General features: G+C 68.0%; 35 protein-coding genes. 16 read left to right on the top strand and 19 right to left on the bottom strand.

The window, feature by feature from the left end; all coding sequences use genetic code 11:
* The first annotated feature begins 528 nt into the window (after positions 1-528).
* Genes kduI through ACTJJK_RS12575 form a run of 3 tightly spaced genes read left to right on the top strand, consistent with a single transcriptional unit; the run spans position 529 to position 2,642 of the window.
* On the top strand, positions 529-1,374 hold the full coding sequence (gene kduI, locus ACTJJK_RS12585) for a 5-dehydro-4-deoxy-D-glucuronate isomerase (protein WP_408949847.1): 846 nt from the start codon (positions 529-531) through the stop codon (positions 1,372-1,374).
* Positions 1,375-1,384: 10 nt separating this feature from the next.
* Positions 1,385-2,158 (top strand): 2-dehydro-3-deoxy-D-gluconate 5-dehydrogenase KduD, encoded by a 774-nt coding sequence (kduD, locus tag ACTJJK_RS12580; RefSeq protein ID WP_440730367.1) that lies wholly within the window; start codon positions 1,385-1,387, stop codon positions 2,156-2,158.
* Positions 2,159-2,183: 25 nt separating this feature from the next.
* Positions 2,184-2,642, top strand: coding sequence for a cupin domain-containing protein (locus ACTJJK_RS12575; RefSeq protein ID WP_440730366.1), 459 nt, complete (start codon positions 2,184-2,186; stop codon positions 2,640-2,642).
* Between the two features lie 12 nt (positions 2,643-2,654).
* Here ACTJJK_RS12575 and ACTJJK_RS12570 read toward each other — a convergent pair whose 3' ends face one another.
* The 3 genes from ACTJJK_RS12570 to ACTJJK_RS12560 all read right to left on the bottom strand — a co-directional run bounded on the left by ACTJJK_RS12570 (position 2,655) and on the right by ACTJJK_RS12560 (position 15,908).
* Entirely contained in the window at positions 2,655-4,427 is a 1,773-nt protein-coding gene (locus ACTJJK_RS12570; RefSeq protein ID WP_223621814.1) for a ShlB/FhaC/HecB family hemolysin secretion/activation protein, read from the bottom strand.
* An 88-nt stretch (positions 4,428-4,515) separates the two neighbouring features.
* A complete protein-coding gene (locus tag ACTJJK_RS12565) occupies positions 4,516-5,382 on the bottom strand; it encodes a hypothetical protein (protein WP_031370141.1) in 867 nt (288 codons plus the stop codon).
* Complete coding sequence (locus ACTJJK_RS12560; RefSeq protein ID WP_440730365.1) at positions 5,379-15,908, bottom strand: hemagglutinin repeat-containing protein; 10,530 nt, start codon at positions 15,906-15,908, stop codon at positions 5,379-5,381. The genes ACTJJK_RS12565 and ACTJJK_RS12560 overlap by 4 nt, the downstream gene beginning before the upstream one ends.
* A gap of 408 nt (positions 15,909-16,316) precedes the next feature.
* On the opposite strand from ACTJJK_RS12560, the gene ACTJJK_RS12555 reads away from it, so the two are divergent.
* Positions 16,317-17,249, top strand: coding sequence for a sulfite exporter TauE/SafE family protein (locus ACTJJK_RS12555; protein ID WP_031370143.1), 933 nt, complete (start codon positions 16,317-16,319; stop codon positions 17,247-17,249).
* Positions 17,250-17,414: 165 nt separating this feature from the next.
* Here ACTJJK_RS12555 and ACTJJK_RS12550 read toward each other — a convergent pair whose 3' ends face one another.
* Positions 17,415-19,949 (bottom strand): prealbumin-like fold domain-containing protein, encoded by a 2,535-nt coding sequence (locus ACTJJK_RS12550; protein WP_440730364.1) that lies wholly within the window; start codon positions 19,947-19,949, stop codon positions 17,415-17,417.
* 570 nt (positions 19,950-20,519) lie between these two features.
* The gene (locus ACTJJK_RS12545) at positions 20,520-21,443 is read right to left on the bottom strand and encodes a LysR family transcriptional regulator (RefSeq protein WP_031370145.1); all 924 of its coding nucleotides are present in this window, start codon (positions 21,441-21,443) and stop codon (positions 20,520-20,522) included.
* 119 nt (positions 21,444-21,562) lie between these two features.
* On the opposite strand from ACTJJK_RS12545, the gene ACTJJK_RS12540 reads away from it, so the two are divergent.
* Complete coding sequence (locus ACTJJK_RS12540) at positions 21,563-22,264, top strand: pirin family protein (protein ID WP_440730363.1); 702 nt, start codon at positions 21,563-21,565, stop codon at positions 22,262-22,264.
* A gap of 117 nt (positions 22,265-22,381) precedes the next feature.
* The gene (locus ACTJJK_RS12535; protein WP_031370147.1) at positions 22,382-23,212 is read left to right on the top strand and encodes an alpha/beta fold hydrolase; all 831 of its coding nucleotides are present in this window, start codon (positions 22,382-22,384) and stop codon (positions 23,210-23,212) included.
* A gap of 109 nt (positions 23,213-23,321) precedes the next feature.
* Here the strand turns inward: ACTJJK_RS12535 and ACTJJK_RS12530 are convergent, their stop codons facing one another.
* On the bottom strand, positions 23,322-29,537 hold the full coding sequence (locus ACTJJK_RS12530) for a calcium-binding protein (RefSeq protein ID WP_440730362.1): 6,216 nt from the start codon (positions 29,535-29,537) through the stop codon (positions 23,322-23,324).
* Positions 29,538-29,753: 216 nt separating this feature from the next.
* Positions 29,754-30,173, bottom strand: a complete 420-nt coding sequence (locus ACTJJK_RS12525; protein WP_440730361.1) for an OsmC family protein — start codon at positions 30,171-30,173, stop codon at positions 29,754-29,756.
* 346 nt (positions 30,174-30,519) lie between these two features.
* Between ACTJJK_RS12525 and ACTJJK_RS12520 the strand changes: the two genes are divergently transcribed.
* Positions 30,520-30,939 carry a hypothetical protein gene (locus tag ACTJJK_RS12520; RefSeq protein ID WP_440730360.1) on the top strand — a complete coding sequence of 140 codons (420 nt, stop codon included), beginning with the start codon at positions 30,520-30,522 and terminating at the stop codon, positions 30,937-30,939.
* 65 nt (positions 30,940-31,004) lie between these two features.
* On the opposite strand, the gene ACTJJK_RS12515 is transcribed toward ACTJJK_RS12520, so the two are convergent.
* Together ACTJJK_RS12515 and galE are read right to left on the bottom strand one after the other, a co-directional pair.
* The gene (locus tag ACTJJK_RS12515; RefSeq protein ID WP_031370151.1) at positions 31,005-31,970 is read right to left on the bottom strand and encodes a hypothetical protein; all 966 of its coding nucleotides are present in this window, start codon (positions 31,968-31,970) and stop codon (positions 31,005-31,007) included.
* Positions 31,971-32,088: 118 nt separating this feature from the next.
* A complete protein-coding gene (gene galE, locus ACTJJK_RS12510; protein WP_051884280.1) occupies positions 32,089-33,117 on the bottom strand; it encodes a UDP-glucose 4-epimerase GalE in 1,029 nt (342 codons plus the stop codon).
* 215 nt (positions 33,118-33,332) lie between these two features.
* Between galE and ACTJJK_RS12505 the strand changes: the two genes are divergently transcribed.
* The 3 genes from ACTJJK_RS12505 (at position 33,333) to ACTJJK_RS12495 (ending at position 36,934) form a co-directional block, all read left to right on the top strand.
* Entirely contained in the window at positions 33,333-34,781 is a 1,449-nt protein-coding gene (locus ACTJJK_RS12505) for a lipopolysaccharide biosynthesis protein (RefSeq protein ID WP_440730359.1), read from the top strand.
* Between the two features lie 12 nt (positions 34,782-34,793).
* Entirely contained in the window at positions 34,794-35,744 is a 951-nt protein-coding gene (locus ACTJJK_RS12500) for a hypothetical protein (RefSeq protein ID WP_051884281.1), read from the top strand.
* A 62-nt stretch (positions 35,745-35,806) separates the two neighbouring features.
* Positions 35,807-36,934, top strand: a complete 1,128-nt coding sequence (locus tag ACTJJK_RS12495; protein ID WP_440730358.1) for a GNAT family N-acetyltransferase — start codon at positions 35,807-35,809, stop codon at positions 36,932-36,934.
* Here the strand turns inward: ACTJJK_RS12495 and ACTJJK_RS12490 are convergent.
* The 9 genes from ACTJJK_RS12490 to ACTJJK_RS12450 all read right to left on the bottom strand — a co-directional run bounded on the left by ACTJJK_RS12490 (position 36,931) and on the right by ACTJJK_RS12450 (position 48,831).
* The gene (locus tag ACTJJK_RS12490) at positions 36,931-38,076 is read right to left on the bottom strand and encodes a glycosyltransferase (RefSeq protein WP_440730357.1); all 1,146 of its coding nucleotides are present in this window, start codon (positions 38,074-38,076) and stop codon (positions 36,931-36,933) included. The two genes, ACTJJK_RS12495 and ACTJJK_RS12490, sit on opposite strands and share 4 nt — an antisense overlap.
* Complete coding sequence (locus ACTJJK_RS12485) at positions 38,073-39,707, bottom strand: glucosamine inositolphosphorylceramide transferase family protein (protein ID WP_440730356.1); 1,635 nt, start codon at positions 39,705-39,707, stop codon at positions 38,073-38,075. Before ACTJJK_RS12485 ends, ACTJJK_RS12490 begins: the two co-directional genes overlap by 4 nt.
* Positions 39,694-41,139: a WecB/TagA/CpsF family glycosyltransferase gene (locus tag ACTJJK_RS12480; RefSeq protein WP_440730355.1), complete on the bottom strand. Its 1,446-nt coding sequence runs from the start codon at positions 41,137-41,139 to the stop codon at positions 39,694-39,696. Before ACTJJK_RS12480 ends, ACTJJK_RS12485 begins: the two co-directional genes overlap by 14 nt.
* A complete protein-coding gene (locus ACTJJK_RS12475) occupies positions 41,136-42,278 on the bottom strand; it encodes a glycosyltransferase (RefSeq protein ID WP_440730354.1) in 1,143 nt (380 codons plus the stop codon). Before ACTJJK_RS12475 ends, ACTJJK_RS12480 begins: the two co-directional genes overlap by 4 nt.
* The gene (locus tag ACTJJK_RS12470; RefSeq protein ID WP_440730353.1) at positions 42,275-43,606 is read right to left on the bottom strand and encodes a VpsF family polysaccharide biosynthesis protein; all 1,332 of its coding nucleotides are present in this window, start codon (positions 43,604-43,606) and stop codon (positions 42,275-42,277) included. Before ACTJJK_RS12470 ends, ACTJJK_RS12475 begins: the two co-directional genes overlap by 4 nt.
* Complete coding sequence (locus tag ACTJJK_RS12465; protein WP_440730352.1) at positions 43,603-44,718, bottom strand: glycoside hydrolase family 5 protein; 1,116 nt, start codon at positions 44,716-44,718, stop codon at positions 43,603-43,605. The genes ACTJJK_RS12470 and ACTJJK_RS12465 overlap by 4 nt, the downstream gene beginning before the upstream one ends.
* 74 nt (positions 44,719-44,792) lie before the next feature.
* Positions 44,793-46,292: a GumC family protein gene (locus ACTJJK_RS12460; protein ID WP_440730351.1), complete on the bottom strand. Its 1,500-nt coding sequence runs from the start codon at positions 46,290-46,292 to the stop codon at positions 44,793-44,795.
* Positions 46,293-47,234, bottom strand: coding sequence for a polysaccharide biosynthesis/export family protein (locus ACTJJK_RS12455; RefSeq protein WP_440730350.1), 942 nt, complete (start codon positions 47,232-47,234; stop codon positions 46,293-46,295).
* A gap of 151 nt (positions 47,235-47,385) precedes the next feature.
* On the bottom strand, positions 47,386-48,831 hold the full coding sequence (locus ACTJJK_RS12450; protein ID WP_223621831.1) for an undecaprenyl-phosphate glucose phosphotransferase: 1,446 nt from the start codon (positions 48,829-48,831) through the stop codon (positions 47,386-47,388).
* 326 nt (positions 48,832-49,157) lie between these two features.
* Between ACTJJK_RS12450 and ACTJJK_RS12445 the strand changes: the two genes are divergently transcribed.
* Both ACTJJK_RS12445 and ACTJJK_RS12440 read left to right on the top strand, forming a co-directional pair.
* Positions 49,158-50,744 (top strand): alkaline phosphatase D family protein, encoded by a 1,587-nt coding sequence (locus ACTJJK_RS12445; RefSeq protein ID WP_440730349.1) that lies wholly within the window; start codon positions 49,158-49,160, stop codon positions 50,742-50,744.
* Positions 50,745-50,898: 154 nt separating this feature from the next.
* The gene (locus tag ACTJJK_RS12440) at positions 50,899-51,804 is read left to right on the top strand and encodes a PhzF family phenazine biosynthesis isomerase (protein ID WP_440730348.1); all 906 of its coding nucleotides are present in this window, start codon (positions 50,899-50,901) and stop codon (positions 51,802-51,804) included.
* A 256-nt stretch (positions 51,805-52,060) separates the two neighbouring features.
* On the opposite strand, the gene ACTJJK_RS12435 is transcribed toward ACTJJK_RS12440, so the two are convergent.
* Positions 52,061-52,351, bottom strand: a complete 291-nt coding sequence (locus tag ACTJJK_RS12435; RefSeq protein WP_440730347.1) for a hypothetical protein — start codon at positions 52,349-52,351, stop codon at positions 52,061-52,063.
* A 132-nt stretch (positions 52,352-52,483) separates the two neighbouring features.
* Here ACTJJK_RS12435 and ACTJJK_RS12430 point away from each other — a divergent pair, with 132 nt between their 5' ends.
* From ACTJJK_RS12430 to ACTJJK_RS12415, 4 genes are all read left to right on the top strand, one after another.
* Positions 52,484-52,762, top strand: coding sequence for a hypothetical protein (locus ACTJJK_RS12430; RefSeq protein ID WP_152566013.1), 279 nt, complete (start codon positions 52,484-52,486; stop codon positions 52,760-52,762).
* Positions 52,763-53,003: 241 nt separating this feature from the next.
* The gene (locus tag ACTJJK_RS12425; RefSeq protein ID WP_440730346.1) at positions 53,004-54,758 is read left to right on the top strand and encodes an ABC transporter ATP-binding protein; all 1,755 of its coding nucleotides are present in this window, start codon (positions 53,004-53,006) and stop codon (positions 54,756-54,758) included.
* A 123-nt stretch (positions 54,759-54,881) separates the two neighbouring features.
* A complete protein-coding gene (locus ACTJJK_RS12420) occupies positions 54,882-82,763 on the top strand; it encodes a non-ribosomal peptide synthase/polyketide synthase (RefSeq protein ID WP_440730345.1) in 27,882 nt (9,293 codons plus the stop codon).
* Positions 82,744-87,920, top strand: a 5,177-nt coding sequence (locus tag ACTJJK_RS12415; RefSeq protein ID WP_440730344.1) for an amino acid adenylation domain-containing protein, incomplete at its 3' end; no start/stop codon positions are given. The genes ACTJJK_RS12420 and ACTJJK_RS12415, both read left to right, overlap by 20 nt.

The raw sequence follows: 87,920 nt of genomic DNA, 5'->3' as shown, positions 1-87,920 counted from the left end.
CTTTGGTTAGCTTTCTTTTGTTGCTTATGACAAAAGAAAGTAACCCGCCGCTTTAGTGGCGGAAGCTTTTAGCGTTTGATATTGATCCTGATCTTGCTTGAGCGAAACGCCGCAAGATCAAAACAGCGCGGTCGCGGCTTGTGACCGAAGGAAATCCGGTAGAACGGCGCTCCTGCCCTCGCGACGATCCACTCCTTCTATCGATGACAAAGGCGTTGCGGATTCTGCGCGTCCCTTGGTCGCGGCTTACGCCGCTCCTACAGGAGCAGGTACATCGCGACTGCCCGGTTTCGCACGCGCGGCGTGGCTTACCCAGCTGATTCGGGACATCAGATAATGGCGGTAATAGGCTGATTTAAAAAGATATTCATGGCAGCCGCCATGCCTGACTGCCCATCCGAAAGCGCGAACAGCAACCTCAAACCTATCGCCGTCGCGAACGAATGACACCGGTTAACCTTCCGGTCTAGAATCGTCCCTACCCCGGCCCCGCCGCCGGCCCGGGGCCCCGACCCGACGGAGCTTTCGATGTTCCAAAAGACCTACCACGCCACCCATCCCGACATGATGGCCGGCGCCAGCAACGAGCAACTACGCGATCGCTACCTCATCGGCGATCTGTTCGCCGACGGCGAGGTTCGTCTCAATTACTCGCACAACGAACGCTTCGTCATCGGCGGCGCCGCACCGACCCACGCGCCGATCGCGCTGCCGCCGCACAGCGAGCCGGCCTCGGCGGCGGGCAAGTCGTTCCTGGAACGCAGGGAACTCGGCATCGTCAACGTCGGCCAGGGTGCGGGCAGCGTGCGCGTCGACGGCCAGACCTATGCGCTCAAGCCGAAGGACGGCCTTTACGTGCCGATGGGCACGCAGAACGTCGTGTTCGCTTCCGACGATGCGGCCGAGCCGGCCAAGTTCTATCTGGCCTCGACACCCGCGCATGCGCGCCACGAGACCGTGCACATCTCGATCGACCAGGCCGTGCCGCTGCAACGCGGCGCGTTGGAGACCTCGAACGAGCGGGTGATCTATCAGTACATCGTGCCGGCCACCTGCCGCTCCTGCCAGTTGCTGCTGGGCCTGACCGTGCTCAAGCCGGGCAGCGTCTGGAACACCATGCCGCCGCATCTGCACGACCGCCGCTCCGAGGTCTATTTCTACTTCGAACTGGGCGACCAGCGGGTCATGCACTTCATGGGCGAGCCGGCCGAGATGCGCCATATCGTGATCCGCAACGACGAGGCCGTCGTGTCGCCGCCGTGGTCGATCCACATGGGCTCGGGCACGCAGAACTATTGCTTCATCTGGGCGATGGGCGGCGAGAACCTCGACTACACCGATATGCACCAGCTCGACATCTGCCAACTCAAGTGAGGGCGCGCGCATGAATACCGATCCGCATCCGCGCAATCCGTTCGGCCTCGACGGCTCGGTCGCCCTGGTGACCGGCGCCAATCGCGGACTCGGCCAGGCCATCGCTCTGGCGCTGGCCCAGGCCGGCGCCGACATCGCCGCGGTGGCCAGCGGCACGATGGACGAGACCGCCGAACTGGTGCGCGGCCTCGGCCGCCGGCTAGTGCCCTTGCAAGCCGATCTGTCCAGTCTGGAACCGATCGACCGTATCGTCGCCGAGACGGTCGAAACCCTGGGGTCGGTCGATATCCTGGTCAACAACGCCGGCCTGATCCGACGCGCCGACGCGCTGGATTTCAGCGAGGCCGACTGGGACGCGGTCATGAACGTCAATCTCAAGAGCGCGTTCTTTCTTGCGCAGGCAGTGGGGCGCGGCATGGTGGCCCGCGGACGCGGCAAGATCATCAACGTCGCCTCGATGCTGTCGTTCCAGGGCGGCATCCGCGTGCCCTCCTACACCGCCAGCAAGTCCGGCCTGGCCGGCATCACCCGCCTGCTCGCCAACGAGTGGGCCGGCAAGGGGCTCAACGTCAACGCGATCGCGCCCGGCTACATGACCACCGACAACACCGCGCAACTGCGCTCCGACGAGGCGCGCAACCGCGACATCCTGGCGCGGATTCCGGCCGGACGCTGGGGGCAACCGGCGGACATCGGCGGCGCGGCGGTATTCCTGGCAAGTCGTGCCTCGGACTACGTCAACGGTGCGGTCCTGCCCGTCGACGGAGGTTGGCTGGCGCGCTGAGTGCCGTTATCCGCGGAGATCCACCATGATCCTGCCATCGATTCGCCGATGCTCGGCCGTTGCATCGACCTGCGTCTTCGCCGCGACGGCGATCGCGCCGGCTCATGCCGCGGCCCCGGCATCGAAGCCGCGCTCGGATTCGTATGTCGAGCAGGCTCGCGACATCGCGCAAGCGCAGCCGGGCCCGCACGAAGGCGAAGGCCGCACCACGGCCTATCCGTTCTTCGCCCAGGCCGAAGGCTTCGATATCGTGTTCCGTCAGCGCAGCCTGCATCCGGGCGCGAGCATCGGCGAGCACACGAACGACAAAGACGAGATCTATTACGTCCTGTCCGGGCGCGGCGAACTGATGCTCGATGGCCGCCGTCGCCAGGTCGGTCCGGGCGACGCGGTCCTCACCCGCAACGGCAGTCGCCACGGCCTGCGCCAACTCGGCGATGAAGACCTGACCATCATCGTGGTCTACCGCAAGCCTGCGCCCTGACCCGCCCGTGCGCTAGAAGCTCGCGCTGAGATTGAAGCCGAAGCTGATGTCGGCGGTCGGATAGCCGCGCGGTTTGGAGATCGGCGCGCCGGCGAACAGGTCGTAACTCAAGCGTTTCCAGCCGCCGCGTGCGCCGACCACGCCGCCGGCGAGGTCGCGGCCGATCAGCTCGGCGACCGAGCGGCCGCCGACGCGTCCGTAGTCGATGCCGACATAGAGCTCGGTGCCGCTCTGGCCAGGGACCCAGCCGAGGTCGTTGCGGATCAGCCAGCCGCGGTCGCTGACCAGGCTGGTTTCGCCGTCGAAGCCGCGCACCGAATAGCGGCCGCCGATCGCGAAGCGGTCCTGCGGGGTCAAGGGCGTGCGGTTCCATTGCGCCCGCAGCAGGCCGACATAGCGCAGCCGGCGCTCGCCACCGGCGAGCTTGAGCTTGAACGGCGCGGTGAGGCTGACTTCGGCGGTATACAGCTTCATCCGCGAAGTGCCTTCGCCGAAGCTCTCTTCGGGAGAGACGATGGAACCGAAGGCGCCGGTGCCGCGCTTGTGGGCGAGCGTGGCTTCGAGGGTCGCGCTGCCGACGAACTCCTTGTGGTTGAGGCTCAGCTCCCATCCGCCGACCACGCGGTGCTGCACTTCGATCTCGGTGTCGTCGACGAAGTTGCGCGAGGATCGACGGAAGGCCTTGAGCGCCATCGCAGTCTTGCGATGTTGGTCGCGGTACAGCAGGCGCGACAGCTTGACCTCGCCGTTGCCGCTCTCGCCCGAATAGACATAGGTCTGGTTGAGGCCGGCGACGCGCTGGTGATACTCGCTCTGCGATGCGGTCAGGGCCAGCGCCCAATAGCCGTACGGCAAGGAGTAATGCGCAGTCTGGCTTTCGTTGCCCTTGGCGGCGCCGTGGAACAGCGGGCTGGCCACGCCGTGGTTGGCGCTGACGTAGAACAGGTCGTTGAGGCCGAACGGATTATCCAGCGACAAGGTCGCGCCGCCCTGGTTGCGGCCGGTCGAATCGGTGCCGCTGTCGTCGAGGTTCAGGTTCACCCGCCAGTGGCGCGGCTGCACGTACTTGACCACCAGATCGCTGTCGCCGGGCCTGGCGTCCTTGGCGCTGGACGGCTCGATCTTGATGTCGGCGTCGGCGGTGGGCGCGCGCTTGAGGTTCTCCAGGCCTTGTTCGATGTCGCGCAGGTTCAGCAGGTCGCCGACGCGGGCCGGAATCGCGCTGAGCAACAGCGCCGAACTGCCGAGCAGCGGCGACGCCGAATCGGCGCCGAGCCGGATCGCGGCGATGCGCCCGGGCAACAGGGTCAAGCTCAGCGTGCCCTTCGACAGGTCTTGCGGCGCGGCGAGTACCCGCGTGGTCACCCAGCCCTTGGCGATCACCGCGGCCTGGACGCGTTCCATGACCACGTTGACGCCGTCGGTGCCCAGGCACCGGCCGAGCGCCGGATCGTCGCCGTCGGGGCCATCGAGATGATCGAGCGCCCATTGGAAGGACTCGGCGCGATCGCCGACCAGCAAGACACGGTCGATGCGGAAACACGGCGACTCGGATGCGGGAATGCGCTGGGTCGGCGCCGCCAACGCGGTCGGCAGGCGCTCGTCGATGCTGCGTTCGTTCTGCTCGCGCAACGCCCGCTCGCGCTCCTGCTGGCGTTGCTGCTCGATGATCGGTTGCGGCGTGGTGGCGACCTGGGCGGCGCAGATCGCTGGTGCGGCGACCGCGCAGGCGATCATCGTCGCGCGGGTGGTGACTCGCATCGCCTTGCGACAGGGATTGTTCAAAGCGCTTCCTCTGGGAAATCGTCCATGTTCAAGCAAGCCGCAATCGGTGCCGGCGAAAGCCCGCGAACTCAGCCGGGTTGAAACCGGTCTACTCGCTGATCAATCCGATCAACGCTTTCATGCCGGGATCGACAGGTCTATCGAGCAAATAGCGTTGCTTGATCGTCGCCAGCGCCAGGCGCAGTAAAGACCAACTCGACGAAACGATGGCGTCTCCGCGTTGCGCAGCCTCGTGCGAAGCCGCTCCGGTCCTGAGCAACGAAGTGGGGTGTCGCGCCTCGTCGAACAGCGAATGGAACTGCAGCCAAAGCGTCGAGTCGGAAGCGACGCTTTGCCCCGCCGGAACCGCCAGAAGCGCATCGGCCAGACCCCGGGCCCAAGCGTGATAACGCGCGGTGTACGAGAACGGGCGCCGGACCTGGAGGATCGAATGAGCCAGGTCCGGGCGTCCCCAAGCCAGCGCGACGACCGCGCATTCTATGAATCTCGCCTGGTAGCCATCCTGCCAATCCCGATCGGGCAACAGCGCATACTCTGCGGCGCTTCCTTGCAGCGCATCGAAATGGAGCGGCTCCACCGCGAACGCTTCGCCGAGCAGCGACCGGCTATACAGCTCGACCCTCACGAAGTCGTACCACCGCGCAGCTTTCAGCGTCGAGGTTCCCCATCCTCCTGCCCCCCCGCGCTGCCATCGCTCTGGCTCGGCTTCGGCGCGCTCGATCTGAGCGCGTACATAGCCCAGGAATTTCGCCGCCAGGTCGCTTTCGTCCGGAGCGCCGCAGAGCAGTTCCACGGCGCAGTCGAGATAGTGCGAGCTGACGGGCACGTCCATCCGAGACCAGAATCGGAACAGCCCTTCCCCGTCGATACGCTCGACCGTGCCCGGATAGCCCTCCGGCCCGAGATTAGCGGCCACGAACTCGCGCCATGCCTGCTGGGTGGATACCGCATTCATCGTTTGATCGGCTCTCTCACGCGGGGCAATACCGTGATGTTCGTCAGGGAGAATTGGTTGTTGGTGAGCTGGCGTATGTTGTCGAGTTGGGCGAGCGAAGGGTTGGAGCTCGGTCCGACGAAGAGCTGGACCAGGAAGGTCCTCCTGTCGATCTGATCCAACGCCGATATTTTGGCCAGATTGGGAATCGTCGGGTCGTTGAGGATCGTATCGCGCATGGACGCCAGGTTCTTGATGAATTGAGCCTCGCCGTTCTTGCCTTCGCCGAACGCGGTGATCTTGGGCATCGACCCCGATTTGTCTTCGACGATGACCAGTTGGTAGTTCCCGTTAGCATCTCTCTTGATGTAGGACGGATCGAAGCCGTTGTTGTTGCCTCGTCTCGCATCGACCATGCTCACGACGTCCACGGTCGAGCGGATGAAGCGCTCCGCGGCGCGCTCATGATCGACGTTCTGCGAACCGATGAGATTCTTGGGGTCGGTCGGCCCCCAGGCGAATTTATCGCTCGCTATCACCACCGGGATCGAGGTGCCGCTGGAATCCTTCATCGGCATGATCACATAGCCGGCCGGTGCAGGCAGTCCGATCGGCGGCGCTCCCGGCAACGGCGGATTCTGCGACGGCAGGCTCGGCACTTCCGCGCCGGCCCCGATCGGCTCGTAACGATCGGTCGCCGGGTTGTACCGGCTCACCGTGCCGTTGCGTTCGATGATGTCGACATCCTTGTCCCCGATCCGGATGGTCGTGGACTTGCCGGCCCCCACCTCGTCGGTGACCTGCCTGTTGCTCTTCCCGGGCGATACGTTGGACAGCATGGTTCCGAGCGCACTGACGAAGGTCCCGCGCCGCAACAAGGCCAAGGCGTCGGCTTCGTCCTTGGTCAGGTAACCGTTCGCGTATAGCGTGGCCGGCGTGGCGTAGGTCGAGCCGAGTTCGTTGGCGCCGATCGCCGCGAGCCGTTCCAGGTTGGCCTGGTACAGGGCCGCGACCTGACTCAGGTTGGTCCATTCTTCCGAGGTATAGGGATTGATGCCCTTGCCGCTGGCGTATTGCTTCAGCTCCAGCAGGTCCTCGCGCATGTCGTCGAGGTTCGCCCGGCACTGTTCCGGTGCCTGCATCGTGCAGCTCATGTCGATCTGGCGGTTGCGTTCGATGCTGACCTCGTTCCAATACGCCTCGCGCGCCTCGATGCAGGGCCCAAAGCCTCGGCAAGCAACGATTTCCTTGTTCTTCTGCACGACCTCCATGTGCTTGAGGTAGTTGTTGGAGGTGGCGGTATTGGCCAAATCCGCACCCAGGCCCGCATCGCCCAAGGCAGCGCCGACTGCGGCGCCCAACAGCGTCGAACCTGCCTTCACCAGGGCCTTGTAGGCGTCGCTCTTGGGGTCCAGGCCCTGACTCTTCAGGTACTCGCCGATCATCGGCGTCAACTGCTCGTTGATCGTGCCGACGGCGAGTCCGAGCAGCGCACTGCCGTCGCCGATCTTGGCCTGGATCGCGCCGGCCAATCCGTGCAGCAGGGTCTTCTCGATCGAGCCGTCCTGCCAGGCGGTGACCGGCCTGGGCGGCTCGCCGGCCGCTTCGGCGCGCTTTCTTTCGTCTTCCTGCGCCTGCTTGTTGAGTTTTTCGCTGACGTCGCCGATGACGCTGTTGACCACGCCGCCGACGATGTCGAGCGCGCGCTGGCGCTCTTTCGCTTCTTGCTGGCGCTTCGGAATCTCCTCGGCCTGTTGCAGGGTCAGGGTATTGACGAGCGCGCCGTTCGCGGTTTCGGGGTCGCGCACGGTCAGGGTGGCGACGTTCTCGCGGCTCTTGTCGTCGATCTCGGCGTTGCCGGTGCCGGTGATCCTGATATTGCCCGGGCTGATGACGCTGAGCGTATGGCTGCTCTCGTCGTTTTTCGCGGGCAATCCGGCGCCGCCGGTGAGATTCGCCAACGCCGTACTGGTCGCGCTCGATATCGCATTGCCCGCCAGGCTGGTGCCCTGCGAATACGCATTCGCCCCCGAGCTGAAACTCATATTCAGGCTCGAACTCGACGAATTGGTCTTCTGCTGGTTGACCAGGTCGCTGCTGGTCAGGCTGGCGGTGGTCAGGCTGTTCTTGTCCGGCGCCGCGGTGCTGGTGATGGCGCCGCCCTTGAGGTCGGTGTTGCCGCGCACGACGATGTCGTAGCCGCCGTTGCCGGCGCTGATGCCGCTTTGCCCGGTGGCGCTCTGGTAGAGGTGATTGACGCGCTGGCTCGAGGCACTGACCGAGCCCGAGACGTATTCGCCGTAGCAGATCGGCGGGATGCACAGGCTGAGGCTGAAGCCGCTGCTGCTTTCGCGGCTGACGTAGCTGGTGACGTCCTGCAGCGACTCGATGTTGAGATTCCGCCCGACGTTCATCTCGACGCTGTCGCCGGCCAGCTGCGCGCCGCGCAGGTTGGTGTCGCGGCCGCTCTTTACCTTGAGCGAGTCGGTGGCGGTGACGAGGGTGTTGTCGTGGCTGACCTCGAAGCCGGTCTGGCGTCCCGACTTGTTGCCGGCCTCGACCTGGATGCTGAAGCCGTTCTGCGAGCCGAAGCCGAACGTCACGCCGCCGCCGAGGTTGCTGCCCGAACTCGTGCCGAGGGTCGCGGCGGTGTTGCGCGCGGCGTACAGGTTGATGTCGCGCTTGGCGTCCAGGACGATGTCGCGTGCCTGCAGCTTGCCGCCTTCGACATTGATGTCGGACTCGCGGGCGGTGATGTCGATGCTGCCGGCCTGGATGTTGGTTCCGCGCTGACTGGTGCTGACCTTGACCGTGTCGGAACGCTCGCGCGTGCGGCTTTCGCTGACCGCGATGCCGAACGCCGCGCCGGACGGATTATTGGCCAGGGCCGCCTCGCTGCTGCCGGCGGCGACCGCGGAGGCGACCTTGGTCGGGTCTTGCGCCTGGCCGAAGCTGTTGACGCCGTTGGCGATCTTGTCGCTGCTCACCAGCTTGTAGGCGTCGTAGCCGGATTTCAGCACCAAGGCGCCGCGCAGGCGATCGTCGCTGGTGGTGCGCGCCGATTCGACCCGCTTGTACAGGCTGGTGATGGCGCTGCCGGCATAACCGGTGAGTTCGGCGCCGATGGTATGGCCGCTGCTCTCCTTGTGCTTCTTGCTGGCCTCGGTCGAAGTCGCGGCCATCAGGTTGACCGCGTTGCCGGAAATGCCGACCCGGTTCTTGGCCAGCAGGTTGGCGCCTTCGGTGGTGACGTTGCCTTGCCCGGTGCCCGCGTACTTGGGATCGGCGCCGGCATACAGGCTGAGGTTGCCGTTGTTGGCGCTGATCAGGCTGGTGACCGCGGTGCTGGATTGGCCGGTGCCGTCCTCGCCCTTGCGGGTGCGGCTGTAGAAGGTCTGCTTGGGCGCGTAACCGACGCGCAGATTGAGGGTACGGTCGTTCTTGTCGCTGGCCGAAATCGTGTCGCTGGTGTCTTGCGCGGCCAGGATGTCGATGTTGCGGCCGGCGGTGATGCCCACGTTGCGGTCCGCGATGACGTTGCTGGCGATGATCTGGGCATCGCGGCCGGCATCGATGCTGACGTTGCCGCCGTTGACGCTGCTGCCGACCTGTTCGGTGCTGCGGTTGATCTCGAACTCGCTGCGCGAGCTCTTGCTGTAGGTCAGACCGTCGGTCAGGTTGCGCTTGAAGCCGCTGCTCTTGCTGGAGGCAAAGCTCGCCGACTGCGAATGCTCCTGCGCACTTTCGATGCGCACGTCGCGACCGGCGCTGAGCACCGCCTGATTGACGGCGGAGACCTCGCTGCCGCGCACGACCAGGTCGTTGCCGGCCGACATCACCACGTTGTCGCCGCTGAAGCTGCTGCCGATGACCCGGGTTTCGCTTTCGCCGTCGAGCTTGTCGCTGCTGCTGCGCGAGAGCAGCTTCTTGCTCGAAGTATGGCTGACCGCGAGCATCGCGCTCGCGGACTGGCCGGCGTCGATGCGGATGTCGTTCTCGGCGCTGACCGCGAGGGTACCGCCGGCGGCCACCTGGGCCGCGCGCGCCTGCACGTCGTGGCCGGCGCTGATCGCGACGCTGCCGCCGCCGACGATCTGCGAGCCGACTTCGCGGCTATGCGCGGCGATGCCGCTGGCGGTGGTGTCGCCGCTGCTGCCGCTGACATGGGCCGAGGTGGAGAGCGTGACCGTACCGAGATTGACGTCGCGGCCGGCGTTGGCCAGCGTGCGGCTGCCCTGGCCGACATTGGAAAGGATCGCGCCGGTCAGGTTGAGGTCGCGTTCGGCCGAGGCCAGCAGCACGCCGCCCGGATCGGTGACGTAGACGCCGGCGATGCGGTCGATGTTGCTGCCGGTCAACAGACCGGTCGAGTTCTGGGTGGTGGTGCGGATGTTGATGTCGCGGCCGGCAGTCAGCACCGCCGAGTCGCGTGCGGTGATGCTGCCGCCGATATTGTTGAGGTCGTTGCGCGCGTCGATCGCCACGTTGGCGCCGGCGATGCGGCCGCCGAGGTTGTTGACGTTCTCGGCGGTGATCGACACCAGTGCGCGACCGGCGATGGTGCCGGTGTTGACCACGTCGCCGGCGCTGCCGATGCGTACCGCGTTGCCGGCGAGCAAGGCGCCGGAGCCGTCGATGTCGCCCGGACGCACGCGCACGTACACCTGCGGCACCAGCACGCGCTGGGTGCCGCCATCGGGCAGGCTCACGGTCTGTTCGACCAGCCAGACGATGTCGCTGGTCAGCTGGGCCATCTGCGCGGCGGTCAGGGCCACGCCCGGGCGCAGGCCGTATTGCTGGGCGAAGGTCGCACCGGCGTTCATCAGCGCGGTGTACTGGGTTTCGTCGCTGCCGAAGCCGTCGAGATAGCGATAACCGGTCAGCTGGGCGACCTGCTCGCGGATCAGTTTCTGCTCGTAGAAGCCGTCGCCGAGGCGCTTGAGCAGGTGCTCGGGCTGGAAGCCCATGCGGCTCAGCAGATAGTCGCTGCTCAACCACTGGCGGTGGTTGGCGAAGCGCGGGTCGGTCTCGATCAGATAGCGGCTGCCTGCATCCGGGCGCAGGCCGAACAGGCTGGCGCGCGGCACCGTCGCATTGGGCAGGCTTGTGCGCACGACCATCGGGATGGTCTCGTTGCTGCCGGTGCCGTCGGCGCCATTCGCACCGCCGGCCGTGCCGGCGCTGGCGCCCGAGGCGCGGATCACCGCGCCGACCTGAGCCGGCACTTCGACCAACGCGCCCGGACCGGCGCCGCCGTTCACCCCGCCCGCGCCGCCGCCGTGGGCGTCGACGTTGGCCGTGCCGGCCGCGCCGGGGTTGTAACCCTGCACCGCGTTGACGTTCTGCAGCGGGGTGTATTTCTCCAGGTCGATGGTTTCGTTGATGTCGGGGTGGCTGACGCTGCCCTGGATCTCGCCCTTGTGGTTCATGACGATCGTCGAGCTGACGATGCGGCGGTTGCCGGTCAAACCTTCATTGGTCACGTCGCTCGCGGTCAGGGTGCCGCCGGCGATGATCTTGCTGCTCTTGTTGTGCACGGCGCCGGACAGCGCCATGTCGCCGCCGGCGACGATGCGCGAGGGGTCGACATCTGTCGCGGTGTCTTCGGTGACCGCGTACGAGGTCGTCCACAGGCCGAAGCCTTCGACCGTCAACAACTGGCCCGGTGTGCCGTCGGGGTTGCGCAGATAGACGATCGGCGAGCCCATGACGAAGATGACTTGGTCGAGGGTGTAGAAGCCGCTGCCGCCGATCGGCGCCAGCAATACCGTCGGAGCCTTCGGCGGCATCGCCTGCGGCCCCTTGCGGATGTGCACGTCCCAGTTGTTGATGCGGCCCATCGCGATCGACAGGTCGCCCAGCGACTCGATGTCGGCGCTGAAGTTGTTGAGCGTGCCGCCCTGCCCGGTCGCCTCGCGCTCGCCGTTGAGCGCACCGCCGATGAACAGGTCGCCGGCGCTGAAGATCAACGCGTGCTCGCGGTTGTTGAGGGTGCCGGCGCCGATGTCCAGGCGGCTGCGCGCGGCAATGGTGCCGGCCTTGATCGTGCCGCCGACGTTCTCGGCGTCGTTGTTCACGGTGCCGGCGCCGATCGAGACGAGGTCGCCGTAGACGCGGCCGGTGCCGATGTTGTTGAGGGTGCCGGCGTCGAGACGGGTGTCGTGGCCGTCGATGAGGCCGCGGTTGGTCAGCGTGTCGGCGGCGCGGACGATGGTGGTGCCGGCGCTGATTTCGGCGCCCACAGTGTTGTCGACGTTGCGCCCGGCGACGGTCAGGGTCTGGCCGGCGACGAGTTTGCCGTGATTGGTGAAGTTGCCGGTCGTGGTGTAGCTGACGTTGCCGTTGGCGCCGACTTCGCCGTTGTTAATCACGTCCTGGGTCAGGGCGATGCTGAGGTCCTTGCCCGACACCGCGCGGCCGTCGCCGCTGAAACGCGCGGCGTCGATCTTGAGCAGCTTGTCGGCGACCAGGGTGCCGTTGCCGTTGATCAGGTCGAGCGTCTTGGCCGCCGGGTTGGCGGCGTTGGGATCGACGATCGCGACGGTGTCTCCGGCCGAGATCAGGCCAGCGCGGTTGTCGACGGTGCCGCCCGTGACGATGGTCGCGATCGCATCGGCGCGGATCGCACCGGAGCGGTTGTCGAAGCCGCCGGTGTTGATCGCAACGCTGCCGCCCTCGATGCCCAGGTTCGCGCCCGAGGTGCCGGCGTTGACGACGTGGCCGGCATTTAGGGTGGTCTTGCCGAGCGAGCGGATCAGCGCGCCGCTGTTGTCGAGCGCACCGGCGCTGATCGTGAGATCGCCCTTGGCCTGGGTACGGCCGCCGCGGTTGTCGTAGGTCGCGCCATGGGTGTCGATGCTGACGCCGCTTTCGCCCAGCACCGTGCCGCCGCTGTTGCTGACCGCGCCGGTGCTGGCGACCAAGGCCTGCTTGGCGCCGATGAAGCCGGCGTTGTTGTTCAGCGTGCCGGTATTGAGGGTCAGGGTATCGGCGCTGCTGATGCCGCCCTGGCCGTTGCTCGCGCCGGCGGCGTTGGTGTTGATCAAGGCCTGGCCACCGGTATCGATGCTCATCGCCTTGCCGGACTGGATCACGCCGCTGTCGTTGTTCAACAGGCCCGATTTCAGGGTGACGGTTTGGGTGGCCGCCAACGCGCCCTTGCCGCTGTTGTCGAGGGCATTGCCGCGGGTATCGACCGACAGGCTGTCGCCGAACACCTTGCCGCCGCGATTGCTCAAGCCGCCATTGGCCAGCATGGTGCGGGCGCCGGCCTGCAGGCTGCCGCCGTCGTTGCGGGTCAGGCCGGCGGTGGCGATGTCGAGGTTGCCGCGCACCGCGGCGACGGTGCCGCCGCTGTTGTCGAGGCTGGCCGCAAGGATGCGGGCATTGCCGTTGCCGGCGATGGTGCCGCCGATGTTGGTCGCGGCGCCGCCCTGGGTATCGACGGCGACGTCGCCGACCGAGGTGATGCGGCCGCTGTCGTTGTTCAAGCCCCCCGCGCGCAGGCCGACGTTGCCGCCGGCGCCGATCTCGCCCTTGAGGCTGTTGTCGAGTAGACCCTCGACGCTGATGCCGAGTGCCGAGCCCTCGGCTGCACGCAGGGTGCCGGCCCGGTTGCTGAGGCTGCCGGCGGCGACGCGGGTCTGACCGTTGCTGGCGAGGATGCCGCCGCTATTGTCGAGCACGCCGCGCACGCCGATGCGCGTGTCGGAGGCGCCGGTCTGGACGATCTGTCCGCCGCGATTGCTCAGCTCGCCGGCCTCGATGGCGATCTGCTTGGCGCTGGTCTTGCCGCCGTCCTGGTTGAAGGCGTCGGCCAGCTCGACGAGCAAGCCACCGTTGCCGGTGATGTGGCCGTTGTCGCCGTCGAAACGGCCGCCGGCGATCTTCAGCGCGCCGCTGCCGGCGTGTTCGATCTTGCCGCCGCGGTTGCTGATCGCCGCGCCCTGCAGCCCCAGGTCCTGGCCGTTGCTGGCGATGCGGCCGCCGTCGTTATTCAGCGTACCGCTGACCGCGAGCGTGCTGGCCGCGGTGCCGGTCTGGACGATCTCGCCGCCCTGGGTGTTGGCGATGTTGGCGGCGCGGACATCGAGTTCGCCGGCATTGAGCTTGCCGGCTTGGTTGATCAGCGACTGCGCGCCGTTCGTGTTGGCGACGACGCTCAAGTGGCCGGCCGTGGCCACGGTGGCGCGGCTGGTGTCGACGTTGCCTTGGGTGGCGGTCAGCGCGATCTCGGCAGCGCTGGTCTGGCCCGCGGAAATATCCACGCTCGCGCCCTGCAGGGTCGCCTTGCCGGCGGCAAGCTGGGTGCCGTGGGCGACCAATGCCCCGGCGGTGGTGACCTGCAACTGGCCCGCCCCGGCGAGTTTGCCGTCGGCCTGGATGCCGGCGCCGAGCACGCCGCTGCCACCGCCTTGCAGGCTGCCGGCGGCGATCAGTGCGTTGCGACCGGCGGTGATGCTGCCGTCGTTGCCCAACACGCCGCCGGTCGTGATCGTGACGTCGTTGGCGCCGCGCAGGCTGCCGCTGTTGGCGAGGCTGCCGGCTTGCAGATGCAGGTCGCCGGCCGCGCCGATCTGGCCCTGGGCGTTGCTCACGGCGCCGACCACGTTCAAGCGCGCGCCGGCCTGCGCCGACTGGATGCTGCCTTTGGCGTTGTCGAGCGTGGCGGCGGTCAGGCCGACATCGCGATTGGCGATCAAGGTGCCGGCGTTGTTGATCGCCGCGCCGCTCACCGCCGCGGCCAGGACACCGGTGGCGGCGATGGTGCCGCCGCTGTTGTCGAGCGTTCCGCCGACCGCGAGCTGGGCGTCGCTGGCGCTGGTCAGCGTGCCGCCGCGATTGAGCAGGTCGCCGCTCGCGCTGATGTTCAAGCGTCCGGCGTTGAGCTTGCCGCCGCTGTTATCGAACTGTTCGACCCGGGCGTTGAAGACGTTGCCGATATTGAGCGTGCCGCCGCGATTGTCGAAGCGCGGCTGATCGACCGTCATGTCGGCGACGCTGAGGCTGCCGCCCTGGTTGTCCAGGTCCGCGCTGTGCAACGCGATCCCGCCGCCGGCATAGATGCGCCCGCCGTCGTTGCGCAGCGTGCCCGCCGCGGCGATCAGGCCTGGCGACGGCGGCTGGTACGGCGGCGGCACGACGCCACCGCCTTCGCCGCTGCCCGGAGTGCCGCCTCCGTTGCCTGGTGTACCGCCACCAGGCGTGGTCGGTGGCGTGCCGCCATTGCCCGGCCCGGTGCCCGGTGTCGGCGTTTGCGCGATCGGCTCCAGGCCGATGTTGCCGCCGCGGTTGCTCAGGCTCGGCGCGCTCAAGGCCAGCGCCGCGCCGCTGGTCTGGCGCAAGGTGCCGCCGCGGTTGTCGAGGTCGCCCGCGCTGTTCAACTCCAGGCGCGAGCCTTCGAGCGTGCCGCCTTGCTCGCCGATGCGATTGTTGAGGGCGCCCTGGGTGGCGATCTTGAGGTTCGCGCCACTGGACACGCGGCCGCTGTTGTCGAACGTCGATGCGCTCAGGCTCGCGTCGGTCGTGGCCTGCAGGGTTCCGATGTTTTCCAGGCGCCCGGCGCTGGTGACGACGAGTTGGCCGGCGCCGGCGAGCTGCGCCGCCGACGTCGACGCCGCCTGCACCGTGCCGGCATTGCGCACACCAAGGCCGGCTTCGGTGCCGACCAGGACGATCTTGCCGGCGTACATGCCGCCGAGTGCCGCCACATCCAAGGCATAGGTCGGTGTGCTGCCGGAGGCGCCCGCCGCGGCGACCTGGGCGTGATCGGCGGAAATCTGATTGGCGCCGGTAACGACCTTGAGCTCGCTGGCCCAGATGCCGGCGTTGGCCTGCACCGCGCGGGCGAGGATCGCGGCGTAGTCGGTCTTGCTGGCGTCCAGGCCCTTGCCGTCGATGGTGATGGTGCCGCCGCGAACCAGGAAGCTGTCGAGGCCACCGAAGGAATTGAACTGCGGCGTGCCTGTGGTCAAGGTGGCGCGGCTGGCGTTGATGAAACCGCCGCCGTCGACCGCGATGCCGGCCGGGTTGGCGATGATCACTTCGGCGCGTTGGCCGCCGACTTCGAGGTAACCGCGCAGGCGGCTGGCGTCGCCGCCGTTGACCTCGTTGAGGATGATCCGCGCCGGCCCGGTGGCCAGATTCGGATTGCCCTGCACCCAACCGCCGAGTTGAGTCTGGACGTTGCCGCGGCTGTTGTTGAGGATCGCGCCTTCGGGACCGACATTGAACTGCTGGTAGACATTGCGGCTCACACCGGCCGCCGACGGTGTCTGGATGTTGACCAGGGGCACGCCGTTGGGCGCGGTCAGCAGCACCGGGCGCTGCGTCGCGGGCGCTTCCGGCGCCGCGATCATTTGTCCCTGGCTCGGCGAAGCCGATAGTGCGGCGACCAGGACCACCGCCGCAGTCAGCGGTGTGGTGGCGCGGTGCGCGCACGCGCCCTCGCCGTCCTTGGCGAGTGCCGGCTTCGTCCCGGAAGCCGACGCGTTCGGTTGCGTGCCGTGAGCACGCGCACGGGCGATGCGAGGCGGAAGGCGGGTCATGGTCTGTCGTCCTTGAAAGAATGGCGCGTCGCCGCCGTTGGCCTCGCACCCCGCAGGGCATGAGCTGGCGTTCGCCTATAGAGACGAGGCAACGGCGGCGATCCCTACCCCGCCCCCTGCAATCGCCGTGACGTGCGACTCAGGTCACACTATCGCGCCGGTAACGGCGTGGAGACGAAGGCCCATCGCACAGCCTTCGCGGCCGTTCGGCCCCTCCGAACAGGCCGAGAGCCGCAAGCGAACGAGCGCCGTCCGGCCGACGACTGTGCCGTTATCCGCATCCGGAGCGCGTAAGCGATGCAAGCCGCGTCGGCGCGCGGGTCCGACCATGGCCCGGGTCCTGTCCGGAGGCGCCATGCCCGTCGTCGAATTCGTCAGCCGCTCGCCCTCGCCGCTTGAGGCACTGTCGTGAATCGCCCGAGCCTCGAGGTCGCCCTGCTCTGGTCGGCCCTGGCCTTGTTGGCGCTGGCCTATGCCTGGCGCTGGTACGCGCTGGAGCGCGCCCGTCGCCAACGGGATCGCGATGCGGACGCGGGTGTGTCGCCGTGGCCCCGTCCAGGCGATGGGCTGACCGGCTTCGTCGCGAATTTCTTCGACACCCTCGGCATCGGTTCTTTCGCCACCACCACCGCGATCTTCAAGTTGCGTGGCCGGGTCGCCGACGATCGCATTCCAGGCACCTTGAACGTCGGCCACGCGCTGCCGACCATCGCCCAGGCCCTGATCTTCATCGCCGTGGTCAGCGTCGACTTCGTCACTCTGGCCGGGATGATCGCCGCCGCGGTCGCCGGCGCCTGGGCCGGCGTGCGGGTGGTGGCGCGGCTGCCGAAACGCGCGATCCAGATCGGCATGGGCATCGCGTTGTTGGTCTCGGCGCTGTTGTTCCTTGCCACCAACCTGCAATGGCTGCCGGGCGGCGGCGACGCCTTGGGCCTGCACGGCGCGACGCTCGCCTTCGCCATTGCCGCCAGCTTCGTGCTCGGCGCATTGATGATGCTCGGCATCGGGCTGTACGCACCGTGCCTGATCCTGGTCAGCCTGCTCGGCATGAACCCGCTCGCGGCGTTCCCGATCATGATGGGCGCCTGCGCGTTCCTGATGCCGGTCGGCGGCGCTGCCTTCGTACGCAGCGGCCGCTACGACCTGCGCGCGGCCTTCGGTCTGACTTTAGGCGGCATTCCCGGGGTCTTGATCGCGGCCTTCCTAGTCAAGTCGCTGCCGTTGGAATGGCTGCGTTGGCTGGTGCTGGCGGTGACGCTGTACGCCGCTGTGCAGATGCTGCTGTCGGCGCGGCGTGCGCGAGCGGAGGCATCGGGTTCGCTGAAAGCCGACCGTGCCTGAGCGGCGGAGGCCTCATTCCGCCAATAGCGCCACCACTCGCGCTTCAACTCGGATACGAACCCATCGCGCAAGACCTGCATGCAAGCACTTCAGTTAGCCGGCGAGATCTCGTGACGCCAGCCCGGCGACCCGGCACGGGCCGGGTCGCGCAGGCCGCGCCGGCGGCTAGGGAACGTTGCACTGGAAGACAAAAGTGACTTGGTTGCTGCCGGGCGCCGCGGACAAGGTGCCGAGCGTCACCCCAGCCGACAGCATGCCGAAGGTCAACGGCCCTGCCGGGCACGCGCCCGGTGGTCCGCTGCAAGTGACTGCATTACCGGCCGGACAAACGATACCCGGCCCCGCCGCGTCGCTGACGAGTGCTCCCACCACCGGATCCGGGCCTACGTTGGTTACGACCACGGTATAGGTCGTCGGCGCTCCTCGCGTCACCGTATCGCCGATCTGGTCGACATCGCCGTTCACGCCTGGCGTATTGGTCTTGGTGATCCGCAGGTCCGCTTGCCGGCGGGTATTGGTGATGGTGCAGACGATCGCGGTGTCGTTGTCGCCGACGGTCAGCGTGTTGCCCGACAAGCCACTGGTGCCGGTGCAGGCCCAGGCGCTCGGGTTGTACAGGCCGACGTTGCCGGCACCCAGTATCTCGGACAAGGTGAATACAGTGCCGGTATCGACCACGACCGCCGTACCAGTGTCGGTCTCGTTCGCGCTGTTGGCGACCGACGTCAGCGTCGGGTTCACGATGCCGCCGGTGGCGCTGAGGCTGGCACTGTCGTTGACGACCGCGCCGACCCAAGTCTTGGCCAGCGCCACCGACGCGGTCTTGCGCACGTTGGTGAAGCTGCAGGTGAAATCGGTGCCGGCCACCACGTCGGCGGAGGGAATGGTGAAGGTGGTGCCGCTCAAGCTGCCGACGTTGGCGATGCCGTTGCTGCAGGTCGCGCTGGCGAGCTGATAGATCGCCGGCAACGCGTTCTCCTGGATCGTGATCGCCGTGGCCGGCGCGACGATGCCGAACGGTTGGATGCCCGCGGCAGCATTGCCGTCGACTTGCGCCGTGCCCGATGCCGGCGTGCTCACCGTCGCGGCGGTCAGCGCGGTATTGGTCAGGGCGAAACCGAATGTCGCTGCCGCGGCCGGGCTGGTGGTCTTGCTCAGGGTCAGGCAACCCGGGTCCACCACCGCCGTCGCGGTGTTGTTGGCGGTGCCGCCTGGCGCGGGCGTGACGAACAAGGCCTGCGCGCTGGTGGCTTCCTGGATCGGCGCGACCACCGCGACCGTGCTGGTGTTGGTGGTCGCCGCGCACTGCGCCGGGTCGAGCATGCCGGTGATCGTGTAGGTCAAAGTGCCGCCCGCGGCCGCATTACCGGCCGGCAAGGTCGCGGTCGCCGCGATAGCGCCGGTGCCGCTGGCGGCCGGACACACCGGCGTGGGCGTGCCGCTGGCAGCGCAGGTCCACGAGAACGCGGTGAAACCGGCCGGCAACGCATCGGCAATCGACACCTGCGCGTCGTGCGCAGCGAGATCGCTGCCCGTGCCCACGGTCGGACGCGCGGTGTTGTTCTGGTAGGTCACGGTGAACACCGTGCTGCCGCCGGCTGCGGGGCTGGCGTTGCCGACGGTCTTGGTGGTGCGCGTGTCGACGTCGTTGTCGAGGATGGTATAGGTCGAGGTCTGCACGAACGGCGGGCCGCAGGTGGACGTGCTGGCGATGGTGTAGACCGCGGGATTCGGCTGCACACTCATCGTGATGAGTTCGTTGTTCTCGACGACGGTGTCGTTGACGATGACGATGCCGGTCGGGAACTGGCTGCCGACGTTGCCGTCGTAGTTGCCGGCCGGGATCGTCATGGTGAAGGTGTTGGTGCCCGACGGCGTGGTGTAGTCGCTGCCGAGCGTCGCGGTGCTGGCTGCCGTGACTTGGATGATCACGTTCACCGGCGCGGCGATGGTACCGGACACCGCAACGACCGGGCCGCTGCCGGTGGTGACGGATTCCGATCCCGAGTTGGTCGCGGTTTTGAACTCCAGGTACGGGGTCAGGAAGATCTGGATCTCATCGAGCAGATTGCCGACGCTGTTGTTGCCGGTGGAGGTGCTGATGGCTTCGAAGCCGAAATCGTGGATCGCGGACGTACCGGTCCAGGTGAAGGTGCCGGTGTAGTCGGCCCAGGTATTGGTCGTCGTCGGCGCAGCGCAGCTTGCGGTGCCGATCAGCCCGCCGCCGCAGGCCTGCACGGTGCCGGCACCGGTGGTGTTGGTCGCGAAGCGGCCGATCTGGTTGACCGTCGAATCGATGTTGAACGCCATCACGTCGAGGCCGGTGCCGCCAGGGTCTCTGGCCCGGTGGCTCAACTGCCACCGCACCTGCTCTCCGGTAACCAGGCACACGCGCTGAAACAGGCGTGAGGCCGTTTGCGCATTGAGCTCGGCGAGGTTACTGCCGGCGCGCGACGGCACCCCGAGGAAGCCGTTGCTCCACAGTTCGATCAGCGGGCCGGTCTCGCCGCTCGGAGGGCTGGTGCAGCCGCCCCCGCCGGTACCGACCGGATGGGTGGTCGTCCAGCCGGTCACCCGCGAATCGATGGTCTGGGTGGAGCAGCCCGCGGGCACCAGGATGGGCTCTTCGAAGCCGAGATTGATGAAGCTGCGCTGGATCTGCGCAGTCGCCGGAAACGCCAACAGCGGCAGCAATGCCAAGGCCACTGGACAGGCAAACAGGCGCCGGCCGCGCGTATTGGCGGACAGGCATCGACGACGATGGTTGAACAAACGGCACCCCCTCGTTGCACAGGCCAATCAGTGAGTCAGCGTCGAGCAACAACCGTGCAGCTCGATACGTGCGCTTCAGGACAGCGCTGCCACGGAGCCCCCAGGGGCGCAGCGACTCTCGATTGGTGACTTGCCCAGGCGTCCCGGTCACGGGCATTTCTGTGACTTATATCCCAGTTTTGCACCCCTCTCAATCACGAAGTGCCTTTCTTTAGTCGATTTACTTCATTCGGTGTGCTTTTTGCGCAAAGACACACGGAGTAAACGACCGGTCATCGCGGATGGACGGTCGTCCTTGCCTTGCTCCCGTCCGCCTCCCCGGTTTCGATCGAAGCCCGTCGCCGGCCCGAACGCCCGTGGAGGCCTGGCATATCGGCCCGAAATCACCGGCGACCCCATCTGTGTATCGATACCTGCTTCGACCGACGGTGCCACACCTGCCAGCTGAAGCCTGCACCGCCTGTCGGCGCCCGCTCCCCCGTCGACGCCAGCCGAGTCCTAGCGTTCCTGCGGGTCGGCCCACGGCGCCTTCTCGAACTTGCGCACCAGGTAATCGATCAGCACCTGCACGCGGGCCGGGCGGATGCGGCCCGGCGGCGTGACCACGTGCAGGGCGATCGGCGGCGGCGCCCATTCCGGCATCACCACTTCGAGCTTGCCGTTGCGCAGTTCGCGCCAGACCAGGAACTCGGGTTGCAGCGCCAGACCCTGCCCGGCGAGCAAGGCCGGATTCAAGGCTTCGGCATTGTTGACCCGCAACGGCGTGGCCACGCTGATCGAGAAATCGCCGTGACGCTTGTGGCTGAAACGCCAGGCGTTGCCGAAACGCGAATAGGTGTAGAACAGCGCGTCGTGATCGGCCAGTTGCCGCGGATGCTTCGGCCGTCCGCGTCGTTCCAGATAGGCCGGCGACCCTACCAACAGGATGCGCACGCCGCACAAACGCCGCGCCAGCAGGCTCGAATCGGCCAGGGTCGAAATCCGCAGGGCCAGGTCGTAGCCGCCGCCGATGAGGTCGGTGACGCCGTCGTCGAACACGATCTCCAGGGCGATATCGGGATAGCGCGCCATGAACTCGGGCAGCAGCGGCGACAGGTGAGCGATGCCGAACGACATCGGCGCGGCGATGCGCACCTGCCCGCGCGGGCTCGCGGCCTGGGCGGTGATCTCGGCCTCGACCGCTTCGCCCTCGGCGAGGATGCGGCTGGCGCGTTCGAGCGCGCCGCGGCCGCTCTCGGTCAGCGACATCTTGCGCGAGGTGCGATGGAACAACACCGTCTTCAACCGGGTCTCCAGGCGGGTGATCGCCTTGGACACGGTCGCCTGCGACAGGCCGAACTCGGCGGCCGTACGTGCGAACGAGCCGGTTTCGGCGACCTTGGCGAAGATCGCCCAGGCTTCCAGGTCGGGCAGTTTCTGCATGGCGGGCGTCCATATCAATTTTGGAAAGAATGCCTTTCCATTGGTTCCATTCTAAACCTGATCGCATCGGCCTATCGTTCTCCTCAAGCCACACGGCACTCATCCACGAGGACACGGACATGATCGAACTTCGCCCCTACGACAGCCTCGGCGGCGCCGACCACGGCTGGCTCGACGCCAAGCATCACTTCTCGTTCTCCGGCTACCGCGACCCCGAGCGCATGGGCTGGGGCGCGCTGCGGGTCTGGAACGACGACACCATCCAGGCCAACACCGGCTTCCCGCCGCATTCGCACGCCGACATGGAGATCATCACCTACGTCCGCGACGGTGCGATCACCCACCAGGACAATCTCGGCAACCGCGGCCGCACCGAAGCCGGCGACGTCCAGGTGATGAGCGCCGGCACCGGCATCCAGCACGCCGAATACAACCTCGAATCCGACACCACCCGCATCTTCCAGATCTGGATCATTCCCGATCAGCGCGGCGGCGCGCCGACCTGGGGCAGCAAGCCTTTCCCCAAGGGCGACCGCGCCGGCCACTTCGTCACCCTGGCCAGCGGCATCGAAGGCGACGAAGACACCTTGCCGATCCGCGCCGATGCGCGCGTGCTCGGCCTGACCCTCGCCGCAGGCGAATCGGCCGAATACGTCTTCGCCGACGACCGCTACGGTTATCTGGTGCCGGCCAAGGGCAGCGTCGAGGTCAACGGCGTGCGTTTGCAGGCTCGCGACGGCGCGGCGATCCGCAACGAGGGCGCGATCCGCGTCGTCGCCATCGACGATGCCGAGTTGGTCCTTGTCGACACCGCGCCCTGATCTCGGCTTTCGCAGTTGACGCTACGCGTTCAAAACGACTCCCTGCGACACCGGTCAACGCCGGTGTCGCCCGCATCGACCACACTCCCTTCTTCCCCACCGCACAGGAGCGACACCATGGGCACTTTCACCACCAAAGACGGCGTGCAGATCTATTACAAGGACTGGGGCCCGCGCGACGGCGAGCCGGTGGTCTTCAGTCACGGCTGGCCGCTCAGCGCCGACAGTTGGGAAGCGCAGATGCTGTTCCTGGCCGAGCACGGCTACCGCACCATCGCCCACGACCGCCGCGGCCACGGCCGCTCCAGCCAGCCCTGGGACGGCAACGACATGGACCACTACGCCGACGACCTGGCGCAATTGCTCGAGCATCTCGACCTCCAGGGCGCGACGCTGTTCGGCTTTTCCACCGGCGGCGGCGAAGTCGCGCGCTACATCGGCCGCCACGGCACCAAGCGGGTCAAGAAGGCCGGTTTGATCTCGGCGGTGCCGCCGCTGATGCTCAAGACCGACGCCAACCCCGGCGGCCTGCCGAAGGACGTGTTCGACGGCCTGCGCGCCGGCTCCATCGCCGACCGCTCGCAGTTGTACCAGGACCTCGCCGGCGGCCCGTTCTTCGGCTTCAATCGTCCCGGCGCGAAGAAGTCGCAGGGCATGATCGATTCGTTCTGGGTCCAGGGCATGCAGGGCGGCCACAAGAACACCTTCGACAGCATCAAGGCGTTCTCGGAAACCGACTTCACTGAAGACCTGAAGAAGTTCGACGTGCCCACCCTGATCCTGCACGGCGACGACGACCAGGTCGTGCCGATCGACGCGGCGGCGCGCGCCTCGGCCAAGCTGGTCAAGAACAGCAAGCTGGTGGTCTATCCCGGCGCTCCGCACGGATTGACCGACACCCACAAGGAAAAACTCAACCAGGACCTGCTGGACTTCCTCAAGTCCTGATCGTCCGCACCGGGTTCGGGTGCGGCACTGGCCACTCGATAAAAGAGGGCCTGGTCTCAACGAATCGGCCCNCGGGCCGATTCGGTCCTTCGAGCATTGAAGCGGGCACTTACACCGACGCGCGGCCGATGCCATTGGCATCGATATAGGCAAGGCAGTTGGCTTGCCACATGCCTACCGATATCGTCTGCACGTCCTGCGCTGCCGCCATCGATGCGACGCCATCGCCGTAGCTGCCCATGGCTGCGATGAGTGTCTGCAACTCCGAACTCGTCGTCGCCCCTCTCTCCGGCGGACCAGCCGAAGGCACCGCAGCACCGGACGGCGCAACGCCGGCGGAGCGATACTCGGATAGGTCCGAGCGCGGCGGTACGCCCTGCAGCAAGATCGACGCTGGGCTCTCGGCCGACATCCAGGCATCGGTCGGCAGCGGCGGTTGATCGGGCAACATGGCCGAGACCGCTTGCACATTCCAGACTGTGCCGTCGGCGAAGCGGATTTCCTCGACCCGCCCGTCCCAGTTCGAACTTGAGGGATCCTCGGCGAAGTATCCGACGATCTGCAGGACATCGTTCGTACCGGAAATGGCGATGTGCAGGTCGTTGAAAGAGCGCTGCAGACTCACATCGCCGGTCTCGATATCCGCGCCCAACTGGATGACATCGACGTCCTGCGAGCCGTTCTCCTGCGGTTCGGCCGTCTGCGGCAGTTCGATAACCCCTTCCGGAGTCGGGCCGGACGATCGGCCGAGTTCGTAGATCACGTCGCTTCCGCTCCCGCGACCGAAGCGGTAGATATCCCCGCCGGTACCGCCCGACAGCACATCGTTGCCGGCTTGCCCGTCCAGCACATCATTGCCACCGGCGCCCGACAGTTCGTCGTCGCCCTCGCCGCCCAGCAACAGATCGTCGCCCTCCGTACCCGACACGATCCGCGGCGCGCCAGGTACCAGGGCGACCACTTGCTCGGCACTAAGCGAACTGCCGTCGGCGAACTCGAAACGATCCACTTCGAAACCGGTGGCGACCGACCCGGCAAAGAAGTTGAAGACCTGCGCGATACGGTTGCCCTGGGTATCGGTGACGACCAGATGTTTGCCGTTGGCCGAAAACGCGATGTCCTCGCGCTGCCAGTCCGGCCCGAACTTGATCGTATCGGTTTCCGTCAGGTCGTCGTTGCGGGCGTCGAAAATCGTCCGCTCCGAAGCCAGGCCATTGACCAGGTAGACATCGTCGCCCGCCCCGCCGTTGAGTACGTCATCGCCGCCGCCTGCGCCGATGCGGTCGGCGCCGTCTCCGCCGAGTATCGCTTCGGCGCCGGCGGTTCCGTTCAAGACATCGTTGCCGAGGAAGCCGATGTGGCGGGTACGGCTGCCGATGAGGTTTTGGCTCAGGTAGTCGTCGTCCTGCCCGAACAGCAGGGCCTCGTCGATCGTCCACGACGAGCCGTCGGCCAATTCGACGCGATAATTTCCGCCCCGCTCGAAGCGGATCGAATCGCTGCTGCCGGCAACGTGCAAGGTGCTCTGCCGGCCTATCTGCCCGCCCTCGCCGTCGCCTTCGCCGGGCTGCACCACCAGATACAGGCTGCCTGGATCGGTGAGGTGAGCGAAGCGCAGCGTCGATGTCGTGAAACTGTTGCCGGTGGCAAAAAGATCGTTGCCGAACTGAGCATCGAACTTGTAGACAGCGTTGCTCTGGTGCAGCACGTCGTCACCGCCTCCGCCTTCGACCAGGCTGCCGCCGGTGATGGTGTCGTTGCCGTCGCCGCCGATGGCGATATCGCCGGTTCCCGCCTGGAGCGTGTCGTCTCCCGCTCCCCCATCCAGGGTCGCGCCGGAACCGTCGCCCCCCAGATTGTCGTCGCCATTGCCGCCGAACAACTGGTCCGCGCTGCTGCCGAACAGGGTGTCGTTGCCGTCGCCGCCGTAGAGCCGGTCGATCCCGTCCGTGTCAGCGGCGGAATACAGTACGTCGTCGCCAGCCCCGCCATGCAATTCGTCGGAGCCGCTCTGGCCGTCGAGCAAGTCGTTGCCGACGCCGCCGTGGATGACGTCATCGCCGCTGCCGCCAGCGATGCGGTCGTTGCCGGCGCCTCCGTCGAGGACTTCTGAGTCGTTGCCGCCGATCCTGTACACATTGACCGGGACTTCATATTCGCTGCCATCGGAGAACAGGATCTGACGGATGCTGAAGTTCGAGTTGTAGTAATCGTGCAGGGTCAGGGAGTCGTCGGCTCCAATATTCAGGACCAGGTCGTCGCCGACGCGCACGGCACTGACATCCGCTCTGGCGATGCCGGCCCCGAAGCGGACACTGTCCAACTGCTCGTAGTCTTCGGCGGCGCTGCTCCAGATATGGTCGCGCCCGAAGCCCTGTTCGAATACGTAGGTATCGGCACCGGCCGATCCCATCAGACTGTCGTTTCCGCGTCCGCCGTCGAGCCAGTCGTCGCCGCCATCGCCCTGCAGAGCATCGTTGCCGATGCCGCCTTGCAAACGGTCATGTCCCCTGCCGCCGCTAAGGCCGTCATCGCCTTCACCACCGTCGAGTTGGTCGTTGCCATCGCCGCCTTCGAGCCAATCGTTGCCGCTGCCCCCCAATAGACGATCAACGCCGTAATCGCCGATCAGGTGATCGTTGCCTTCTTCCCCAAGCAGGGTGTCGTCGCCGCCGCCGCCGTCGATCGTGTCGTTGCCAGATCCGCCCAGAATGACGTCGTTCCCGGGTTTGAACCAATTGCCACCGAACCGCCAGTAGTCGCCATCGCCGTTCAAGATGTCGTCGCCGGCATAGCCATAAAGAATGTCGTCGCCGGCGCCACCGTAGATCTGGTCCCGGCCGTCGCTGCCGCCGATCAGATCGTTGTTTTCCGTGCCCAGCACATCCGTGCCGGTCGTCGGGACGCTTTCGGGCACAGACACATGCTCCTGGATGTCCGCCGCATTCCACAGGGACCCATCGGAGAAGCGGAACTGGTGCCGTTCCGGCGCGGCGTAGTAGCCGCGCAACGTGACGCGGTCGCTGCTGCCGGAAACGGAAACCACCAGATCGTCGCCGACCCGCAGCAGCCTCAAGCCTTCCTTGGCAATGCCGTCGCCGAACTGCAGGATATCGACGACGCCGATTTCCGCACCAACGACGATTTCGTCGTCGCCGAACCCGACCTCGAAGCGGTAGACGTCGGCACCGAGTCCGCCATCCAGCTTGTCGTTGCCCGCATCGCCTCGCAACGAGTCGTTGCCATCGCCGCCCAGCAACGAATCGTCGCCTGCGCCGCCCAACAACGCGTCGTTGCCGCCGTCGCCGCGAACGTAATCGTTCCCGCCGCCGGCCCAGACCGAATCGTCGCCGCTACCCCCATTGATACGATCGTTGCCGCTGAAGGCGCCGGCATCGTCGTCGCCGTACAGGATGTCGTTGCCGGATCCGCCGAACAGCAAGTCGTCGCCGCCGAAACCGTAGATCACATCGGCGCCGTCGCCGCCGTCCAGGGTGTCGCGGCCGTGATGTTCCGGCGCTACCGAGAGGCCGTCTCCGTCGAGGTAGTCGTTGCCCGCGCCACCGGCGAGCGTGTCGTCGCCCTCGCCGCCCCAGGCCTGGTCGTCGTCGTCTCCGCCGTCGAGCCTGTCGTTGCCGCCGTTGCCGTACAGCATGTCCTTGCCGGCACCGCCGATGACGGTGTCGTTTCCGTGCGCCGACAGCTCGACGTCTGCCACATTGGCGTCGCCCATCAGGACGTCGTCGCCGAGGCCGCCTTCGACGACGTCGTTGCCGCCCTGACCGAAAGCGATATCGTTGCCGGCACCGCCGCGAAGCAGGTCGTTGCCATGATAGGCCGTGCCGAGCGAAGCGTCGTCGCCGATCAGGGTATCCGCACCGTCGCCGCCATCGATGATGTCGTGCCCGCCCATGCCCCACAACTGGTCGTTTCCGACGCCGCCGTCCAAGGCATCGTTGCCGTGCAAGCCACCTGCCGTGACGGCATCGTCGCCTACGACGATGTCGTCGCCATCGCCGCCACGCACCGTGTCATGGCCGGCATTGCCCTCGATCCGGTCGTTGCCGCGGCCGCCGTCGATCAGATCGTCTCCGGCTACGCCCGGGTTGCGCGCATCCGATTCCGGTTCGCTGCCGATGCGGTCGCCGCGAATGACGTCGTCGTCGTCGCCGCCGTCGATCACGTCGTCGCCGCCCTGGCCATAGATCACGTCCGCGCCGGTGCCGCCCATGATCACGTCGTTGCCGGAAATATTGGCGTCGGTCGAAGCGGCCCAGGTGCTGCCGTCCAGTGCGGTGGCCGTGCCGAGCAGCACGTCGCCGAAGATGACGTCGTCGCCGGTACCGCCCTGGATGAAGTCGTCATCCTCGGCACCGATCAACAAATCGTTGCCGCTGCCGCCGTCGATGGTGTCGTCGCCCTCGCCCGAACGGACCACGTCTGAGCCGGCGCCGGCGTCGATGACATCGTCGCCGCTCTGGTTACCCGCGTTCGGGTCGAGATGGACGAACGGGCTCGTGGGTTCCCGACCGGGGTCGGCATTGACTTCATCGGCGGTCATGCCGCCTTTTTGGGCGTACATGTCGAGTCGGCGCAGGTAATCGCGCGCATCGACCGCCGCGGAATCGCTGGGACCGAAAAAGTACCAGCCATTGCCTGCCGCCAATTCGCTGCCGGGCCTGGTGGTGTCGACCCAGGCCCAGGGATGCGTCACGTTGGCCGGATCCGACCATTGCTGCCAGTACATCACGGTGGAACCGTCGAAGATGAAGTCGTTGCCGTCGCCGCCGCTCAAGGTGTCGCGGCCGGGCCCGCCCATCAGGAAATCTTCGCCGTCGCCACCCTCCAGACGATCGTCGCCGTAGCCGCCATCCAGGCCGTCGTTGCCGGCCATGCCATAGATACTGTCGCTACTGCTGTGGTCGAGCAAGGGATTGCCGTCGCGGCCGAAGAGGTCGTGGAAACCGGTGAGCGATTGTCCGGTCGGCAAGCTGATGCCGCCCGGATCGGGCAGATCGATACCGAGATCGCCATTGCTCCAGTTCTGCACCACAATGCGCGCATTGGTCTCGCGATGGACCAGGATCAGGTTCTGCGAGGCCCCCTCACCGACCAGCAGCAAACGGAACAGTTTATCGGTGGTCAGCCAACTGAAACCGTCCTGGGTGACTGAGGCGAACGGCGAATCGGCGCCGACGGCAAGGCCCTCGTAGCGGATACGGCCATTGCCATCGGCGTCGACGATAATGTCCTGGGTGCGTCCATCGAAGAAATCTTCGCGGGAGAAATCGTAGTAATCGTGTCCCGCCCCGCCCTTGAGCGTGTCGTTGCCGACCCCGCCGATCAAGGTGTCGGAACCGGAGCCGCCGAGCAACATGTCTGCGCCGTTCTGGCCGCGCAAGATGTCGTCGCCTTCGTCGCCGGCCAAGTAGTCACCGAGTGCGCCACCTTCGATCGTGTCGTTGCCGGTGCTGCCGACGATGGAGTCGCGCAGGTTCGAACCTAGAAGAACATCGTCGCCTTCGGTGCCTACCCGCACCTTGTAGTTCATGTTCGGGAACGTGACTCCGCCATTGTCGAACTCGGCGAAGACGCGCGATATCAATGCGCCGATATCCTGATCTTCCTTTTCGCCGAATAGCCCGGCGAAGAATTGTTCGGCCTCGTCCTGGACGCTCGCGCCGACGACCGTCGCCGTGGCTACCACGATGACCGAAGCGGCCAATGCGACGGGCGCGCTGATCACGCCTGCGGCAGTCGCACCGCCGATGACGAAGCTCCCCAGCGTCGATACCGCCTCGCCCGCGACGAAACCGGTGACGATACCGGCCAGTTTCGCGCCGTCATGATTTGCGACCGCCGCGATCATGTCGGTGACGGTCAATAGGTTGCTCGTCCACCCCAGTACCTTTCCGAACTTCGCGCCCTCGGCGAAGCGTCCGAGGCTGAAATTGAGGTTGACATTGAAATGATCGACGAATCGTTGCAGGCGTTGGATCGGAAGAAGGCTTTCGTCCTCCAACAACCCGACCAAGCGGATGTAGTTGAAACTTTGCTGCGCCGCCATGCGTTTACGCAGGGAATCCGCCCGAAGTTCGGGGCTGTTGGCCACTTCCATCGCCCGCTCTGCGGACAATTGTGCGCTCAGGATCAGGGCACGCACCATGGCGGCCTCTTTGTCCACGTCGTAGATGTCGCCGTTCTGCAGTTTTTCGGAAACGTCGGCGAGCCCCGCCAGAAACGAAATCATCGCCTCGCGCGTGTCCTGGGCGATGTTCGCCAAGTCTTCCCGCGTTGCGGAATCAATACCTTCGATGCCTTCCATGCCCCATCCTTGTTCGTTCGTTTGACCCCGACTCCGGGGAATTCGCCAGTAACCGCCCCTGCCCCACGCGGATCGCCAGGCATTTCAGCTAATGCTGCCCCATGCCTGTATCCGCAGATGAGATGTTACCGATGGAGGCCTGCCTCCACCACGGGCGCCACGAAGCCGCTAGCAGGAAACGGTTCGCCCGTGCCGGCGGCGCTCGGTGAGCCAGGCTTAGACCGCTGGCGCCGCCAGTGCGGTCGCTATCCGCACTTCGCCCGACAGGACTTTGTGGATCGGGCAGGCATTGGCGACCTGCAGCAGGCGTTCGCGCTGCTCGTCGCTGAGTTCGCCGCTCAGCGCGATGCGGCGGCGGATATCGGTGCCCTCGGCCGGCTTGCCGTCGGGGTTGAAGCTCAGTTCCACTTCGACCGCGCTCAGCGGCCACTGCTTGCGCGCGGCATACATGCGCAAGGTGATCGCGGTGCAGGCGCCGAGGCTGGACAACAACAAACGCTCCGGCGACGGGCCACTGTCGGCGCCGCCCTGTTCGGCGGGTTCGTCGGCGAGCCAGCGGTGGTCGAGGTCGTCGCTGAAACGGACCTGATACGGCGCGCCGTCGCTGGCGGCATGGACGGTGGCGATGGCGGGCATGCAGGGCTCCGGAACGATGGAAGATCGAGCGGTTATCGCACGCGCCCCGCGAAAGCAGAAGGGTTCGCGGTGGAACGCTGCATCGAGGCTCGAGGGCTTGGCAGGCGTGGCGTAAGGAAACCCGCTAGCGGAATCGAGCCTGCAACATCGAGTGCACGGTTCGGCGCGAACCGGCCGCTGGCGGGAACCGCCGGCATCGAGCTCGCCGGCGCAACTGGACCGGGCCGAAACGCCTCGGTTCTGGCCGTTCGCGCCGACCAATTGCGTACCCCTTCTTGGCGGCCGCGACGAGCGCGGCGAATCCATGCGCCCGACCGGCGCGACACTCGGCTAAGAGGACAACGGCATGACCCAGGACAACAGCACGGGCAATTCCTTGATCGAGGATTTCGGAACGCGCGACATCGTGCTCGAAGTGGTCGCCGACACCGCGACCCAGGACGGAGCGCCCGAGGTCCAGGTGACCTTGCTGGTGGCCGGGGTGCTGATCTCGGGCACGGTCGTCAGCTTCAAGCGCTACGCCCAGCATCACCCGATCACCGCGCGCATCCACGAAGCGGTCGAAGGCCTGGCCGCGAGAGCCTCCAACGAAGAAGGCACGGTCCGACCGGGGCCGCCGCTGTATCTGCATCTGAAGGATGCGATCTACTACACGCCCGGTGCGCCGCAGGCGTTTCCGTCGGACCGCGGCGTGTTCTGCCGTGTCGCCTTGAAAGACGTGTCGGCGTTCAACTTCGGCAATGTCGTCTGGCCCGAACCGAGCTGATCGGGCGGATCGACCGCGCCTTGCCCCGCGTCAAGCGATGAAGCGGCGATCGTGCCCCGGGCGTATCAGGGATTCAGCCACGGCGCCGACACCGTCCAGAAAATGATGTCCGCGCCGAGATAGTCCTGGGCAAAAGCGCTGAACTCCTCGCGGGTGAACGGCTTGCCGGTTTTATCGTTGTTGTAAGTCAGGGTCGGCTCCTGGACCGCCATCGCGACCAAGGACAGTTGCTCCCGATAACGATGAAAGAACGGATAGGCGTTCTTCATCTGTCCTTTCTTGTAGGGGACGATGTCCGGCCCACCGAGACCCACGCCGTGCTTGGCCGCGTATTCGAACAAACGGCCCATGTAGTCGTGGTCGTTGTTCCACTCACAGGGCCAGAAGTTGACGTACTGAACCACATGCGATTGCTTGAACGCATGCCGCGCCGCGGCGAGGTTCTCCATCTCCGCAGCGAAATATTTGTCGCAGGTGAAGCTGGTCTTGTCGCGTTTGTAGTCGATGTCGATCGCGGTTTCGGGCAGATTGATGCCCTGGATACGACCGTCGTAGCGGGCGGCCAGGGCTTGCAGGAGCTTCTGGAAGCGGGCCCTGACCTCCGGGTTCCATTGCTGCGTCGCCCAACCCGAAGCCGGCGGCTTGTTCTCGCCGGGGTTGTCGATCTGGGCCACGAGGCCGCCACCGAAAGCGGGATCGGTCAACAGATAGGCCGGGATGTTTCTGGCGCCCGGCTCGAAGAAGCGATCCTGGATCTGGATGAACAGCTTCTTGTGCAGGCGCTCGACCTGTTTCAGGTCGGCGTCGATGCGGCTGAAGTCGTATTCGCCCTGCCCTCGTTCCAACTGTTTCCAGTTATAGACGATCTGCACGCCCTCGATATCCGCACGCGCGAGGTAATGCTGGTGTTCGGCGAAATCGCCGGCGCTGGTATAGATGTAATCAGCCGGCGCCTGCGCCGCATGAGCGAGCGAGCCTGTGGCGATCAAGGCGAACGCCAGGGCACCGGACCGGAACGGGTGTTGGGACATGCGCTGCGACCGGTTACGAACCATGCCACGATGGTACTAGGCGACCGGCCGGGCGAATGAATCGATGTTCACACGCGATGCGCCAGAGGTTTGTAGCGCCCGCGCCGCAGCACGCCGCTCAGAACGCCGGCGCGCTATGCCATTGCCACGCGCTGTCGATGATGTCTTCCAGGCGGGTATAACGCGGGGCCCAACCCAGTAGCGATCTCGCCGCATCGCTGGCCGCGACCAGCACCGGCGGGTCGCCGGCTCTGCGGGGCGCCAGCGAGTAAGGGATGCGGCGGCCGGCGATGGCCTCGGCCGCGCGTATCACCTGCAGCACGCTGAAGCCCTGGCCGTTGCCGAGATTGAAACGATGCGCGCCCGGCGTGCTGTCGAGCCAACGCAAGGCGCGGATGTGCGCGTCGGCGAGGTCGATCACGTGGATGTAGTCGCGCACGCAGGTACCGTCGACGGTGTCGTAGTCGTCGCCGAACACCTGCAGCGCCTGCGCTTCGCCGAGGGCCGCGCGCAACACGTTCGGGATCAGATGGGTTTCCGGATAATGCGATTCGCCGATGCCGGCATGGGCCGCGGCGCCGGCGGCGTTGAAGTAACGCAGCGACACCGAACGCAAGCCGTAGGCCTGCGCGGCGTCGGCGAGCATGCGCTCGACCATGAGCTTGCTGGCGCCGTAAGGATTGATCGGGTCGGTCCGATGCGCCTCGTCGATCGATACCGAGTCCGGCTCGCCATAGACCGCGGCTGTCGAGGAAAACACCAGGCGACCGACGCCATGACGCTGCATGGCCTGCAACAGATTGAGGCTGCCTACCACGTTGTGCCGGTAGTAGTCGTACGGCGCGGCGACCGATTCGCCGACCAGCGAGCGCGCGGCGAAATGCATCACCGCATCGACCGGACGCTCGAACGCGGCATCCAGCGTTTCGGGTTTGAGCAAGTCGGCGGCGATCCAGCGGCCCCAACGCAAGGCCTCGCGATGACCGGTGCTGAGGTTATCGAGCACGCTGACTTCGAAACCTTGATGAGCGAGCGCGTAAGCCGCGTGCGCACCGATATAACCGGCGCCGCCGCAGACCAGGACGTGACAGGAATCGTGTGAGGGAGCAGTGAACGGAACCGGTGCGACGCCTGGGGGATGAGTCACGAAAGCCTCTGGAAACTGAAGGTTTTTCCTGGCCTGCCCTTGTGGCTCCGAGCATGCCGTGGGAGTATGCGTCGGACTAAAACTGTGATGCAAATCACTTAATTATCTTCATATTTATGAATGAACTGGTCGGATAAGGAATCGAATCGGCCGGCTTCCAAGCTCGCGCGATTCCAGCGCGCGGCTCGTGTAGTTGCAGCCTGCAAGGACGCGTCGTGCTGATTCGCCAGACCCTGCTGTACCTGCCCGCACAACTGCTCGGCCCGCTCGCGCAGTTGGCGGCGATCGTGTTGTGGACGCATTGGCTCGATCCGAACGAGTTCGGCCTGTTCACCCTGGCCCTGGCGATGCAGGAAGCGGTGTATCTGCTGTTCCTGGCTTTCTGGTCGTATTTCCTGCTGCGTTTCCTGCCTGGCGCCGATGCGCTTCTGCGCGAACGCATGGACGTGATCGAGAGCTGGGTGTTCTTCGCCAACGGCGTGCTGCAGGCGGCGGTCCTGCTGATCCTGTTGCGTTATGTCTCGCACGATTGGCCGTCGCCGGCCCTGTGGACGACGTTGTTCGTGTTCACCTTGACTCGCTCCTACTGCACGCACCTGGCCGAGCGCGCCAAGGTCGCCGACGCCATCGGCGTCTACACCGCTTTGCAGAGCGTCGGCCCGGTCGCCGGCCTGGCGATCGGCTGGACCTGGGCCAGCCTGGCGGCGAAAGGCCCGGCCCAGATCGGCCCGCTCGAAGTGCTGGCCTCTTACGCGATCGCGCAAAGCCTGTCCTTGCTCTACGCGGTGTCGCGCCTGCGCATGCGCCTGCAACTGCGCAAGCCGGACCGGACCACCTGGCGCCGCATCTGCCTCTACGGTCTGCCGCTGGCGATCAGCGGCGTGCTCGCGTGGGTGCCCGGCAACGGCATTCGCTTCGTCGTCGAGCACGGCATGGGCCTCGCAGCGGTCGGCCTGTTCTCGGTCGGCTGGACATTGGGACAACGCGCCTGCGCGTTCGCGGCGATGCTGGTCACCGCCGCCGCGTTCCCGATCGCCTTGCGCCTGGAAGCCCAGGGCGAGAAGCATCGGGCGCTGGAACAGGTCGCCCTTAACGGCGCCCTACTCTGCTCGGTGCTGGTGCCGACCGCAGCCGGCCTGATCCTGCTCGTCGAGCCGCTGTCGCGTGCCGCGGTCTCGGCGCCGTACATCGCGACGACCTTGAGCATCCTGCCGCTCGCGACCCTGGCCGGGCTGATCAAGAACCTGCGCAGCCACTTCGCCAACCAGCCCTTCCTGCTCGCGCAGAAGACAGCTTGGACGCTGGCGATCGACGTACTCGAAACCGCCCTGTTCCTCGCCGCCGCCGCCATCGGCCTGCGCACGATGGGCCTGGTCGGCGCCGCCGCCGGCGCGCTCGCCGCGGTGAGCGTCGGCGCGCTGGTCTCGTTCGTCATCGCCGTGCGCAAACTCGGCATGCCGATGCCCATCGCTCACCTGGCCCGCATCGCGCTGGCGAGCGCAGTCATGGCCGCAAGCCTGTCGGCCTTGCCGCCGCTCGCCGGCTGGACCGAACTCATCGCCACCGTCGCACTCGGTGCGACGGTGTATGCCGCAGCGCTCGCGCTGACCTATCGCGGTCAGCTCGGCCAGTTGCGCAGCGCGCTTCGTCCCAACTCCCCTTAGCGGAACGCCGTCATGCTCGAACCCACCACGCATCCCTTGAGCGATCTCGGCCCGCAGTCGCCGGCGCAATGGCAAGCCGCGCCGCTGCTGTTCGAGCACCGCCTGCACCTCGACCCGCGTTTCAGCCGCGAGGCCATCGCCCGCACCATCGAGCGTTATCCGCGCCGTCATTACTCGATCGTGCACATGGGCGAACAAGGCGCGAACGGCAAGCGGGTCTGGCGCGAAGGCGAGTTCGGCGGGCTCGACGGCGAGCGCGTACTGGAAGCGATCGAACGCGGCCGCCTGTGGCTGAACCTGCGCAACGGCCAGGACCTGGAACCGCACTGCCTCGAAGTGCTGATGGGCCTATTCGGCGAAGCCGGCACGCTGGCGCCGCCGCTGTCGAGTTACGACCACCGCATGGGCTTGCTGGTGTCCTCGCCCGGCGCGCAGGTGTATTACCACGCCGACCTGCCCGGCCAGGGCCTGTTGCAGTTGCACGGCCGCAAACGCATCTACGTCTATCCGCCGCGCCTGCCGTTCCTGAGTGCAGAAGGCCTGGAAAACATCGCCCTGAGCCAGCTCGAAGTCGGCCTGCACTACGACCCGGCCTTCGATGCGCAAGCCGCGGTGTTCGACCTGGAACCCGGGCAAGGCCTGTTCTGGCCGCTCAACTCGCCGCACAGGATCGAGAACCACGACTGCCTCAACATCTCCATGACCCTGGAGTACTGGACCGAGGAGATCCGCCGCAATCACATGATCAACCTCGCCAACGCCATCCTGCGCCGGCATCTGGGCTACACGCCGCATACGCGCAAACTCAGCGGGCCTTCGTTTTATGCCAAGGCCGCACTGCAGGCGGCGTGGCGCCGCAGCGGGCGCCTGGATGCCTTGCGGCGTACGGCGCGGCCGGTCGATTTCCGGCTCGATGCCGAAGTGCCCGGCCGCATCGTCGATCTGGCGGAGCCGGCACGGTGACGGCGAGTGCGCAGGCGATCGGTCGGGCGAGGCAAGACTATGTCGCGACGATCGAGACCGATGTGGCGACCGCCCTACAGCGCTGGCGCGAATGGATCGACGACGGCGCCTCGACCACCGTGTTCCAGAGCGAGCGTTGGCTGTCGGCCTGGTACGCCACCCTCGGTGCGCAGACCGGGCGCAAGCCCTTGCTGGCGAGCATCGCGCGGCGCCGCGACGGATGCGTGCTGATGGCCCTGCCCCTGGTCGCCGAACATCGCGGCGGCCTGCAGCGGATCGGGCTCGCCGATCTCGGCGTCAGCGACTATGCCGCACCGCTGCTGATGCCCGCTTGCCCCGACGATGCGCCGCAAGTCCGCGCGATGTTCGCCGCCCTGCGCAAGGCCTTGCCGCACGCCGATCTGCTGGCGATCGAGAAAATGCCCGAAACGGTCGGCGCGCGCGCCAACCCGTTGCTGCATCTGCCCGGCGTGCGCGCATCGGCCTTGTTCGGCAACCCGGCCACGGTCGGCGACGACTTCGACGCCTGGCGCTTCAGCCGCGAGAAAACCCATCGCAAGGAACTGGAACGCTCCTGGCGGGTGTTCACCCGTCACCCGGAGGCACGTTTCGAGCAAGTGTCCGACGCCGTCCAGGCGCAGCGGGTCATGGACGCATTGGAACAACAGCAACGCAGCGCGATCTCCGGCAAGGGCTGGGCCTATATCCTCGATGAGCCCGGCTATCGCGATTTCTACCGCAAGCTGGTCGACGACGGCCTCGCTTGCGGCGAGGTGGTGCTGACCGCGCTGATGGCCGGCGACGAAGTCGTGTCCGCCCTGCTCGGCCTGCGTCGCGGCGGCGAGTACGCGATGATCCGCATCGGCAGCGCCGCCGGCGAATGGCGCAGTTGCTCGCCCGGGCGCCTGATCATCGAACGCACCATGGCCGCCCTGCATGCGCAGGGCGTGCGCCGTTTCGATTTCACCATCGGCGACTACGCCTACAAGAAAGGCTTCATGCCCGAGCAACTGGACTTGTTCGATCTGGCCGTGCCGCTGTCATGGAAGGGCCGTCCGCATACCCTGTGGATCGGGCTTCGCCATCGCCTCAGGCAATGGTCGCACGCGCATCCGCGCCTGCACCGCGGGCTGGCGCAAGCGCGCGATGCCTGGACGCGCGCCCGCGCCGGGCGCAAGGCTGCGTCTTAAGCCGAACCGGTCGGGGCGATCCGCGCGAACAAGGCGAGGTATTCCTCGACGCTGCGTTCGACGGTGAACTCCAGGGCCCGCCGCGTCGCTTCGGCCTGATCGCCCGGGCGTTGCAAGCGGCTTTCGATGGCCGCGGTCATCGCCGAAACGTCGCCGACCGCGACCAGGGCGCCATAGCGGCCGTCGCCGAGAATCTCGCGCGGGCCGACCGGGCAGTCGCTGCTGATCACCGGCGTGCCGCAAGCCATCGCCTCGATCAGTACGTTGCCGAAACCTTCGAACAACGAAGCCAGCACGAACACGCGCGCCTGCCGCATATAGGCATAGGGATTGGCGCGCTGGCCGAGCAGGCGCACCCGCTGGCCCAGCCCGAGTTCGTCGATCAAGGCCTGCAAGGCCGACCGCTCCGGTCCTTCGCCGATGATCGCCAGGCGTGTCTGCATCGGCATGCGCACGCCGGCGAAGGCGCGGATCAGGCCGGCGAAATTCTTCTCCGGGCTCAGGCGCCCGACCGACAGCACCAGCGGGGCGGCATCGACGCCGAACCAGGGGTCGTCGACCGCCTGATGGGCGAGCGAGTTCCAGTCGCGACGCAACACCGGGTTGGGAATGACTTCCAGCCGAGCCCGCGTGCCCTTGGCCAGGCGCGGCGCGAAGTCGTCGCGCACGCCCCGCGAGACCGCGACCACCGCGTCGGCGAGGCGATAAGCCCAGGGCATCAGGCGCAGGGTCGCGCGATAACGCGCAGAAAGATCGAGCTGCCGCATCGACGACACCGGCGCGTGCTCGGTAAGCACGACCCGGGTCGCCCCGCCCGCCCATCGCGCCGCGACCGCAGCGACGATATTGCTATGAGTCAGGGCGGATACCAGGACGTCGGGACGGCGCCGGCGCAACAGCCGAGCCAGCCGGGTCGCCGCCGACAAGGTGCGATCGGCGTCGAGCGAGATCAGCTCGATATCGCCGGCCAGCGCCCTCGCCTCGGTGTCGCCGCGATGGACGACGAAGGCCACCTCCATGCCGCGCGTGCGCAGGCCCTGGGCCAGGCGCAGCAGCGAGATCTCGGCGCCGCCGACCTTGAGCTGGGGCAGATACAGCAGCGCGGTGCGCATGCGCGAGGCGCCGGCAGCGTGCGGGCTCATTCGCCGGCTCCGCCCGGCGAGCGCCAACCGCGGCAGCGCAGCTTGCGGCCGAGCTCGTGCAGATTGAACACGTAACGTTTGCCGTCGACGAGGGTGCGTTCGCCCCAGGACGACACCGTGTGCAAGCCATGCGGATTCGGCCCGCGCGGATCGGGACGGCAACGGCGTACCACCTGTTCGCGATAGCGCTGCGGCGTACACACCTCGATGCGGTTGATCGCGATGGCCGCACCGTAGCCCGCGCTGCAGTCCTGCGCCGGCCGATACAGCGCGCCGTCGTGCACGAACGGCGTGCCGGCCGGACGCGAGCTGCAATGATCGAGCTTGACCGGATGCAGCGCATGCGGATGCCAAGGCCCGCTCAGGTCCTCGGCGTAACTCAGGCACAGATTGTCGAAGGCGCCCAGGCTGAGATCGGTATAGGCCAGCCAGAACAGGCCCTCGTGCCGAAACAAGCTGGCATCGGCGGCGGCGACACCGTCCAGCAACACCGCCACCGGCCGCCATTCGCCGTCGGCCTCGATCCGGTACAGCTCGCAACGGCGGCTCGCCGAGGTTTCCGGGATCGCGTACAGGCCGCCGTCGTGCTCGAACAGATAGGGATAGGACAGGTGCATCGGCAACTGCAGCCGGGCCGGCCCGGCCTGTACGATGCGGTCGCCGCGATCGAGTTCGATCGCCTCGATTCGGCCGAGGCCGTCGCGATAGTCGTAGACCTCGCAATACAGACGGTGGCGGTCGCCGGGAATGCCGAAAGGATCGGCGCGGTAGTGGGTCGAGCCGCGTCGGCCGAGCCAGCGGATCTTCGAGGCCAGCGGCGTCTGGATCAGCTCGTGGATCGGCGCATCGATCACTCCGATCATCCAGCTTTCGCTGAGCCAACGCGCCACCAGCCGGCGCCACCAGGCCAAGGCCCTGCCGCGCAAGCCGCGCACCGCTCGCCGCAACGGCGTCGGCCCAGGCTGCGGTGCGAATGCCGCCGTCGTGGGCAGTGCCGCGCCGACGATCAGTTCCTGCACCGCGCCGCGCAGCAGGGTCGCCACTTCGCCATAGATGCGCTCGAACGAACGCGGATAGTCCGGGTCGGCGAAAAAGCGTACGGCATCGAGCACGCTCGCGCCGTCGCGCACCAGCAACAGTTCCCCGCCGAGACCGGCGCTGATCGCCGCGTGACAGGGCCAGGCCGCGGCGAGATGGATGCCCTGCGCATCCAGCGGCTGCCACACGCCATGCCGACTGGCGACGCGCCAGGCCTGCCATTGATCGCCCGCAGCCGAATCGATGCCGGCCAGGTCGATCACCGCGTCCCAGCACGAATCGCCGGGCGATTGCAGGTCCGCCGATGGTGCCGGCGTCTCGGCGAGCATCGCGGTCGCGCGTTCGAGCCGGCTCCAATCGGGCCGATAAGAATCCGCCACGCGGATACGGCGCACGTCGACCTGCACGCCGGGAATGCTGCCGAGGGCGGCGCGCGCCAGCTTCTGCCAGGCGCGATGACGATCCGCCGGCAGCAGCACCGCGATCCGCAACCTTGCCGCAGCCTGGGCGGAGTCGGCTTCGAGCGGGTCCGGGCGCCGATTGACCGGACGGCCCGCCGCCTCGCTCGCCGGCCTGGATTCAGAGTCGATCATGCAAGGCGCGTGGCAGATGAGAGCGATGTTTGTTGAGGATGGAGCCGAACACCTGGGCGTTGACCGCGGCGAGATCGTCGAGCAGCTTGCGGATCGCCGAAGCGCGCGTGACCTCGGCTTCGACCACCACGATCACGCCGCTGGCGCGGGCCGCTGCGACCAGGCCGAACGCCGGCTTGGCGTCGACCACGATCTCGTCGAAGCGCTCGCACAGACCGCTCCACACCGAGGCGTCTTCGATCGCCGCGTAATTGTCCTGATAACCACGGGCGTCGCTGGACAGCCGGGCATGGGTGACATCGCCGTTCGCATCGTCGTCGTAAGCGGCCGTAATCGAAGCGCTGGCGCGATCCAGCGCTTCCTCGACCAGGCAGGGCCAGGCGCGCTCGCGGTCGAGGTCGTCGGACAACAGCAGGACCTTGCGCTTGCGCAGGCGTGCCGAGGCTTCGGCGTAGGCCCGCGCCAGCGAGCTGACGCCCTCGCCCGGGCGCGCGGCGATGAATTGCACGATGCGCCGGCCGCCGCCCGCCATCTGCGCATCGAGGCGCTGCACCAAGCCGGCCATGCGTTGCTGGGGCTGCGCAAACAAGGGCTCGGCATCGACGGACATGGACGAGCACTCCCTGGGATTTCCATCGGTATCGACGCCGAGCGCAGCCGCGCCCAAGGTTTCGCGCTCGTCGCCGCTGTCGCAGGCCAGGCGCAGCACCCGCCACAGGAACCGACCGCCGCCGAGCACGTAGCGACGCCATAACCGGCGCGGCTCCTTGAGCAATCGGTACAGCCATTCCAGGCCGATGCGCCGCAGCCATCGCGGTGCGCGAGGGAAACGTCCGGCCATGAAATCGAGGATTGCGCCGCCATTGACGATCAGCGCCGGCTGTTCGAGTTCGCCGGCCAGGCGCGCGGCGATGCGTTCCTGGCGCGGCATGCCCATGCCGAGAATCACCAGGTCCGGACGCGCGGCGGCGATGGTCGCCACGCAACGGTCCTCGCCGCCGAAGCCGTCGATCGAGCAGACCACGTCCAGGCCCTGCTCGCGCAGTCGCTGCACGGCGCGTTCCAGATACGGCTGGTCGGTGCCCGCCACCGCGACGCGTCGGCCGGCAAAGGCCGCGACCAGTTGCGGAATCAGGTCGGTGCCGTTCATGTTCAAGCCCGGTGCGCGCGCGAGCAGGCGCAGGCAAGCGGCCATGCCGACCCCGTCGCGCAGCAACAGCTCGCTGCGCAGCAAATCCTCGCAAAAGGCCGGATCGGTCCAGGCCAGATTGAAGGCGTGCTGGTTGAGGAACGACACCACGGCGGTGCGCTTGGGCCGGCGCAGTTCGTCGATCAAGCGCCGCTGCCGGCGCGAGTCGGCGACGATGTCGAGACGATCGAGCAATGCCCGGATGCGCGGCATCGCCGCGACGGAGTCGTGTTTGTCTGTCATGCGAAGGCGCCTTCCGCGCGTAATTCTTCATAGACCGCGGCGACCTCGCGGGCCATCGCCAGGTCGGAGTAGCGTTCGCGCTGGCGTTGCAGACCAACCCGCGCCATCGCCTGGGCGCGCCGCGGTTGCTCGATCAAGGTGGCCACGGCGTAGGCGAAAGCGCCGGCATCGCCTGGCTGCACCAACAGGCCGGCGCGGCCGTTGCCCAACACTTCCGGAATGCCTTCGTTGTCGGTGGCGACCACCGGCAGCCCGACCGCGAGCGCTTCGATCAAGACCATCGGCAGGCCTTCGCCGTACAGGCTCGGCAAGGCGAACAGATCGATCCGCGCCAGCTCGGCGCCGATGTCGCGGGTAAAACCGGTCCAGACGATGTGCTCGGCCACGCCCTGGGCCTTGGCGTACGCCAGCACCTGCTGCCGGTAGGCCTCGCTCTCGAAACCGCCGACCGCGCGCAAGCTCACCGGCCGGCCGGCGGCGCGCAAACTCGCCAAGGCCTCGATCAAGACCTCGATGCCCTTGCGCGGGCGGAACAAGGCGACCATGCCGAGTACCCATTGCGATTCCGGCGGCCGCCACTCGCGCGCCTCGGCGACCGCCGGCACGCCGTTGGCGACGGTGCGAATCAGACCGTCCTCGTAACCGATCCGGCGCAAATAGTCGCGGGTGCTGTCGGAGACCGCGATCAAACGGTCGGCGCGCCGCAGGCTGAAGTGCTGGATCGCGCTGTTGATGCGGTTGCGCACGGCGCTCTCGGTGTCGCGGTCGGTGCGGCTGTGGACGTGGTGCACCATCGGCTTGGCGGCGCGGTGGGCGGCGAAACGGCCGATCAGCGCCGAGCGCGCGGTATGCGTATGCAGCAGGTCGTAGCCGCCCTCGCGCAACAGCCGCGCCACCTCGCGGGCCGGCTTGAAATCCAGGCGCGAACGCATCGGCACGGTCGTCAACGCGCTGCCGCTCGATTCGCGCACCCGTTCGAAGGCGCCGGCCTTTAGGCAGGCGAAATCGACCTGCCAGCCGAACCTGGGCAATTGCTGGGCGAGCAGATCCTGCACGCGTTCGGCGCCGGCGTAATGCTCGCCATTGATCAAGTACAAGGCCCGGCCCGGGCGCGGCGTTGCGTTGATGATGCCGCTCATGCGCGGGCTCCGATACGTGAGAATGCTTGCCGCGGCGCGATGCGGCGTTCGGCTGCGGCAGCGTGTGCGCCGAGCGCGCGATAACCGGCGACGCCGCACAGCACCGCGAACAACAAGGTCAGGGCGCTGGTCTTGGAGGCCAACGAGTTGGTGGTCGAGGCGGTGACGAGAAACACCAGCAAGGTCCAGCGGCCCCCGCTGCCGGCGCGTCGCCACAGCAGCCAGAGCGCGCAGAGCAGGCCGAGCGCGAACACGGCGAAACCGAACACGCCCAGTTGCAGCAGCATGAACAGCCAGAAATTCTCGATCGCCTCCAGGTTGGCGCTGAGACCGACCCGCGCCGAGACCGCGTGGATCTGCGCTGGCGAGATGCCGAACAAGACATCGAAGCGGTCGAGATGATCGAAGACGCTGAAGATGCGCAGACGCACCGTGGCGCTGTCGTCCAGGTACAGCCCCTCGAAGATGCGTGCACCCAACCCGCTGCGCCAGACCAGGGCCATCGCCATCGGCAAGGCCAACAGCACCGCGATCGACGCGCCGACGATGTGCAGATAGCCATAGCGCCCGGCACGCAGCCCGTGCAACGCACCCCAAGCGGTATAAGCCAGCAAGGCCAGCGTGGTCAGCACGAAACTGGTGCGTCCGCCGAAGGCGAGCAAGGCCAGCATCAGGAACGCAACCAGCGAGGCGCGCCACAGCGGCGACATCGGCCGGTCGAGCGAGGCCAACAGGACGATGCTGGTGATCAACGCGTTCTCGAGCGGATGGCCCAGCAGCGCGGTGGCGCGGAACTTGTCCTCGATGACCGGCACGCCGCCGGCGACCGTATACGGCACCAGGTGATGTTGCACGACGGCTTCGACCAGACCGAGCGCAGCATTGGCGGTCACCACGATCAGGATCAGACCGAACAGGCCGCGCAGTTGCGCGGCGTCCAGGCGCAGCAGGATCAGGGCGATCGCCGCCGGCATCATCAAGGTATCGATGAAGAAGGCCGAGCCGGAGGCACCGTAACGCAGCAGCGAATAGACGAAGCCCGACAGCATCGCAAGCAGGTACAGGCCCAGCAGAGGCTGCGCGGCCAGGCGGCGCAGCAAGGCGACGAGCGGATTGCCCTGCCCAGCCAGCGACAAGGCCAGCGCGATCGTCAGCAGATAGCTGCCTGGATGCAGCTTGAACACGAAGCTGCCGTAGGGCGCGTCGTAAGGAATGCCCAGCACCGTCAACAAGGCCGGCGACAGGCACAGGTAGGCCAGCAGGCTCAGGACCAGGAACACGCGGCTGGCGCGGTCGAAGGCGCTTCCTTGGCCGTCGTACGCCTTCATCGTGCGCGCCGGCCCTGCTTCAACCGGCCCTGCTCCAGCCTGCTCAGTCCCAGTGCACGCAACGCCGGCGCCTCTAGCTCGCCGCGTTCGCGGCCTTCGGTATTGCTGCCGCTGGCGATGCCGAAATCGTCGGCATAATTCCACAGCGACCAGCCCCAGCCGTTGGTCTCGGCGAGGGCGCGCACGTCGCCGATCCAGGCATAGCGCGAAGCCGGGTCGACGCCGTCGCGGATCACTCCGAACTCGCCGCAATGCACGCGCACGCCGTGCTCGCGTGCCCAGGCCGTCAGCGGCCGCCATTGCGCGGCGATGCGCTGGCGGTTCCAACCGCTCTGGAAATACTCGGCGAGCTCGTCGGTGGCGCGTTCGGCCGCGACCTTGCCGTCGCTGCGCGGCAGCTTGAGCCGCGCCTGCAGCGCCGGATAGCGCACGCCGCGCCAGTGCCCGGCGGTGGTCCAACGGTCGCCTTGCATCCAGCTCGCGCCCTGGTGGGTGAAGATGTAAGGCAGGTAGTAATGGAAGCTGTAGATCAGGTTCGGATCGTCGAGCGGATCGAGTTCGACCAGCCCTTCCAGGCTGCCGCCCTTGCGGCCGCTGACGATCAGCGCATGCGCCGGCAGCACCTCGCGCACCGCGCCGACCAGGCGCTGCTGATAATGGCTCCACAGATAGCCGCCGGCGATACCGTAATAGCCCGGTTCGTTGAAGAGCTCGAAGACGACCCGCTTGGTCGGCGTGCGCTCGAACTCGCCGGCCAAGGTTCGCCACATCGCGATATAGCCGTCCGACCACTGCGACTCGGCTTCGATCGCCTGCTTGGTCTGCTCGTTAGGATGCAGGTCGACGATCACGTCGAGCCTCGCCTCCAGCGCCGCGTCGACCGCGCTGCGCAAGCGCGCCAGTCCGCTCAGCTGGTGCCCGCGCTGCGGCGCCCAACCCAGCGCGACCGGATCGACCGGCAGGCGCACGTGGTCGAAGCCGGCCTCGTGCAGCTTGCGCAGCTCCTGCGCCGTCACCGGCGGCCCGCCGCTGGCTTCGAGCCAACGGCTCAGGTTGACGCCGCGTTGCAGCGACTGAGCATTCGTCGCCGTGGCGATCATCAGCCCGACCATCAGACATGCGAGACGGAACGCCCGTCCCGGGGCCGTATGGCGGTGTCGATGCCGCGTCGGCGCGCTCGCCGCGCTCATCCGCGTTCCACCATGGGCACGGTCGCCAGCACCGGCAGGCCGAAGCTGCGTTCCAGCTTCTCCGGCGATAAAAAACTCGAACGCAGCGCTTCCGACAGGAAGGCGACGATCAGGGCCACGCCGAGGCTGAGAAAGAAGCCGATCGCCAGGATCGGCAAGCGCACGCTCTTGGGTTTGAGCGGCCAGCTCGCGGCCTGCAACACGCTGACGCTGGTGCGCTGTTTCCGGTCGCGCGCCTCGGCGATGCGCGCGCTTTCGAGCTTGCGCGCGTAGTTGGCGTAGCTGTCTTCGAGCAGTTTCTGCTCGCGGGCGAGGCCGGCGAATTCGGATTGCTGGCGGGTCAGTTCGGCGGCGCGGCGTTTGAGCTGGTCCAGGCGTTCCTGCAAGGCTTTGCGGCTGCCGGCGAGCGCGGACTCGTCCGAGGTCGCGCGCAGCAGATCCAGCTCGGCGGCTTCGCGCACCGGGTTGCGCCCGGTGCGCACCGTGGTCGGCGGCGTGCGGCGCTGCTGTTGGATGAAGGACTCGGCCTTGGACACGTCCTTGCGCGCATTCACCACCAGCGGATTGTCGTCGAGATAGCGCGAACTCAGCCCCTGCTCTTTCAACTGCAGGTCGAGCAACTGGCGCGGGATCTGCGGGTCGCCGAGGGTTTCGCTGAACTGGACCAGGTTGGCCGGGGTCTTGCTGGCGATCTGCTTGAGGGTCTTGGCGCGCGCATTGGCGGTGCCGGCCTGCTGGCTGGTCTCGTTGAGGCGGGTTTCCAGGTCGTTGCCCTGCTGCACCATCAGGCCGAGCTGCTGCTCGTAATTGACGATGCCGTGCGCCTGCTTGAACTCGGCCAGGCGCTTCTCCGCATCTTTCAAGCGCAGCTCGACCCCGGCGACCTGGCCTTCGAGGAAACGCACCTGGTCGTCGGAGAAGATCGCGCGGCGGCGGTCGAGATAGGTCGCGACCAGGGTACGCAGCGCCGACTGGGCGATGGCCGGGTCGGGATGGGTGAAGCGCAACTGGATCACCGTCGCGCCCTTGAGCAATTGCGCGTCGAGGTTCTCGCGGAACAGTTCGACTGCCTGGTCGAGCTTCGGCCGGCGCGCGTCGTCTTTCTGCTGGGCGATCGAGGGATACAAGCGTCCCATCCCGATCCGCACGACCACTTCGCGGATCAGATCGCGGCTGGCCAGGATTTCGTTCTCGGCGCTCAGCGCTTCGCTGCGGTCGAACATCAGCGGCGTGGCGCCGCCGCTGCCGTTGCCTTCGGAGGTGTCGGCGACGTAGACGTATTCATGCCCGAGCCGGACCAGGAGGCTGGCATCGGAGACGTAACGCGTGGTCGGCAGCAAGGAGGCGATCAGCACCAGGGCGAAGCTGATCGCGAACGCGAGCCCGATCCGGCGCCGGTCTCTGAAGGCGGTGCCGAGCAACTCGCGCAGCGAAAACGCCGAGGAAGGCCGCGAACGGGATGCGACTGTGAAGGCGTCCTGCGATGCGCTGTCCATTCAGTAGCCCGAGCGATTGTCGTTGAGGTCGTAGGAGAAGCCGACGTTCACCGGCAGGTTCCGGCGGATGTACTGGTCGATCCACTTGTTCAGGCGCGACACGTGCGAGGGCACCGCCAACACCACGTCGAAGGGCTGCAGCAGCGGGTCGTTGGCGGCGTCGGCGCCTTGGCGGGACTGCGAGGCGACATCGACCCGGATCACTTGGGCGCGGCCGTCGTCGCCGCGGCGCAGGATCACCACGCGGTTCGCTGCGGCGGTGTCGCGCAGGCCCTGGGCGACGATCAAGGCCCGCATCACCGTCAGCGACGGCAACAGCGGCTGTGCACCGGGACGCCCGACTTCGCCGCCGACGAAGACCTGCTGGCGGGCGAAGCCCTTCTCCACTTCCACCGATACCTCCGGCTGGCGCAGGCTGCCGGCATAGGCCCGTTTGAGCGCCACGGCGAGTTCGGCCGGGGTGAGATCGGCGGCCGGCACTTCGCCGACCAGTTGCAGGTGGATGCGGCCGTCGGGCCGCACCGTCACGTTCTCGTTGAGCTCGGGCACATAGAAGAACTTGAGCGCGAGTTCGTCGCCCGGCGCGATGCGGTAGGCGGTCGAGTTCGATGCGGCACCTGGCGTGGACACGGTGCCGGGCGCGGCGTGCTCGGCGATTTGCGCCGCCGCGGACAGCGGCAGGATGAGCAACAACAACGCAAGACACACCCGATGAAACCCAGACACCGGTCGCGATAGTGTGTAACGAAGCACATCTGCATACGCCGCGACGGCCTGCATCCCTGCCCTGTTTCCGTGTTCGATCGGCGCTGGTCGGCCGGTCTTCCGGAAGCGTTTGCTCATGCCTTCAATCCTGACCTGACAACATACATTGCGAACGTCCAGTAATACACTGATTAATAACTGATATATGCCACCATCCGTCGCGATGCGGAACTTCATCGCTGAATGCATTATGTGACGTACATCACGAATATGCGGACCTTAGCATCCCCGTGTCGAGATCGGGCGAAGACCGTCTGGCGCGATGCTCGATCGCCGATCAGGCTGCTGAACGAGCAACCGTTCGATGCCCGATCTTCGGTGCAGGGTTTCAATAAGCCGCTTCGGCCGAGAGCACCGCCGGCACGGTGCGCAGCAGGATCGACAGGTCCAGCCACAGAGACCAGTTCTCGATGTATTCCAGGTCGTACTCGACGCGCTTCTGGATCTTTTCGAGGGTGTCGGTTTCGCCGCGATAGCCGTTGATCTGGGCCAGACCGGTGATGCCGGGCTTGACCCGATGGCGAGCGACGTACTCCTCCACCGCGTCCTCGAACAGCACGTTCGCCGCCTTGGTCGCGGTGGCGTGCGGGCGCGGCCCGACCAGGGACATGCTGCCGCCGAGCACGTTGAACAGCTGCGGCAGTTCGTCGAGGCTGGTCTTACGGATGAAACGGCCGACCCGGGTCACGCGCGGATCGTCGCGACCGGTCTGGCGCTCGGCGTGCGCGTCGCGCAGGTGGTGATGCATCGAACGGAACTTGTAGACCTCGATCAGGCGCTGGTTGTAGCCGTAGCGCTTCTGTCGGAACAGCACCGGCCCAGGCGAATCGAGCTTGACCGCGACCGCGACCAACAGCAGCAAGGGCGACAAGGCGAGCAACGCCAGCGAGGACAGGATCAGGTCTTCGCACCGCTTATAGACCGGCGACCAACCCTGCAGCGGCGGCTCGGCGACGACGAACATCGGCACCCCGCCGACCGGCACCATGCTGCGATGGGCGAAGCGGAAGGTGCTCATGTCGGGGATCAGCAGCACCTGCACCGACAAGCGGCGCAGACGCTGGGCCAGGGCCTCGTTGCGGCCCTGCGCACCGGCCGGCAAGGCCACCAGGATCTGGTCGACGCGGCCGTCCCGGACCAGGCCTTCCAGCGCATCCAGGCCGCCCAGGTGCGGCAGCGACGGCGGCGGCGCTTCGCGCAGGCGATGCACGGCGCGATCGTCGATGTAGCCGATCAGGCCCGAGACCACGTCCGGGCGGTGATGGACATGATCGGCCAGACGCATGGCGTTGTCGGTCATGCCCAGGATCACCGAGCGCTGGATGAAATGGCCCTGGCGAATGCGCCGCTGGAAGAACGCCAGCATCGCCATCCGGCTCAACACGAAGCCGGCCAGGCTGAGCCCGTACCACAGCGACAGCAGCTCCAGCGGCACCGCGGCGATGAAGCGGAACAGCAGGTGCAGCAGCACCATCAGGCCGAACGAAGCGCTCCAGGCGATGAAGGTGCGGCGGATCAGCAACAGGTTGCTGAACATGTCGCGGCCATACATGTCGAAGCTGTTGAACACCAGCAGGCACAACAGCCCGGAGAGCATCGACATCGCCAGATAACTGCGCACCGCGACCGCCTGATCGACCTGCAGCAAGGCCACCACCAGCACGCTGGGCGCCGCGGCGACGACGAAATGGATCAGCCGCGCCATCGCTACCGTGTAGCGGATCGCCGTCGGCTTGGCGAAGGCGAATATGGCGTTGGAAAACGGAAGTCGCATCTTGAATCGCAATGCCCACTGCAGACGGGAACAGGGGCATACGGCGGTCGACGTCCCTGCCAATGTGCTCCAGGCTCGGATTCTGTGGGGCCAATGTGTGACGAGATCGCGAAGAAATTGCCGAGATTCGTCACGTTATAATGTGCTTCGAAATACATTGATCGATGCAGCACGCACCCGATACGGCGCGGCCTCGCCAATGAATACGCTGAACTCGCCGCGAGCGTTCGCGTCGTCGCCGAGCGCATCGCGATGCGGATGTGCTTAGCCACACGCCTGCCATATGCGGACGTTAGGGTTTCGCCACCTCGTGCCGAGCCAGCGCCATGCACGCCAACGATCCGCATCGTCGTCGTTTCCTCGTCCGTTCCGGCAACGCCCTCGGGCTCGCCGCCGCCAGTTGGGCCCTGCCCGCCGGCGCCGCGCCGGCCATCCTCACCGCCGAGTCGGCGCGTCCGCGCCTCGACTACGGCATCCAGTTCGGCGACGTCGGCACACGCCAAGCGACGGTCTGGGCGCGCAGCGACCGCGCCTCGCGCATGTGGGTGGAAGTCGCCGACAACGAAGCTTTCCGTCGCGCCCGTTCGTTGCGCGGCCCGCTCGCGAGCGCCGCCTCCGACTACACCGCCCGCCTCGACCTGCCCTTGACCCACGGGCCCGCGCAACGCTTCGTGCGGGTCGCCTTCGAGGACGCACGCAGCGGCATACGCAGCGCCTGGACCGAAGGCCGGCTGCGCAGCGCGCCGCAAGGACGCGCCGATGCGCGCCCGATCCGCTTCGTCTGGGGCGGCGACGTCGCCGGCCAGGGCTGGGGTATCAACCGCGAATTCGGCGGCATGCGCATCTTCGAAGCGATGCGCTTGCGCGACCCCGAGTTCTTCCTGAACTCGGGCGACACGGTCTATGCCGACGGCCCGATCCAGGCCGAAGTCGCGGCCGAGGACGGCCGCGTGTGGCGCAACCTGGTCGCCGAAGGCGTGCACAAGGTCGCCGAGACGCTCGACGAATACCGCGGCCGCTATCGCTACAACCTGCACGACGACAACCTGCGCCGCTTCGCCGCGCAGGTGCCGCAGCTGTGGCAGTGGGACGACCACGAAGTCGTCAACAACTGGTCGGCGTCGAAGGACCTTAGCGCCGACGCCCGCTACACGGTCAAGGACGTCGCGGTGCTGGCGCGCCGCGCCCGCCAGGCCTTCCTGGAGTATTCGCCGCTGCGCCTGGACTGCGGCAGCGAACGCACGCGTATCGACCGCGTGGTCCGTTACGGCCCGCAGCTCGACGTGTTCATGCTCGACATGCGCAGCTATCGCGGGCCCAACACCGCCAACCTGCAGCCCGGGCCGGACGCCGACACCGCCTTCCTCGGCCGGCGCCAGTTGCGCGAGCTCGCCCAGGGCCTGCGCCAATCGCGCGCGACCTGGAAGATCGTCGCCGCCGACATGCCGCTGGGCTTGCTGGTGCCCGACGGCGTCGACGCGCAGGGACGTGCGCGCTGGGAAGCCGTGGCCAACGGCGACGACGGCCTGCCGCGCGGACGCGAACTCGAATTCGCCGAACTGCTGCGCGCCATCCGCGAGGTGCGCAACGTGGTCTGGCTGACCGCCGACGTCCACTACTGCGCCGCGCACTACTACGACCCGGGTCGCGCCGCGTTCCAGGACTTTTCGCCGTTCTGGGAGTTCGTCGCCGGGCCGCTCAATGCCGGCTCGTTCGGCCCCAATGGATTGGACGGCACGTTCGGCCCGCAGGTAGTGTTCCAGCGCGCCGCCCCTAAGGCGAACGCCTCGCCTTTCGCCGGCTACCAGTTCTTCGGCGAAGTGAACATCGATGCCGATAGCTCGGCATTGACCGTGGACCTGCGCGGGCTCGACGGCGTCAGCGTGTTCAGCAAGCGCCTGCAGGCGCAGTGACCGGCGCCCGCACGGCTTAGGCGCCGCTCGCACGCGCGAGCGCGCGCCCGGATGCGGCGGCCGCGGGTTGGAACGCAGCGATGCGCCGGCCGCCGTGGCGGCGGAGGAAGGCTGCGCTTAGGATGCTTGGCCAGCTTCCGGAGCCGAGCCCGCCATGACCGACTTGCGTGTGTACCAGATCGACGCCTTCACCCGGCAGCGCTACCAAGGTAACCCGGCCGGCGTGGTCGCCAACGCCGAAGGGCTCAGCGACGAACACATGCAGTTGATCGCGCGCGAACTCAACAACTCCGAGACCGCCTTCATCCTGCCGGCCGAAGCCGCCGACCACGACCTGCGCGTGCGTTTCTTCACGCCGACCACCGAAGTGCCGGTCTGCGGCCATGCCACCGTCGCCGCCCACTTCGTCCTCGCTCTCGAACGCGGCCTGCCGGCGAAGCCCTGTCGGCAACTGACCGGCGCCGGCATCCAGGTCATCGAGACCCTGCGCAGCGACGACGGCTTTCGCATCGCCATCGAACAGAACCGGCCGAGCTTCGAGCCGAAACTGTCGCGCACGCTCGCCGCCGAAGTCGCGGCGGCCCTCGGCGTCGACGCCCGCGCCCTCGACCCGCGTTGCCCGGTGCAGTTCGTCTCCACCGGCCACGGCAAGTTGCTGATCGGCCTGCGCGAGCGCCGGCAATTGCAGGCGCTGGTACCGGACGCCGCGCAGTTGATCGCGCTCGGCCCCAAGGTCGGCGCCAAGGGTTTTTTCGTCTTCAGTTTGGACAGTGAAGACGATGCCCTGACTCATGGCCGCATGTTCGCGCCGGCGATCGGCATCGCCGAAGACCCGGTCACCGGCAATGCCAACGGCCCGCTCGGCGCCTATCTGGTCAAGCACGGTTTGCTCGAAGCCCGCGACGGCGTCGCCCGGTTCCGCGCACGCCAACAAGCCGGCAACGGCCGCGGCGGCCAGATGGACGTAACCGTCCGGGTCGAACGCGGCGAGCCGAGCGGCGTGCGTATCGAGGGCGATGCGGTGACCTGCTTCTGGGCGACCTTGCCGCGCACGTTCTGAGGCGCGTCGATAGCGTCTTTCGGGTTGCTCCGCCATAGCCGGCGACGAAAGAACCCGGCAAAGCAAATCCCCCCAGCCCTCCTTTTCAAAGGGGGGAGCAGTCATGCAGCTTGGACCAGACCGGATATCGCCCCTCTCGCCGAATTACCCCCCTTTGGAAAAGGAGGGCTGGGGGGATTTTCTCTTGTCGCCATAAAGTCGCCGGTGGAGCAGATCGCCTCAGCTTTCATCGGCGAGCGGATCGATGCCCCGCCAATCAATGGTCGCGCAGGACCTCCATAGCCGACGCCGCAGACCGGGATGGTTTCGACATATCGAGCGATCCGAAATCGACTGATCCGAATTGGCGCTGCCGCCATCGAAACGACTCGGCGTGCACTTGCAATCGGAAACTGAGACGCAGCGCGTGAAGGCCGTCGCTTTCCGACGATCGCGCTTCGCGATTCTCCACGTCCTTATTGCCGACGTCGGTCACGGATCGATAATCGGCGAATTTCCCCGATAAAAAAGCAATTTCCGCATACTCGATAAAGCCGTCGAAAGGCATTCACACGGCAATCACGATCCGGATTCTGTGACCATGCACGAACGATAATGCGATATGCATCGCTACTTCGATCGACAAACTCGCTGAGTCGTTGACCGCCCTGACAACAGGACGTAACACTGTCTGGGCAAGATGCAATCCAAGGTTTCGTCGAACAACGCCTCGCGCACTAAAAACAACAACAGCGAGCCGTTCCATTCCGATCCGTCCGCACTCCGCCGCATGGAATGCGCGACGATATTATTCGTGACACGGAGCAAGTCGATTGAAAAACCCCAGCGCTATCGCCGCGGGATCGGTCCTACCCACGATCCCATCGATTCGGATCCTTCCACCGCAGGCGCCCATGCGCTCGGCCCGGTCGAACGGCACCGTGCCCGAACCTTGTCCGGGATGATCTGTCCGGAATGATCTGTCCGGAATGATCGGCAGGCCATAGCGCGGCGGCAGCGTCGATTCGCATCGAATCCGCTGCCGATCAAACCCTGAGCAACACAACGTGCCGATCGGCATGCGTTATGCGCGTGCCGCAAGAGTTCATCGCGCCGATTCGGTGCGCGATCGTCTGTGGCCGCAGTCCGGCCGGGCGAAGAAGACCAGCCGAAGAAAAACCAGTGCAGTCACCTCACCGCCGTCCTTTCGTGGAGTTCGCATGAGCAGTTCCTACAGCGACTTGTGGCGCCTGATCCGCACCGGCAAACCGTCCCTCGCGCTGCTGTCGCTGGCGGCGCTGACGGCGATGGCCTCGGTCGCCGGCACGCTCTGGTTTCCGATTCAGACCAAGCAACTGATCGACGATTTCGGCAACGGCGGCATCGACCCGAGCCGCATCGCGATCCTCGCCGGGATCCTGATCGCGGCCAACCTGGTCGGCGCGATTTCCGCCTATCTGCTGGCGCGGGTCGGGTACCAACTCGTCGCGCGCCTGCGCGCATCGTTGGTCGACAAACTGCTGAGGCTGCCGATCGCGTCCTTCGACAGCGAAAGCAGCGGCGAGCGGGTCAGCCGGGTGGTCCGCGATTGCGAGTCGATCTCCGAGCTGACCACGCGCCAGGCGATCAATCTGCTGACCGGCGTGCTGCTGCTCGGCGGCTCCATCGTGGTCCTGCTGCTGCTCGACGTGCGCCTCACCCTGACCTTGCTCGGCTCGATCGGCGCGGCCTTCGTGGTGATGATCCCGATCGCCTTCCTGCTCGACGGCCTGTCGCACCGCATCCAGGACCGCACCGCGCGGCTCAGCGGCATCCTCACCCACGTGTTCCAGGAGATCCGCCTGGTCAAGGCCTTCACCGCCGAACCGCGCGAACGCGAGCGCAGCGAAGAAGAGATCGAAGGCCTCAAGCAACTCGGCTGGCGCGTGGCGCGGGTCAACGCCGCGCTGGAACCGCTGATGAGCCTGGCGATGACCCTGGCGATCATCGTGATCCTGGTCTACGGCGCTTCGCGCGTCGCCGCCGGCGAGATCACCATGGGCACGCTGACCGCCTTCATCCTGTACATCTTCAACGTCGCCAACCCGCTGGTCCAACTGACCAACTTCACCGCCGAGCTGCAGAAGGCGAAAGGCGCGTCGGGGCGGATCAGCGCGATCCTCGCCGAGCCAGAGGAAGAACCCCACCCCGGCCGCGCCGAGCGCCGCAGCGGCGGCATGCTGGAATTCCGCAACGTCTCTTTCGGCTACGCCGGCCGCGACACCACCGTGCTGCACGGCATCGACCTGCAGTTCGCGCCGGGCACCACCACCGCCCTGGTCGGTACCAGCGGCAGCGGCAAGACCACGATCCTGTCGCTGATCGAACGCTTCTACGAGCCCAGCGGCGGCGAGATCCTCTACGACGGCCAGCCGATCTCCGGCTTCCCGCTGGTCGACTGGCGCGGCAGCATCGGCTACGTCGCCCAGAACGCGCCGATCATGCCCGGCAGCGTGCGCGACAACATCGCCTACGGCCTGGCCGGCGAATTCTCCGACGAAGCCATGCGTTCGGCCGCCGAGCGCGCCGGTGCGCTCGACTTCATCGAACGCATGCCGCAGGGCTTCGACACCGTGTTGATCGAACAAGGCAACAACCTGTCCGGCGGTCAACGCCAGCGCATCGCCATCGCACGCATGTTCCTGCGCGACCCGGACTTGCTGATTCTCGACGAGGCCACCTCCAACCTCGACAGCGAAACCGAACACCAGGTCAAGTTGGCCCTGGAATCGCTGATGCAGGGGCGCACCAACATCATCGTCGCCCATCGCCTGTCCACGGTCATGCACGCCGACCGCATCTGCTTCCTCGACAGCGGCCGGATCTCCGGCGTCGGCAGCCACGGCGAACTGATCGCCACCCACCCCTATTACGCCCGCCTGGTCGAGCGCCAGTTCCAGCGGGCGCCGGAGCCGGCCTTGCTCGAAGCCGACTGACCCGAGCCGTACGACTCCGCCGACGGCCCTCGCGCCGTGCGGCTATGCCGCGCCCGGCCCGCCGGTGCGGCGCACCGAACGAAACGACATCCAGCGCTCCATCTTCAGCCCATCGGTGAGTTCATGAGCAAGGCAAATCCGCGCCCCCTGTCGGCACCGCAGTCGGAAATGTGGTTCGCTCAGGCGTTCGACCCGGACAACGCGTACTACGACACGCGCGGTTACGTCGACATTCGCGGTCCGCTCGACGTCGAGGCCTTGAGCCGCGCGGTAGACGCCTTCGCCGCCGAGGCCGACACCTTGCGCCTGCGTTTCGAGCACGGTGTCGACGGGCCGGTGCAATGCCTCGGCGAGAGCCGAGCGTCGATCCTGCAGATCGTCGACCTGTCGATGCACGCCGACCCGATTGCCGAGGCGCATGCGCGGATGCTCGCGGACGCCGGCCAGGTCTACGGCCTCGCCGCGACACCGTTCAACCAGGTCCTGTTCACCCAACTCCTGTTCAAGCTGGGCCCGGCGCATCACCAGTGGTACCAGCGCTATCACCACATCGTCATGGACGGCTACGGCTATTCGCTGGCGACCGGACGCATCTGCGAGCGCTACAACGCCCTGCGCCTAGGCCTCGAACCGGCCGGCGAACTCGCCAGCGTCATGGAGCTGGTCGACGAAGACCTGCGCTACCGGCAATCCGAACGTCACGCCAAGGACGCGCAGCACTGGCAGGACTATCTGCTCGACGCCCCGGAGCGGGTCGGCCTGGACGGCCGCATGCCGCGGCCGTCGGCACGCTTCCATCGCCGCAGCACGCCGATCCCGCAAGCCTTGGTCGACTGCTTGTTCGAAGCCGAGCAACGCACCGGCGTCAAATGGCCGCAGTTGATGACCGCCGCGGTCGCCGCGTATCTGCAGCGGATCGCCGGCCGCGACGAGATGCTGTTCGATTTCCCGGTGGCCGGACGTTCCAAGGCCGCTCGCGGTATTCCCGGCACCGTCGCCAACGTCCTGCCGCTGCGCCTGTCGTTCGCCAAGACCCCCACCTTGCAGGAACTGGCGAGCGCGACCGGCCGCGAGATCGGCAAAAGCCTGCGTCACCAGAACTACCGCGGCAAGGACATCCTGCAAGCACTCGCCGACGGTGGCCAACAGCGCTGCTTCGGCCCGCGCATCAACATCATCCCCTTCGACTACGCCTTCGATTTCGACGGCCAGACCGGCATCCTGCATTCGCTGGCCAACGGCGTGGTCAACGATGTTGCGGTGAACCTGGAAGGCCAGATCGGCCGCGACGGTTGCCTGCTGCATTTCGACGGCAATGCCGAGAGCTACGACGAAGACGAGATCGCCGCGCATCTGCGGCGCCTGCTGGCCTTCGTCGCCGCGGCGGCGGCCGATCCGCAGCGTCCGCTCGCCGCGATCGAGCTGCTCGATGCGGCCGAGCGCCAGCGCCTGCTGCTGGACTGGAACGACACCGCGCATAAGGTCGAGCCCGAATCGGTCGCAGCCGCGTTCGAGCGCCAGGCCCTGGCGACGCCGGATGCCATCGCCGTGGTCGGCGAGCACGGCGCGCTCAGCTATGCCGAACTCGACCGCCGCGCCGACGCGCTCGCCCACGAACTGCTGCAACGCGGCGCCGTGGCCGAGCGCGGCATCGCCCTGTTGCTGCGCCGTTCGCCCGACTTGGTCGTCGCGGTGCTCGCCGTGCTCAAGACCGGCGCGTATTACGTGCCGCTGCACGAGCAGCATCCCGATGAGCGCCTGGCCCAGGTGCTGGCCGAGACCGACGCGACGATACTGATCGCCGATGCCAGCCTCGATGCGCGCGCTCTGTCGCATCCGAACCTGCTGCGGCTGGATCTGATGGAGCCGGACCTGATGGGGCCGGACCTAATGGGGCTGGATCGTTTCGATTCAGTCGAACGCGCCGAGCGCGTCGATCGCCGCCTGATCAAGGCTGGGATCCATCCCGAACAGCTCGCCTACGCGATGTTCACCTCGGGCTCGACCGGCGTGCCCAAGGGCGTCGCCGTGCGCCATTGCGACATCGTCGAGTTCGCCCGCGACCGCCGTTTCGGCGACGGCCACGAAGTCGTGCTGCTGCATTCGACCCACGCCTTCGATGCCTCGACCTACGAGCTGTGGGTGCCGTTGTTGAACGGCGGGCGCATCGTCGTGGCGCCGGCCGAGGCCGCCGATGGTCGCGATTTCCAGCGCCTGATCGAGCGCTTCGGGGTGCGCAGCCTGTGGCTGACCGCGGGCCTGTTCCATGAATTCGCCGAGTCGACGCCGGAACTGTTCGCCTCGCTGCGGCAAGTCTGGGCCGGCGGCGACGTGCTGTCGGCCGATGCGATCCGCCGTTTGCAGGCGCGCCATCCGCGGTTGCGCATCGTCAACGGCTATGGCCCGACCGAGACGACGACCTTTGCCCTGACCTGCGAAGTACCGGCGCTGGCGGTCGACGCCGAACGCGTGCCGATCGGCGCACCGCTCGACAATATGCGCGCGTACGTGCTCGACGCCTCGTTGCGGCCGGTGCCGGTGGGCGTACCGGGCGAGCTGTATATCGCCGGCGCCGGCGTCGCCCGTGGCTATCTTAAGCGACCGGCCCTGAGCGCCGAGCGCTTCGTCGCCAACCCGTTCGAGCACGGCGGCCGCATGTACCGATCCGGCGACCGAGTGCGTTGGCGCGGCGACGGCCGCATCGATTACCTCGGCCGCGCCGACCAACAGATCAAGCTGCGCGGCTTCCGCATCGAGCTGGGCGAGATCGAAGCCGCCCTGGCCCGCGCCGGCCATGCGCAGAGCGCGGCGATCCTGCGCGAGGACCGGCCCGGCCAACCGCAACTGGTCGCCTACGTGGTCGGCGACGCCGTTGACGGCGCCGCCCTGCGCGACGCCCTCGCCGCCCGCCTGCCCGAGTACATGCTGCCGAGCGCCTTCGTCGCCGTGCCGGCCTTGCCGCTGACCGGCAACGGCAAGCTCGATCGCAAGGCCTTGCCCGCGCCGCAAGTCGAAGGTCGCAGCCATCGCGAACCGCGCGACGAGCGCGAGCGCGTGCTGTGCGAGTTGTTCGCGCAGGTGCTGGGCGTGGAACGCGTCGGTATCGACGATCATTTCTTCGCTCTCGGTGGCCATTCGCTGCTCGCAGCCCGGCTGATCGGCCGAGTCCGCGCCGCGCTCGAGGTCGAGCTCAGCCTGCGCATGGTGTTCGAGGCGCCGACGGTCGAAGCCCTGGCCCGTCGCTTGAACGAAAGCGCACCGGCGCGACCGGCACTGACCCGGCGGACGCGTCCGCTGCAGTTGCCGCTGTCGTTCGCCCAACAGCGCCTGTGGTTCCTGCACCAAATCGAGGGGCCGAGCCCGACCTACAACATTCCGCTGGCCCTGCGCCTGGACGGCGAGCTCGACCGCGAAGCCTTGCGCCTGGCGATCGCCGATCTGCTCGAACGCCACGAGAGCCTGCGCACCGTGTTCCCGGACGGCGACACGCCGCAGCAGCGCGTGCTCGATGCGGCGGTAGCGCCGTTCGAGGTCGTCGACTGCGACGAGGCCGAGCTCGACGAGGCGCTAGCCCGTGCGGCGAGTCACGGCTTCGACCTGAGCCGCGAGATTCCCTTGCGCGCCAGCCTGTTCCAACTTGGGCCGCAACGTCAGGCCGTGTTGTTGCTGATGCATCACATCGCCGCCGACGGCGCATCGCTGGCGCCGCTGGCCGACGACCTCGCTCAGGCCTATACCGCCCGTTGCGAGGGCCGCGCGCCGACTTGGTTGCCGCTCCCGGTGCAGTACGCCGATTACAGCCTGTGGCAGCGCCGATTGCTCGGCGACTTGGACGATGCCGCTAGCCTCGCCGCACGCCAACTCGCCTACTGGAGCGAGGCCCTGGCCGAACTGCCCGAACGCATCGAACTGCCGACCGACCGGCAACCGCCGCAGACCCCGAGCCACCGCGGCCATACCCTGCGTTTCGCCATCGCTGACGAAACCTGCGCGGCCCTGCAGGCCTTGGCACGGCGCCACGGCGTCAGCTTGTTCATGCTGTTGCAGAGCGCGCTCGCCGCGACCCTGAGCCGGCTCGGCGCCGGCAGCGACATCGCCATCGGCACCCCGGCCATCGGCCGCGACGATCCGGCGCTGGAGCGCCTGGTCGGCATGTTCGTCAACACCCTGGTGCTGCGTACCGACACCTCCGGCAACCCAAGTTTCGCCGAGCTGATCGAGCGCGTGCGCCGCTTCGACCTAGCCGCCTACGCACAGCAGGACCTGCCGTTCGAGCAACTGGTCGATGCGCTCAACCCGGTCCGCAGCCTCGGCCGTCACCCGCTGTTCCAGGTGATGTTCTCGCTGCAAACGGCCGCACCCGCGTTGCCGGCCCTGCCCGGCCTGCGCAGCGAACTGTTGGCCTTCGACGCGCCGGTCGCCAAGTTCGATCTCAGCTTCGATTTCACCGAGCACCACACTGACGGCGTCTCCCGCCTGAGCGGCCTGCTGGAATACGCGACCGATTTGTTCGACGAGGCCACCGCGCAGTCCATCGGCGACGGCCTGATCCAGGTCCTCGCAGCGATGGCCGCCGACCCGCAGCAGCGTATCGGCGAGGCGGGCCTGTTCGATGCTGCACAGCGACAACGTTTGCTCGAGGCCTCGCGCGGCGAATCCGTCGCGGTGGAAGCGACCGCCCTGCCGCAATGGTTCGAGCGCCAGGCCGCCGCCACGCCGGACGCGATCGCCCTGGTCTGCGGCGACGACGAACTCGACTACGCCACCCTCGAACGACGCGCGAACCGTCTCGCCCATCTGCTGATCGGCGAAGGCGTCGGCGCCGAGAACATCGTCGCCCTGGCCCTGAACCGTTCCGCCGACAGCGTCGTGGCTATGCTGGCCGTGCTCAAGACCGGCGCCGCCTATCTGCCGCTCGACCTCGAACATCTCGGCCCGCGCCAGCGCGAGATGCTGTTGGATGCGGTGCCGACGCGCGTGCTCGCCCATGCCGACATCGCCGCCCGCCTCGGCTCCGACCTGCCGCTGCTGGTGCTCGACGAGGCCGCGTTCGAGGCGCGCCTGCAGTCCATGCCCACACAGGCACCGACCGATCTCGAACGAGTACGGCCGCTGCACCCGCAACACCCGGCCTATCTGATCTACACCTCGGGCTCGACCGGCAAGCCCAAGGGCGTGCTGGTCGCCCACGCCACGCTGTCGCACCTGTTCCAGCACCAACGCAGCACCCTCTACAGTGCGGTCGCGGGCGACAACGACACCACGCGGGTGCGTTTCGCCCTGACCGCGACCTTCGCCTTCGACACCGCCGTCGAAGGCCTGCTGTGGCTGTGCGCCGGCCATCAGTTGGAATTGATCGACGACGACACCCGCCGCGACGGCGAACTGTTGATCGCACGCCTGCGCGAGCGCCGCATCCATGCCGTCGACCTGACCCCGTCGCACTTCGAACCGCTGCGCCAGCGCGGCCTGCTCGATCCCGCACATTGGCACCCGCGCAGCGTGATCCTCGGCGGCGAAGCCATCGCCGCGGCGCAATGGCAGGCCTTTGCCGAACGCGACGACGTGCGCGGCTACAACGCCTACGGCCCCACCGAGTACGGCGTCGATGCCGCGTTCACCGCGATCGAGCGCGAGGCCACGGCGCCCTCGGTCGGCCGTGCGATCTGGAACACCCGCGCCTACGTGCTGGATGCCTGGCTGCAGCCGGCGCCCGAGGGCGTGGCCGGCGAGTTGTACCTGGCCGGCCCCGGCCTGGCGCGCGGCTATCGCGAGCGCGCCGCACTCACCGCCGAACGCTTCGTCGCCGACCCCTTCCATGCCGGCGAACGCATGTACCGCAGCGGCGACCGCGCACGGCGCCGTCGCGATGGCCGCCTGGAAGTGCTCGGCCGCGCCGACGATCAAGTCAAGATCCGCGGCTTCCGCATCGAACTCGGCGAAGTGCAGGCCGCGCTCGCCGAACTCGGCTACGCCGGCAACGCGGTGATCGCACGCGAGGACAGCCCCGGCCATAAGCGCCTGGTCGCCTATGTGGTCGGCGACGCCATCGATACCCAGGCCGTGCTGCGGCAACTGGGCGAGCGTCTGCCCGACTATCTGCGCCCGGCCGCAGTGGTCGCCCTCGACGCCCTGCCGCTCACCCGCAACGGCAAACTCGATCGCCGCGCCTTGCCGGCGCCGAGCATCGAGACAGTGCGCGGCGCGGCGCCGGAATCGGCGCAGGAGCGTTTGCTCGCGCGCTTGTTCGCGCAGGTGCTCGGCCTGGCCGAGGTCGGCGTCGACGACGGTTTCTTCGCCCTCGGCGGCGACAGCATCAGTTCGATCCAGTTGGTCGGCCGTGCCCGTCAGGCCGGCCTGCGCCTGAGCGCCCGCGACGTGTTCCAGCACCAGAGCGTGCGCTCGCTGGCCGCGGTCGCGACGCCGCTCGACCCGGCGGCGACGCCGGCGCAGCCGACGGTCGACCCGGTCGGCGAGCTGCCGGCCACCCCCATCGTGCGCGACCTGTTCGAGCAGGACGGCCCGTTCGGGCAGTTCCAGCAATCGATGCTGCTGCGCGTGCCGGCCCTGCGCGAGGCGCCCTTGCTGAGCGCGCTGCAGCGCCTGATCGATCATCACGATGCGCTGCGTCTGCGCCTCGATGCCGGCCTGGCCTTGCACGTCGGCGCCGCCGGCAGTGTCCAGGCGCGGGATCTGCTGCGACGCATCGACATCGATATCGACGGGTTCGACGCCGCCGCGCGCAAGCGGCTCATCGAAGCCGAGGCCCAGGCTGCGCAGGCCCGGCTCGATCCTCGCGACGGCCGCATCCTGCAGGCAGTCTGGTTCGACGGCGGCGACGATTCGCGTCTGCTGTTGACTATCCACCACCTCGCCGTCGACGGCGTGTCCTGGCGCATCCTGGTGCCCGACCTGCGTGCGGCCTGGGAGGCCTGCGCCGGGGACCGTGCCGCGTCGCTGGCGCCGGTGCCGACCTCGTTGCGGCAATGGGCGCTGGCCTTGCCGGCCGCCGCCGAACGCCGCCGCGCGGAGCTGCCGTTCTGGCGCGCGATGCTCGACGGCGATGCCGGCGCGGTCGCCGCGCGTCCGCTCGACCCGCAACGCGACACCCTCGCCGGCCAGCGCAGCCTGAGCCTGCGCCTGGACAGCGAGAGCACGCGCTTGTTGTTGACCCGCGCGCCCGAGCTGATCCATGGCCGCATCAACGACGTCCTGCTGACCGCGTTCGCGCTGGCCCTGTCGGCTTGGCGCGGTGCGAGCCACGGCAACGGCGGCGAGGCTTCGGTGCTGTTCGACCTCGAAGGCCACGGTCGCGAAGCCGGCCTGCTCGACGGCGCCGATCTGTCGCGCACGGTCGGCTGGTTCACCAGCCTGTTCCCGCTGCGCCTGCACCTGCCCGAAAGCGGTGCGCAGGCCGCGCTGCGCGGCGGCAAGCCGCTGGAACGCGCACTCAAGTCGATCAAGGAGCAACTGCGTGCGCTGCCGGACAACGGCATCGGCTACGGCCTGTTGCGCCATCTGGACGACGAGGGCCGCTACGCACTGGCCGGTTGGCCGTCGCCGCAGGTCGGCTTCAACTATCTGGGCCGCTTCGATCTCGACGCCGGCAGCGACGCTCTGTGGAGCGCCGCCGAGCCGAGCCTCGCGCTCGGCAGCGGCGGCGATGCGGCAATGCCGCTCGCGCATGCGCTCGAACTCAATGCCCTGACCCTGGCCGGCGACCACGGCCCGGAGCTGTGCGCGAACTGGAGCTGGGCCGGCGAACTGCTGCGGCAAGACGAAGTCGAAGCCTTGGCGGAGCATTGGTTCGCGGCGCTGCGCGCGATCGCCGTCCATGCCGCCGCCAGCGACATGCGCCGGCTGACGCCGTCGGACCTGGAGCTGGTCGCGCTCGACCAGGACACGATCGAACGCCTGGAATCGGGCCAGGCCCTGGCCGAGGTGCTGCCGCTGTCGCCGCTGCAACAAGGCCTGCTGTTCCACACCTTGTACGACCGCTCCGCGCCCGACGCCTATCTGACCCAGATGGTGTTCGAGCTCGACGGCGCCCTCGACGGCGATCGCCTGGAACGCGCCGCACGCGATCTGCTCGCGCGCCATCCGCATCTGCGTGCGGCCTTCGTCGACGACGGCCTCGATCAGCCCTTGCAGCTGATCCCATGCGACAGCCTGCTGCCGTGGGAAGTGATCGACCTGACCCCGCTGACCGCGGAACGCCGCGACAGCGAACTCGAACGGCTGCTCGCCGACGACGCCCAGCGCAATTTCGACCCGGCGCAGTCGCCGCTGCTGCGCTTCACCCTGCTGCGTTGCGCCCGCGACCGCCACCTGTTGGCGTTCACCAGCCACCACCTGCTGCTCGACGGCTGGTCCTCGCCGATCCTGATGCGCGAGCTGTTCGCGCTGTATCGCGACGGTGCCGAGGCCGCGCTGCCTCGGGTCACGCCTTATCGCGACTACCTGCGCTGGCTCGCCGGCCGCGATGCCGCCGGCGCCCACGAAGCCTGGCGCACGGCATTCGCCGGCTTCGAGGAACCCACCCGCATCGCCGCGGCCACGACTGCCACAGCGACCGCGCCGGAAGTGCGCCGCTACTTCGCCGATGCCGCGCTCACCGCGCGCCTGGAAACGCAGTCGCGCAAGCTCGGCGTGACCCTGGCCAGCTTCGTCCAGGCTGCCTGGGGCCTGGTGCTGGCGCAGCTCGCCCATCGCGACGACATCGTGTTCGGCGCCACCGTGTCCGGACGCCCGCCCGAGCTGGCCGGCGTCGAGGACATGATCGGTCTGTTCATCAATACCCTGCCGCTGCGCTTGCGACTGCAGCGCGACGAAACCGTCGGCGCCTTGTTGCAGCGCCTGCAGCGGGAACAATCGGCGCTGCTCGACCACCAACACCTCAGCCTGACCGAGATCCAACAGTCGGCCGGTCATGCCGAATTGTTCGACACCCTGGTGGTGTTCGAGAACTTCCCGATCGGCGCCGACGCCACCGGCACGCTCGAAGTCGGCCCGCAATTGAGTGCGCGTTTCCACGGCCACCGGGGCGGCGATGCTTCGCATTACCCGCTCGGCCTGGTCGCCGTGCCCGGGCGCGAACTCGCGCTCAAACTGAGCTATCGCCCGGATCTGTTCGACGCCGCGACCATCGACCGCATCGCTTCGCGTTGCCTGCTCGCGCTCGACGCGCTGGCCGGCGATCCGCAGGCGCGGGTCGGCGCCATCGAGCTGTTGCCGAGCGAGGAACGCCGGCAAGTCCTGCAGCAGTGGAACGACACCGCCCATGCCTTCCCGGCACTGCCGCTGCCGGCCCTATTCGAGCGACAGGTCGCGCGTACGCCCGACGCTGTCGCCGTGGTGTTCGAGGGCGAGCGCCTGAGCTATGCCGAACTCGATGCCCGCGCCAACCGCCTCGCCCACCGCCTGATCGCCGACGGCATCGGCCCGGAGAGCATCGTCGGCGTGGCCCTGCCGCGTTCGGTCGAGCTGATCGTCGCCCTGTACGCGGTCAGCAAGGCCGGCGCGGCCTATCTGCCCCTGGATACCGATTATCCGGTCGAGCGCCTGGCCTACATGATCGGCCACGCCGCACCGGTGCGCGTGCTGACGCGTTCGGACGTCGCCGCGAAACTGCCGGCGCAGGCCGCGCTGTTATCGCTCGACGATGCCGCGCTGCTCGCCGCCCTCGCGCAGACCAGCGACCGCGCGCCGACCGATGCCGAACGGGTCCGCCCGCTCGAACTCGATCACCCGGCCTACGTGATCTACACCTCCGGCTCGACCGGACGCCCCAAGGGCGTGGTCAACTCGCACCGCGGCATCGTCAACCGCCTGGCCTGGATGCAGGCCGAGTACGGCTTGCGCGGCGACGATGCGGTGCTGCAGAAGACCCCGTCGAGCTTCGACGTGTCGGTATGGGAGTTCTTCTGGCCGCTGCTGGAAGGCGCGCGCCTGGTGGTCGCCCGACCCGACGGCCATCGCGACCCGGCCTACCTGGCCGAACTGATCGAGCGCGAAGCCATCACCACCGTGCACTTCGTGCCGTCGATGCTCGACGTGTTCCTGTCGGAACTGGCCATGCGCGGCGCCGATGGTGCGGCCGGCTGCGCCGGCTTGCGCCGCATCCTGTGCAGCGGCGAAGCCTTGTCGGGCGAGCTGCGCAACCGCGTGCGCGAGCAACTGGCGCGGCCGCTGCACAACCTCTACGGCCCGACCGAAGCTGCGGTCGACGTCAGCGCCTGGGCCTGCCGCGACGACGAGACCGGCGCGCAGGTGCCGATCGGCGCGCCGATCTGGAACACCCGGCTGTACGTGCTCGATGCCGCGCTGCGGCCGGTGCCGGTCGGCGTCGCCGGCGAGCTGTACCTGGCCGGCGTCGGCCTCGCCCGCGGTTATCTGGCCAATCCGGCGCTCACCGCCGAACGCTTCGTCGCCGATCCGCATGCGGCCGACGGTTCGCGCCTGTACCGCACCGGCGATCTGGCGCGCTGGCGCGCGGACGGCCAGGTCGAGTACCTCGGCCGCGTCGACCATCAGGTCAAGCTGCGCGGCCTGCGCATCGAACTCGGCGAGATCGAAGCGGCGCTGGCCCAACTCGGCTATGCCCAGCACGCGGTGATCGCGCGCGAGGACCGGCCCGGCGACAGGCAATTGGTCGCCTATGTCGCGGCCGAGTCGATCGACGTCGAAGCGTTGCGCCAAGGCCTGGCTGCGCGCCTACCCGAGTACATGCTGCCGAGCGCCTTCGTGCGCCTGGACACCCTGCCACTGTCGCCGAACGGCAAGCTCGACCGCAAGGCGCTGCCGGCGCCGGACTATGCCCCGCATGCGCATTCTCGCGGGCCGCGCGACGCCACCGAAGCCCTGCTGTGCGCGCTGTTCGCACAAGTGTTGGGACGCGAGCGCGTCGGCATCGACGACAGTTTCTTCGCCCTCGGCGGGCATTCGCTGCTGGCCACGCGCCTGATCGGCCGGGTCCGCGCCACCTTCGACGTCGAACTGCCGATCCGCGCCTTGTTCGAGGCGCCGAGCGTGGAAGCCTTCGCCCGCCGCCTCGGCGAGGGCGGGCGTGCGCGCCTGCCGCTGTCGGTGCAGGAGCGTCCGCAACCGCTGCCGCTGTCGTTCGCCCAGCAGCGCCTGTGGTTCCTGCATCAGTACGAAGGCGCCAGCGCCCTCTACAACCTGCCGCTGGCGTTGCGCCTGCAAGGCGAGTTGGACGCCACTGCGTTGCACACCGCTATCGCCGACTTGGTTGAACGCCACGAAAGCCTGCGCACCGTGTTCCCCGGCGGCGACACGCCGCAGCAACAGGTGTTGACGAAGGTCGCAGTCGAACTGCATGCGTTCGACTGCAGCGAAAGCGACTTGCCCGAACGTCTGAGCGCGGCCGCGGCCCATGCCTTCGATCTCGAACGCGAGATTCCGTTGCGCGCGAGCCTGTTCAAACTGGGCACGCAGGATCACGTGCTGCTGCTGTTGCTGCACCACATCGCCGCCGACGGTGCCTCGCTGGTACCGCTGAGCGACGACCTGGCCGAAGCCTACGCCGCACGTCTGCAAGGGCTGACGCCGGCCTGGGCGCCGCTGCCGGTGCAGTACGCCGACTACAGCCTGTGGCAACGGCGCGTGCTCGGCGCCGGCCCGGCCTCAGGCGCCACCGACGACGACAGCGTGTACGCGCGCCAGCTCGCCTGGTGGACCCGTCGTCTCGCCGCCCTGCCCGATCAGCTGAGTCTGCCGAGCGAGCGCCCGCGTCCGCAGGTCGCGAGCTACCGCGGCGCATCGCTGTCCCTCGCGATCCCGGCCGATCTGCATCGCAGCCTGGCCACACTCGCCCAGCGCCGCGGCGCGACCTTGTTCATGGTGCTGCAATCGGCGCTGGCCACGATGTTGACCCGCCTCGGCGCCGGCACCGACATCCCGATCGGCAGCCCGGTCGCGGGCCGTACCGATGCCGCGCTCGACGACCTGGTCGGGCTGTTCCTCAACACCCTGGTGCTGCGCACCGACACCTCCGGCAACCCGGCCTTCGAGCAGTTGCTCGAACGCGTGCGCGACGCCGACCTGGCCGCCTACGAACACCAGGACCTGCCGTTCGAGCAACTGGTCGAAGCGCTGAACCCGGTGCGCTCGCTGGCCCATCACCCGCTGTTCCAGGTGATGCTGGTGCTGCAGAACAACCCGCCGCCGCAAGCGGCGCTGGCCGGCCTGCGTTGCACGCCGCAGCCGATGGCGCTGGCCTCGTCGAAGTTCGACCTGAGCTTCGATTTCAACGAATGCTTCGATGGCGACGGCGCCCCCGCCGGCATCGACGGCACCCTCGAATACGCCCTCGATCTGTTCGACGAGGACGGCGCGCAAGCGCTGGCGCAGCGCCTGCTGCGCGTGTTGGCCGCGGTCGCGGCCGATCCGTCGCTGCCCTTGGACCGCATCGAGCTGCTCGATACCGCCGAGCATCGGCGCTTGCTGGTCGAGGCCAACGCCACCGCACGCGCGCAGCCGGGTCTGACCCTGCCGGCGCTGTTCGAGGCCCAGGTCGAACGCACCCCGGATGCGACCGCCGCGGTTTGCGCCGAGGCCCGCCTCAGTTACGCCGAACTCGACGCGCGCGCCAATCGCCTCGCCCACCTGTTGATCGCGCAAGGCATCGGCCCGGAGGACATCGTGGCGATCGCCCTGCCGCGTTCGCTCGACATGCTGGTGGCCTTGCTGGCCACACTGAAGGCCGGCGCCGCTTATTTGCCGCTGGACCCGGACTATCCGGCCGAACGCCTGGCCTATATGGTCGAAGACGCCGGCCCGGCCTGTCTGATCGGCGACGACGACACGCTCTCGTTGCTCGCCGAGGCCGAGGTCGCCTTACGCTGGTCGCTCGACGCGGCCGACCTGCGCGAGCGTCTCGCCGGCGCCCCGGCGCACGGCCCGCGCCAGCACGAACGTGTACGCGCCCTGCATCCGCGCCACCCGGCCTACGTGATCTACACCTCCGGCTCGACCGGCCGTCCCAAGGGCGTGGCGATCGAACACCGCGCGCTCGAGAACTTCCTATGCGCAATGCAGCGCGAGCCCGGCCTCGACGCCGGCGACCGCCTGCTGGCGCTGACCCCGATCTCGTTCGACATCGCCGGGCTCGAGTTGTACCTGCCCTTGCTGTGCGGCGCCGAACTGCACATCGCGCCGCGCGAGGTCGCGACCGACGGCGAGCGCCTGCGCGAGCACATCGCCGCGATCGCGCCGAGCACGATCCAGGCCACCCCGGCCACCTGGCAGATGCTGCGCGCCGCCGGCTGGGCGCCGCCCGCCAACCTGCGCGTGCTGTGCGGCGGCGAAGCGCTGCCGGCGGAACTCGCCGACTTCCTCGCCGCCGATGCGGCGCTTTGGAACCTGTACGGCCCCACCGAAACCACGGTCTGGTCGCTCGCCAGCCGCGTCGCCGCCGGCGAGGCGGTGCGCATCGGCGCGCCGATCGACAACACCCGCGTGTATGTTCTCGATGCGAACTTGCGGCCGGTGCCCAGCGGCGTCGCCGGCGAGTTGTACCTGGCCGGAGACGGTCTGGCGCGCGGCTACTTCCGCCGGCCCTCGCTGAGCGCCGAACGTTTCGTCGCCGACCCGTTCCAGAACGGACAGCGCATGTACCGCACCGGCGACCTGGCACGCTGGGGCTTCGATGGCCGTCTGGACTTCCTCGGCCGCCTCGACCATCAGGTCAAGATCCGCGGCTTCCGCATCGAACTCGGCGAAATCGAAGCGGCCCTGGCCCAGCTCGGTCACGCCCGTAACGTCGTGGTCGCGCGCGAGGACCGCGAAGGCCTCAAGCGGTTGGTCGCCTATGTCGTCGCCGATGGCCTCGACGGCGGCGCCCTGCGTCAGGCGTTGGGCGAGCGCCTGCCCGAGTACATGCTGCCCTCGGCCTTCGTTGCCCTGGACGCGCTGCCGCTGACGCCGAACGGCAAGATCGACCGCAAGGCCCTGCCGGAACCCGGCGAAGGCGACCGCGCCGCGGAAACCTATCGCGCTCCGCAGACGCCGCAGCAAAGCCTGCTGTGCGAGCTGTTCGGCGAGGTGCTCGGGATCGAACGGATCGGCCTCGACGATCACTTCTTCACCCTCGGCGGCCATTCGCTGCTGGCCACCCGTCTGGTCAGCCGGATCCGCGCCGCACTCGGCATCGAACTGCCCTTGCGCGCCCTGTTCGAAGCGCCGACCGTGGCGAGCCTCGCCGCGCGTTTGCCGCAGGCCGAGTTGGCCCGCCCGGCGCTGCGTCCGCAAGCGCGTCCGGCGCTGCTGCCGCTGTCGTACGCGCAGCGTCGTCTGTGGTTCATCCAGAAGTTCGAACAACACGCGGGCACGGGCGACAGTGGCGCCGCCTACAACATCCCGATGCCGCTGCGCCTGTCGGGGCGGCTGGATCTGGACGCCTTGCGCGCCGCGCTGAGCGATGTGGTCGCGCGTCACGAAAGCCTGCGCACGATCTTCCCGGAGGCCGACGGCACGCCTTACCAGCAGGTGCTGACGATCGCCGAAAGCGCTCCGCAGTGGTCGCTGGTCGACGCCAACCCCGACACCCTGGCCGAGCTGCTGCATGCCGACGCCATGCACGTGTTCGATCTCGCTCACGAGACGCCGCTGCGCAGCAGTCTGTTCCGTCTCGGCGAGCAGGAGCACGTGCTGTTGGTGGTGCTGCATCACATCGCCGGCGACGGCTCGTCGCTGGCGCCGTTGGCGCGCGATCTCGGCCAGGCTTATGCCGCGCGTCTGCAGGGACATTCGCCGACCTGGGCGCCGCTGCCGGTGCAGTACGCCGATTACACCCTGTGGCAGCAACGCCTGCTCGGCAGCGAGCAGGACCCGGACAGCCTGATCTCGCAGCAGTTCGGTTACTGGAAGGCGCAACTGGCCGATTTGCCCGAACGCATCGAGCTGCCGACCGACCGGCCGCGTCCGCTGGTCGCCAGCTATCGCGGCCGGCAATGGGCGCTGAGCATAGATCCCGAACTGCACGCGCGCCTGCTCGACCTCGCTCATCGCCACGAAGCCAGCTTGTTCATGGTGTTGCAGGCCGGCCTCGCCGCATTGCTGCACCGCCTCGGCGCCGGCGACGACATCGCTATCGGCAGCGCCATCGCCGGGCGCAACGATCAGGCCCTCGACGATCTGGTCGGCTTCTTCGTCAACACCCTGGTGCTGCGCGCCGATCTGTCCGGGCAGCCGAGCTTCGAGACCTTGCTCGGCCGGGTCCGCGCCACCGCACTCGCCGCCTACACCCACCAGGACGCGCCGTTCGAGCGCCTGGTGGAACTGCTCAACCCGACCCGCTCGACTTCGCACCATGCGCTGTTCCAGGTCGGCATGGTCCTGCAGAACGTCAGCGAAGCCGAGCTGCGCCTGCCCGGCCTGACCGTGTCGATGCATAGCGCCGACTTCCGCAGCGCCAAGTTCGATCTGTTCTTCAACCTCGGCGAACGCCTCGCCGCCGACGGCGTGCCGGCCGGCCTCGACGGCGTCATCGAGTACGCCACCGATCTGTTCGACGAAGCCTCGATCGAACGCCTGTGGCAGCGCCTGCTGCGGCTGCTCGATGCCGCCGCCCGCGACCCGCGGCGCAGCATCGCCGCCATCGACCTGCTCGATAGCGACGAACGCCAGCGCTTGCTCGGCGACGCGAACCGCACCGTGCTCGGCGACGCGCACGGCGCCATCGCCGACGCCACCATTCCGGCCCTATTCGAGCACCAGGTCGCGCTCGATCCGGAAGCGCCGGCCTTGCTGTTCGGCGACGCCTGTCTCAGCTACGGCGAACTCGACCGCCGCGCCAACCGTTATGCGCATGCGCTGATCGCCCTGGGCATCGGCCGCGAAGACCGCGTCGCCATCGCCCTGCCGCGTTCGCCGGAAATGGTCGTCGCCATGCTCGGCATCCTCAAGACCGGCGCGGCCTATCTACCGCTGGACCCGGACTACCCGCCGGAACGCCTGGCCTACATGCTCGCCGACGCGAAACCGGCGCGATTGATCAGCCGGCGCGAGATCGAAGCGCGCCTGCCCGAACACGGCGTGCCGACCTGGCTGCTGGATCTGCCGGAAACCTTGCAGACGCTGGCCGCGCAAGCCACCGATGCGCCGCGGCTCGCCGCAGTGTCGCCGGCCGATGCCGCCTACGTCATCTACACCTCCGGTTCGACCGGGCGTCCCAAAGGCGTGGTCGTCACCCATGCCGGCGTGCCGAGCCTGCTCGCCAGCCAGGTCGCCGCCTTCGAGGTCGGCCCGGGTTCGCGTGTGCTGCAGTTCGCCTCGTTGAGTTTCGACGCGGCATTCTGGGAACTGTGCATGGCGCTGCTGTCGGGCGCGGCCCTGGTCGTCGCCGAGGCCGAACGGCTGCTGCCAGGCGAGGCCCTGGTCGAGACCATGCAACGCCACCGCGTCACCCATGCGACCTTGCCGCCGGCCGCGTTGTCGGTGCTCGGCGCCGATGCGCTCGCGACCTGCAGCGACCTGATCGTCGCCGGCGAGGCCACCGCGCCGCAGTTGGTCAAGACCTGGTCGCAAGGCCGGCGCATGACCAATGCCTACGGCCCCACCGAAACCACGGTGTGCGCGACCATGAGCGCGCCGCTGGCGGGCGCCTCGGTGCCGCCGATCGGCACGCCGATCCTCGGCAGCCGCGTCTACCTGCTCGACGCCGGCCTGCAGCCGGTGCCGGTCGGCGTGCCGGGCGAGTTGTACCTGGCCGGCAAGGGCCTGGCGCGCGGTTATCTGCATCGCCCCGCACTGAGCGCAGAGCGCTTCGTCGCCGATCCTTACCTCGCCGGCGAGCGCATGTACCGCAGCGGCGACCTGGCGCGCTGGCGCGACGACGGCCAACTCGAATTCATCGGCCGGGTCGATCATCAGGTCAAGCTGCGCGGCTTCCGCATCGAACTCGGCGAGATCGAGGACGTGCTGCAGCGCCACGCCGCGGTCGCGCAATCGATCGTGGTCGCGCGCGAAGACGTGCCGGGCCACAAGCAACTGGTCGCCTATGTCGTGCTCGAACACGAACGCGACGCCGACCGCGACCAGGGCCAGGAATCGCGCCTGATCGGCGAGTGGGAAACCATCTACGAGACCCTGTACGGCGAAGAACCGCCGCAAGCGGTCGAGTTCGGCGAAAACTTCCACGGCTGGAACAGCAGCTACGACGGCTCCGAGATCGCTCTCGAACAGATGCGCGAGTGGCGTGCGGCCACGGTCGAACGCATCCTCGAACTGCAGCCGAGGCGCGTGCTCGAGATCGGCGTCGGCAGCGGCCTGATCCTGTCGCAGGTGGCGCCGCACGTCGAGGCCTACCACGGCACCGACCTGTCGGCGGCGACCATCGAACGCCTGCGCGGCGAGATCGAACGGCAGCCGCAGCTGGCCGGCAAGATCGAACTGCATGCACGGCCGGCGCACGAGATGCACGGCCTCGGCGACAGCCTGGCGAGCGACGGCCAGGACGGCCGCTTCGACACCATCGTCATCAACTCGGTGCTGCAGTACTTCCCGAACGGCGACTACCTGCTCGAAGTGATCCGCCAGGCGATGCAGCTGCTGACGCCGGGCGGCGCGCTGTTCCTCGGCGACGTGCGTAACCTGCACCTGCAGCGCAGCTTCGCCACCGCGATCCAGTTGCACCAGGCCGATGCCGACACCGACGCGGCGACCCTGCAACGGCGCATCGAGCAGATCCTGTTGGCCGAGAAGGAACTGCTGGTCGCACCGGAGTTCTTCAGCCAGTTGCCGCAGCGCCTGGACGGCATCGCCGCGGTCGACATCCAGACCAAGCGCAGCGCCTACGGCAACGAACTCAGCCGCCACCGCTACGAGGTGGTGCTGCGCAAGGGGCCGCTGCCGCTGCGCTCGCTGGCGTCCTTGCCGGTGCGCGCCTGGGGCGCGGATTTCGACGGATTCGATGCCGTCGCCACCCATCTGCTCGACCACCAGCCCGCCGGCCTGCGCCTGCGCGGCGTGCCCAATGCGCATCTGCAACCCGAGCTGGACGCGCTGCAGGCCCTGGCCTCCGGCACCGCTATCGCCGAGGTGCGTTCGCAGCTGATCGCCGCGGGCAGCGCGATCGAGGCGACCAGCGAAGCGCTGGTGCAACTCGGCCGCCGCCTCGGTTACCGGGTCGCGACGACCTGGTCCGGCGGCGCCATCGGCGAGGGGCTCGACCTGCTGTTCGTGCGCGCTGACGACGCCGCCACGTCGGCGGTGTGGACCGATCTGTACCTGGCGAACACACCGCGCGAGCTCGCCGCCTGCACCAACAACCCGGCCAGCTTCGACCAGTTCAGCGATCTGCGCCGCCACGTCGCCTCGCAGCTGCCGGACTACATGCAGCCGGTGATGGTGTTGCTGCCGACGATGCCGCTGACCCCGAACGGCAAGATCGACCGCAAGGCGCTGCCGGCTCCCGATTTCACCCCGGCCCACCACCGCGCCGCGCGCAACGACCGCGAGCAGGTCCTCGCCGAGCTGTATGCGCAAGTGCTCGGTCTGCCGCGGGTCAGCATCGACGACAGCTTCTTCGATCTCGGCGGCGACAGCATCATCTCCATCCAACTGGTCAGCCAGGCGCGCAAGGCCGGTCTGCTGATCACACCGCGCGACGTGTTCCAGCACCAGAGCGTCGCTGCGCTGGCCTTGGTCGCCCGCGATGCCGACGAGGCCGCACCGGCCCTGCTCGACGAACCGCTCGGCGAACTGCCGGCGCTGCCGATCCTGCGCTGGTTCCTCGACCGCGAGGTCGCCCTCGACGGCTTCAACCAATCGGTGCTGCTGCGGGTGCCGGCCGGCCTGGCCGAAGCCGAGCTGCGCGATGCGCTCGCCGCCTTGCTCGATCACCACGACGCCCTGCGCCTGCGCCTGGGCCGCGACGACGCCCAGGCCTGGCGCTTGCGCGTGCCCGAACCCGGCAGCGTCGACGCCGCGGCCTGCCTGCGGCGCATCGACGTCGCCGGTCTCGATGGCACGGCGCTGCAGGCCCGCATCGACGCGGCCGCCGCCGAATCGGCGCAGGCCTTGTCGTGCGAGCGCGGCGATTTGCTGCGTGCGGTCTGGTTCGACGCCGGCGAGCACGGCGGCCGCCTGTTGTTGACGATTCACCACCTCGCCGTCGACGGCGTGTCCTGGCGCATCCTGATCCCGGACCTGCGCGACGCGGTCGGGGCGATCCGTGCCGGCCGTGCGCCGGCGTTCGCACCGCGCAGCCATTCGCTGCGCACCTGGTCGCAGCAATTGTCCGACGACGCGCATTCGCCGCAGCGCCTGGCCGAGCTGACGCATTGGACGGCGACGACCGATGGGTCCGACCCGCCGCTGTCGCCGGTCGCGCTCGATCCCTCGCGCGACACCGGCGCCAACAGCGAGCACTTCAGCCTCAGCCTGCCGAGCGAGGTCACCGCGGCCCTGCTGACGGCGTTGCCGGCGCGCTTCCACGCCCGCATCAACGACGTGCTGCTGAGCGGCTTCGCCCTCGCTGTGAGCGACTGGCGCCGCCGCCACACCGGCGCCGCAGTCGATGCACTGCTGCTCGACCTGGAAGGCCACGGCCGCGAGAGCGATCGCAACGGGCTCGACCTGTCGCGCACGGTCGGCTGGTTCACCAGCCTGTATCCGCTGCGCCTGTCGCTGGACGAGATCGACCTGGAGCGCGCCTTCGCCGGCGACGGCGAGCTCGAACGCTTGCTCAAGCGGGTCAAGGAGCAATTGCGCGCGGTGCCCGACCACGGCCTCGGCTACGGCCTGCTGCGTCATCTCAACGCCGATACCGGCGCGCTGCTCGCCGCGCAGCCGGCGGCGCAGATCAGCTTCAACTACCTCGGCCGCTTCGGCGTCTCGGAAACCCGCGATTGGGAACAGGCCGAGGAAGAGGTCGCCAATGCCGGCGGCGACGCGATGCCGATCGCCCACGCGATCGAACTCAACGCCATCACCCAGGACCGCGCCGACGGCCCCGAGTTCGTCGCCACCTGGTCGTGGCCGCGGGCCTTGTTCGACCGCGCCCAGATCGTCGACCTGGCCGAAACCTATGCACGCGCCCTCGGTGCGCTGGCGTCGCTGCTCGAACGCGACGACGCCGGCGGCCTGACCCCGTCCGACCTGCCGCTGGTCGCACTCGACCAGACCACCATCGAAACCCTGGAACGCGAACACGGCGGCGCCCATGCGGTCGCCGATATCCTGCCGCTGACGCCGTTGCAGCAAGGCCTGCTGTTCCACGCCCTGTACGACCACGAAGGGCCGGACCCCTATGTGGTGCAGGTGCATTTCGATCTGAACGGCCCGCTCGACGAAGCGCGCCTGCGCGACGCCGCACGCCGGCTGATGCAGCGCCACCCGCACCTCGGCGCGGCCTTCGTCCATCGCGGGCTGGAAACGCCGGTGCAGCTGATTCCGCGCGAAGTGCCGCTGGACTGGCGACGGGTCGATCTCGACACGGTGCCGGCCGCGCAACGCGAAGCCGAAGCAGCATGGGTCGCCGAGACCGAGCACCTGCGCCGCTTCGAGCTCGATCGTGCGCCCTTGCTGCGTTTCACCTTGGTACGCCTCGCCGATGCGCACCACCGTCTGCTGATCACCAACCATCACATCCTGCTCGACGGCTGGTCGCTGCCGGTGCTGGTGCAGGAGTTGTTCGCGCTGTATGGCGGCGCCGAGCTGGCGCGTGCCACGCCGTACCGCGACTACCTGGCGTGGCTGGGCCAGCGCGATCCGGCCGCGGCCGAACAGGCCTGGCGCGAAGTGCTCGCCGACATCGAAGAGCCGACCTTGTTGCTGCCGTCGCGTCCAGCGGCGTCGGGCGAGCAATCGCATCACGCCCTCGATCTGCCCGAGCCGTTGTCGCGCACCCTGGCCCAGTTGGCGCGCCGCCACGGCCTGACCCTGAACACCCTGGTGCAGGGCGCCTGGGCGCTGTTGCTCGGGCGCATGCTGGGCCGCGACGACATCGTCCTGGGCACCACGGTCTCCGCGCGTCCGCCGGAGCTGCGCGACGTCGCCCAGATGATCGGCCTGTTCATCAACACCGTGCCTTCGCGCGTGCGCCTGCAGGCCGGCCAGAGCTTCATCGACCTGCTGCTGCACCTGCAGGCGCAACAGGCCGGCCTGATCGAACACCAGCATCTCAACTTGTCCGAGCTGCAACGCCTGGCCGGCTTCGAGCGTCTGTTCGACAGCCTGTACGTATTCGAGAACTATCCGATCGATCACAACGGCCTGGAGTCGGCGCTCGGCGAGCTGCGCATCAGCGGCTTCCACAGCAGCGACGCCACCCACTATCCGCTGAGCCTGCTGGTCACGCCGGGCGCGCGCCTGTCGTTCCGTTTCAACTACGACCCGGCGCGGTTCGACGCGCTCAGCATCGAGCGTTTGGCCGAGCGTCTGTCGCGTCTGCTCGACGCGATCGCTGCGCATCCGCAGCGCGCCCTCGAACAGTTCGACCTGCTCGACGACCGCGAACGCCGCCGCGTGCTCTACGACTGGAACGGCAACGAAGTCGAGCTGCCCGTGCAGACCGTGCCGCAATGGTTCCAGCAACGTGTCGCCGCCGCGCCCGAGGCGGTCGCCGCGGTCTGCGCCGGCCACGAGTACAGCTATGCCGAACTCAACCGCCGCGCCAACCGCTGCGCGCATGCGCTGATCGCGCACGGCGTCGGCCCCGAGGACCGCATCGCCATCGCCGTACCGCGCTCGCTCGACACCGTGGTCGCCGTGCTCGGGATTCTCAAGGCCGGCGCGGCCTACCTGCCGCTCGACGCCGACCACCCGGCCGAGCGCCTGGCCTGGACCCTCGCCGATGCGCGCCCGCACAAAGTGATCGCCACCCGCGCCAGCGCGGCGCGCCTGCCCGCCGACGCCGAGTTGCTGTTGATCGACGACGCCCACGGCTTCGGTGCCGAACTAGTGCATGCGCCGAGCCACGACCCGGACGACCGCGAACGCATGCGCGCGCTCGATCCGCGCCATCCTGCCTACGTCATCTACACCTCCGGTTCGACCGGGCGGCCGAAGGGCGTTGTCGTCACTCACGCTGGCCTCCCCAGCCTGACCCACAGCCAGATCGAACGCTTCGGCCTGGATGCCGACAGCCGCGTGCTGCAGTTCGCCTCGATGAGCTTCGACGCGGCGGCGATGGAGATGCTGATGTGTTTCGCCGCCGGCGCGACCTTGGTGTTGCCGCCGCCGGGTCTGCTGCTCGGCGACGCGCTCGCCCGCACCCTCGACGAACAACGCATCAGCCACACCCTGATTCCGCCGAGCGCGCTCAGCAGCCTCGACCCGGCCGTGCAGACCTGGCCCAGCACCCTGATCGTCGGCGGCGAAGCCTGCCCGCCGCACGTCGCCGCGGCCTGGTCGGCCGGGCGACGCCTGGTCAATGCCTACGGCCCGACCGAAATCACCGTCTGCGCGGCGATGAGCGGGGTGTTGTCGCCGGCCTCGCTGGCCGGCGCGGCGCCGCCGCTCGGTACGCCGATCGCCAACACCCGCTTGTACGTGCTCGACGCCATGCTGCGTCCGGTGCCGGCGGGCGTGGCCGGCGAGTTGTACATCGCCGGCGCCGGCCTGGCCCGCGGTTATCTCGACCGCCCGGGCCTGAGCGCGGAACGTTTCGTCGCCGACCCGTTCGTGATCGGCGAGCGCATGTACCGCAGCGGCGACCGCGCCCGTTGGCGCGAGGACGGCCAGCTCGACTACCTCGGCCGCGCCGACCAGCAGATCAAGCTGCGCGGTTTCCGCATCGAGCTGGGCGAGATCGAAGCCGCGCTGGCGCAATGCGGCCATGCCGGCAACGCGGTGATCGTGCGCGAGGACCGGCCCGGCCATCCGCTGCTGGTCGCTTATCTGGTCACCCACGAAGCCATCGACGAGGACAGCCTGCGCCGGCGCCTCGGCGAACGCCTGCCCGAGTACATGGTGCCGTCGGCTTTCGTCGCCCTGCCCGCGCTGCCGCTGACCGCCAACGGCAGCAAGCTCGACCGCAAGGCCTTGCCGGCGCCGGAGTTCGCCGCGCAGCCGGCCTCGCGCGGCCCGCGCAACGCCGCCGAAGCGATCCTGTGCGCCTTGTATGCGGAAGTGCTCGGCCTGGAACGGGTCGGCGTAGGCGACAGCTTCTTCGCCCTCGGCGGCCATTCGCTGCTCGCCACCCGTCTGATCGGCCGCATCCGCGCGACCTTCGACGTCGAACTGTCGATCCGCACTCTGTTCGATGCGCCGACCGTGGAAGCGCTGGCGCGGGCCCTGCCCTCGGGCGGCGGCCGGCGGGCGCCGCTGATCGCGCAACCGCGGCCGCAGCGCTTGCCGCTGTCGTTCGCCCAGCAACGCCTGTGGTTCCTGCATCAGTTCGAGGGGCCCAGCGCGACCTACAACATCCCGCTGGCCCTGCACCTGGACGGCGAACTCGACCGCGACGCCCTGCGCGCCGCGCTCGCCGACCTGGTCGCGCGCCACGAAAGCCTGCGCACGGTGTTCCCCGCGACCACCGTCGCGGGCGAAGCGCCGAGCCAATGCGTACTGGCCCAGGCCGAGGCTCCGCTGTCGATCGCGAACACGGACGACGAACGCCTGCGCGCCGACCTGTCGCAGGCGGCCGCCTACGCTTTCGATCTCAGCCGCGAATTGCCTTTGCGCGCGCATCTGTTCGCGCTCGACGCGCAGCGCCACGTGCTGTTGTTGCTGCTGCACCACATCGCCGGCGACGGCGCCTCGCTGGCGCCGCTGTCGCGCGACCTCGCCCAGGCCTATGCCGCGCGCCTGCGCGGCCGTGCCCCGGACTGGTCGCCGCTGCCGGTGCAGTACGCCGATTTCAGCCTGTGGCAACGCCAAGTGCTCGGCGACGAGGGCGACGCCGCCAGCCTGCTCGCGCAACAAGCCGAGTACTGGAAGCGCACCCTCGCCGATCTGCCGGAACTGATCTCGCTGCCGAGCGACCGGCCGCGGCCGCCGACCTCGAGCTACCGCGGCGGTCACCTGTCGCTGCCGCTCGACGCCGCCCTGCATGCGCGCCTGGCCGCGCTTGCCGGGCGCCACGGAGCGACCGTGTTCATGGTCCTGCAGGCCGCGCTCGCCGCCACCTTGAGCCGGCTCGGCGCGGGCGACGACATCGCCCTCGGCACGCCGATCGCCGGCCGCTCCGACGCCGCGCTCGACGATCTGGTCGGCGTGTTCCTCAACACCCTGGTGCTGCGCAACGACACCTCGGGCAACCCGAGCTTCGCCGCACTGCTCGGCCGCGTGCGCGAGACCGACCTGGCCGCCTACGAACACCAGGACCTGCCGTTCGAGCGTCTGGTCGATGCGCTCAAGCCCACCCGCTCGATGGCCCATCACCCGCTGTTCCAGGTGATGCTGTCGCTGCAGAACCACGTCCAGACCGGGTTGGAACTGCCCGGCCTGCGCAGCCATACTGCCGAGTTCGACCTCGACATCGCCCAGTTCGACCTCAGCTTCGACTTCACCGAACTGCACGACGAACGCGGCGCGGCGGCCGGCCTGCACGGCATGATCGAGTACGCCGTCGACCTGTTCGACACCGACACCGCCCGCCGCATCGGCGTCTACCTGGAACGCATGCTGCGCGCGGTCGCCGCCGACGCCGGACGCGCCATCGGCGATATCGAGCTGCTCGATGCCGACGAACGCGAATGCCTGCTGGTCGGCTGGAACGGCGCCCGCACCACAGCGTCCGGGCGCTCGTTGCCGCAGTGGTTCGAGCATCAGGTCGCGGCGACGCCGGACGCGATCGCCGCGGTCTGCGGCGAACTTTCGCTGAGCTATGCCGAACTCAACCGCCGCGCCAACCGCATCGCCCACGGCCTGATCGCCGCCGGCATCGGCGCCGAGGACCGGATCGCCCTGGCCTTGCCGCGTTCGCTCGACACCGTCGTCGCCATGCTCGGCGTGCTCAAGGCCGGTGCGGCCTATTTGCCGATGGACACCGAGCACCTCGGCCCGCGTCTGCGCGAACTGCTCGCCGAAGCCGCGCCGCGCCTGCTGCTCGCTCACGGCGCCATCGCCGATGCGCTTATCGACGATGCCCCGCTCGCGGTCGACATGCCGGTCTGGCGCCTGGACGACGTCGAGGGCTTGCAACGCCTCTCCGACGCGCCGGACCACGACCCGACCGACGCAGACCGCTCAGTGCCGCTGCACCCGCTGCATCCGGCCTACGTCATCCACACCTCGGGCTCGACCGGCAAACCCAAGGGCGTGGTCGTGACCCATGCCGGCGTCGCCAACCTGTTCGAGGAACATCGCGAGCGCCTGTTCGCCGATGTCGTGCGCCATTCCGGCGAGGCGCGCATCCGCTTCGCCCTGACCGCCACCTTTGCCTTCGACACCTCGCTAGAAGGCCTGTTGTGGCTGTGCGCCGGCCAGGAACTGCACCTGATCGACGACGACACCCGTCGCGAAGGCGAGGCCCTGCTCGACTACATCGCCAGCCGGCGCATCGACGCGGTCGACCTGACCCCGGCGCATTTCGAACAATTGCGCGCTATCGGCCTGCTCGACGAAGGCCGCACTCACCCGAGCACGGTCGTCCTCGGCGGCGAAACCGTCGGCGAATCGCAATGGAAGGCGCTGCGCGAGCATCCGGTACGCGGCTACAACTGCTACGGCCCGACCGAATGCACGGTCGACGCCAGTTACGTCGCCATCGACGAGATCGAAGAAGGCGACCGCCCCAGCATCGGCACGGCGCTGCGCAACACGCGTTTGTACGTGCTCGACACGCGCCTGCGGCCGGTGCCGGTCGGCGTGGCCGGCGAGCTGTATATCGGCGGCGCCGGCCTGGCCCGCGGCTATCTCGGCCGTCCCGACCTCAGCGCCGAGCGCTTCGTCGCCGATCCTTACCTCGTCGGCGAACGCATGTACCGCTCCGGCGACCTGGTGCGCTGGCGTCGCGACGGCCGCCTCGAACACCTCGGCCGCGCCGATCACCAGCTCAAGATCCGCGGTTTCCGCATCGAACCGGGCGAGATCGAAACCGCTCTGGCGGCAGTCGGTTATGCCGCCAATACGGTGATCGCACGCGAAGACCGGCCCGGCCAGCGCCAGTTGGTCGCGTATGTCGTGGCGCCGCAGATCGATGCCGCGCAGCTGCGGCGCGAACTCGCCGAACGCTTGCCCGAGTACATGCTGCCGGCGGCCTTCGTCGCCGTTCCTGCCCTGCCGTTGACCGCGAACGGCAAGCTCGACCGCAAGGCGCTGCCGGCGCCGCAAGTGCAGGTCGACGTCTCGGCCGCGCCCGGCAGCGAGCTCGAACAGCGCCTGTCGCTGTTGTTCGCCGAAGTCCTGGGGTTGGCCGCGGTCGGTATCGACGACGGCTTCTTCGCCCTCGGCGGCGACAGCATCAGTTCGATCCAGTTGGTGAGCCGCGCCCGCCAGGCCGGCCTGCGCCTGAGCGCGCGTGAGGTGTTCCAGCACCAGACCGTGCGTGCACTCGCCACTGTCGCCACTGCGCTCGAACAAGCCGTTCGACTGCCGGCGGTGGCGTCGACCGGGCCGTTGCCGGCGACGCCGATCCTGCGCGACTTGTTCGAACAACCGGGGCCGTTCAAGCAGTATCAACAGTCGATGCTGCTGCGGGTGCCTGCGCTCGACGCCGCGCCCTTGTTGCACGCAATCCAGGCTCTGCTCGACCACCACGATGCGCTGCGCCTGAGCGTGTCGCCGACCCATGAGCTGGAGATCGCCGAGCCCGGCCGCATCCGTGCCGACGACTGCGTGCTCGCGGTGTCGCTGCACGGGCTCGATGCGGCCGCACGCGAAGCCGAGATCGCCGCCCAGGCCCAGGCCGCGCAGGAACGCCTCGACCCGCAAGCCGGACGCCTGCTGCAGGCGGTCTGGTTCGATCATGGCGAACGCTCGCGCCTGCTGCTGGTCCTGCACCATCTGGTGGTCGACGGCGTGTCCTGGCGCATCCTCGTGCCCGACCTGCAATCCGCCTACCAACAGGCAGCCGGCGGCGTGGAGGCGATCGTGCTAGAGCCGGTGCCGACCTCGTTGCGCGAATGGGCGCTGGCCCTGCCCGAGGCGGCGCAGCGGCGCAGCGCGGAACTGCCGTTCTGGCGTTCGATGCTCGAAGACGCCCCGCCGTCGTGGTTCGCGCGCCCGCTCGATCCGCACCGCGACACCCATGCCAGCCTGCGCAGCCTCAGCCTGAACCTCGACGTCGCCACCACCGAGCGCTTGCTGATCCAGGCGCCGGAACGCATCAATGGCCGCGTCAACGACGTGTTGCTGACCGGGTTCGCGCTGGCCGCGTTCGCCTGGCGGCGCCAGCGCGGCAACGCGCCCGATGCGGATAGCCTGCGCTTCGACCTCGAAGGCCACGGCCGCGAGACCGCGATCGTCGACGGCCTGATCGACGGCGCCGACCTGTCGCGCACCGTCGGTTGGTTCACCAGCCTGTTCCCGGTGCGCCTGGATGCCTCGCAGTTCGACCCGGTCGAGGCGATGACCGGCGGCAAGGCCATGGAACGCGCGCTCAAGTCGGTCAAGGAACAACTGCGGCAAGTGCCCGACCACGGTATCGGCTATGGCCTGTTGCGGCATCTGCACGACGAGGCCGGGCGCGAACTCGCCGCGTTCGCGGCGCCGAGCATCGGTTTCAACTACCTCGGCCGCTTCGCGGTCGGCGCTTCCGACGACGCCGCGGTATGGAACGTGGCCGACGACCCCGGCGCCTTCGGCGGCGGCAGCGACGAGGCCCAGCCCTTGCCGCACGCGATCGACCTCAACGCCCTGGTCCAGGACGGCCCCGACGGTCCGCGCCTGTGCGCGAACTGGAGCTGGGCCGGCGAACTGCTCGACGAAAGCGAGGTGCGTGCCTTTGCCGAGGCCTGGTTCGACGCGCTCACTCGCATCGCCGACTTCGCCGCGGCCGCCGACACGTCGACCCTGACCCCTTCGGACGTCCCCATGGTCGCGCTAGACCAGTCCGACATCGAACTTCTGGAATCGATTTATGCGCAACTCTCAGATTGAAGACCTGCTGCCGCTGTCGCCGTTGCAGCACGGCTTCCTGTTCCACGCCCTCTACGACCACGAGGTGCAGGACAGCTATGTCGTGCAGATGGTGTTCGCGCTCGATGGAGTGCTCGATGCGGCAGCGTTGCAAGCGGCGGCGCAAGCGCTGTTGCGGCGCCATGCCAGCCTGCGCGCGGCCTTCGTGCACCACAAGATCAAGGAGCCGGTGCAGGTCATCCAGCGCGAGGTCGAGCTGCCGTGGCGCGAGATCGATATCAGTGGTTTGCCTGCGGATGAGCGTGCCGATGCGCTGGCCCAGACGATCGCCGACGACCAACAGCAACGCTTCGAACTGACCCGTGCCCCGCTGCTGCGCTTCGTGCTGGTGCGCGAGTCGGCAACGCGGCATTACCTGGTGTTCACCAGCCATCACATCCTGCTCGACGGCTGGTCTTCGCCGATCCTGCTGCAAGAGTTGTTCGCGCTGTACCGCAACGGCGCCGACGCGCAGGCGCTGCCGCGGGTCACGCCCTACCGCGACTACATGCGTTGGCTGACCTCGCGCGATGCGGCCGCGGCGCGCAGCGCCTGGCGCGACGCCTTCGCCGGCTTCGAGGAACCGAGCCGGATCGCAGCGGCCACGACCGCAGCGGCGGTGCCCGACACCTTGCGTATCGACCTGCCCGATGCGCTGGTGCAATCGCTGACCCGGCTTACGCGCGGCCTCGGCGTGACCCTCAACACCATCGTGCAGGCGGCGTGGGGGCTGTTGCTCGGCCGCCTGACTCATCGCCGCGACGTCGCCTTCGGCACCACGGTTTCGGGCCGCCCGCCGGAGCTGGCCGGCGTCGAGCAGATGGTCGGTTTGTTCATCAACACTTTGCCACTGCGCTTGCAATGGCGGCCGGACGAATCGGTGCGCGACCTGCTACTGCGTCTGCAGACCGAGCAATCGGCGCTGCTCGATCACCAGCACCTTGGCCTGACTGAGATTCAGCGCCTGGCCGGTCACGGCGAACTGTTCGACACCCTGGTGGTGTTCGAGAACTTCCCGGTCGGCGACGGCGACGAGGCCGCGCCCGATGCGCTGCGCATCGCCCTGCACAGCCACCACGGCGGCGACACCTCGCACTACCCGGTCGGCCTGGCGCTGATTCCCGGCCACCCGTATCAACTCAAGCTGAGCTACCGGCCGGATCTGTTCACGCGTGACGAGGTGCTGCGCCTGGGCGGCCGTTATCAGCGTCTGCTGGAGGCCTTCGTCGCCGATGCCGGGCAACCGGTCGGCCGCATCGAACTGCTCGATGCCGCCGAAACCGCGCAGGTGCTGCGCGACTGGAATGCGACCGAACACGCGGTGCCAGCACAAACCCTGGCCGAGTTGTTGAGCGCGCAAGCGGCGCGCACACCCGATGCGGTCGCCGTCGTGTTCGAAGGGCAGACGCTGAGCTACGCCGAACTCGACGCGCGCGCCAACCGCCTCGCCCATCGCCTGATCGCCGACGGCATCGGCCCGGAGGATCTGGTCGGCGTGGCCTTGCCGCGTTCGTTGGAACTGGTCGTCGCCCTGTGCGCGGTGCTCAGGAGCGGCGCGGCCTACCTTCCGCTCGACACCGATTACCCGAGCGACCGCCTCGCCCACATGATCGCCGACGCGGCACCGGTGCGGATCCTGACGCGTGGCGACGTCGTCGAACGGCTGCCCGCGCGTGAGGGTTTGTGGCTGCTCGACGATGCAGGGCTTGTTGCGGAATTGAGCGACTGTGCCGACGCCGCACCCACCGACACTGATCGCACGCGTCCGCTGCAGCTCGATCACCCGGCCTACGTGATCTACACCTCCGGCTCGACCGGCACGCCGAAAGGCGCGGTGATTCCGCACCGCGGCATCGTCAACCGTCTGGCCTGGATGCAGGGCGAGTACGGCCTGCAGGCCGACGACGCGGTGCTGCACAAGACCCCGACCAGCTTCGACGTGTCGGTGTGGGAGCTGTTCTGGCCGCTGCTGCACGGCGCCCGCCTGGTGGTCGCGCGCCCCGACGGCCATCGCGACCCGGCCTATCTGGCGTCGCTGATCCAGCGCGAACAGGTCACCACCGTGCACTTCGTCGCCTCGATGCTGGAGATGTTCGTGCAGGAGCCGGGCGCGGCCGCCTGCACCAGCCTGCGCCGCATCGTCTGCGGCGGCGAAGCGCTGTCGGCCGATCTGCATCGCCGCGTCGCCGCGCACATCGGCCGGCCGCTGCATCACTCCTACGGCCCGACCGAAGTCTCGATCGGCGTCACCGCCTGGCCCTGCCGCGAGATCGAAGACGGGCCGATTCCGATCGGCGGGCCGATCTGGAACACGCGCTTGTACGTGCTCGACAACGCGCTGCGGCCGGTGCCGGCCGGGGTCACCGGCGAGCTGTATATCGCCGGCCCCGGGCTGGCGCACGGTTACCTGCGCCGCGCCGCGCTCAGCGCCGAGCGTTTCGTCGCCGATCCCTTCGTTGCCGGCGAACGCATGTACCGCTCCGGCGACTTGGCCAGTTGGCGCGAGGACGGGGTCATCGTTCACCGCGGTCGCGTCGATCACCAGGTCAAGCTGCGCGGCTTCCGCATCGAACTCGGCGAGATCGAAGCCGAGCTCGCCCGCGCCGGCTACCCGCGCAACAGCGCGATCGTGCGCGAGGACCGGCCGGGGCAGAAGCAGATCGTCGCCTATGTGGTCGCCGATACCACGAAACAGAACGAGATCGACCGCGACGCGCTGCGCGAGACCCTGGCCGCGCGCCTGCCCGAGTACATGGTCCCGGCCGCGATCGTCGTCCTCGACGCCTTGCCGCAGTTGCCCAACGGCAAGCTCGACCGCAAAGCGCTGCCGGCGCCGGACTTCGTCCCGGCCAGCCTGCGCGCCCCGCGCACTCCGCGCGAACAAACCCTGTGCGCGCTGTTCGCCGAAGTGCTCGGCCTGTCGGACGAGCACGCCGCCCAGCTCGGCATCGACGACAGCTTCTTCGTCCTCGGCGGCCATTCGCTGCTGGCGATCCGCTTGATCAGCCGCATCCGCGCCGAACTCGACGTCGAGCTGTCGATCCGCAGCCTGTTCGAGACCCCGACCGTCGCCGGCCTGGCGACCGCACTCGATCCGAACCAGAGCCGTCGCCTGGCCCTGCGGCCGATGCCGCGGCCCGAGACTTTGCCACTGTCGTTCGCGCAACGCCGGTTGTGGTTCCTGCACCAGTTCGAAGGCCCCAGCGCGACCTACAACATGCCGCTGGCGCTGCGCCTGGACGGCGAGTTGAACGTGGACGCGCTGCGCGCCGCGCTCGCCGACCTGTGCGCGCGCCACGAAAGCCTGCGCACGGTGTTCCCCGCTGGCGAGGTGCCGAGCCAACAAGTACTCGAACGTGCGGCCCCCACTTTGGATGTCGTCGACAGCGACGAACCCACCCTGGCCGATACGCTCTCGCACGCCGCCGCATACGCCTTCGACCTGCGCCATGAGATCCCGCTGCGCGCGACCCTGGTCCGGCTCGGCCCGCAACAACACGCGCTGCTGCTCTTGCTGCATCACATCGCCGGCGACGGCGCCTCGCTGGCGCCGCTCGCGCGCGACTTGGCCGAGGCCTATGCCGCCCGTCTCGACGGCAACGCACCGATCCGCGCCCCGCTGCCGGTGCAATACGCCGACTACACCCTCTGGCAACAACACCTATTGGGCGATGACGCCGATCCCGACAGCCTGATCGCGGCCCAGATCGCTTACTGGCGCGACGCCCTGGCCGGCCTGCCCGAGCAGATCGAACTGCCGAGCGACCGCCCGCGGCCGCCGCGCGCCAGCTATCGCGGCGGCCAGTGCGGCTTCGCCCTCGACGCCGACACCCACGCACGCCTGCGCGCCATCGCCCGACGCCACCACGCGACCTTGTTCATGGTCCTGCAGGCCGCGCTGGCCGCGACCCTGACCCGGCTCGGCGCCGGCACCGACCTCGCCATCGGCACACCGGTCGCCGGCCGCCAGGACGCCACCCTGCACGAACTGGTCGGGCTGTTCCTCAACACTTTGGTATTGCGCACCGACACGAGCGGCAACCCACGCTTCAGCGAATTGCTGGCGCGGGTACGCGCGACCGACCTGGCCGCCTTCGAGCACCAGGACCTGCCATTCGAGCAACTGGTCGACACGCTGAAACCCGAGCGCTCCTTGAGCCACCACCCGCTGTTCCAGGTGCTGTTGGTGCTGCAGAACACCGAGCAGGCCGAACTGCACCTGCCCGGCCTGCGCGCCTACGCGGCCGAGTTCGCCCTCGATGTGGCCAAGTTCGACCTGAGCTTCGCCTTCTGCGAGCGCTTCGACGACGCCGGCCAGGCCGACGGCCTCGACGGTGCGCTCGAATACGCCAGCGATCTGTTCGACCCGGCCACCGCCGAGGCGATCGCGCTGCGGCTGCAGCGCATGCTGATCGCCGTCGCCGAAGACGACCGACGGCCGATCGGCGCGGTCGAGTTGCTCGACGCCGATGAGCGCCAGCGCCTGCTGCGCGACTGCAACGACACCGCACACACCGTCGAACTCGAATCGGTCGCGGCCGCGTTCGAGCGCCAGGTCGCGTCGACCCCGCACGCCATCGCCGTGGTCGGCGACGGTATCGAGTGGAGCTACGCCGAGCTCGATCGCCGCGTCGAAGCGCTCGCCCACGAGCTGCGCAGTCGCGGCGCCGGCACCGAACGCGGCGTCGCCCTGCTGCTGCAGCGGTCGCCCGACTTGGTCGTGGCCGTGCTCGCCGTGCTCAAGACCGGCGCCTATTACCTGCCGCTGCACGAGCAGCACCCCGACGAGCGCCTGGGCCAGTTACTGGCCGAGACCGAAGCCGCCGTGTTGATCGCCGATGCCGGCATCGATGCACGCAGCTTGACCCATCCCAACTTGCTGCGTCTGGACCGCTTCGATTTCGACGCGTCCACCGAATCGCGTGCACGCAAGCCGGCCATCCATCCTGAGCAACTCGCCTACGTCATGTACACCTCTGGCTCGACCGGGGTGCCGAAGGGCGTGGCCGTGCGTCAGCGCGACGTGGTCGAGTTCGCCCGCGACCGCCGCTTCGCCAGCGGCCACGAGACCGTGCTGCTGCATTCGACCCACGCTTTCGACGCCTCGACCTACGAGCTGTGGGTGCCGCTGTTGAACGG

It is taken from the genome of Lysobacter sp. 22409, from assembly GCF_052045105.1.
GTDB lineage: Bacteria > Pseudomonadota > Gammaproteobacteria > Xanthomonadales > Xanthomonadaceae > Lysobacter > Lysobacter antibioticus_B.
The sequence above is the reverse complement of the archived record's forward strand: the minus strand, read 5'-3'. Positions and strand labels throughout refer to the sequence as shown.

Excerpts from the sequence above, each read along its gene's own strand:
- kduI (WP_408949847.1), top strand. The coding sequence starts at position 529 with ATGTTCCAAAAGACCTACCACGCCACCCATCCCGACATGATGGCCGGC.
- kduD (WP_440730367.1), top strand. The coding sequence starts at position 1,385 with ATGAATACCGATCCGCATCCGCGCAATCCGTTCGGCCTCGACGGCTCG.
- ACTJJK_RS12575 (WP_440730366.1), top strand. The coding sequence starts at position 2,184 with ATGATCCTGCCATCGATTCGCCGATGCTCGGCCGTTGCATCGACCTGC.
- ACTJJK_RS12565 (WP_031370141.1), bottom strand. The coding sequence starts at position 5,382 with ATGAATGCGGTATCCACCCAGCAGGCATGGCGCGAGTTCGTGGCCGCT.
- ACTJJK_RS12560 (WP_440730365.1), bottom strand. The coding sequence starts at position 15,908 with ATGACCCGCCTTCCGCCTCGCATCGCCCGTGCGCGTGCTCACGGCACG.
- ACTJJK_RS12545 (WP_031370145.1), bottom strand. The coding sequence starts at position 21,443 with ATGCAGAAACTGCCCGACCTGGAAGCCTGGGCGATCTTCGCCAAGGTC.
- ACTJJK_RS12540 (WP_440730363.1), top strand. The coding sequence starts at position 21,563 with ATGATCGAACTTCGCCCCTACGACAGCCTCGGCGGCGCCGACCACGGC.
- ACTJJK_RS12535 (WP_031370147.1), top strand. The coding sequence starts at position 22,382 with ATGGGCACTTTCACCACCAAAGACGGCGTGCAGATCTATTACAAGGAC.
- ACTJJK_RS12530 (WP_440730362.1), bottom strand. The coding sequence starts at position 29,537 with ATGGAAGGCATCGAAGGTATTGATTCCGCAACGCGGGAAGACTTGGCG.
- ACTJJK_RS12525 (WP_440730361.1), bottom strand. The coding sequence starts at position 30,173 with ATGCCCGCCATCGCCACCGTCCATGCCGCCAGCGACGGCGCGCCGTAT.
- ACTJJK_RS12520 (WP_440730360.1), top strand. The coding sequence starts at position 30,520 with ATGACCCAGGACAACAGCACGGGCAATTCCTTGATCGAGGATTTCGGA.
- ACTJJK_RS12515 (WP_031370151.1), bottom strand. The coding sequence starts at position 31,970 with ATGTCCCAACACCCGTTCCGGTCCGGTGCCCTGGCGTTCGCCTTGATC.
- ACTJJK_RS12500 (WP_051884281.1), top strand. The coding sequence starts at position 34,794 with ATGCTCGAACCCACCACGCATCCCTTGAGCGATCTCGGCCCGCAGTCG.
- ACTJJK_RS12490 (WP_440730357.1), bottom strand. The coding sequence starts at position 38,076 with ATGAGCCCGCACGCTGCCGGCGCCTCGCGCATGCGCACCGCGCTGCTG.
- ACTJJK_RS12485 (WP_440730356.1), bottom strand. The coding sequence starts at position 39,707 with ATGATCGACTCTGAATCCAGGCCGGCGAGCGAGGCGGCGGGCCGTCCG.
- ACTJJK_RS12480 (WP_440730355.1), bottom strand. The coding sequence starts at position 41,139 with ATGACAGACAAACACGACTCCGTCGCGGCGATGCCGCGCATCCGGGCA.
- ACTJJK_RS12475 (WP_440730354.1), bottom strand. The coding sequence starts at position 42,278 with ATGAGCGGCATCATCAACGCAACGCCGCGCCCGGGCCGGGCCTTGTAC.
- ACTJJK_RS12470 (WP_440730353.1), bottom strand. The coding sequence starts at position 43,606 with ATGAAGGCGTACGACGGCCAAGGAAGCGCCTTCGACCGCGCCAGCCGC.
- ACTJJK_RS12465 (WP_440730352.1), bottom strand. The coding sequence starts at position 44,718 with ATGGTCGGGCTGATGATCGCCACGGCGACGAATGCTCAGTCGCTGCAA.
- ACTJJK_RS12460 (WP_440730351.1), bottom strand. The coding sequence starts at position 46,292 with ATGGACAGCGCATCGCAGGACGCCTTCACAGTCGCATCCCGTTCGCGG.
- ACTJJK_RS12455 (WP_440730350.1), bottom strand. The coding sequence starts at position 47,234 with ATGAAGTTCCGCATCGCGACGGATGGTGGCATATATCAGTTATTAATC.
- ACTJJK_RS12450 (WP_223621831.1), bottom strand. The coding sequence starts at position 48,831 with ATGCGACTTCCGTTTTCCAACGCCATATTCGCCTTCGCCAAGCCGACG.
- ACTJJK_RS12445 (WP_440730349.1), top strand. The coding sequence starts at position 49,158 with ATGCACGCCAACGATCCGCATCGTCGTCGTTTCCTCGTCCGTTCCGGC.
- ACTJJK_RS12440 (WP_440730348.1), top strand. The coding sequence starts at position 50,899 with ATGACCGACTTGCGTGTGTACCAGATCGACGCCTTCACCCGGCAGCGC.
- ACTJJK_RS12435 (WP_440730347.1), bottom strand. The coding sequence starts at position 52,351 with ATGCCTTTCGACGGCTTTATCGAGTATGCGGAAATTGCTTTTTTATCG.
- ACTJJK_RS12430 (WP_152566013.1), top strand. The coding sequence starts at position 52,484 with ATGCAATCCAAGGTTTCGTCGAACAACGCCTCGCGCACTAAAAACAAC.
- ACTJJK_RS12425 (WP_440730346.1), top strand. The coding sequence starts at position 53,004 with ATGAGCAGTTCCTACAGCGACTTGTGGCGCCTGATCCGCACCGGCAAA.
- ACTJJK_RS12420 (WP_440730345.1), top strand. The coding sequence starts at position 54,882 with ATGAGCAAGGCAAATCCGCGCCCCCTGTCGGCACCGCAGTCGGAAATG.